This is a genomic window from Sulfuricella sp. T08 (genome assembly GCF_000971475.1).
Classification (GTDB): Bacteria; Pseudomonadota; Gammaproteobacteria; order Burkholderiales; family Sulfuricellaceae; genus Sulfuricella.
The window spans coordinates 56,059-138,777 of record NZ_DF967524.1 but is presented as its reverse complement, the minus strand read 5'-3'; the positions used below and the strand labels follow the sequence as shown (position 1 = coordinate 138,777).

The 82,719-nt window shown below is 58.0% G+C and carries 66 protein-coding genes and 2 tRNA genes (1 of these 68 only partly in view); 19 read left to right on the top strand and 49 right to left on the bottom strand.

Annotation, left to right across the window (positions count from 1 at the left end; genetic code table 11):
* On the top strand, positions 1-257 hold a 257-nt coding region (locus SCT_RS02995; protein ID WP_371257724.1), incomplete at its 5' end, for a cytochrome b/b6 domain-containing protein.
* A 191-nt stretch (positions 258-448) separates the two neighbouring features.
* On the opposite strand, the gene SCT_RS02990 is transcribed toward SCT_RS02995, so the two are convergent.
* The 3 genes from SCT_RS02990 to SCT_RS16930 are packed head-to-tail and all read right to left on the bottom strand — an operon-like array spanning position 449 to position 7,417.
* Positions 449-3,802, bottom strand: a complete 3,354-nt coding sequence (locus tag SCT_RS02990) for an EAL domain-containing protein (RefSeq protein WP_059418856.1) — start codon at positions 3,800-3,802, stop codon at positions 449-451.
* 7 nt (positions 3,803-3,809) lie between these two features.
* Positions 3,810-4,241 carry a response regulator gene (locus SCT_RS02985; RefSeq protein WP_059418854.1) on the bottom strand — a complete coding sequence of 144 codons (432 nt, stop codon included), beginning with the start codon at positions 4,239-4,241 and terminating at the stop codon, positions 3,810-3,812.
* Positions 4,238-7,417 (bottom strand): PAS domain S-box protein, encoded by a 3,180-nt coding sequence (locus tag SCT_RS16930; RefSeq protein WP_088178624.1) that lies wholly within the window; start codon positions 7,415-7,417, stop codon positions 4,238-4,240. Before SCT_RS16930 ends, SCT_RS02985 begins: the two co-directional genes overlap by 4 nt.
* 614 nt (positions 7,418-8,031) lie before the next feature.
* Here SCT_RS16930 and SCT_RS02975 point away from each other — a divergent pair.
* Positions 8,032-8,457 carry a glycine zipper 2TM domain-containing protein gene (locus SCT_RS02975; RefSeq protein WP_059418850.1) on the top strand — a complete coding sequence of 142 codons (426 nt, stop codon included), beginning with the start codon at positions 8,032-8,034 and terminating at the stop codon, positions 8,455-8,457.
* 60 nt (positions 8,458-8,517) lie between these two features.
* On the opposite strand, the gene SCT_RS02970 is transcribed toward SCT_RS02975, so the two are convergent.
* From SCT_RS02970 to clpB, 3 genes are all read right to left on the bottom strand, one after another.
* A complete protein-coding gene (locus tag SCT_RS02970) occupies positions 8,518-9,372 on the bottom strand; it encodes a TlpA disulfide reductase family protein (protein WP_059418849.1) in 855 nt (284 codons plus the stop codon).
* A 2-nt stretch (positions 9,373-9,374) separates the two neighbouring features.
* Complete coding sequence (locus tag SCT_RS02965; protein WP_082098155.1) at positions 9,375-9,797, bottom strand: secondary thiamine-phosphate synthase enzyme YjbQ; 423 nt, start codon at positions 9,795-9,797, stop codon at positions 9,375-9,377.
* Between the two features lie 67 nt (positions 9,798-9,864).
* Complete coding sequence (gene clpB, locus SCT_RS02960) at positions 9,865-12,444, bottom strand: ATP-dependent chaperone ClpB (protein ID WP_059418845.1); 2,580 nt, start codon at positions 12,442-12,444, stop codon at positions 9,865-9,867.
* A 163-nt stretch (positions 12,445-12,607) separates the two neighbouring features.
* On the opposite strand from clpB, the gene SCT_RS02955 reads away from it, so the two are divergent.
* Together SCT_RS02955 and SCT_RS02950 are read left to right on the top strand one after the other, a co-directional pair.
* A complete protein-coding gene (locus SCT_RS02955) occupies positions 12,608-13,369 on the top strand; it encodes a hypothetical protein (protein ID WP_059418843.1) in 762 nt (253 codons plus the stop codon).
* On the top strand, positions 13,366-13,860 hold the full coding sequence (locus SCT_RS02950) for a TlpA disulfide reductase family protein (RefSeq protein WP_059418841.1): 495 nt from the start codon (positions 13,366-13,368) through the stop codon (positions 13,858-13,860). The genes SCT_RS02955 and SCT_RS02950 overlap by 4 nt, the downstream gene beginning before the upstream one ends.
* Before the next feature lie 156 nt (positions 13,861-14,016).
* On the opposite strand, the gene SCT_RS02945 is transcribed toward SCT_RS02950, so the two are convergent.
* From SCT_RS02945 to SCT_RS02930, 4 genes are read right to left on the bottom strand one after another with little or no spacing between them, the layout of a single operon-like run.
* Positions 14,017-15,198 carry an alanine--glyoxylate aminotransferase family protein gene (locus SCT_RS02945; protein WP_059418840.1) on the bottom strand — a complete coding sequence of 394 codons (1,182 nt, stop codon included), beginning with the start codon at positions 15,196-15,198 and terminating at the stop codon, positions 14,017-14,019.
* 28 nt (positions 15,199-15,226) lie between these two features.
* Positions 15,227-16,450, bottom strand: coding sequence for a glycolate oxidase subunit GlcF (gene glcF, locus SCT_RS02940; protein WP_059418838.1), 1,224 nt, complete (start codon positions 16,448-16,450; stop codon positions 15,227-15,229).
* A gap of 4 nt (positions 16,451-16,454) precedes the next feature.
* Entirely contained in the window at positions 16,455-17,519 is a 1,065-nt protein-coding gene (glcE, locus tag SCT_RS02935; protein WP_059418836.1) for a glycolate oxidase subunit GlcE, read from the bottom strand.
* Positions 17,519-19,009, bottom strand: a complete 1,491-nt coding sequence (locus SCT_RS02930) for an FAD-linked oxidase C-terminal domain-containing protein (RefSeq protein WP_059418834.1) — start codon at positions 19,007-19,009, stop codon at positions 17,519-17,521. Before SCT_RS02930 ends, glcE begins: the two co-directional genes overlap by 1 nt.
* Before the next feature lie 75 nt (positions 19,010-19,084).
* Here SCT_RS02930 and SCT_RS17275 point away from each other — a divergent pair, with 75 nt between their 5' ends.
* On the top strand, positions 19,085-19,228 hold the full coding sequence (locus SCT_RS17275) for a hypothetical protein (protein WP_159107874.1): 144 nt from the start codon (positions 19,085-19,087) through the stop codon (positions 19,226-19,228).
* A gap of 115 nt (positions 19,229-19,343) precedes the next feature.
* Complete coding sequence (gene nadC, locus SCT_RS02920) at positions 19,344-20,180, top strand: carboxylating nicotinate-nucleotide diphosphorylase (protein WP_059418831.1); 837 nt, start codon at positions 19,344-19,346, stop codon at positions 20,178-20,180.
* A 9-nt stretch (positions 20,181-20,189) separates the two neighbouring features.
* On the opposite strand, the gene SCT_RS02915 is transcribed toward nadC, so the two are convergent.
* From SCT_RS02915 to SCT_RS02880, 8 genes are all read right to left on the bottom strand, one after another.
* Complete coding sequence (locus tag SCT_RS02915) at positions 20,190-20,906, bottom strand: ABC transporter ATP-binding protein (protein WP_059418829.1); 717 nt, start codon at positions 20,904-20,906, stop codon at positions 20,190-20,192.
* A 19-nt stretch (positions 20,907-20,925) separates the two neighbouring features.
* Positions 20,926-22,881: an ATP-binding cassette domain-containing protein gene (locus SCT_RS02910; protein WP_059418827.1), complete on the bottom strand. Its 1,956-nt coding sequence runs from the start codon at positions 22,879-22,881 to the stop codon at positions 20,926-20,928.
* A gap of 128 nt (positions 22,882-23,009) precedes the next feature.
* Complete coding sequence (locus tag SCT_RS02905) at positions 23,010-23,888, bottom strand: branched-chain amino acid ABC transporter permease (protein WP_059418823.1); 879 nt, start codon at positions 23,886-23,888, stop codon at positions 23,010-23,012.
* A 50-nt stretch (positions 23,889-23,938) separates the two neighbouring features.
* A complete protein-coding gene (locus SCT_RS02900; protein WP_059418818.1) occupies positions 23,939-25,177 on the bottom strand; it encodes an ABC transporter substrate-binding protein in 1,239 nt (412 codons plus the stop codon).
* Positions 25,178-25,361: 184 nt separating this feature from the next.
* A complete protein-coding gene (locus SCT_RS02895) occupies positions 25,362-26,267 on the bottom strand; it encodes an AEC family transporter (RefSeq protein WP_059418813.1) in 906 nt (301 codons plus the stop codon).
* A 24-nt stretch (positions 26,268-26,291) separates the two neighbouring features.
* Positions 26,292-27,695, bottom strand: coding sequence for a threonine synthase (thrC, locus tag SCT_RS02890; protein ID WP_059418810.1), 1,404 nt, complete (start codon positions 27,693-27,695; stop codon positions 26,292-26,294).
* The gene (locus tag SCT_RS02885; protein ID WP_059418807.1) at positions 27,692-29,005 is read right to left on the bottom strand and encodes a homoserine dehydrogenase; all 1,314 of its coding nucleotides are present in this window, start codon (positions 29,003-29,005) and stop codon (positions 27,692-27,694) included. The genes thrC and SCT_RS02885 overlap by 4 nt, the downstream gene beginning before the upstream one ends.
* Before the next feature lie 34 nt (positions 29,006-29,039).
* Positions 29,040-30,266: a pyridoxal phosphate-dependent aminotransferase gene (locus tag SCT_RS02880; RefSeq protein WP_059418805.1), complete on the bottom strand. Its 1,227-nt coding sequence runs from the start codon at positions 30,264-30,266 to the stop codon at positions 29,040-29,042.
* 105 nt (positions 30,267-30,371) lie between these two features.
* Between SCT_RS02880 and SCT_RS02875 the strand changes: the two genes are divergently transcribed.
* Positions 30,372-30,743: an Mth938-like domain-containing protein gene (locus SCT_RS02875; protein ID WP_059418802.1), complete on the top strand. Its 372-nt coding sequence runs from the start codon at positions 30,372-30,374 to the stop codon at positions 30,741-30,743.
* Between the two features lie 16 nt (positions 30,744-30,759).
* Here the strand turns inward: SCT_RS02875 and SCT_RS02870 are convergent, their stop codons facing one another.
* The 13 genes from SCT_RS02870 to SCT_RS02810 all read right to left on the bottom strand — a co-directional run bounded on the left by SCT_RS02870 (position 30,760) and on the right by SCT_RS02810 (position 51,439).
* A complete protein-coding gene (locus SCT_RS02870) occupies positions 30,760-33,594 on the bottom strand; it encodes an EAL domain-containing protein (RefSeq protein WP_237759572.1) in 2,835 nt (944 codons plus the stop codon).
* 195 nt (positions 33,595-33,789) lie between these two features.
* Positions 33,790-34,449, bottom strand: coding sequence for a GMP/IMP nucleotidase (yrfG, locus tag SCT_RS02865; protein ID WP_059418798.1), 660 nt, complete (start codon positions 34,447-34,449; stop codon positions 33,790-33,792).
* 19 nt (positions 34,450-34,468) lie between these two features.
* Positions 34,469-36,700 (bottom strand): ATPase, T2SS/T4P/T4SS family, encoded by a 2,232-nt coding sequence (locus tag SCT_RS02860; RefSeq protein WP_059418796.1) that lies wholly within the window; start codon positions 36,698-36,700, stop codon positions 34,469-34,471.
* A gap of 3 nt (positions 36,701-36,703) precedes the next feature.
* The gene (locus SCT_RS17855; RefSeq protein WP_059418794.1) at positions 36,704-37,903 is read right to left on the bottom strand and encodes a sensor histidine kinase; all 1,200 of its coding nucleotides are present in this window, start codon (positions 37,901-37,903) and stop codon (positions 36,704-36,706) included.
* 1 nt (position 37,904) lies between these two features.
* Entirely contained in the window at positions 37,905-38,558 is a 654-nt protein-coding gene (locus SCT_RS02850; RefSeq protein WP_059418792.1) for an ATP/GTP-binding protein, read from the bottom strand.
* The gene (locus SCT_RS02845) at positions 38,537-39,142 is read right to left on the bottom strand and encodes a response regulator (RefSeq protein ID WP_059418790.1); all 606 of its coding nucleotides are present in this window, start codon (positions 39,140-39,142) and stop codon (positions 38,537-38,539) included. Before SCT_RS02845 ends, SCT_RS02850 begins: the two co-directional genes overlap by 22 nt.
* A gap of 1 nt (position 39,143) precedes the next feature.
* Complete coding sequence (locus SCT_RS02840) at positions 39,144-40,475, bottom strand: HD domain-containing phosphohydrolase (protein ID WP_059418788.1); 1,332 nt, start codon at positions 40,473-40,475, stop codon at positions 39,144-39,146.
* A complete protein-coding gene (locus SCT_RS02835) occupies positions 40,475-41,884 on the bottom strand; it encodes an ATP-binding protein (protein ID WP_059418786.1) in 1,410 nt (469 codons plus the stop codon). Before SCT_RS02835 ends, SCT_RS02840 begins: the two co-directional genes overlap by 1 nt.
* A gap of 12 nt (positions 41,885-41,896) precedes the next feature.
* Entirely contained in the window at positions 41,897-42,730 is an 834-nt protein-coding gene (locus SCT_RS02830; RefSeq protein ID WP_059418784.1) for an HDOD domain-containing protein, read from the bottom strand.
* Between the two features lie 6 nt (positions 42,731-42,736).
* Positions 42,737-43,057 (bottom strand): hypothetical protein, encoded by a 321-nt coding sequence (locus SCT_RS02825; RefSeq protein ID WP_059418781.1) that lies wholly within the window; start codon positions 43,055-43,057, stop codon positions 42,737-42,739.
* Position 43,058: 1 nt separating this feature from the next.
* Positions 43,059-44,867, bottom strand: a complete 1,809-nt coding sequence (locus SCT_RS17800; RefSeq protein WP_059418778.1) for an EAL domain-containing protein — start codon at positions 44,865-44,867, stop codon at positions 43,059-43,061.
* The gene (locus tag SCT_RS02815; protein WP_059418776.1) at positions 44,845-47,874 is read right to left on the bottom strand and encodes a PAS domain S-box protein; all 3,030 of its coding nucleotides are present in this window, start codon (positions 47,872-47,874) and stop codon (positions 44,845-44,847) included. The genes SCT_RS17800 and SCT_RS02815 overlap by 23 nt, the downstream gene beginning before the upstream one ends.
* A gap of 100 nt (positions 47,875-47,974) precedes the next feature.
* Positions 47,975-51,439, bottom strand: coding sequence for an ATP-binding protein (locus tag SCT_RS02810; protein ID WP_059418773.1), 3,465 nt, complete (start codon positions 51,437-51,439; stop codon positions 47,975-47,977).
* Between the two features lie 134 nt (positions 51,440-51,573).
* Here SCT_RS02810 and SCT_RS17850 point away from each other — a divergent pair, with 134 nt between their 5' ends.
* The 11 genes from SCT_RS17850 to SCT_RS02755 all read left to right on the top strand — a co-directional run bounded on the left by SCT_RS17850 (position 51,574) and on the right by SCT_RS02755 (position 66,184).
* Positions 51,574-52,839: a methyl-accepting chemotaxis protein gene (locus SCT_RS17850; protein ID WP_159107873.1), complete on the top strand. Its 1,266-nt coding sequence runs from the start codon at positions 51,574-51,576 to the stop codon at positions 52,837-52,839.
* Positions 52,840-52,940: 101 nt separating this feature from the next.
* On the top strand, positions 52,941-53,306 hold the full coding sequence (locus SCT_RS02800) for a response regulator (protein WP_059418769.1): 366 nt from the start codon (positions 52,941-52,943) through the stop codon (positions 53,304-53,306).
* A gap of 24 nt (positions 53,307-53,330) precedes the next feature.
* The gene (locus SCT_RS02795) at positions 53,331-55,586 is read left to right on the top strand and encodes a chemotaxis protein CheW (protein WP_059418767.1); all 2,256 of its coding nucleotides are present in this window, start codon (positions 53,331-53,333) and stop codon (positions 55,584-55,586) included.
* A gap of 83 nt (positions 55,587-55,669) precedes the next feature.
* A complete protein-coding gene (locus SCT_RS17845; RefSeq protein WP_059418765.1) occupies positions 55,670-58,498 on the top strand; it encodes a methyl-accepting chemotaxis protein in 2,829 nt (942 codons plus the stop codon).
* 86 nt (positions 58,499-58,584) lie between these two features.
* Complete coding sequence (locus SCT_RS02785; protein ID WP_059418763.1) at positions 58,585-59,076, top strand: chemotaxis protein CheW; 492 nt, start codon at positions 58,585-58,587, stop codon at positions 59,074-59,076.
* A 49-nt stretch (positions 59,077-59,125) separates the two neighbouring features.
* The gene (locus tag SCT_RS02780) at positions 59,126-61,363 is read left to right on the top strand and encodes a methyl-accepting chemotaxis protein (protein WP_059418761.1); all 2,238 of its coding nucleotides are present in this window, start codon (positions 59,126-59,128) and stop codon (positions 61,361-61,363) included.
* Positions 61,364-61,482: 119 nt separating this feature from the next.
* Complete coding sequence (locus SCT_RS02775; RefSeq protein WP_059418759.1) at positions 61,483-62,346, top strand: CheR family methyltransferase; 864 nt, start codon at positions 61,483-61,485, stop codon at positions 62,344-62,346.
* Between the two features lie 14 nt (positions 62,347-62,360).
* Positions 62,361-62,972 carry a chemoreceptor glutamine deamidase CheD gene (cheD, locus tag SCT_RS02770; protein WP_059418758.1) on the top strand — a complete coding sequence of 204 codons (612 nt, stop codon included), beginning with the start codon at positions 62,361-62,363 and terminating at the stop codon, positions 62,970-62,972.
* 38 nt (positions 62,973-63,010) lie between these two features.
* Positions 63,011-64,087, top strand: a complete 1,077-nt coding sequence (locus SCT_RS02765) for a chemotaxis response regulator protein-glutamate methylesterase (RefSeq protein WP_059418755.1) — start codon at positions 63,011-63,013, stop codon at positions 64,085-64,087.
* A 74-nt stretch (positions 64,088-64,161) separates the two neighbouring features.
* Positions 64,162-64,467: an STAS domain-containing protein gene (locus SCT_RS02760; RefSeq protein WP_059418753.1), complete on the top strand. Its 306-nt coding sequence runs from the start codon at positions 64,162-64,164 to the stop codon at positions 64,465-64,467.
* A 19-nt stretch (positions 64,468-64,486) separates the two neighbouring features.
* Positions 64,487-66,184 carry a fused response regulator/phosphatase gene (locus tag SCT_RS02755; protein WP_059418752.1) on the top strand — a complete coding sequence of 566 codons (1,698 nt, stop codon included), beginning with the start codon at positions 64,487-64,489 and terminating at the stop codon, positions 66,182-66,184.
* A 124-nt stretch (positions 66,185-66,308) separates the two neighbouring features.
* On the opposite strand, the gene rpoS is transcribed toward SCT_RS02755, so the two are convergent.
* The 16 genes from rpoS to SCT_RS02675 all read right to left on the bottom strand — a co-directional run bounded on the left by rpoS (position 66,309) and on the right by SCT_RS02675 (position 78,823).
* A complete protein-coding gene (gene rpoS / locus SCT_RS02750; protein WP_059418750.1) occupies positions 66,309-67,250 on the bottom strand; it encodes an RNA polymerase sigma factor RpoS in 942 nt (313 codons plus the stop codon).
* Positions 67,250-68,143 (bottom strand): peptidoglycan DD-metalloendopeptidase family protein, encoded by an 894-nt coding sequence (locus SCT_RS02745; protein WP_059418748.1) that lies wholly within the window; start codon positions 68,141-68,143, stop codon positions 67,250-67,252. Before SCT_RS02745 ends, rpoS begins: the two co-directional genes overlap by 1 nt.
* The gene (locus tag SCT_RS02740; RefSeq protein ID WP_059418746.1) at positions 68,140-68,796 is read right to left on the bottom strand and encodes a protein-L-isoaspartate(D-aspartate) O-methyltransferase; all 657 of its coding nucleotides are present in this window, start codon (positions 68,794-68,796) and stop codon (positions 68,140-68,142) included. The genes SCT_RS02745 and SCT_RS02740 overlap by 4 nt, the downstream gene beginning before the upstream one ends.
* On the bottom strand, positions 68,793-69,530 hold the full coding sequence (gene surE, locus SCT_RS02735; protein ID WP_059418744.1) for a 5'/3'-nucleotidase SurE: 738 nt from the start codon (positions 69,528-69,530) through the stop codon (positions 68,793-68,795). Before surE ends, SCT_RS02740 begins: the two co-directional genes overlap by 4 nt.
* Before the next feature lie 73 nt (positions 69,531-69,603).
* Positions 69,604-69,680, bottom strand: a tRNA-Pro gene (locus SCT_RS02730).
* 46 nt (positions 69,681-69,726) lie between these two features.
* Positions 69,727-70,110, bottom strand: coding sequence for a MerR family transcriptional regulator (locus SCT_RS02725; RefSeq protein ID WP_059418740.1), 384 nt, complete (start codon positions 70,108-70,110; stop codon positions 69,727-69,729).
* Positions 70,085-70,411: an integration host factor subunit alpha gene (locus SCT_RS02720; RefSeq protein WP_059418738.1), complete on the bottom strand. Its 327-nt coding sequence runs from the start codon at positions 70,409-70,411 to the stop codon at positions 70,085-70,087. Before SCT_RS02720 ends, SCT_RS02725 begins: the two co-directional genes overlap by 26 nt.
* Before the next feature lie 9 nt (positions 70,412-70,420).
* Positions 70,421-72,778 (bottom strand): phenylalanine--tRNA ligase subunit beta, encoded by a 2,358-nt coding sequence (gene pheT, locus SCT_RS02715; protein ID WP_059418736.1) that lies wholly within the window; start codon positions 72,776-72,778, stop codon positions 70,421-70,423.
* Positions 72,779-73,798 carry a phenylalanine--tRNA ligase subunit alpha gene (gene pheS / locus SCT_RS02710; RefSeq protein ID WP_059418734.1) on the bottom strand — a complete coding sequence of 340 codons (1,020 nt, stop codon included), beginning with the start codon at positions 73,796-73,798 and terminating at the stop codon, positions 72,779-72,781.
* 88 nt (positions 73,799-73,886) lie between these two features.
* Positions 73,887-74,246 (bottom strand): 50S ribosomal protein L20, encoded by a 360-nt coding sequence (gene rplT, locus SCT_RS02705; RefSeq protein WP_059418732.1) that lies wholly within the window; start codon positions 74,244-74,246, stop codon positions 73,887-73,889.
* Between the two features lie 12 nt (positions 74,247-74,258).
* Positions 74,259-74,456: a 50S ribosomal protein L35 gene (gene rpmI, locus SCT_RS02700; RefSeq protein ID WP_059418730.1), complete on the bottom strand. Its 198-nt coding sequence runs from the start codon at positions 74,454-74,456 to the stop codon at positions 74,259-74,261.
* Between the two features lie 122 nt (positions 74,457-74,578).
* Complete coding sequence (infC, locus tag SCT_RS02695) at positions 74,579-75,097, bottom strand: translation initiation factor IF-3 (protein WP_082098152.1); 519 nt, start codon at positions 75,095-75,097, stop codon at positions 74,579-74,581.
* 25 nt (positions 75,098-75,122) lie between these two features.
* Positions 75,123-77,039: a threonine--tRNA ligase gene (gene thrS, locus SCT_RS02690; protein ID WP_059418727.1), complete on the bottom strand. Its 1,917-nt coding sequence runs from the start codon at positions 77,037-77,039 to the stop codon at positions 75,123-75,125.
* A 50-nt stretch (positions 77,040-77,089) separates the two neighbouring features.
* Positions 77,090-77,166, bottom strand: a tRNA-Val gene (locus tag SCT_RS02685).
* Positions 77,167-77,189: 23 nt separating this feature from the next.
* A complete protein-coding gene (locus SCT_RS02680) occupies positions 77,190-78,038 on the bottom strand; it encodes an alpha/beta hydrolase (protein WP_202812106.1) in 849 nt (282 codons plus the stop codon).
* Positions 78,038-78,823, bottom strand: coding sequence for a zinc-dependent peptidase (locus SCT_RS02675; RefSeq protein WP_059418724.1), 786 nt, complete (start codon positions 78,821-78,823; stop codon positions 78,038-78,040). The genes SCT_RS02680 and SCT_RS02675 overlap by 1 nt, the downstream gene beginning before the upstream one ends.
* A gap of 165 nt (positions 78,824-78,988) precedes the next feature.
* Here SCT_RS02675 and SCT_RS02670 point away from each other — a divergent pair, with 165 nt between their 5' ends.
* The gene (locus tag SCT_RS02670) at positions 78,989-79,189 is read left to right on the top strand and encodes a hypothetical protein (RefSeq protein WP_059418722.1); all 201 of its coding nucleotides are present in this window, start codon (positions 78,989-78,991) and stop codon (positions 79,187-79,189) included.
* A 7-nt stretch (positions 79,190-79,196) separates the two neighbouring features.
* Here the strand turns inward: SCT_RS02670 and SCT_RS02665 are convergent, their stop codons facing one another.
* Together SCT_RS02665 and SCT_RS02660 are read right to left on the bottom strand one after the other, a co-directional pair.
* A complete protein-coding gene (locus tag SCT_RS02665; protein WP_059418720.1) occupies positions 79,197-81,383 on the bottom strand; it encodes a bifunctional (p)ppGpp synthetase/guanosine-3',5'-bis(diphosphate) 3'-pyrophosphohydrolase in 2,187 nt (728 codons plus the stop codon).
* Between the two features lie 63 nt (positions 81,384-81,446).
* Positions 81,447-82,719, bottom strand: partial view of a DNA internalization-related competence protein ComEC/Rec2 gene (locus SCT_RS02660; RefSeq protein ID WP_059418715.1) — the 3' portion only. It continues 1,070 nt past the right edge of the window; only the last 1,273 of its 2,343 coding nucleotides appear in the window; the start codon falls outside the window, past its right edge — the gene reads right to left on this strand; the stop codon is at positions 81,447-81,449.

Below are 82,719 nucleotides of genomic sequence, written 5' to 3'. Positions count from 1 at the left end.
GCCTGGCCTATCTCGGCGTGCTGCTGTTCATCGGGCCATTACTGTGGCTCTCAGGCTGGTTCTACCTGTTCTTTAGTGACTGGACGGCATGGGGAGTGGACAAATATGTCTCTCTGGAGTGGGTGGCGCTCTTCCATACTGCCGGCGCATTCATGATGCTGTTGTTCCTGATCGCCCACGTCTACCTGACCACGGCGGGTCACACACCGACTTCGCATATCAAGGCGATGATTACCGGATGGGAAGAAGTGGATTAAAGTCTCCCCTCGCAAACAAAAAATGGCCACTAATTTTAGTGGCCATTTTTTTGTTGCGTGAATGCAATCAGTTCCGATGAATAACGGGGCAGGCTCGGTTCCCTCTCAGTCCACGCCGATGGCGGGAAGGGGCGCCGTATGAACTCCATAACCGGCTTGTCTGAACGCTCAGCGTAACTCGAGCTTCACGATTACAGTGAACCAGTTCCGCTCAAGAAGCGAGTCAATTCCTCCGCAGGCAGCGGGCGGCTGAACAGATAGCCCTGGAACGCATCGCAGCCATGTTGCGCCAAGAAGTCTCGCTGGGCTTCAGTTTCCACGCCTTCCGCCATAACCTTCAGGCGCAAGCCGTGCGCCATGCCGATAATGGCGATGGCGATTTGATTGTCATCGCTGTCATTCGGGATGTCGCGTACAAAGCCCTGGTCGATCTTGATCTCATCGATGGGAAAGCGCTTCAGATAGGCCAGGGAGGAGTAACCGGTGCCGAAATCGTCTATCGACAGACGTATGCCCAGCGCTTTCAAGTCCTGCAACAGGACTACCACCTCTTCGCCATGGCCCATGATCATGCTTTCGGTGAGTTCCAGCTTGAGCGTCTCGGCGGGCAGTCCGGTTTCTTCCAGGATGGCGGCGACGCGAGCGACGATATCAGGCTGCTGCAACTGGCGCGCGGAAAGATTAACGGCCATCGACAGGTGCGGCATGCCGGCATCGAGCCAGGCCCGCGCCTGAGAACAGGCCTGGCGCAACACCCATTCGCCCAAAGGCAAGATGAGGCCAGTCTCCTCCGCCAGTGGGATGAAGCGGGCCGGCGAGATCAAGCCATGTTGCGGGTTGTTCCAGCGCACCAGGGCCTCGCAGCCGATCAGGCCGCCACTTTGGATGTCCAGTTGGGGCTGGTAGTGCAGCAAGAATTCACCCTGGGTCAGGGCATGTCGCAGGCGCGCCTCCATATCCAGCTTTTCGTTGGCAATCACGGTCAGGGACGGCGTGTAGAAGGCGTAGGTATTACGGCCCGATTCCTTGGCCTGGTACACGGCTACATCGGCGTGCTGGACGAGTTTGGTGCAGGAAGCGCCATCTTCCGGAAACAGGCTGATACCGATGCTGGCGCCTACAAAGACTTCGTGGCCGCTGGGCAGGTGGAAGGGTTGATCCAGCAAGCCGATCAGATCCTTGGCGACAACTGCTGCCTCCTCCGGGCGTTGCAGATCCTCCATGATCAGCAGGAACTCGTCACCGCCCAGGCGACCCAGAATGCCCTCGCCCCGCAGCAGCTCCTCCATGCGCCGGGCCAAGGCTTCCAGCAGTTCGTCACCCACCGGGTGGCCCAGACTGTCGTTGATGTTCTTGAAGCGGTCCAGGTCGATATACAGCACCGCAAGACGCTGTTTGTGCAACTCGGCAGTGGCCAGGGCGTGCTGCAGACGGGATTGCAACAGCTGACGGTTGGGCAAGGCCGTCAACGGGTCATAGTGGGCCAGGTGCTCGAAACGGGCCTCCGAATCCTTGAGCTGACTGAGATCGGTCATCACGGCCACATAGTTGCCGGGCAGGCCGTCGCTGTCGTATACGGTGCTGATGGTGAGCAACTGCGGAAAGAGTTCGCCGTTCTTGCGCCGGTTCCAGAGCTCTCCCTGCCAGGCGCCGGTGTCTTTGATGCTGTTCCACATAGCCCGGTAAAACGCCTGATCCTCGCGCCCTGACCGCAGCAGTCCCGGATTGCGGCCCAGCACTTCGGCCTCGGTGTAGCCGGTAATGGTCGTGAAGGCACTGTTGACGGAGACGATGAGAGATTGCAGATCGGTGACCATCACCCCCTCGCCGACGCTCTCCAGTACCGCCGCTGCCTGGCGCAGTGCAGCATCGGCACGACTCCGCTCAACAGCCAGCCCGGCGATGCGGGCAAACTCGTTGATCAAGTCCAGCTCCACCGGGTCGGGTGAACGCGGTTGCCGATAATAGATGCCAAAGGTGCCCAGCACCTGACCGGCGCCGTCCTTGAAAGGGATAGACCAGCAGGCGCGCAGCTCGGCACGTTCGGCCAGATCAGTGTATGGCGCCCAATAAGGATGGGTGCGAATATCCTCGACGATGACCCTCTCGCCGGTGGCCGCCGATGTCCCGCAGGAACCCTGCCCAACTCCGGGCTTCAGGCCATCCACGGCGGCGTTGAAGAAGGCAGGCAGACTGGGGGCGGCAGCGGTATATAGTTGGCCGCTGCGCGTATCTCGCACCAGGATAGAGACCATCAATTCCGGATGTATGCTTTCCAGGCGGGTAACGATTTCTTCCAGGATCATGGACAGGGGACGACCGGCCACCAAGCCGTCCAGCATGGCGACCCGTGTTTCCCGTAATTGGTCGGCCATCTTGGCCTCGGTAACGTCGAGCCAGGCGCCGATCCCCTCGCCGGCTTGCGACAGACGCAACTCGTCGTGTATCCAGCGGATCTGACCATGGCAGTCGAAGAACCGGTAGTCGAAGGTAATCTGCCCCGCGCCCGGCAGCTCTCCCAGGCTTGCCAGTGCCGCGTCGCGGTCATCTGGATGCAGGCGGCTCGACCACCACCCTGCCTGCAGCGCCTGCGCCTCTGTGTATCCCAGCAGGCGCTCGATATTACTGCTGACCCAAACGGGCGTGGCACCTTCCGGATCCAGGCGCAGGGTGTAAAGAATCACCGGGCTGGTGGTCAAGGCCCGCTCCAGACGTTCCGTTGTCTCCCGCAGAGAGCTTCGCTCCCGTGCCAGTTCCACTTGGCGCAGCACCTTTTCCAGGGTGGCAGGCAGTTCGTGCAGATAGCCGGGGTGCTTGGCAATGTAATCGTCTACCCCGAGATGGATAGCCCTCGCCGCCACCTCCTCGCTGCCCTGCCCGGAGACGATGACGATGGGGATGTCCAGGCCGCGCTCGGCGCGCAGCACCTTGACCACCTCCAGGGCATCCAGTCCGGGCAGGCGATAGTCCAGCAACACCACATCGAAGTCCGCTAGCGTTGTTCCATCCACGGGCAAACGCTGCAAGACCTCGGTGGCATCCCCCACTACAGTCAGTCGGACGTGAGGAGCGAAACGGGCCAGATGACGCCGGGTCAGGTCGATATCACTAGCAGTGCGCTCGGCATACAGTACGCGTAAAAATCGGGACCGACGAATACGGGCTGCCTGGAAACGTTTGCTGGCATCGTGCAGGATGGCGGGCAGGCGCTCCAGGGATGTAGCGCCCTTGCTCAGGTAGTCATCGGCGCCGGCCTGGAGTGCAGCGACCACCGCTTGCTGGTCGCCCGAACCGGTGAGCATGACCACCGCCATGGGCAGGGAGTGTTGCCGGATCCAGTTCAGCAGTTCAAACCCGGATCCATCCGGCAGTTTCAGATCCACCAGGACCACATCGAAACTGGCGGGTGCCTGCAGACAGACCAGTGCTTCGGCCAGTGTGGACGCCTGGGTCAGTTCGATATCGGGGGCGTGGCGCGACAGGTGCCGCCGGGTCAGGTCGGCATCGTCCGGGCTGTCTTCGACATGCAGGATACGCAGGGTCATGTTATCGTTATCGCGGCGGATGGTTGATGAGCAGCCAGTACAATTCGATCTGGGTCGCCACATCCATGAATTTTTCGAAATTGACAGGTTTGACGATGTAGGAATTGGCGTGAAGGCGATATGCCGCTTTCACGTCCCGGTCTTCGCTGGACGAAGTCAGCACTACCACCGGCAGGTCGCAGCTCACCGGGTGTGCACGCAACTGGCGCAACACTTCCAGGCCATCCACTCGCGGCAGTTTCAGATCCAGCAGGATCACCAGAGGCATGGTTTCGCCCGCTTCCCAGCGCGGAATCCAGTCCAGAGCTTCCTGACCGTCGCGGGCCACCTGGATGGGGCTTGCCAGGTTGTGATGCGCGAAGGCGCGCAGGGTCAGATCCAGATCGACCGGGTTGTCCTCCACCAGCAGGATGGGACGCAGGATGGAATCGGGGATCATCGCGGCAACTCCAGATAGAATGTGGCGCCCTGGCCGGGCGCACTCTCGGCCCAGACCCGCCCGCCCATGCGCTGCATAGCCTTGCGGACGATGGCCAAGCCGACGCCCGTACCGGGGTAATCTTCTACGCGCTGCAGGCGCTGGAAGATATTGAAGATGCGATCGTGAAACTGCATGTCAAAGCCAATCCCGTTGTCATGTAGTTTAAGGATAACAGATTTTTCTGTGATCGCTCCACGGATCGTCAGCGTTGGCGGCCGGCTGTCGCGGGCGAACTTGAGGGCATTGTCGACCAGGTTGCGCAGCACCATGGTCAGGCCTTCCGGGTCGGCACGAACGGTCAACTCCTGCAATCCTTGCACCTCGACGATCATGCCTCGTGCTTCGATATCCGTCCGCCGCTCGTCAAGGACGCCCGTCACCAGACGAGCCAGATCCACGCTCTGGCCGGTAAGACTGCGCCGTTCCATGCGGGAATAGGCGAGCAGATCCTCGATCAGCAGGCTCATCTGCTCCACGCCATGACGCACATTGTTCAGGAACAGACGGCCCTCCTCATCCAGAAGTGTCTGGTATTGCTCCAGCAGCAGCCGGCTGTAGCCGTCGATGCCGCGCAGGGGAGCCTTCAGGTCGTGAGAAACGGAATAGGTGAAAGTCTCCAGTTCCTGGTTTGCCGTGTCCAGTTCGGCAGTGCGCTGGCGTACCCGCTCCTCCAGTTCGTCGTTGAGCTGGCGAATATCATCTTCCATGCGCTTGCGCGCGGTGATGTCATTGATGGCGGCGAAGATGGCCGGCTCATTCTCGAAATCCACGATCGACGCGGAAACGAGGGCCCAGAAGGGGTGCCCGTCCATGGTTACCATGCCCACCTCAAGATCATCCACGCGACCGTCTTTTCGCAGATGATCAATGAAACGATCACGCTGCGTCGGGTTCTGATAAAACCTGTCTGCGGGCTGGCCGATACCTTGCTCGCGTGATATCCCGTACTGAATTTCCGCGCGGTGATTACCGTAAAGCAATATGCCGTCCCGCAAGCGGGAAAGCACAGCGGGAAAGGGAGCCATTTCTAGCAAGGACCGATAGCGGGCTTCGCTCTCCTGCAACACCTGTTCGGCCTGTTTTCTCTCGGTGATATCCTCGGAAAAGATCACAATGCCGCCCACGGCGCCGTCGGCGGCATGCCAGGGCCGCACTTCCCAGCACAGCCACTGAACGGTGCCGTCCCCGCGTTCGAAAGGGTCCTCGTCCGCCTGCACCACCTCACCGGCTAACCCGCGACGATGTATGGTCTTCCAGCGCTCTGAAATTTCCGGGAAGATTTCGTAATGGGATCGACCGAGAATGTTACCTCCTTCCAGGCTATAGTCAGTCAGCCAGCGGCGGCTGACGGCCAGATAGCGCATCTCGCGGTCGAACATGGCCAGGGCAGCCGGCGCGTGTTCGATGAACAGTCGCAGCCTGGTTTCGCTTTCCTGCAGCGCCGCTTCGGCCTGCTTGCGCTCGGTGATGTCGCGTGAGAGAGCAAACACGCCACGTACTTCGCCATCGATGATGAGCGGACCCTTGGTGGTCAGGTGGCTGTAAGTGGCCGAGGGGGTGACAACCGGCTCCTCGTAGGTTTCTGTCACCCCTGCCGCCATGATGCGCAGGTCGTCGGCGCGAAAGCGCTCGGCGAGTTCCTCCGGGAACAGGGCATGATCGTCCGCTCCCAGGATTTCCGCCATGGGCCGGCCGAGCAGGGTCGCCAGAGCCCGGTTGCCAACGATGTAGCGGCCCTCGCGGTCCTTGACGAAGATCGCGTCCGTGCTGCCTTCCACCAGCGCATGCAGTGTGGCGTGCAGCCGTTTCATCTCCTCTTCCTGCTTCTGGCGTTCGGTGATGTCTCGGGCAATCCCCAGCACCCCCAGCAGGCGGCCATTGTCATCATATACCGGCGTTTTGATAGTTTCGATCAGTTCGCGGTGGCCATCGCTGGCGAAGGTAACCCATTCCTCGTTGGTGCTGGGGCCGCCGGCAACGATGGCGACCTGGTCCCTCTCGCGGAAAATATCGGCCTGGTCAGCCGGCACGAAATCATGGTCGGTCTTGCCCTTGATATCTGCCTCGCGAGCTCCGAAAAATTGCTCGAAACGGGGATTGCAGGTGAGATACACGCCGCGGGCATCCTTCAGCCAGATCATGTCCGGGATGGTATTCAGCAGTGTGCGCAGTCTGGCGCTGTAGCTGGCCAAAGCCTGCGCATCGCGCGCCAGTCGATAGACCATGATTCCGGCCGCCAGCGCTGCCAGCAATCCCATCAGGCGAATCAGAACGATATTCGTGCCTATCTGTTCCCATCCGTCGGCCGGGATGGCGGCCATCTGCCAGGATCCGCCCGGTAGCGTGACATCCACGGTCACTGACCGGTTGCCGAAAAGTTTCGCGTCGCCGAAGAACACCGGGCCGTGCGAACCGGTGCCGTCTGTGCCACGTAGTGCCAGACGCAGGCCGAGGTCGGGGTCGCGCAACCCGGCCATTCGGTAGAGTGTTTCAGCGTCGATTACGGCCGAGACCAGCCCCCAGAAACGCCGCTTTCCTCCAGGCTGGGCGGGAGCCAGGAACAACGGCTCCCGAGCGATGATAGCAATGCCGCCCTGCTGCAACGACAGCGGCCCGGCGATTACCGTTTTGCCGCTGTCCCTCGCGCGCAGGGCGCCCTCCCGTTGTGTGGGGTGCGTACGGTAATCCAGGCCCAGCGCGGCCTCGTTACCCTGAAGCGGGTACATCAGGGAAATCACCATATCCGGCGCGCCAGCGATATTGTGCAGGGCATGGCGTTCGTCCACCAGATTATTGGCAATGGCGCTAAAACCGGCCTGATCAATGTCTGGCCGGTTCTCGATGACGGCGGTGAGGCCATGCACCAGGAACAGATTGGCATTGATCACCCCCTCGAGTCGGGCGCGCAGGGTGGAAAGGCGATTGAGCACATCGCTTCTTTCCTGCTCCAGATCGCTCTGACGCGCGAAATGCTCGACGACCTGTTCCGTAGCAAACACCAGCAGCACGGCCAGCAAGGCAAACAGCCAAGGGCGCGCCTTTTCGCCGAGGAAGCGATATCCGGTAGCTAGCATCACCCGCACATATCCCGCCGCGTTAAGACGCCGACTGCTTGCCTGCATTTCTTGGCGCATACGCGATCCGCTGCCGCCCAATGAACCGAAGTAGTTAGCATGTCATCACCTTTTCGACGTGCTTCAATATATCTGTAACAACAAAGTATCGGTAATTCGAGGATGCCAAGAAAATGATGCGCTTTCGCATTTACTTGATCAAGTGAACCCTTGGGATATAGGCTGGCCGCTGACAGCCTGATCGAGAACACGTTAAAAACATTCGTCTGAACAGCCTGAGTGACCGCCCCGGGGAAGCGCAACAGACGTTTGAATGAACTGCCAAATTTGGATTACTTACCTCAAAACGCTGCATGAGACGTCGCACCTGATCCGACCATGGTGATTAAAAACTCAAGTCACACCCTATCGCACCAGAGCATCACTTGACCATCAGGGTTTCCCCTAAATTTGCGGTGCAATTATTTTATGAACAGAATTTGGATCAAGATGAAGAGCAAGGGAATGTCTGTTCGATCTCAAGGCACCGCGATATTGTGGCTGTCACACAGTACCCTTCTGCGCCAATACACATGCTTACAGTTCCTTACAATTTCTTAATATTTACCGGTGCACGAAATTGGGGTGATGCGCGTTATTCAGGCAAACGCACACACCACTGATAAGGAATAAACATGAACAGGCTTTTGATTCCAGCAATGATTACCACGGCAGTTTTCAGCGCTAACGCCTTCGCAGACCGCGGCTGGGATGACGACTACCGGGAGCATCGTCATCATCACCAAGAAAATCACGTAGTCGTGCATCACGTCTATGAGGAGCCCGAGGTCATCTACCAGGCGCCGCCGGTCGTTTATCGCGAGCGCGTCGTGTACCGCGACCGTCCGGTCTATTATGAAGCCGAGCCGCGCTACTACGAGCAGCCAGCCACTTATCCAGGGGAGAGATCGAACCGATTGGTTGGCCAGGTTATAGGCGCGATTGCCGGTGGCGCCCTTGGAAATCAGGTCGGCCGGGGTAACGGGCGAATCGCCGCCACCGCGATTGGCGCGGTCATCGGGAGCGCTATTGGCGGAAACGCCGCCTACCCCGGTTACTGATCTGCAGCTTGAATCGGAGCATAAGCGATGGGTATCGCTACGCTCAACCCATCCTACACTTTATTTCCCCGATTTCGCCACCACATCCCGCAAGAAAGGTAGATACTGCGACCAGCCTTCAATCGGCCCGACATGCGAAAACACCACGATGCCATGCTTGTCGAGGACATAGGTTGTAGGGAATGCGACCGCCATTCTGCGATCTGGAATGGTCTTGCCGTTAGCCAGAGTCAAAGACTCGGTGCCGATCTCTTTAACGCCGGAGTCATGTAATGGCAGGATTAAATGCTGTTGCTGCGCCCATTCGTGCGCTGTGGCAGAATCCTCCCGCATCTGCAACAGGACCAGTTGCACGCCGGAGGAGGCCCCCAGTTCCTGATGGAGCTTCTGTAATTCCGGCATTTCGCGCCGGCAGGGTGGACACCATGTACCCCAGAAATGCAGCACCACTACCTTGCCGCGCAGATCGGAGAGCTTCATCGGCTTGCCAGCTGGGCTCTTGATGGCGAGATCGAAAAAGCGGCTACCCCGTTCCTTGCCGGTGTAAGCCTTGGCAGCTGTGGCGCGGCTCTGGTAGGGACCCCACAGAGTCGCCCACCGCCTGGCATCGAACACTACCTTGTCATTGATGACATAGGGCACACAGGGCTGTTCAGTCCCGTTCTGGCATGCCTGAACCGCCCCTTCGACAGCCGCATCAACTGTTGGCTCGCCGCCTTTCCAGGCCCATGCGCCACCTGGCGCGATTACGAAAGAACGATGCTTCCCCGCTGCAAGGAACTCCCTGAATCCTTCCTTGCCCCGGCTGTCGAGATGAGGAATGGCCTCGGCATCGCCAGGTGTTGCTGCACTCACAGGCAAGCAGGCCAGGCACGCCGCCATGACCGCAAGACGCAGGAAAATTTGAATTGCCATATTCATTCGCCTATCAAATGCAGCAATACCTTGCGGCGCTGCGGTTCGTAACGGTGCTCATAGAGAAAGACACCCTGCCAGGTGCCCAGCACCGGAGCACCACCCACAACCGGGATGACCAGATAAATCTGGGTTAGCGCAGTGCGGACGTGGGCAGACATATCATCCGGCCCTTCCTGACGATGCTGAAAAATTGGGTCGCCGTCCGGCACCAGCCGTGCGAGAAACCGCTCCAGATCGGCCCGCACGGTCGGGTCTGCATTCTCCTGTATAAGCAGGCTGGCCGATGTGTGCTGAATGAATACTGTCAGCATACCAACCTGGATGTCTGTCGAACTCACCCAGTCGCGCAGCTCACGGGTGAATTCATACAGGCTGCGGCCTTGGGAAGAAAAAACAGTCAGTTGATGGTGCGCTTGTCGCATGGAAACCAATAAAAAAGCCGGCAAAGGCATATTTTACCTCCTTGCCGGCCGATGCTGCCATGAAAAATCAGGCCTTGACGAACGTAAATCTTCCCTCCTTGAAGTCCGCCTTGATGGTGTCCTTGGCAGCGAACTGTCCGGCCAGGATTTCCCGCGCCAGGGTATTTTCCAGATGAGTCTGGATCGCCCGCTTCAGAGGCCGCGCGCCGAACACCGGATCGAAGCCCGCCGCAGCCAGTTCGGTCAGCGCCGCGTCAGACACCTCCAGCTTCATCTCCATAGCAGCCAGACGCTTGGTCAAATACTGCAACTGGATACCGGCAATGGACTTGATGTTCTCCTCGTCCAAGGCATGGAACACCACCACTTCGTCGATGCGGTTGATGAATTCCGGCCGGAAATAGCTTTTCACCTCCGCCATTACAGCCAGCTTTACCACTTGGTAGTCGTCCCCCTCCATCTGCTGGATCATTTGCGATCCCAGGTTGGAGGTCATCACGATCACGGTGTTCTTGAAGTCCACGGTGCGGCCCTGGCCATCGGTCATGCGGCCGTCGTCGAGCACCTGCAGCAGGACGTTGAACACGTCCGGATGGGCCTTTTCCACCTCGTCGAGAAGGATCACGCTGTAAGGCTTGCGACGCACTGCCTCGGTCAGATAGCCACCCTCTTCGTAGCCGACATAGCCGGGCGGCGCGCCGATCAGCCGCGCCACGGAATGACGTTCCATGAACTCCGACATGTCGATACGGATCAGGTGTTCCTCCGAATCGAACAGGAACCCGGCCAGCGCCTTGCACAGCTCAGTCTTGCCGACACCGGTGGGGCCAAGAAACAGGAACGAGCCATAGGGCCGATTGGGATCGCCCAGCCCGGCACGCGAGCGCCGGATCGCATCCGACACCAGACGCACCGCCTCATCCTGGCCGACCACGCGCTGGTGCAATTGATCCTCCATTTGCAGCAGCTTGTCACGCTCGCCTTCCATCATCTTGGAGACGGGTATCCCGGTCGCACGCGACACCACCTCGGCGATTTCCTCTGCGCCCACCTGGGTGCGCAGCAGCTGGTGCGCAGGCATAGCTTCATCGGCGGTAGCCGCGTGCTTCAGTTGCGCCTCCAGTTGCGGAATCTTGCCATACTGAATTTCGGAAACCTTCTGCCACTCGCCCTTGCGAGTGGCCGCGTCCATTTCCACCTTGAGGCGATCCAGCTCTTCCTTGATATGCTGGCTACCCTGTACCTGGGCCTTCTCGGCCTTCCATATCTCTTCCAGATCGTTGTACTCGCGCTGCAATTTGACAATCTCTTCATCGAGCAGAACCAGGCGTTTTTTCGAGGCCTCGTCCTTCTCCTTTTTCACCGCTTCGCGCTCGATCTTGAGCTGAATCAACCGGCGGTCGAGCTTGTCCATCACTTCCGGCTTGGAGTCGATCTCCATCCGTATCCGTGATGCGGCCTCGTCGATCAGGTCGATCGCCTTGTCGGGCAGGAAACGGTCGGTGATATAGCGGTGAGATAATTCTGCCGCCGCGATGATGGCCGGGTCGGTAATGTCCACCCCGTGGTGCAGTTCGTATTTTTCCTGCAGGCCGCGCAGGATGGCGATCGTGTCTTCCACCGAGGGCTCGTCCACCAGCACCTTCTGGAAGCGGCGTTCCAGCGCGGCGTCCTTCTCGACGTACTTGCGGTACTCGTCCAGCGTGGTCGCGCCGATGCAGTGCAGTTCGCCGCGCGCCAGCGCCGGCTTGAGCATGTTGCCGGCGTCCATCGCGCCCTCTGCCTTGCCGGCACCGACCATGGTATGCAGCTCGTCGATGAACAGGATGACTTGCCCCTCCTCCTGCCCCACTTCCTTCAGCACCGCTTTCAGGCGCTCTTCGAATTCGCCGCGATACTTGGCACCAGCCAGCAGGCCGGCCATGTCCAGCACCAGCACGCGCTTGCCCTTCAGGGTTTCCGGCACTTCGCCGTTGATGATGCGCTGCGCCAGGCCTTCGACGATGGCGGTCTTGCCCACGCCAGGCTCGCCGATCAGCACCGGGTTATTCTTGGTGCGCCGCTGCAAAACCTGAATCGTGCGGCGTATCTCGTCATCCCGACCGATCACCGGATCGAGCTTGCCAAGTCGAGCGCGTTCGGTCAGATCCAGGGTGTATTTTTTCAGGGCCTCGCGCTGCCCTTCCGCTTCGGCGTTGTTCACGGCTTCCCCTCCCCTGACAGCATTAATGGCTTGTTCCAGCGCTTCGCGTCCGACCCCGTGCTCCTTCAGCAAGCGCCCGGTTTCGCCCTTGTCCTGAGCGGCAACCAGCAGAAAAATCTCCGATGCAATGAATTGGTCACCACGCTTTTGCGCCTCCTTGTCGGTGAGATTCAGGAGATTATTCAGGTCGCGCGAAATACTTACCTCGCCGCCATGCCCCTCGACCTTGGGCAGTCGCTCGATCGCCTTGTGCAGGGCAGGCTTCAGCGCGCCGACATTACCCCCGGCGCGCTGCAGGAGCGAAGAGGTGCCGCCGTCCTCCTGGCCAAGCAGGGCCAACAGCAGGTGCTGTGGTTCGATGAACTGGTTGTCCTGGCCGACCGCGAGGCTCTGGGCATCGCTCAAGGCCTGCTGGAACTTGGTGGTGAGCTTGTCGAAACGCATCGTCAATCCCTCTCAATAATAAATAGACATATAACTCCTATATAGGGAATTATCGGGGAATTTCAAGACCAAATGGGACATTCAGCAATAAACCGGGCCGATGAGCCGTCACAGAACAATGAGTTTGCGCTACACTGGCCACTATACAACCCGGGTGTACTCCATGCTGATTTCCCGACTTTTCACTCTCTGCCTCGCGTTATTTCTTGGTATCTCCGGTGCGTGGGCCGCACCCGCCTCCCTGCGCACGTCCACGGGTTCGGAAATTTTCCTGCGCACCTTTCCCGGCGAAGGAAACACCCTGATGCTGGGCTTTCCCTGCGACGAGGGGCTCGGCACCCAGGAGGCACGGGCATCGCAGTCGCTGGCCAGACTCGGGCTGGAAGCCTGGCTGCCGGACATGCTGGGTGCACACTCCTTGCCGGCATTGGCTAGCAGCATGGATCAGCTCCCACCCCTGGAAATCGCCGAAGTCATCGGCCAGACCATCAAGCTGTCCGGCAAGAAGGTCGTGCTGGTCACTACCGGACGTGGCGCCCTGCCTATCCTCCAGGGTGCATACATGTGGCAGAATCAGGCCACACCTCAAGAGCGGGCCGCCCTGACAGGCATTATCCTGTTCAGCCCGGATCTCTATTCCGTCAAACCCGCACCAGGCGTGGAGGCGCGTTATCACAGCATCGTATCCAGAACCTCCCTGCCGGTGTTTATTTATCAGGGCCAGCGATCCCCCGCACGGTGGTGGCTGGAACATCTCAAGGTAGAATTCGCCCGTGGCGGCAGCAAGGTCGCCAGCAAAGTGTTGCCCAACGTGCGCGGGTTCTTCTACTCGGCGCAGGACCCCACGGATGAAGAAAAAGCGATGACTGAAAGACTGCCTGAACTGATACTGGATGCGATCAAACAACTGGAGTCCAAGCAATGAAAAAACTGATCCTTTTCATTTCATGTCTGTTCCTGCTCTCCTCTGTACAGGCACAGGATCTGAAAACCTGGAAAGGCGGCTCCACTCCACCACTGGCACTGAATGACCTCAATGGCAAACCGCTCAAGCTGCAGGATTACCGCGGCAAGGTGGTGATGGTGCAGTTCTGGGCCACCTACTGCCCGCCCTGCCTCAAGGAAATGCCCTCCATGATGCGGCTCCAGGCCAAGCTGGCCGGCAAGCCTTTCGTCATCCTCGCCGTCAATATGGGCGAAACGGAAAAAGAGGTTAAGGATTTTCTCACCAGGGTGAATGTCGATTTCACCATCCTGATGGACAGCGACGGCAAGGCACTGAGCGCCTGGAAAGTTTTTGTCGCCCCCTCCACCTTTCTGGTCGACCCTAAGGGCAACATCCGTTATGTCCTGCAGGGTGGAGCTGAATGGGACGAGCCGGAATATCTACAGAAGATTGTGGAAATGCTGCCCTAGCATGGCGCGGGTCCGTGGCACTCATCCGTAACGTCAAAGTTGACGGAAATAACTGACACACACCACACTCCAGTCATAACGCAGTGACACTTCGGACATAATCCGCCCAGAAAAAAACCCGCACAGGGCGGGTTTTGTTTGAAGTCCATGCATGGCTCAACCAGCCAACACCTTTTGCGCAGCATCCACTGCGACACCGCGTTTGACAGGGGCTTTGGCGCGTCCGAGCGCATCGTCCAGCGCAGCGAGGCACACCAGTATGTTGCGAGGATTCGAGGCGTGCCCCATCAAGCCGATACGCCATACCTTGCCGGCCATCGCGCCCAGGCCAGCACCGATCTCCAGATGATAATCATTGAGCAGGATATTGCGCACTGCAGCCTCATCCACACCGTCCGGTATGCTGATCGCGTTCAATTGCGGCAGTCGCTCTGTTACCGGCACGATGAAATTCAGTCCCATCGCTTCCAGACCCGCGCGCAGTGCGAGATGGTTTTTCTGGTGACGCGCCCAGGAATTTTCCAGGCCCTCTTCCTGCAAGATCACCAGCGCTTCGTGCAAGCCATATAGTGAGTTGATAGGCGCAGTGTGGTGATAAGCGCGTTTGGCGGCTCCGCCCCAGTAGCCCATGACCAGATTCAAGTCCATGAACCAGCTTTGCACGGGTGATTTCCGACTCTTGATTTTTTCCAATGCACGAGTGCTGAAGCTCACCGGCGATAGCCCGGGGGTGCACGACAGACACTTCTGTGTGCCGGAATAGATCGCATCGATCATCCATTCATCTACCTTGAGCGGCGAGCCACCCAGTGAAGTGACTGCGTCCACGATAGCCAGGCAGTTGTGTTGGTGTGCGATCTCGACCAGCGTTTTTGCATCTGACAGCGCACCAGTAGAGGTTTCGGCGTGAACAAAGGCGACGATCCTGGCGTCCGGGTTAGCTTTGAGTGCATCTTCCAGCTTTTGCGGATCAACCGCGCGTCCCCAATCGTCCTGCACCATCACTGCGATACCACCGCAACGCTCGACGTTTTCTTTCATACGCCCGCCAAACACGCCATTCTGGCACACGATAACCTTGTCACTGGGTTCAACCAGATTGACGAAGCAGGTTTCCATGCCGGCGGAACCCGGTGCGGAAACCGGCATGGTCAATTCGTTTTCCGTTTTAAATGCGTATTTCAGCAGAGCCTTCATCTCATCCATCATGGTCACGAATACAGGATCGAGATGGCCAATGGTGGGGCGTGCCATCGCAGCCAGCACACGTGGGCTGACATCGGAGGGGCCTGGGCCCATCAGTATGCGTTGAGGGGGATGAAATGACTTGATCGCCATGCTGTTTCCTTTTCAGAGGTTAAAAAGTTTAGATTGAGGATTGAGGGTGTACCAGCAATTCGATCCAGTGCCGCACCGGCACCTTGCTGGCGCTTTCCAGATGTAACTGGCAGCCGATATTGCTGGTGACAATCACATCGGGTTCAGCCTGCATCAACGCTGTAATCTTTTGATTCAGCAGTTGTTGCGACAATGCCGGTTGCAGCAGGGTGTAAGTACCTGCTGCCCCACAGCACAGATGGCTGTCTGCAACCGGCGCCAGCGTATAACCGCAATATTGCAGAATTTTTTCAACCACGCCGCCCAGTTTCTGTCCGTGCTGCAGCGTGCAGGAAGACTGGCATGCAACGCGTCGCCCCTTTCCGATGCCGGCAAACAGGTCCAGATTTTCATTGCCTAGAATCTCGCTCAAATCACGGGTGAGGGCGCTGATGCGAGCCGCCTTGGCAGCGTAGGCCGTGTCGTCCTTGAGGGCGTACCCATAATCCTTCACCATCACACCGCAGCCGCTCGCGGTCATCACGATGGCTTCAATTCCTTGCTCGACATAAGGCCACCACGCATCAATGTTGCGGCGCATCATGTCTCGCGCGCTATCGGCCGCCGCCAAATGCTGGTGCATGGCGCCGCAGCAACCGGCTTGGGGCGCGCTGACCAGGCCAATGCCGAGCTTATCCAGCACACTTGCAGCAGCAGCATTGGTTGTGGGGGCCGCCAGCGGCTGCACGCAGCCTTCCAGCACCAGCATGCGGCGTTGATTTTGTGTTTGAGGACGCGGCAAGGGTTTGCGCACACACGGTAGTTTGTGACGCAGCATTGCCGGCAGCAGCGGGCGCACAAGCCTGCCTAAGGCAAGTGCCACGCGTAGGCGCGAGGTGTAAGGCAATACGCCCAGCAACGCGTGCCGCACCATACTGGCCCACAGCAAGCGTGGTGAACGCTTTTCGATCTCCTGGCGCCCGATATCAATCAGACGACCAAACTGCACGCCGGATGGGCAGGTAGTTTCGCAGGAGCGGCAGGTCAGGCAGCGATCCAGATGCAAGCGTGTCTTGGCGCTGGATTGATTGCCTTCCAGCATTTCCTTGATCAGGTAAATCCGTCCGCGTGGTCCATCCAGCTCGGAACCCAGCAACTGATAGGTGGGGCAGGTGGCGTTGCAAAACCCGCAATGTACGCAGGCACGCAAAATCGCATCGGCTTCGGCAATTTCTGCGCGCTGTAAAAAACTGTGAGCAATTGCGGTTTGCATGATCTTATAGCCCTGAATACATGCGCCCGGGATTAAAAATCCGGTGCGGGTCAAAGCTGTTTTTCAGGCGTTGATGGATGGTGAGCAGCGCGGCAGACAGGGGTTGAAACACTTCCTCATCCTGCGCAGAAGCCCGAAACTGGCTGACATGCCCGCCAGCAGCAGCAACGCTATCACGAATAACGGCGACAGGCTCATCGCTCACTAGCCAGCGCTGCGCACCACCCCAATCCAGCAGCCAGCTTCCTGCTATCGGCAGAGACGGTGTGGCAGGTTTCACCAGCACGCGATACAGCGGCTTACTGCTCTTGAAAAATGACAGTTGGTGTTCGCGCAGCGCCAGCCAGAAAGGTGCGGATTTTTCAAGGGCCTCTCCCCCCAACTGTTTCTGTGCGTGCCTGACGGCCTGCTCGCTTCCAGCCAGACGGATAGTGCAATGCCCAGAGTGATAACAGGCTGCATCCACCGGCACAGGTTGCGACAACAGATGACTCATCTGGTTGATCGCCTCGGTCTGTGGGCATTCATGGATTACGGTGAGGCTGGAGGCGGGACGAGGCAAGACTTTCAAGCTGATTTCCAGCAGCACGCCAAGAGTGCCATATGCTCCGACCATCAGTCGCGAGACATCGTATCCCGCCACATTTTTCATGACCTGTCCGCCGAAGCTCAGCAACTCGCCCTTGCCATTGATCAGCTTGCATCCCAATACCGCATCGCGTGCGGCCCCGGCATAAGGACGGCGCGGGCCGGACAGTCCGCAAGCGATGGTGCCGCCCAGAGTGGCGTATTCACCAAAATGCGGCGGCTCGAAGGTCAGCATCTGGCTTGCCTCGGCCAATGCGCTTTCAATCTCTGCCAGAGGCGTGCCTGCACGGGCTGTCAGCACCAGCTCGCGCGGGTCATATTCGATCATGCCGCGATGTTCTGACAGTGACAGCACTTCGCCGTCTGCTACGCGCCCCAGAAAGTGCTTGCTGTTGCTGCCGCGGATATTCAGTGCCGTACCTGCATTGATGGCGTTGTGTACTTGTTGCTGCAGTGCTGCGCTTCTATCCATGTCAGCCATCAGAAGCGATCCAGTTCAGGGTGAGGAAGCTGGCCATGATGCACATGCATGGCGCCCAATTCAGCACAGCGGTGCAGGGTGGGCACTGCCTTGCCGGGGTTGAGCAAGCCAGAAGGATCAAAGGCAGCCTTGACTTCGTGGAACTGGCTGAGCTCGCCACTCTGGAACTGGATACACATCTGGTCTATCTTTTCCATCCCAACGCCATGTTCACCGGTGATAGTGCCACCTACCTCTACACATAATTGCAGGATGCGTCGACCAAATTCCTCAGTGCGCGCCAGTTCACCCGGCTTGTTGGCATCGAACAGAATCAGTGGATGCAGGTTGCCGTCACCGGCATGAAAGACATTGGCCACCGGCAGGCCATATTCCACCGACCACTGACTGATCTGTCGCAATACCCGTGGCAGATGGTGGCGCGGGATGGTGCCATCCATGCAGTAGTAATCCGGTGAAATGCGGCCCACTGCCGGAAAGGCCGATTTGCGTCCCTTCCAGAAAAGTTGCCGTTCGGCTTCATCCACCGCAGTGCGCACTTCGGTGGCGCCACTCTGTGTCAGCACTTTGCGCACGGCCATAATGTATTCGGATACTTCTGCATTCGTCCCATCCAATTCGCACAGCAGTATTGCTTCGGCATCGCGCGGGTAGCCCGCATGGGCAAAATCTTCAGCGGCCTGGATGGCGAGCTTGTCCATCATCTCCAGGCCCGCAGGAATAATGCCGGCAGCAATGATGGCACCGACCGCCTCACCGGCCTTCACCACATCATCAAAAGCGGCGAGCACGACCTGCGCACGCTCCGGCCTGGCCAATAGCTTTACTGTCACCTCGACGATAATGCCCAGCATGCCTTCTGAACCGGTCATCAGGGCAAGCAAATCATAGCCCGGTGCATCCAGTGTTTCAGCGCCGATGGTGAGCAGTTCCCCCTCCATGGTGACAACCTTCAGCATCAGGATGTTGTGTACGGTAAGGCCATATTTGAGGCAATGCACGCCACCGGAATTTTCTGCAACATTGCCGCCTATGGTGCAGGCAATTTGTGAGGAAGGATCAGGAGCGTAATACATGCCATGCACGGCGGCCGCTTCAGAAATGGCCAGATTGCGCACGCCCGGCTGCACCGTTGCCTGCGCATTCTGCGGATCGATATTCAAAATGCTCTTGAACTTGGCCAGACTCAGCAACACGCCATCACTCGATGGCAACGCCCCCCCGGACAGGCCGGTACCTGCGCCACGCGCCACTACCGGCACCTGCAATTTATGACACAAACGCATTACGGCTTGCACCTGCGCGATTGTTTCCGGCAAAACCACGACCAGCGGCAGACGACGGTATACCGATAGCCCATCGCATTCGAACGGGCGCAAATCCTCAGGGTCGGTCAATACCAATGAAGCGGGTAGCAAAGAAAGAAGTCCCTTTAGCAGGGCTTCTTGAGCGTGTGCATGCAGATTAATGGCGGTTTTCACTGCTGTCATGCCAATAAATTGAGTAATTTAGTCAGAATATGAATTTCAGCAGAGTTTGAATAGAATAACAACCTTGATGCAGCCATGGAAATCAATGCGCTGACGCACTTCGGATTTGAAGCAGACCAGAAAAAACCCTCCTCGCTTGTCCAGCAGGTCTCGAAAATGACCGATAATGGAACCATTGCGCAGAACGACATGTTTCTTCTGCACAATATCTCGCACTAGCCAGAGCACTAAAGTAACGACAATGAAACCGAAAAAAGTGCTGGTGCCGAATGTGATGATGCTCAGAATAATCAGGGTGAACCGGGATGAATAGTTTGGCAATAAGGCTAGAAGTATGGACTTGACAGCACACATCGAAAGCAACGTTGAAGCCGCATTAGCCGAGGATATCGGCAGTGGCGATCTGACCGCGCATCTGATCCCGATGGGGCAAGAGGCACGCGCCACTATTATCAGCCGCGAAGCGGCAGTACTTTGCGGCTCGGCCTGGTTCGAGGCCTGCTTCCGCAGGCTGGATGCACGGGTGGAAATCAAATGGTTTGTCCGCGACGGCGACGTTGTGGCCGCCGGGCAAACACTGGCCGAAATCAGCGGCAACGCGCGCACCATGCTCAGCGCCGAGCGACCGGCGCTGAATTTCCTGCAAACCCTGTCCGCCACCGCTACCGCCACGCGTCAGTTTGTCGAGTTGGTCAGGGATACTCACGCCAAAATCATGGACACCCGCAAGACTCTGCCCGGCCTGCGTGTTGCGCAGAAATACGCGGTCAAGTGCGGCGGAGGGGAAAACCAGCGGGTGGGGCTTTACGACGGCATCCTGATCAAGGAAAACCACATCATGGCGGCGGGCGGTATTCGCGAGGTACTGACACAGGCTGTGAACATCGCCGCAGCGGGGGTATCGATACAGATCGAAGTGGAAAGTCTGGACGAACTGGAGCAGGCGCTGGCCGCAGGTGCAAAACTGATTCTGCTCGACAACTTCGACCTGGAAAGCCTGCGCGCAGCGGTAATGCTGGCCGGTGCCAGGGCCGAACTGGAGGCTTCCGGCGGCATCACCCTGGAAACTGTGCGCGCCGTGGCCGGGACGGGCGTGCACCGCATCTCGGTCGGCAGCCTGACCAAGGACATCAAGGCAGTGGATTTATCGATGCGCTTCGGAAGCCGCTAGAATCAGAAACTACCCCAGATAGGCGGCGAGCACCCGCTCGTTTTTGTGCAACTCCGCAGGACTGCCTTCTACGGCGATACAGCCACGCTCCATCACATAAGCGTAGTCCGCCACTTCCAATGCGCTTTTGGCGAACTGCTCCACCAGCAGCAAGGTGATTCCGGATTCTTTCAGACGCCGGATGGTCTTGAAGACTTCCTGCACGATGACGGGTGCAAGACCCATGGACGGTTCATCCAGCAACATGACCTTGGGCTTGGCCATGAGTGCGCGACCGATGGCCAACATCTGCTGTTCGCCACCTGACAAGGTCCCGGCAGCCTGCTGGCGCCGTTCCCGCAGGATGGGAAAAAGATCGTATATCCGCTCCAGGTCATCCACGGCCTTGCTGCGGAAGCCAAAAAACAGAGGCAGGCGGCTGTAGGCGCCGAGAAGCAGGTTGTCCTCCACCGACAAAGGGCCGAAAACCTTGCGCCCCTCCGGAGAGTGGGCTAGACCCAGCCTGGCGATACGCGAGGCATCCAGACCCTGCACCGGCTTGCCATCAAGAATGACACGGCCTTTAGTCGGCTTCAGCATTCCCGAAATGGCACGCATGGTGGTGGTTTTTCCGGCACCGTTGGCTCCGATCAAAGCTACGACCGTGCCCTGTTTCACTTCCAGCGAAGTTCCTACCAGCACTTCGCTGGTGCCATATCCCGCATGCAGATTTTCGACGACTAGCATCTGTGCTTCTTTCTGTTCGTTAAGCCGGCGACGGTATGGCGCCAGGCGCTTCCGCCTCGCTGACAACCCCCAGGTAGGCCTCGATGACCTTGGGATCGCGTTTCACTTCATCCGGGGTGCCTTCGGCAATCACCCGGCCGCCATCCAGGACGGTCACCGCATCGCATAACTCGCTCACCACATCCATGTGATGCTCGATCAAAACGATCGTGATGCCGCACTGGCGGATGCGCTTGATGATCTCCACCAAATTGTTCACATCCGGATGGGCAAGACCGGCAGCGGGTTCGTCCAGAATCAGGAGATCGGGTTTGCGCGCCAGCGCACGGGCAATTTCCAGGAAACGCTGTGCGCCATAGGTGAGGTCTTTTGCCCGTGTGCGGGCCTGGTCTTTGAGGTCGACCAGTTCCAGCAGCGCCAGGGACTCGGCCTGGGCGCGTTTTTCCTCACCCCTGGCAAACCCCAGCAGCACGAGAGGCAGCGGACTGCGATAAACCCCTTTCAGCGCGACCATGACGTTATCCAGCGCGGTCAGTTCGCCGAACAGTTGCAGGTTCTGGAAGGTACGCGAAACGCCGACCCGTGCTACCTTGAACAGGCTCCCTTGCGGCAGCGCCCTGCCATGCAGCAGGACCTCGCCCGCAGTCGGGGCATAAAGCCCTGAAATGACGTTCACGGCGGTACTCTTGCCGGAACCGTTAGGGCCGATCAAGCCGTGGACTTGGCCGGCACGCACCGTCATGGACACGCCGTCGACAGCTTTAACGCCGCCGAAGTAGCGCTTCAAATCCCGCAATTCGAGCAGCGCTTCGCCATTGGCCGCCTTGGCCGCCAGCACGGTATTCAGCTCAGCCGGCGCGGGGAGCGCAGGCGGATCGATGCGGAACAACTGAGCCAGAAAGCGGGAGGCGAATCCCATCAAGCCCTCCGGTAGCCCTACCACCACTGCAAACAGCATCAGGGCAAAGATCGCCTTGCGCCAGTTTTCAGTGTTTTCCACCAGGAAGCCTCCCCCAACAAGCAAACCCATGGCGATGACAGGCGCGATGGCCTGAAACGGTTTGGTGGTCTTTTTCATCAGCCCGCGCACCCCCGCCGCCAGAGCCACCAGCAAGCCAATCGCCGAAATCACTTCGAACATAAGCCAGTTGGACAGCAGATTGGGCAGCAGGGCAATCAGCGAAGCCCCGACAAAAGCGCCCCACAGGCTTTTGCGTCCCCCCAGAACAACGCCGAGGAGCAAAATCACCATAAGGTCATAAACATAGGTTTGCGGTTGCAGATACTCGAAATTGAAGGCATACAGCCCGCCCGCCAAGCCGCCGAGTCCAGATCCCAAGGCGAAGCCCGCCACCTTGTGACGAAAGGTCCCGACCCCCATCGCATCGGTAGCGATCGGGCTGTCGCGCAACGCTTCGAAGGCGCGACCCCATTGCGAGGAGAGCAGGTTACGCATCGCCATCCAGACCAGGGCCAGAAGGATCAGGCACAGCCAATAAAACCCCTGGGCTTTTAGATGTAAACCGAAAAGATCGGGGCGAGTCACGTGCAAGCCCTGTGCTCCGCCGGTGAGCGACTCCCACTCGTTAAGAACGGTTACGCTCAGGGCTGAAAAGCTCAGTGTTGCCAGGGCAAATTGTGGCCCCTCCAGTCGTAACGCCGGAAACGCCAGCAAGCCACCAAGAACCAGCCCCACCAGAAGACTGACGGCAAGCGCACCAAATATCCCGAAACCGAGCAGGGAAACACTCAACCCCGCGGCATAGGCGCCGAGTCCCAGGAACGCGGCTTGTGCCAGGTTGACTTGACCGAGGTAGCCCACGGTCACATCCAGACCGATGAGAAGAATGCCATAAATCGCCAGCAGGGTCAGCAACCCCAGGACATAGGAGTTGTCCACTGCCAGGGGTATGGAGGCAAGCAGGGCGAGAGCAACGAGCTCTGTTCCGCGAATGAATAACAGGCGTTTCCACATGGTCGGTCAGTTTTACGATTAGTTGATTGCGTCAGTGAAGCATGCCGCTGAAAATTATTGTTCCCGTTACCTTGTCTGTTTCTGCTCAAGAGTGCCGGTCGCTACGGCGAACGGCACCCCAACTCAGTTCAGACTTTCCGGATGCTGGCCTTGCCAAAGACCCCATTCGGGCGCACGGCCAAGGCAAGAATGAGCAAAATCAAACCCGGGGCTTCGCGCCAACCGCTACCGATATAGAAGCTCGCCAGACTCTCCAGGGCACCCAGGAACAAACCAATCAGAACCACGCCGAAGCCTGAATCAAGACCAGCGACCACGGCAACCGCAAAAGCCTTCAGGATGAGAGCGGATGCCATGGTAGGACCTACTGTGGTAATCGGCGAAACCAGAATTCCCGCCATCGCCGCCACCATCCCGGACAAACCATAAGAGAGCATGATCGTTCGGGTGGCCGAAACCCCCATCAGTTCAGCCGCATCACGGTCCGCCGAGACAGCTTCAAACGCCTTTCCCAGCAAGGTCTTGCGCTTGAACAGCTCGATCAGCCCCATCACGGCGAGAACGCCTATGGCCACGGAGATTTCAAGCGGAGTAATGCTGACACCGAAAACCTGGAATGAGTCGGATGAAATGGGCGTGGGAAACGGGCGATCGTCCCTCCCCCAGATATTCTCTGCAGCTGAAAAACCGAATAGCCCGATAATGATGGTCAGGAGTATCCATCCCTCGCTTTTCTGCTCAAGCGCAAGGCGCACCCCGGCACGCTCGACGAACAGACCGAGGACCGCGCCGAACAGCAAGCCACCCGGCACCACCAGCCAGTAAGGCAGACCGACATTAATGAGGGTCAGGCTGAAGAAAGCAGAAAACATCACCAGCTCGCCCTGACCGAAATTGATGCTTTTGCTGGTAGCGTATGTCAGTTGAAAACCGTAGGCGATAAGAGCGTAAACAAGGCCCATGAAGGCCCCGCTCACAGCCATCTGGGCGATAATTATTGATTCCATGATGCTTGCTTTGTGTGGGCCGAGGAAGGGGGAAACCCCCTTCCACAGCTTTACTTACCTTTCTTCACTTCCGTTGCACTTTTGATGAGGCGCTGCTTTTCGGCCTCATTGGCGAAAACAACGCGGCCATCCTTGACCATGCCCATCACCACCTGCTCACGACGGAAAGCTTCATGGGTCTGCTCGTTGGCGGGATCCCATTTGGTGAAGGGGTGCACCCAGGTAGCAATCACGCCTTTCACGGGTTCTTTCAAATCCTCAAGCGCTTCCTTGATCTTGTGGGTGTCGTCGCTTTGCGCCTGTTTCACGGCAGCTGCAAAAATATAAACGGCATCATAACCCTGGGCTGCAGACATCGGGGATGCCATGCGGCTGACCCCATAAGCCTTGTGGTAGCCGTCGATAAAACTCTTGGCCTTGGGCGTAATCGGCTCCTCAATGAAGGTCTGCGGCATCAAGGCACCATCGCCGCTCTTGCCTGCGTTGTCGATGAAGTTGGACATAGAGAGGGTCCAGCCACCGATCAGCGGCTCTTTCATGCCCATTTTTGCCATACCGTTAGCAAGGGCGGCCATCTCGGGTCCAATCCCCCAGAGCAGGATCGCCTGTGCACCACCGGCTTTCGCACGCAGCAGCTGTGCAGTCATGTCCTTGTCGCCGATATTGTATTTTTCGGTGGCAACCACTTGCAATTTGTTGCCCTGCTTCTTGATTTGCTCCAGCAGGTCGTCACGGCCGGAAACACCGTAGTTGGTTGCGTCATGCAGAATCGCCACTTTAGTAAATTTACGGTCAATAGCCTCTTCAATCACCATGGCGGACTGGATGCCATCATTCGCGGAAAAACGGAAAATCGACAGATCCTTGACCCCTGCCTTGCTCCACTGGGTCATGGAAGCGGAACCGGCTGCGGGCGTGATGATTTTGGTGATGCCTTTTTCCTGCAAATGCTTGTCGCCCGCGAGCACGACGCCCGTATTTACGGTGCCGATTACACCAGACAAATCGCCCATCGAGGCCAGTTCCTGTCCGATCAGGGCGCCACGTTCGTTCTTGCCCTCATCGTCCCGTTCGACCACCTCGATTTTCATTTTCTTGCCGCCGACACTGATACCGCCCGCCGCGTTGATCTCTGAAATTGCGAGCTTGGCGCCGTCCCTCATCGATGTACCCATTGGCGCCGAACCGCCGCTGAAGGGGCCGGTAATTGCAATCTTGATGGCGTCCGCGGCGAAAGACGGTGCAGCGAACAAGCCCAGCAGCAGCGTAGCAATTAAAGTCTTTTTCATGTGGTTATTCTCCAATATAATCATACAATTAATGGGAGCATACCTCTCCGGACAATCACTCCGGGACGCGCCCCAAGAAGTATACATAATTTATATCTGATATATAAGATTCGAGCAAATGATTTATTGCTCGGAATATGGCACAGCTCCCAAGTAAGTCGGGGATTGTGGCTGGCGCAGTGTTTTACACGGCCCGCAACACCCACCACCAGGCGGTAAGCGTAAAAAAGGACAGGGCTATCCCCACCGCCACCATCAGGCTGACCAGCGGAGGATCGAGATCATGTTCGATCGCCACAATAGCGCCGGTAATCATCGGCCCCATGGCGGCTTCGAACAGCGTTACTTGCGTTACCAGCCCGCGCCCCCCGAGCGCTCCCACCAACAAGAAATACAGCAGCAGCGGTGCGAGAAACAATTTGAACACCAATCCCAGAGCCAAGTTGCGGCCATTGCCCGTCAAGTGCCCCAGCTGCAACTGTAAACCCACCGACACCAATGCGAGCGGCGCCAGGGTGTCGCCCAGACGCTTCAGAACAGCTGAAAACCATAATGGATAATCCACCGGGATCAGCACCACCGCGACTACCAATGCGATGAAAGGCGGAAACAGCGCGATCTTGCGTGCGATGGTTCGGGCGTCCGGCGCACCGGAGGAATACAGGCCGGCAACAATGATCCCGACTGTGGACAGTGCCAGGAAGGAGCCCAACTGGTCGGCAATGATCCCGGTTGCAATGCCCTCGTGCCCGTAAAAGGTTTCGATCATGGGCAAGCCAATAAACGAAGTGTTGCCCAACCCCCCGGTGAGCATCAAGGCACCGACAGTCGCGCGCGGCAACTTGAGCACCCGTCCGGCCATCCAGAAGAACCCGGCACCCATGGCAAACAGCATCCAGGGCATGGCGGCCGCATAGGCCAGTGCAGGCGTGAAACGGATATCGTGGATGTAAAGCAGAACCAGCGCCGGCAGGGAGATGTGGATGATGAAGCTGTTCAGCGCGGAAGGCGCATTGCCAGGCATGCGCCCGCCTTTGCGCAGCGCCATGCCGAAGAGGAAACAGGCGACCAGCAGGATAAGATTATTCATGCCAGTCGGTCATGCAGGAAAGACTTAGCCCGTATGCTGAACAATGAAGCGCTTCACAGCTTCGGCATCCGCCGCCATGACTTCGAAGCGCTGCGGCAGGTTCTCTATCCCCACCATATCTGCCGGGCGCTCAGGTTCGCAGCCCAGCGCTTCGCGTATGGTTTCCTCGAACTTGGCGGGCAAGGCGGTTTCCAGGCACACCATAGGGATACCGGCTTCGCGGTGTTCCAGGCCGACCTTCACACCGTCGGCGGTGTGGGTATCGATCATCATGCCGTACTGTTGATGTATGCGACGTATTGTTTCCAGCCGGTTGGCATGGCTGCTGGAGCCGGATTCGAAGCCGAATTCCCTGACCTTGGCGAAATACGACATTTTGGAAAGATCAAAACTGCCACCCGCGTCCACTTCCTTCCACAGCTCATTAACCACTGCCGGATCGCGTCCGACCAGGTCGTAAACAAAGCGCTCGAAGTTGGATGCCTTGGAGATGTCCATCGACGGGCTGCTGGTGTGGCGGGTCTCCGGCCGGGGACGATAGACGCCGGTGCGGAAGAATTCGTCGAGCACGTCGTTCTCGTTGGTGGCGACGATCAGCTTGCGGATCGGAAGGCCCATCTGGCGGGCGATGTGACCGGCGCAGACGTTGCCGAAGTTGCCGGAAGGCACGGAGAAGGACACTTCCTCGTCGTTGCTTTGGGTCACCGCGAAATAGGCCTTGAAATAGTACACCACCTGGGCCGTAACGCGTGCCCAGTTGATCGAATTGACCGCGCCGATCTTGTATTTGGCCTTGAAGTCGAGGTCATTGGAAACCGCCTTGACGATGTCCTGGCAATCGTCGAATACGCCCTTCACGGCGATGTTGAAAATGTTCGGGTCCTGCAGGGAGAACATCTGCGCGGTCTGGAACGGGCTCATCTTGCCCTCCGGCGAAAGCATGAACACTCTGATTCCTCTTTTTCCGCGCATGGCATATTCCGCCGCGCTGCCGGTATCGCCCGAAGTCGCACCGAGGATGTTGATCTCGGAATTTTCCTTGGCCAGCACGTACTCGAACAGGTTGCCGAGCAACTGCATCGCCACATCCTTGAAGGCCAGCGTCGGGCCGTAAGACAGCCCGAGGATGTGCAGCCCCGGCTCCAGCGTTTTCACCGGAGTGATCTCGTCGCTGCGGAAAATCGCCGCGGTATAGGTCTTGTCGACGATGGCCCTGAGATCGGCAGCGGGAATATCGTCGGCGAAGCGGCGGATTACCTCGAATGCCAGCTCGCGGTAGCTCATGCCACGCATCGCGGCTAACTCTTCCTTGCTGAACCTGGGATAAGCTTCGGAGATGGTCAAGCCGCCATCCGTAGCAAGGCCGCCGAGCAGGATTTCGGTGAAAGTCTTGGGCGGCATGCCGCCGCGGGTGCTGAGATATTTCATGCGCTGAGCTCTTCCAGGCGGATCCGCGTCACCTTGCCGGAAATCGAAGACAACGCCTCGATTTTGGCGATCGCCTGGTTGATGTGCTTCTCCACAGTTTCGTGCGTCAGCAGGATCACGTCCGCCTGCTCCTCGCCTTCAGCTGGCTCTTTCTGGATCATGGCGTCGATCGAGATACCCAGATCGGCCAGGATGCGCGTCACATCGGCCAGCACGCCGGGCTTGTCGAAAACACGCAGGCGCAGATAGTAGGAGGTGCGAACTTCATCGATCGGCAGCACCGGCACATCGGACAAGGCGTCCGGCTGGAAGGCCAGGTGCGGCACACGGTTCTCCGGGTCGGAGGTCAGCATCCGGGTCACATCGACTAGGTCCGCCACCACCGCGCTGGCAGTCGGCTCGGCACCGGCGCCGCGACCGTAATACATGGTCGCACCAACGGCGTCGCCCTTCACCAGCACCGCGTTCATCACGCCTTCCACATTGGCGATCAGGCGCTTGGCCGGAATCAGAGTCGGGTGGACACGCAGTTCGATTCCCTTGTCGGTGCGCTTGGTGATGCCGAGCAGCTTGATCCGGTAGCCCAGCTCCTCGGCGTAGGCAATGTCTTCCTTGGTCAGCTTGGAAATGCCCTCGGTGTAAGCCTTGTCGAACTGCATCGGGATGCCGAAGCCGATCGCCGCCATGATGGTGAGCTTGTGAGCAGCGTCGACGCCCTCGATGTCGAAGGTAGGATCGGCCTCTGCGTAGCCGAGTTCCTGCGCCTGCTTAAGCACGGTATCGAAGGCCAGACCCTTGTCACGCATCTCGGTCAGAATGAAGTTGGTGGTGCCGTTGATAATGCCGGCGATCCATTCGATACGGTTGGCGGTAAGCCCCTCGCGCAGCGCCTTGATGATCGGGATGCCACCCGCCACCGCAGCCTCGAAGGCAACCATCACACCCTTGGCCTGCGCCGCCATGAAGATTTCGTTGCCGTGCAGCGCCAGCAGCGCCTTGTTCGCCGTGACCACGTGCTTGCCGTTAGCGATCGCCTTCAGCACCAGTTCCTTGGCTAACGTGCAACCGCCGATCAGCTCGACGACGATATCGATGTCCGGGTTGTTCACCACCGCCATCGGGTCGGTGGTGATTTCCAGTTCCTGGCCGGCGAGTTTCCGCGCCTTTTCCAGATCTCGCACCGCCGCCATGGTCACCTTGATTTCGCGCCCGGCACGGCGGGTGATTTCTCCGGCGTTGCGCCGCAATACCGTGAGGGTGCCGCCGCCGACGGTGCCCAGGCCTAATAAACCTACGTTGATGGGTTTCATATGTTTTTCAGTTAACAGTTGTCAGTAATTCAGTTCAGGAGCCATGCCGCTTGCGGTAATGATCGAGGAAACGCGCGATACGGCCGATGGCCTCGGTGAGGTCGTCCACGTTGGGCAGGAACACCACCCGGAAATGGTCGGTGTTGGGCCAGTTGAAGCCACTTCCCTGCACCAGCAGGACCTTCTCCTCGAGCAGCAGTTCGAGGATGAATTCCTGGTCATCGGCGATCGGATACATCTTCGGGTCGAGCCGGGGGAAGAGATACATCGCCCCCTGCGGCTTGACGCAGGAAACACCGGGGATGTCGGTCAACATCTGCCAGGCGAGGTCGCGCTGCTTGGCAAGGCGGCCGCCGGGCGCGACCAGGTCATTGATGCTCTGGTAGCCGCCGAGTGCGGTCTGAATGCCATACTGTGCCGGGACGTTGGAGCACAGACGCATCGAGGCGAGCATGGTCAACCCCTCGACATAATCCTGGGCATGACGCTTTTCACCAGACACGATCAGCCAGCCGGCACGGTAACCGGCGGCGCGGTAGTTCTTCGACAGCCCGTTGAAGGTGATGAACAGCACATCGTCCGCCAGCGAGGCAATCGAGGTGTGTGTCGCGCCATCGTACAAGACCTTGTCGTAGATCTCGTCGGAGTAGATGATCAGCTGGTGCTGGCGGGCGATCTCGACGATCTCCTGCAGCAGTTCCACCGGATACAGAGCCCCAGTTGGATTATTGGGGTTAATCAGAACAATCGCGCGGGTATTCGGGCCGATCTTGCCGCGGATGTCGTCCAGGTCGGGCAGCCAGCCAGCCTGCTCGTCACAGATATAATGGCGCGGCACACCGCCCGCCAGGGTCACTGCTGCGGTCCACAGCGGGTAGTCGGGAGTCGGCAGCAGCACTTCATCTTCGGTATTCAGCAGCGCCTGCATCGCCATCACGATCAGCTCGGACACGCCATTGCCGATGTAGATATCCTCCATCTGCACATCGCGAATCTTTTTTTCCTGGGTGTAATGCATGATCGCCTTGCGCGCGGCGAACAGCCCCTTGGAATCGGAATAGCCGGAAGCATTGGGCAGGTTGTGAATCACGTCCTGGAGAATTTCCTCCGGTGCTTCAAAGCCAAACGGTGCCGGATTGCCGATATTGAGTTTGATGATGCGGTGACCGTCCTCCTCCATCTGCCGGGCGCGCACCATCCCCGGGCCACGGATGTCGTAGCAGACGTTAGCGAGCTTGCTGGATTTGAGTACGGGTTGCATGGCTTCGAGCCCCTTTTTGCGCTGGCGACTGTGTCACCCCACAGAATGCGCTAAAAAGGTATAATCTTACCCGACCGTCCCTTGTCCCGCAAATGGAGGCCCACCTTGAAATTCCACCTGGCCGACGATGCCGGCTTAAATCTTTTCACTGGCTACGACATCGATTATGTCGCGGTCAACCATCAACACTATCAAGCCAGCCTGATCGTGCTGCCGGATCGGATCGTCGAAACATGGCCGCCGCAAAGCTTCGCAGCTCTGGAGGCCGCCCATTTTGAGGCCATCCTGGAATTCATGCCGGAGATCTTACTGCTCGGTACCGGCAGCACCCTGCTCTTTCCTCACCCCCGCCTGACGGAAGTACTGCTCCGGGCGTATATCGGCGTGGAAGTGATGGACACCCCGGCTGCCTGCCGCACCTACAACATACTCGCTTCCGAAGGCAGAAAGGTGGCAGCGGCGTTGCTGCTGAGTTAGAGGCCGGATCAGGCTCCTAGCCTCTGGCCTCTAAATTTACCATGGCATTCTGCAGCTCCAACAGTTTATCCAGCACCTGATCCTTCAATTCCAGCAGCTTCGGACATAGCGCCTCTGCAGCGCGATCATCACTGCCATCGCGCAGGCGAATAATTTCCGAACCGACTTCATGCACTTGGGCGTGGATCGGCTCCAGCTCGGCAAAAACAGGCAGATGGCCGTAGCGTTCTTGGCCTTTGCCGTAAAACCAGGAACCAAAACGGCAGTGGTGCTGATCCTTCAATTCTTCCTCAGTCAGCGCCATTGCGTTAGCGCTGACTGCCCTCGTGACCTGTTTGACCCACTTCAGATGATCCTGCTGTGCGACCAGCAGCGGAAAATCAGCCAGATCCCAGCGCATGTCCGCCCAGCGCAGCCAAGCCGGATCGGGCCTGAACTGCGCGCGCCATGCCGGCACGTCGGCTGCGGGCATGGGACGGGCGATGCCATAGCCCTGCGCCGCATCGCAGCCCAGACGCATCAGCATCACGCCATGCTCCGTGGTTTCGACCCCCTCGGCGATCACGCCCAGCTTGAAAATACTCGCCAGACTCACCACGCCCTCGATGAGAGCCAGATCGTCCGGGTCTTCCAGCATGTCGCGCACGAATGACTGGTCGATTTTCAGGGTGTTGGCGGGCAGGCGTTTCAGGTATGCCAGCGACGAATAGCCAGTGCCGAAGTCGTCCAGCGCGAACCTGACACCCAGCTTCTGGCAGGCTGCCATGATTGCCCGAACCGACTGTATATCCTCAAGCGCGGCGCTTTCCAGGATTTCCAGTTCCAGCGAACCAGGCGAAACCGTAGGATATAGCTCAAACAGGGCACGCAACTGGTGGGGCAGATCCGCGGTCTGAAAATGACGCGCCGCGAGGTTGACGCTCACCGTGGTGAGCACCCCTGCTTTCTCCCATTCCGCAAGCTGGCGCAAGGCTTCCTGCAAGACCCATAAGCCGATTTCCACAATCAGATCGGTGTGTTCAACCTGCGGCAGAAACTCCAGAGGCCCAACCAACCCGCGCTCAGGATGCTGCCAGCGCAGCAGCGCCTCGAAACCGGTGACCTGGCCGGAACGCATGTTCACTTTGGGTTGATAATAAAGCCGCATTTCCCCCTGTCGAAGCGCCTGGGCAACACGCTCCCTCTCCCGGTGGCGAGAACGCGTCTGCTGGTCGAGCGTCACATCGAACAGGGAATAGCGGTTGCGACCCGCCTGCTTGGCCTGATACATGGCCTGATCGGCGTGGCGCAGCAAGCTTTCCGGGTCAGCTTCATTGAACGGATATACCGTCACGCCGATGCTGGCCGAGATCTGCACCTGCCGGCTGTCAATCTGATAGGGCCTGGCAACATCGCTCAGGATCCGGTCCAGCGCCGCCTCCATTTCATCCATATCGGCAATATCGGTGAGCAGCAGCACGAACTCGTCCCCCCCCAGCCGGGCTACCGTATCCCCGCCGCGCACGTCATGCAGGAAGCGTTGCGCCACCTCTTTCAACAACTGGTCGCCCAGTTCATGTCCATAGAGGTCGTTAACTTCCTTGAACCCGTCAAGATCGATGAGGCCCACCACCAACAATTTGTCTCCCCGACGCGAGTTGGAAATCGCCTGCTCGATCCGATCGGCCAGCAAAGTGCGGTTGGGCAATCCGGTCAGCGGATCGTGCCCCGCCTGCCAGGTGATTTGCTGCATCAGCCGGCGTTTGTCGCTGACGTCGTGGAAGGCCAGAACGCAACCCATCACGCTGCCGTCCGGATTGCGAATCGGCGCGAAGGAAAAATCGATGGCGACTTCCTGACCGGCACGCGTCAACAGCAAGGAATTACCTTCCGGCTTGACCGCCACACCTTCGAGCAACACCTGGCAAGCAACATTCTCCAGAGGCAATCGGGTCGTTTCGCCAATGACGTTGAACACCTCGTGCAGCTCACGCCCCTGCGCTTCAATCACGGCCCAACCAGTCAGCCGCTCCGCTTGCGGATTGAGGTACTCTACCCGCCCCGCCACGTCAGTGGAGATCACCGCATCGTCGATCGAGGACAGGGTAATCTGGGCACGCTCCCTCTCGGCGCGGAGCTTGCTCTCGCTTTGCAGCAACGACTGCAGCAACTGTTCCACTTTCCCCGCCATGCTGTTGAAGGCATGGGCAGCGGATCGGACTTCCATGGCACCCCCGGCTTCCACACGCACGCCATGGTCGCCCCGCTCGAAACGATAGGCGGCGGCCGACAACTGGTTAAGCTTTTTCAGGTTGCTGCGCAGCACCCAGGCAGTTAGCAGCAGAATGGCAAGGATTACCATGGAAACAATTTTGATCTGCGTCATCAGATGGCGCCATACGATGTTGAGGGATGGAACGGGATCAGCACGCAGCCTCAGCGTGCCGTAGTTCGCCCCACCCAGCTCGATGGGAAATAATTCTTCCAGCTCAGGGATGACGGCAATGCGCAGGAACCAGGCAGGCGCTTCAAGCCGCACCGGGACAGGACTTTGGGCAACCAGCGAACCGAGATGCGACTTCCATTCGATGCGACTGATATCTTCACGCTCCCTGACCTGGGTATCGAGCAATTGCCGGATCCTGGCAAAGTCGCCGGTCGTCGCCTGCTCAGCCAGCAATGGCGACAGGGAATGCCAAGTCTCATGCAGTTCCGCCTTGAGGCGGTCGCTCATGGTGGCGCTCTCATCGATGACCAGGAGGTAGCTGCGCGTGCTGGCCGCAGCCAGAATCACCAGCACGACGGAGAACATCAGGCGCGGCAACAGCCCGACCCTTCCCCATAACTCCGCTAGTTTTCCTGATTTGCGCACTAGACCAACCCCCTAACCCGAAGATTTCAGAATCTACCACAGAGATGCAGAAACACAGAAAAAAACCATGCGTTCCAGACGGTTGCCATACACCTCTCCGTAACCCAAGATAGCGATTTAGCTTGTGTACCGGAACTTAAGCGAAGAATTCATTCGCCTCCAAGGGAAGGGAGCTTAGCCGACTGAGTTTGGGGGTTAATCAAGTCGCGGAATGATCTCCAGAAAGGTGTGAATGCCGTCGAATTCCGCCACATCCTTGGCAGGCAGTTGCGTGTCCGGCCGATGCACCGCGAGCAGATGACCGATGCCGTAATCCCGCGCCGAGCGCAATACCGGCAGGCTGTCGTCCACCAGCAGCGTGGCAAGGGGATCGAAACGCTCGACGGACTGGAGCTTGCCCCAGAACTCGGGATGCTCCTTGGGTACGCCGATGTCGTGGGCGCAGATTACCCCGTCGAAATAGCCGTCGAGACGGGTTTTGCGCATTTTCAGGGTCAGGCTCTTATGGTGGGCATTGGTCACCAGCACTGTGCGTCGGTGGTTGCTGTGCAGCGCCGCGAGGAAATCGATGACATGCGGGTGCACGGCGATCAGGTGCTCCACTTCCTCCTTGAGCCGTGCGATGTCCAGCCCCAGTTCGCGCGTCCAGTAATCCACGCAATACCATTCCATTGTTCCGACCACCTTGTGGTAGCGCGGCGCCAATGCATCCTGCGCCGCTGCATGGCTCAGACCGTGCTTCTCGGCGTAGCGCAGCGGCACATGCTCGAGCCAGAAATGGTTGTCGAAATGCAGGTCGAGCAGGGTGCCGTCCATGTCGAGAAAAACGGTGTCTATTTTATTCCAGTTGAGCATTGTTCAGTCCTGAGTGCTGTTACTGCGGCCCGAGCACGCGCAACACCTCTTCCAGCGTGGTCAGCCCGGCATTGACCTTCTCCCGTGCGTCTTCGATCATCGGCGTGGCACCGATCTGCCGGGCCAATTTCGTCATTTCCAGGATGCTGGCGCCACTGGCGATGAGGTCGCGCATTTTTTCATCCGGTTCCAGCACCTCGTAGATTCCAAGCCGCCCGCGATAGCCCGTGCCGTGACATTTGGCGCAACCCTTGCCGCGAAAGGCGGTGATTTTTGCCGCTTCAAACAGGGGACCGAGGCGTGCCAGCAATTCCGGCGCGGGGATGTCCGGCTCGCGACAGTCGTTGCAGATGCACCGCACCAGACGCTGGGCGATAATGCCTTCGAGTGCGGTCGCCAGCACATAAGGCTTGAGGCCGAGATCGAACAGGCGGGCGATGGTCGCCACGGCGGAATTGGTGTGCAGCGTCGAGTAAACCAGATGGCCAGTGAGCGCGGCATGAAGCGCCACCTCGGCAGTCTCCAAATCGCGGATCTCGCCGATCAGGATCACATCCGGATCCTGGCGCAGGATCGAGCGCAGCACGACGGGAAAGGTCAGGCCGATCTTCTCCTTGATCAGCACCTGACCGGCCATGTCGAGGTAATATTCCACCGGGTCTTCGATGGTGACATAGTTCTTGCCGGGGTCGGCCTGGTGCTGCAACAGGCCGTACAGAGTGGTGGTCTTGCCGCTGCCGGTGGGGCCGGTAGTGAGAATGATGCCCTGCGGCTTGTCCACCATGTTGAGCACTTTTTTCAGGTCGGCAGGGGAAAACCCCAGCCCCTCGATGCTCTTCACCGCGGAATTGCGGTCGAGGATGCGCATCACCACTTTCTCGCCGTTGATGGTAGGCAGGGTGGAAATGCGCAGATCGACGATCCGCAGCGGCGTCTTTACCGTGATGCGGCCGTCCTGCGGGCGACGGCGCTCGCTGATGTCGAGCTCGGACATCACCTTCAGGCGCGACACCAGCGAGGTATGGAGCTGGTGCGGGATGTGGATCTTGTCGGCGAGCACGCCGTCGATCCTGAGCCGCACTACCACGCTCTTGGTACGCGGATGGATATGGATATCGGATGCGCCGAGACGGATTGCTTCGAGGATGATCGCATTGACCAGGCGGATGGCGGGCGGCTCCTCGGTGCAGCGCAGCAGTTCTTCGAGCGAGTGCTGGTCTTCCTCCTCCTCGATCACCACTTCGATACCCTCGTAGGGGTCGACGCTGGATACCAGGGTTTCCAGGTCCTCGAAAGAGGGTTGCTCCTCGCTGCCATAAACTTCAGCAATCTTGGCGCGGATGCTGGCAACGTCCGCCATCACCGCCTGAATTTCCAGCCCGGAAACAAAGCGCAGATCATCCACCAGGCCGGAATCCATCGGGTCTGCCACAGCCAGCATCAACTTCCGGCCTTGCTGCTTGAGCGGCACCACCCATTGCCGCTCGCAGAAGCTCTGCGGAATCAGCGCGGCAATCGCCGGATCGACGTGGAATTCGGCGAGAGCAACCTCTTCCACCAGGAAATCCTTGCGCAGGATGTCACGTATGGCTTTTTCCGGAATCCAGTCGCGCTCCAGCAGCAGCTTGATGATCGGTTCCTTGTGCGTCTGCTGCAGACGATGCAGCTCCTGCACCTGCTGGCTATTGAGCAGGCCGCGCTTGTTGAGCATGATCGCGAGCTGGCTGCGATTGGTCACCGCCATCTTCGCCAGAGCACTGATCTCATTGGTTTTTTTTGCGTTTTCCTTCTGCAGCGCGCGGTTTTTCTGGATCAGGTCGAACTGCTCCAGAGCAATCGCTACTGTCACGCGCAGGTCGTCGTCGTTCCACGGCTTGAGGATGAACTTGTAGACCGCGCCCTCGTTGACGGCCCCCATCACAGCGCCAGTGTCGGCATGACCGGTGAGCATGATGCGGATCATGTCGGGCTGGATCGCCTTGGCCTGCTTCAGCACTTGGGCACCGGTCATCCCCGGCATCATGTAGTCGGAAATCATCAGGTGGAAAGCGTCCTTGCGCAGCAGGTCTATGGCCTCCGGGCCATTGTTGGCGAGCACGATCTCATAGCTTTCCTGGCGGAACACGCGCTGTAGCGCCTTGAGCACGTTCGGCTCGTCGTCCACCAACAGGATGCGGTAAACGGCCGGCCTGGCCGGTTCGGGCTCACCGGTTGGCATACCGCCTGTAAAGAGTGGTGCATAATTAGCCATGTTTCATCCGATTGGAAAATTCACCGTAAACGTCGTTCCCGCTCCCACTTTGCTTTCCACATCGATCCGCCCTCCATGTGCCTGCACGATATCGCGGCAGACCGTCAGGCCGAGCCCGGTACCGCTGCCGACTTCGCGGGTAGTGAAAAACGGGTCAAAGATGCGGTCCAGTTGTTCTGCCGGAATACCGCAGCCATTGTCGCTGATGCGGATGCGGATTTCGTTGCCAGCCGCCTCGCTCTGCACCGTGATCCGGCCCTGATCCGCTAGCGCCTGCGCAGCGTTGAGCAGCAGGTTGAGGAACACCTGGTTCAGGTGGCCGGGCAGGCACAGGATCTTAGGCAGCGCCCCCAGTTCCAGCACCAGTTCCACCTTGTCCTTGAGCTGTCCGGCGAGCACATTACTGGCGAAACGCAGGTTGTCGTTGAGATCGACGGTCTCCTCCTCGGCCTGGTCGACGCTGGAGAAACCCTTGAGGTCGGCGACGATCTTCGTCACGCGATCGGCGCCATTGATGCTCTCGCGCAGCAGGGCGGCAAAATCCTCCATCACGAACCCCATGTCCGCCTGCTCCCAAGCCGCCCGACACTGCGCAATATCCCCTGTCTTCATCAGCGCAACCAGGCGCGACAGGTCGCCCACGTACTGCTGCGCCGTGCCCAGGTTGCTGCGGATGAAGCCGATCGGGTTGTTGATTTCGTGCGCCACTCCGGCGGCGAGCTGACCGATGGAGGCCAGCTTTTCCGCCTGGTAGAGCTGGCGCTGCGCGGTTTCGATGGTTTCCACCTGTTGCCTGACGCGCGCCTCCAGCTCCTCCGACAGGGCTTTGTAGCGCGCTTCCGATTCCTTCAGCGAGGCATAATCTTCCTGCACGGTTTCGATGTGCAAATCGGCCGCCATGAGGTAGCGCGCCGACAGTTGCAGCATCAGCTCCATCATGCCGGCAGCGGCCGAAAGACAGGCCTCGTCGGCACTCGCTGATTCAAGATAACCAAGCGGTTCGAGGTCATGCCGGATCGCGACGCAGTGCGGTTGGGCGAACGACTCGGCTCGACCCAGCATGAGCCGGCCGTCAACCGTCACCAGGCGGAACTCGCCGTCGAGCAGCGTCGTGAGTATCGGCGCCATGCGTGCCAGGGGCATGCCGGTGAGCAGTTCGGCGAGATCGAACTCGCGGTCAAAGGTGCGTGGTTCGAGCTCCACTTCAGCCTCCCGTCACTGCAGCGACGAAGGACTGCTGATCGACGCCATGGATTTCCTGCAAGGCAAAAGACTTATCCAGCGCCGGGTATACCTGCTGCAGAAGCCGGACGAAGGTATCCTTTACGCCTTCACCAATCAGTGCCGAGGAAAATACCAGCGGCCACGGCGCCTTTGCCCAGCGCTGGTTGATCTCGTCTTCCGACAGGATTTGCGCCGCAGGCAGGTCGCGCTTGTTAAACTGCACCACCAGGGGCAGGGCGGAAAAATCCAGACCGACGCGCTGCACGTTCTCCTCCAGGTTCTGGAACGCCTCCGCATTGTTGGCCGACTGCGCGCGCTGCGAGTCGGCCACGAACACCACGCCGTCGGCGCGCGACAGCACCGCCTTGCGAGTGGCGTCGTGGGCCACCTGGCCCGGCACGGTAAACAGCTTGAGCTTTACCAGCCAGCCGGACGGCGTCCTGAAGCCGAGGGGCAACAGATCGAAAAACAGGGTGCGGTCGTTCTGCGTCTCCAGGGTCATGATCTCCCCTTTCAGGTCGGGGGCGAGCAGATCGTGCAGCCTCATCAGGTTGGTGGTCTTGCCGCTTTGCGCCGGGCCATAATAGACCAGCTTGAGCGTGATCTTGCGATTTACTTCGTCGAATTCAGCCACTTGTCAGCTTCCTGCGCGGCATCGTCGGAAACTTCGTTCTCGTCGAAAATCACCGAACCGTCTTCCCCCCAGTGCACCTTGGTGATCCCCGGCGACTCTTCTTCCAGTCGGCGCAACGCCATTTCCTGCTTCGAGATCACGCCGATCTGCAGCCGCACCTGGTCGGCAAGCTGCTGATTATCCCGCAGCAGGTCGCGGTGAGCCAGGGCCTGTTCCACTGCCGACTTCAGCTCATAGTCGTGCCAAGGTTTGGAGATGAATCGGAAAATCTGCGCCTCGTTGATCGCCCCCACCAGCGCTCCCAGATCGGCGTAACCGGAAAGGATCAGCCGCTCGGCATCAGGCTGAATTTTCTTAAATGCCTTGAGGAAAGCCACGCCATCCATCTCCGGCATGCGGTAATCCGAAATCACCAGGTCGAATACCACCCCGTCCTCGGCGCGCCGCAAGGCTTGCTGCGGTGAAGTGAAGGTTTCCACCTGAAATTTTGGACTGCCAGTATCCTGCAACGACGGCGAAACAAACAGCCGACGCAGCGCATTGAGAATATTCTGTTCGTCATCCACCAACATGATGCGATGCATATCACTCCTTTCCGGGCCGCACGTAAATTGCCAGCGGCTTGCCTTCGGCTTGTTCAAAACTGCGGATTTGTTCGATCATGGCATCGTCTAGCAAGTAATCCTTCGACAGCAGCAGCAACCCGTCATGCGAAACCAGGTCGCGCGCCAGCACCATCCCCTTGCGCAGGGCAGTGGCGAGTATTTTCACCTCGGGGCCTGCGTAGCCCGAAGAATCGATTCCGCCGAGCATTTCCAGAAAGACATCCGCCACCTTCGGGTCGTAGCGCTTGCCCCGCCCCTCCAGCAGGAACTCGCGCGCCTCGGTTTCCGTCAGCCGCCTGCTCAATACAGATCCGGTCTGCACCGCGTCGTAATCGTTGGCTACCGCCAGAATGCGCGCGCCTCTCGGGATCGCAATGCCGCTCAGGCCATCGGGGTAGCCCATGCCGTCGAAGCGCTCATGGTGACTGCGGATCAGTCTGGCGGCTTCCTTCATGTTTTCCAACGCCATCAGCGCCGCCTGGCCGATGGCCGGATGCTTGATCACCTCCGCACGCTCCTCGGCAGTGAGGGCGGAAAACGGCTTGTGCAGGAGGTGGTCGGGCAGGCCGATCTTGCCGATGTCGTGCAGCAGGCCGGCGAACATCACGTCCTGCACCTCGCTGTCGGACAACCCCAGGCGCTGCGCTAACCGGCGCGCGTAGTCCGCCACCCGGCGCGAATGACCGCCCATCGCGCCTTCGCGCAGTTCCATCAGGTTAGCGAACACTTTCAGCGAAGTGAGGTAGCTTTCCTTCAACTGCTTGTGCGCCACCTCGAGGAAGCCCATGGTCTGGCGCACCTCCTCGGTGCGTTCCCTGACTTTGGCCTCGAGGTTGGCGTTGAGGTCCTTCAGCGCCTCGTTCTGCTTCAGGGTCAAAGCTTCCAGGCGCAGTTTCTCCAGCTCCAGGTTCTTGCGTTCCAGCGCGTGCTTCACCGTCAGCACGATGTCGTTATCGTCCCAAGGCTTGGCGATGTAGCGGTAAATCTCGCCCTTGTTGATGGCGGCGATGGTCGAGGTGACATCGGCATAGCCGGTGAGCAGGATGCGCACCGCATCCGGCCATTTGGCCCGGACCTTTTCGAGAAACTCGGCGCCATTCATCTCAGGCATGCGCATGTCAGAAATCACCAGGTCGATCGGGTTCTGCTCGAACACCTGCAACCCTGCCGCGCCGCTTTCGGCGATGAAGATACGGTAACCCAGCGGCCGGAACAGCCGCTTCAGAGAACTGAGGATGTTTGCCTCGTCATCCACGAACAAAATCGTAGCAGGTTCTGCTGCGGGCAAAGTCTCGATCTCAGTTTCGGTCATTACTGATCTGCTTTCTTCTCCGGTTGCTTAATCGGCAAATAAACGCGGAATATCGTCCCCACCCCCACCTCGCTGGAAACGTTGATGCGGCCGTGGTGTTTCTGGATGATGCTGTAGGAAAGCGACAGGCCGAGCCCGGTACCCTGGCCGACCGGTTTGGTGGTAAAAAACGGGTCGAAAATCCGGTTAAGGTTCTCCGGCGGGATGCCTTTACCGGAATCGGCTATTTCAACCCAGACCCAGTCGTTCTCGTGGCCCGAGCGGATGAAAATAATCCCCTTATCCTCGATGGCATGCGCCGCATTCACCAGGAGGTTCATGAACACCTGGTTGAGTTGGGACGGCAGACATTCCACTTCCGGCAGATCATCGTATACCTTGATCACCTCGGCCTTGTACTTGATCTCGTTCCAGACGATGTTGAGGGTGCTGTCCAGACCCTTGCGGATATCCGTCCACTGCCATTCAGCCTCGTCGACATGGGAAAAATCCTTGAGGTCCTGCACGATTTTTTTCACCCGGCTGATGCCCTCCTGTGACTCACTCATCAGCGCTGTCACGTCTTCCTTGAGATAGGCGATATCCAGCTTCTCCTTGAGCGCGCCGATATTCCGCAGCACCTCGGCATGTTCGGCAAGCAGCGGCTCCGCCTGCTCGTAGGCGGCAAGCATGTCGAACAAGTCGCGCAGGTATTTCTGCAGCGTGCCCAGATTGGAGTTGATGTAACCCACCGGGTTGTTGATCTCGTGCGCTACGCCTGCCGCGAGTTGACCGATCGAGGCCATCTTTTCCGATTGCAGCAGCTGGTTCTGGGCATCTTCCAGCCGTTTGTTGACGCTGCGAACCTCATCGTTCATCTTCGACAGCATAGCGATGCGCCGTTCCTGGTCGCGGTGCAGTCGGGTGTTCTCGATCACCACCGTGATCAAGTTGACAACGACTCCGCCGTTTTCCAGGTCGACATCCGTGTAGGACTCAGCCGCATCTTTGCGATTGATACTAAGCGCGCCAATCACCCGGTCTTCGATCTTCAGCGGCCAGCACATCGCCGAGCGTGGCCGCGACGATTTGTCGCGCACCACCGTAACCTTGAAGCGTGCATCGTTAGAAATATCCCCATTGAGCAACAGCGCCTGGCCGGTTTCTGCAACCAGACCGAGGATGCCGCTGCCAAGCTCGATTTTGCTGCCGATGACATGTTCCGGAATATCAATGCCGGCAACGATGGTGAGCGGCTGGTTGTCTTCCTCGATCAGGGCAAGCGTGCCGCTGTTGGCGCCGAAGCCCTCGACGATATGCTCCAGAATCGCACGCAGCACCTGCTTCGGACGGTCGCGTAGATTGGAGGTCTGGCCCAGGCGATACAGCTGGTAGACCCAGGAAAGCTTGGTAACTTTATCGGACAGCATCGAGATTCCCCGTTATTCGCTGATCAACAGACTGAGGCCGGCATACTGCTGCTCGGTTTCGGTCCACAGCGCCGGCATAGTATCCCAGTCCAGACCAAGGCGCGACCAGGCGCTACTCGACAGATGCGGGACCATTTCATAACCGGCGTTGCCGATGGCCAGCGCATGGCACAGCACGTTGGCCACATGCACCAGATCGGCCAGCGGACCGGACTCGCTTTCGGGCTGGTGATGATCGCGGATTGCCAGCTGGATTGCGGCCGGAAATTTCCAGCGCTTGGCCAGTTCATGGCCGACCAGGGTGTGATCCAGGCCGAGTACAGTGCGCTCCGCTTCCAGCAGGGTGGAATCCTCGGCCACGCGGTGCGCCAAAACAAGCTGGAAATCCTCGTGAAAATAGGCGTCCAGCGCCAGCTTGCCGATATCATGCAGCAGCCCGGCGGTGAATGCCAGCGCCTGATTCTGGCCCAGGCTTTTAGCCAGCACCAGGGCGCACGCCGCAGTGCCGATACTGTGCTGCCAGAAGCCGATGCGATCGAAATCCGGATGTTCGGTTTCCGGGAACTGGCCGATGATTCCTGCCGCCGCCACCAGCGAGCGCACGTTGTGAAAGCCCAGTACCACCACAGCCTCCTTGATCGACCCTACCTTGCTGCTCATGCCATAGAACGGCGAGTTGGCCACCCGCAGCACGCGGGCAGTCAGGCCCTGATCCTGGCCAAGCTTCTGCACCAGGCCGGCGATCTCGATGTTTTCCCTGTCGAAACTCGCCAGCACCTCCAGCACCACTGCGGAAAGCGAGGGAACCTGCTGGATTGCCTTGGCTACCTGATCAATGGTCAGCATGTGATGTCACTCCAGTCCCGCGAGGCGATAGTCTTGCAAGGTGACGCGCAATTTGAGCAGCATCGGGTCATTGCCGGCCTTGCGGAACAGCCGCTCGACCCGCTCCCGGATTTCCACTTCCCGCGCAGCGCGCTGCTCCGGGGTGAGCATCTCTTCCACCGCCACCACGGCATAGTCCACGCCGCGCCGCCGGAGCGAAGCGATAGTGGCGTCGGACAGCTCCGCCCCCTGCGCCAGCAGACGGCCGCCGCTTGCATCGCAGACATCCCGCGCCAGCACCATACCCGCCTCAAGTTGCTCCAGGGGAAACCGTTTCGCAGTGACCATCTCAGTCTCCACTTTCCTCGTTCGGCACAATCACCAACACCCGCCCTTCCGATCCCGATGAGGCACCCATAGCATGGCTCCAGAATATCACATTGCGCCCGTTTTCAAGCCGCTGAGAGCGACGTTCGCCAGCCCCGGCGAGGCATTCGATCATGGCGGCAGGCAGCCGTTCCAAAGCAAAGCATCCGACCAGCGGCTGCCTTTTTTCGACATCGAACAATTCATTCGCCTTGCGGTTGGCGACCGCGATCAGACCGTCCTCGCCCACCCCGATCACGCCTACCGACAGATACTCAAGCATTTCCTGCGAAATCTGAAGTACGCCGACGTTGTGCCGCGCTTCGCTGGCTTTCTGCTCCACGCGCTTTTCCAGCTCGCGTTTGGCGCGGTTCAATTCCTCATTGATCGAGGCCATCTCGTTGCTGAGACGCTGGTTGTCCTGAGCCAACTCGTAGCGCTGGAAGGCCTCCTGGATGTTGGCACGCAGCAAGTCATCATCCCACGGCTTGGTGAGAAACTTGTAGACCGCGCCTTCATTGATCGCATCGGTCACGCTCTTCAGATCGGTGTAGCCGGACAGCACCATGCGCACGGTATCCGGGTAGATCTGCTTGACCCGGCGCAGGAATTCGGTGCCATTCATTTCCGGCATGCGCTGGTCGGAAATGATGACGCCAACCGGATGGCCCGCCAGCAGGTCAAAGGCCGCGGCAGCGCTGGTCGCCTTGAGGATCTCGTAGCCGTCGCGGCGCAGCAGGCGCGTCAGCGAAGTCAGGATATTTTCCTCGTCATCGAGCAGGAGCAGGGTGCGCTGCCCGAGCGCCGCCGTACTGTCTGCCATCTGCAGGCATCTCCGCTCCCTGAGCAGAACCTCGAAGTCCTCGGCCGGCACCGGCTTGCTGAAGAAAAATCCTTGCATATCGTCACAGTGGCGCTGCTGCAGAAAAGACTTCTGCTCCTCGGTTTCTACGCCTTCGGCAATCACCCTGAGCTGCAAGTCGTGCGCCATGGAAATGATGGCTTTTGCGATCGCCGCATCGTCCGGGTCGGTAGTAATATCGCGCACGAACGACTGGTCGATCTTGAGCGTATGAATCGGGAAGCGCTTGAGATAGCTTAAGGAGGAATAGCCGGTGCCGAAATCGTCGATCGACAATTTAATCCCCATCGCCTTGAGTCTGTCCAGCGTGGCGATCGTCACCTCGATGTTCTGCATGACCAGGCTTTCGGTCAATTCCAGTTCAAGATGGGCGGGATCAAGCTCGGTTTCCCTGAGGATGCCGGCCACCATCTCGACCAGATTCGGTTGCCTGAACTGGCGTGCCGAGAGATTGACCGCAACACTGATGGGTTTCAGCCCGGCGCGCTGCCATGCCTTGTTCTGGGCGCAGGCGGTGCGCAGCACCCATTCGCCGAGCGAAATGATCAGGCCGGAATCCTCCGCTACCGGGATGAACCTGACCGGAGAAACCAGTCCCAGTTCGGGGTGCTGCCAGCGCACCAGCGCCTCCATGCCGGTGATCTCGCCGCTGCGCAGGTCCACTTGCGGTTGGTAATGGAGCAGGAATTCGTTGCGCTCCAGCGCATGCCGCAGACCGTTCTCCAACATCAACCGCTCCATCGCCTTGACGTTCATCTCGGCGGTGTAGAACTGGGCGTTGTTGCGCCCCAGATCCTTGGCGCGGTACAACGCCGTGTCAGCGTTTTTCAGCAAGGTCTGGCTGTCCTCGCCGTCCCTCGGGTAAAGCGCAATGCCGATACTGCAAGTGACGAACAGTTCGTGGCCTTCAACGTCGAAGGGCTCGCTCATTGCTATGGAGGATTTTCCGCGTCACCACTGTAATATCCTCTTCCGCCGTCACGTCGGACAGGATCACCACGAACTCGTCCCCGCCCTGGCGCGACACGGTGTCGCCTTCACGCACGCAGCCGGCAAGCCGGACGGCAACCAGCTTGAGCAGACCATCTCCGGCATTGTGACCGAGGCTGTCGTTGATGTTCTTGAAATAGTCCAGGTCGAGGAACAGCACAGCCAGCTCGCACTCGTGGCGGCGAACATAGGTCAGCGCCTGAGCGAGGCGGTCCTGGAACAGATTGCGGTTGGGCAGTTGCGTCAACGTATCGTAATTGGCCTGGTGCTCGAGCTGGCTCTCATAGCTCATGCGCTCGGTCACATCGTTCTGAACGCCGACAAAATGCGTGACCTTGCCCTTCTCGTCGCGCACCGGCGCGATCAGCAGATCGTTCCAGAACATGCTGCCGTCCTTGCGGTAATTACGCAACACCGCGCGGCCTTCATGCTGCTCTCGAATCGCCTGGCGCAACTCTTCGATACCAGGCTGGTCATGGTCTTCGTTCTGCAGAAAATTGCAGTTGCGCCCCAGCGCCTCCTCCTGACTATAGCCGGTGATACGCTCGAACGCCGGGTTGGTATAGATCAGCGGATTGCCCGGCCGAGTGGCATCGGTGATCAGAATGGCGTTGACGCTGGATTCGATGGCGCGCTCCCACAGGCGCAGTTTTTCCTCCTGGTGCTTGCGTTCGGTAACATCCTCCTTCACGGCGATGAAATGGGTGATCACCCCCGCCGCATTTTTCAATGCCGAAATCACTTCGTATTCCCAGAACAGTTCGCCGCTCTTTTTCCGGTTGAGCAGCTCGCCGCGCCATATCCCGCCGGAGATCATGGTTGCCCACATATCCCGGTAATATTCCGGTGTGGTCAGGCCGGACTTGATCATGCCCGGCTTCTGTCCCACCGCTTCCTCGAAGACGTAACCGGTCACTTTGCTGAACTCGGGATTGACGTACTCGATAATGCCATTGCGGTCGGTGATGATCACCGAGTTGCCAGTTTCCTCCACCACCAGGGAAAGCTTGAGCGCCTTTTCTTCCGCCAGTTTGCGCTGGGTGATGTCGTAGGATGCCCCAACATAGCCGGCGAAATCGCCGTTCAGATCCTCAAAGGGCACACCGTTGCCGATGATCCAGCGATATTCGCCGTCATTGCGGCGCAACCGGTACTCGATCTCGAATGGCTCGCGCTCACCGAACGCTTCGAGATAAACTTTGAGGCAGCCGTCCAGATCGTCAGGGTGCACACCCTCTGCCCAGCCATCACCCAATTCCTGCTCCAGCTTGCGGCCGGTAAAATCGAGCCAGGTCTTGTTGAAGTAATCACACTTCCCATCGGTTCCCGAGCGCCAGATCATATGTGGAAAGCGCTGAAACAGACTGAGGTAAAAATCGCGCGACTCGGTCAGCCGCGACTCGAGCTCTATCCGATCGGAAATGTCGCGAGCAATAGTGGAAAAATAGTTAAGCCTCCCGTCCTCTGCCTTATGCGCAATGATCACCTGAGAAGTGGGGATCTCCCGGCCATCGCGGCGCAGCAACGCGGTTTCTCCCATCCAGATGCCGTCGCGCACCGCGGCTGGCAGGCCCGCATTCATGATCACCGTGCCCGCCCACTCCGGATAGCAATGGCCAATATCGTAGCGGGTGACATCCTCCTCGCCCAGCCCGAGCATCTCCCGCCCGGCATGGTTGATATACAGCAACTTGCCGTCCGGCGTGGAGGTAGAAACAAAATCCGGCGTGGCCTCGATGATGGCCACCAGCCGTCCGCGAGACAACTGAGCACGGCTGCGCCCCAGGTAGGAGCGCAGCATTTCTGCCAGCGATTTGATCAGCGCCTGCTCTTCCTCAAGAAACGGCGCTTCTTCAGCAGAGAACTCATCAAGGCGGAACACCTCTACGGCATCCTGACTGCTGCCGCCTCGGGCGAAATCGGCACCCAGGCGCAGCCGGGATTCCAGGAATCCCGGCGTAACCAACGTCTCGCCCTCGTAAACGATCCGGGCCACCACCTTTTCCGGATTGCGGAACGCGGAGGGCAGCATCAGAACCAGTTCCCGCATCACCTCGCCCACCGGTCTGCGCTCATCCTGCAGGATCTGGGCAGCCCGGTGCAGTGCGGTATTGACCTTCAAGCCAACATCCAGCCCGACAATCAGCTTGCCGACCGTTTCCGTAGTCTGGTTGAAGTTCTGCGCCAAGTCCCCGATCTCGTCGCGCGACTTGAAGTTGATCCGTGCCGAGCGGTCGCCCGCGGCAAACTGGCTGGCCAGGCGTGAAATTTCCCGCACCGGCAGGATCACTTTCCAGCGCAGGTAGAGGAAAATTGCCAAAATGAGCACGGCTTCCGCGACCAGCATGGCATGCAGGATGAAGTCCACCTTGTCGTGCGCCTTCTCCGAGGCACGGGTCAATTCGTTGACAATGCCATCGGCGATACCCAGCATGGGGCCTGCAAGCAGGTCAAGCCGTTTGACGGCAACCACAGCATCGATCTCGGCAGGTGAATTGCGGATCATGTCCACCACGGAACGGTAGCCACGCCAGGCACCGCGCAACCCCCGCAAGCGATTGGAAAGATCAGCCGTCTCGCTCTCTATACTTGGCGGCAACTGGCGCACACTAACCTCGATCTTGCCCAGCTTATCTTCGAATGCGGCAAGCAGCTGGCCAAGCTCCTTACTATCCTGGCGTTTTTCATAGGCCAGGATGGCCGAACGGAAAGCGATCTCCTGGCTGAGGTAACGCAGGCGGCCGCTTTCGTTAATGATGGTCGCAGTATTGGCAATACCGTCATACAGCCGCTCGGCAACGATCAGGTTCCCCGCCGTCAGCCCAAGAAATAGCAGGAAGGCTATGCCGATTTTTTTGCCCAAAGAAGGGCGCAACAGCCGATTACGAAAGGAATCCCTGGTTGGTTCGGCCGAGCTGACGGGTTGCGGACTGGGTTCGTATACCATTTAATTCCTAAAGAAAATCTTTATTTTCAACTTCGTTGCGATTATGAAGAAGCTCACCTCTGCGCACAAGACAAAATCGTCATGACATAAGCTCGGCGGTCTAGCCCAGGACGCCGTCTATCGCGGCAAGCAGCCTGTCGATCGCGATCGGTTTGGTGACAAAATTCGAAAAACCGGCCTCCAGCGCCAGTTCGATATTTCCGGGAATGACGTCTGCACTCACTGCAATCACCGGTATGGAACAGAGCTGGTCATCCTCGCGCAACAGGCCCAGGGCTTCCATGCCACTCATGCCGGGCAGATCCATATCCATCAGGATGAGGTCCGGCCGGGTGGTGCGCAGGAGTTCCATACCCTGTTCCGCAGTCAATGCCGAAAGCAGGAGCAGGTCCGGGCGTCGGCTTTTCAGCACACTGCTCACCAGCGCCTGATTCGCCGAATTGTCCTCGATATACAACAGCACATGGCCTGCAGCTGTGGCAATGTGCGCAGTTCCGGCAGCCGCCTCGTCGCTGCCGTGCTCAGGCAATTCGATCCAGAAAGTCGTTCCTTCACCCACCCTGCTATCAACCCCGATTTCGCCGCCCATCAGCTCCACCAGACGCTTGGCCACAGCCAGCCCGACACCGGTGCCCTGGATCTGGGATTTGTCCGCGTCCAGCCGGTTAAATGGTACGAACAATTCATCCAGCCTGTCGGCCGGAATGCCGGGGCCAGTATCGGTCACGCTCACCCTCTGCCGGCCAGGAGCGGAACGCTGGCATGCCAGGGTGATCGTACCCCCCTCACGGTTGTATTTGATTGCGTTGGAAAACAGATTGATCATCACCTGCTTGAAGCGGGTGAGGTCGGCCCAGACAAAACACTCACCGCAAGCCGACACATGGTCTTCGATTTTTAGCCGGCGCTCGCTCGACAGGGGCGAAACCAGATCGACGCATTCCTGCACCACCTGCGCCAGCATCACGCTCTCCAGATGCATCTGCATCCTGCCGGCCTCGATCCTGGCAAGATCGAGCACTTCGTTGACCAGCGCAAGCTGATGCCAGCCGGCCTGGATAATATGCTTGACGCTTTCGCTCTGGGAAGGTGATAACGGCTCATCCGGGTCATGCTCCATCAGTTGCGCAAAGCCGAGGATGGCATTGAGCGGGGTGCGCAGTTCGTGGCTCATGCGCGAAAGAAATTCTGACTTGGCGCGGTTGGCCTGTTCCGCTTCTTCCTTGGCGCGCAGCAGCTCCTGCCCGGCACGCTGGTTTTCGGCGGCCATCCGCAGAGATTTGATGCCATAGGCGAGGTTCGCCGCCAACTCCCGCAGCAGATCGACCTCGTCCTTCCCGAACCCGCCGGCAGCTGCGGAATAAACCGTCAGCACGCCGATCTGGTCATCGCCGAGAAACAGCGGCAACGCAATGAGCGCCGCGTAGCCGCGCGCCAGCGCTTCGTCACGCCAGGGCAGCATGGCGGGATCGCTGGAAACGTCCTGGACCAGGCAATACCGACTGGCTTTAATGGCCATCCTGACCGGCCCGCTGCCGAGCTCGGCAGCGGCGTCCCAGCTGATCGCCGCCTTGTCCAGATAACCGTGCTCGGCCCCCGCCATCGCGGCCGGCCGCACCGTCTTCCCTGTATCCTGCTGGGCAAACCCCACCCAAGCCATGCGATAGCCGCCGGTTTCCACGCAAATCCGGCAAATCTCTTGGAGCAGATCGTCTTCGTCGCGGATACGCACCAGCGCATCATCACAGGCATTCAGTGTTTGCAGCGTACGGTTAAGCCTGACCAGCGACTCTTCGGCCTGCTTTCTCGCCGTGATGTCGGTGCGGATCGCCACATACTGGTAGGGCTTTCCCGAGTGGTCCAGAAAGGGGACGATGGTGGTCTCCACCCAATAGAAACTGCCATCCTTTTTGCGGTTGCGGATCTCGCCCCGCCACACCTCGCCGCGCGCGATGGTCGTCCACATTTGTGTAAAAAACCCATGGGGATGGTGGCCTGAATTGAGTTTGCGATGATTCTGCCCGAGCAGCTCCTCGCGGGAATACTGGCTGATCTCGCAAAACCTGTCGTTGGCGTAAACAATCTTGCCGGCGGGGTCAGTAATCGCCACGATCGAATGCTGATCCAGGGCGAATTTCTGGGATTCCAGCTCCTCCAGGGTTTTTTCGAGCATGAGCGCGCGTTCCGCCAGCTTCTCCTCGAACTGTTTGCGCTCGGCGATTTCCACTTCAAGCTGCCGATTGGTCTCATGCAGCTCATGGGTACGCTCTTTGACGCCCTGTTCAAGCGCCTCATGAGAGTGAGTAAGCTCACGAAAATTTTTCCCCAGGCCGATCGCCATGTCGCCAAAATTGGCAACCAGCGTATTGATCTCGAGAATCGGGCTGGCCGGAAGATGGGCACTCTCTCCTTCGAGCACTTTCCATCTCAGATTGGTCGAAGCTTGCGCCAGCCTGGCCAGCGGGTCGGTGAGTTTGTAGCTGACCAGCCTGCCCAGCACAATAATCAGCACCGAGAAGCCCAGTACCAACCGTATACTGCTGAAAATAATCTGCCGCATCTTTTGCTGATAGGCCTCGGCGGGAATTTCCACCAGCAGGGTCAGGCCGCCATTTTCCGGCAGTGCCGTCACCCTTTCAAAATAATTACCCGCGCGATAAATCACGTCGGAGGTAATAATGCGTGGCGCCCGGCTTGTGCCATCCAAAATTGATCCTGGGGCTAGCCTGATGTTGCCTTCGTGCGCATGAATATGGCCGGGAACGAGATCGCCGCGCGATGCGGCAACAACCCGCCCGGCCCGGTCAAGAACCGTTATCGGCGCTTCTCCATGACGATCATGCGCTTTCAACTCCTCGGTTATTTCCGCCGGATCGGAATGTCCACGCAACTCGCGCACCAGCTCTTCGGAAATAAACCTCAGGTCACGGTCAATATTGGCCTCTATTATTCCTTGCTGGTTGCGGATGTTGGACGCGCTCAGCATCAGGAGCGGCCCCAGCGCCGATGCGAGCAGCAAACTGAAGATGGCCTGACGCAGAGAAATTTTATGTCCGCCAGGCGAAGACCCGCCCAGCAGTGTCGGCAACTGTATGATCAGATGAGCGGCCAGAGCATTGCCGATGCCATTGACCCCATTGCGCAGGGCATAATAGGTAGCCAAGCTACTGTCGCCAGTTCCGAGCCAATAATTCAGCAGCCAGGTTGCGGGCATGCCGATCAGCAACCAGTAAACAGCGTCCATAGCAACGATATTGCGCCGGCTGTAATGGCAGGCGAGGCTCAGAACCACTGCCTCGCCACCATATAGAAGAGGACCGAACGGGTGATGCCAGACGGCGACCAGGGGGATGATGGAAACGGCGCCGACGACCAAGGCCCAGAACAAGCCGAGTGTGCGGGCAGCGACCAGCACGGCGATGCTGCCGAACAGGATTTCAACGCCGGGGAACAGCCATAGCGAAAAGTGATTGCCGAGCGTACCCGCTGCAGCCAAAACCAGGAAGGCAGCAACGGCTTTCACCGAATATTTCGACCGCCAAAACAGGAGATTCTTGTCCGACATAGTTCCTCTTGATTAATAGGCCACCATCATGCAATCATGATACCAATATGACAACAATGACAAAATGGTTTTTATGATGAGGGTAACTGCGTAGAATGCGCCGTCCGCAAAAAATCAACACAATAATAAAACACATGGCAAAACAATTTACCTCTAACTCCACGCGCTACTTCGCTAAAGCCATATCGATCGGCATCGTAATCGGGCTCCTTGGCGTTCTCCTCGAATGGGCTTTCGGCGCGCTTCCCCAGATAACCTCCTTGGTCCTGACCATCCACTTTGTCCTCTTCGGCGCCGTTTACTTCGGCTGGATGATGGTGTTCCTGCTGACGCTGCGCCGCTTCGAGGCCAAGGCGGCAGAGGAATGGAAAATCGCCGATGGCGAAATCCACGAGCTCAGCCGCCGCACCCATGAGCTGTTCGTTCAGCTTTCCGCGGAGTTCAACGAGCAGATGGAAATCACCAGAACCGAAGTCCAGCAAATGCAGGATCTGCTTCGGGACGCCGCCGAGAAACTGCTGAACAGCTTCACCGGCATGGAAGCCAGCACGCGCAAACAGCAGGACCTGGCGCTGGAGATGACCTCGCTCCAACAGGGCCAGAATGGCGCTCAGGGCGTCAATTTCGAGAGCTTCGTGCAGGAAACGTCCGACACTCTGACCCTGTTCGTCGACTCCACCATCGAAACCAGCAAGGCCGGCATGGGGCTGGTGGAAATGATGGACGACATTACCGCAGATGTGGACAAGATCGTCAGCGTGCTCGGCGAAATCGAGTCCATCTCCAAGCAGACCAACCTCCTCGCACTCAATGCGGCCATCGAAGCCGCCCGCGCAGGCGAAGCGGGACGAGGATTCGCCGTAGTGGCGGACGAGGTGCGCAGCCTTTCCAACCGGTCGAATCAGTTCAGCCATGAAATCAGGGCGCACATGGACTCGGTTTATCGTTCAGTCCGCACCGCAGAAGCCGCCATCAACGCAATGGCCTCGCGCGACATGAATTTTGCCCTGCAGTCGAAAACCAAGGTCCAGGGAACCATGGCCGAAATCAAGAAAGTCAACGACCGCATGGGAAGCACCGTTACCGACCTGTCCGATATCGCCGGCGAAGTAGAAGGCAATGTGCGCATGGCAGTCACCTCGCTGCAATTCCAGGATCTGGCATCCCAACTGCTGAACCATATCAACACGCGCATTGCTAACATGGGTGCGATTATCCATAGCATTGCGGGTATCCCCATCAACGACGCCATGGACGGCGAAGACAATCGCAGCGAATGCATACTCCGGCTGCAGCGCTTTCATCAAGCCATCGACCAGGCTTCAGATCTGATCAAGCAATCCAGGCACAACCCCGTTTCACAGAACCAGATGGAATCCGGGGACATCGAACTGTTTTAAGACGTTCGCATCCTATTGTTTTTCAAGTTTTATTTTCCTTTGCATGGCCGAGAATAAAGATTATCCTTAGCAATAAATAATAATTTAGGGGTTACAAAACGATGGCAAAAATGATCCTGGCAGTAGACGATTCCGCTTCCATCCGTCAGATGGTTGCTTTCACGCTCAAGGGCGCAGGCTATGAAGTTACAGAAGCAGTGGACGGACAGGACGGCGTGAACAAAGCCAAAAGCAAGTCGTTCAATCTGATCCTCACCGACCAGAACATGCCCAACATGGACGGCCTGACCCTGATCAAAACGCTGCGCGCCACACCTACCTACAAATCCGTTCCCATCCTGATGCTCACCACCGAATCCGGAGAGGCGATGAAAGCCCAGGGCAAGGCAGCGGGTGCCACAGGCTGGCTGGTCAAACCGTTCGACCCACAAAAACTTCTGGAAGTCGTTAAAAAAGTTATTGGTTAACCTCACGTTCGCAGAAAGCACCTCATGACCATCGATATGAGTCAGTTTTACCAGGTGTTTTTCGACGAAGCTGCCGAACACCTGGACGAGATGGAGCGTCTTCTGCTCTGCCTCGACGTCGATTCACCCAACCCCGACGATCTCAACGCCATTTTCCGCGCCGCTCATTCCATCAAGGGCGGCAGCGGCACCTTCGGCTTTACCGACATGACCGGGGTGACGCACATCCTAGAAACCCTGCTGGACAGGCTGCGCAAGAACGAACTGGCGCTGCGCAGCGAAATGGTGGATGCGTTTCTCGAAGCTGGCGACGTATTGCGCGGGCAACTAGCCGGCCATCAGGGTGCCGAGGAGGTCGATACCCAGGCTGCCGACGAAATCTGCGTGAAGCTCAATAACCTGGCGAGCGACAGCCCTCTCACGCAAGGGGGCCACCCCTCTCCCCAACCCTCTCCCATAAGGGGAGAGGGAGCGAACGTGAAGGACGCTGGTTCTGATCTGCGCCTTTACCGCATTGAGTTTTCCCCTGACCAACAAACTCTGGATCAGATCAAGGATCTGGAACCCTTGTTTGCCGACTTGGCTGCCCTGGGTAAATTCGAAGTCACCGAACAGGCGGCCAAGGGCAAGGGCAAAAAGGCCACCCCCCGCTCCTGGGCTATGAGCTTGCAAACATCGTCGGACGAAGCCACCATCAACGACATCTTCGCCTTCTTCGCGCAACCTGAGCAGGTCAAAATCGAATCCGAAGCTGCCCAGCCGCCGACAGAAGCGAACGAAGACGATACGGGTTACGGCTTCTTTACCGACACCGAAACGCCCGCTGAAACAGACCCCGGCTACGGTTTTTTCACTGACGAAGCGGCAGCGCCTGACTCGGACGATGAGGGCTTCGGTTTCTTCGTAGATGTCTCGGAGGCGCTGGCGGTTCAACAGGCAGATGAGAAACGAGGCTACGGTTTCTTCAAAAAAATCAACGCTTCAGCAGACAGCCCCGTTGCTGAAGACCAGCCCAAAATCGCCGCTCCACCGCCGACCAACCCTGACGAGCCTGCCAGTCAACCCACAAATCCGGGCCGCCGCGCAACGGACAAGGCGCCGGCCAGCGCACCAGCCGAATCCGCCTCGATCCGGGTCGGCATCGACAAGGTGGATCAGTTGATCAATCTGGTCGGCGAACTGGTGATCACCCAAGCCATGCTGGCCCAGACCGCTTCCGAGATGGATACGGCGATCTATGAAAAAATGCAGAACGGTCTTTCCCAACTGGAACGCAACACCCGCGACCTGCAGGAATCGGTGATGTCGATCCGGATGATGCCGATCAGTTTCGCTTTCAGCCGATTCCCGCGCGTGGTACGAGATCTGGCATCCAAGCTGAAAAAGAAAGTTGAGCTGGTCACTATCGGCGAAGGTACCGAACTGGACAAGGGCCTGATCGAGAAAATCACCGACCCGCTCACCCACCTGGTGCGCAACAGCCTGGATCACGGCATCGAACTGCCGGAACAACGCATCGCCGCCGGCAAGCCGGCACAGGGAACCATCACCCTGCAAGCCGCCCACCAGGGCGGGAACGTCGTGATCTCGGTCAACGACGACGGTGCCGGGCTGAACCGTGAAAGAATCCTGGCTAAAGCCCGCGAAAAAAATATTCCGGTCAGCGATTCCATGCCCGACAGCGAAGTCTGGCAGCTGATTTTCGCCCCCGGCTTTTCCACCGCCGACGTGGTCACCGATGTATCCGGTCGCGGCGTCGGCATGGACGTGGTGAAAAGAAACATCCTCGCCATGGGCGGTCAGGTTGAAATCGAATCCTCCGCCGGATGGGGCAGCCGGGTTACTGTACGCCTGCCTCTGACCCTGGCCATCCTGGACGGCATGTCGATTGCGGTTGGAGGACAGATATTCATCATCCCGCTGACGTTCATCACCGAATCTCTGCAACCCACGCTGGAAGAGGTCAAAACCATCGCCGGCAAGGGCCGCGTGGTCCATGTGCGCGGCGAATACTTGCCGCTGATCGCCCTGCATGAAGTGTTCGGCATCACGCCCCGCATTGCCGAACCGCAGCAGGGAATCGTGGTGCTGCTCGAAGCCGAAGGGAAAAAAGCCGCCTTGTTCGTGGACGAGCTGGTCGGTCAGCACCAAGTGGTGATCAAGACGCTGGAAACCAACTACCGCAAGGTGCCGGGCGTTTCCGCCGCGACCATCATGGGCGACGGCAAGGTGGCGATGATCCTGGATATCGGCGCGCTAGTGCGGATCAGGCAACAGTAATCAATTCTGGTGGACATCGAAACTCATAACCAGCTGCGATAGCAAGACTGGTTGAACAAAAATAAAATCTGGAGAAATGCACAATGAAAATCAACATGCCGGTGACCAACAATGAGTACGTGCTGACCGAAAGCGACTCGGTGGTTTCAAAAACCGACCTTAAGGGCGTCATCACCTACATCAACCAGGACTTCATGCGCATCAGCGGATTCACCCAGCAAGAGCTGATCGGCGCACCTCACAATATCGTGCGCCATCCGGACATGCCGGTTGAAGCCTTCGCCGACTTGTACGCCACCCTCAAGTCGGGCAAGCCCTGGACGGGAATGGTCAAGAACCGCTGCAAGAACGGCGACTTTTACTGGGTGCTGGCGAATGCCACGCCGATATGGGAAAACAATCAGCTGGTAGGCTACATGTCGGTGCGCAGCAAACCCAGCCACGCCCAGATCGAAGCCGCATCCAGTGCCTACGCTCTGTTCCGGGATGGCCGGGCCGGTGGCTTGAAGATACAGGAAGGCAAAGTCGTGAAATCCGGCATCTTCAGCAAGCTCAACGTGTTTAAAAACATGGGCATCAAGACGCGGCTGACATTTGTCATTGGCATGCTGTCAGTCCTCCTGGTTGGCATCGGCATGTACGGCCTGTTCGGCATGAGCCAAGCAAATGAGGGGCTGCGTACCGTTTACGAGGATCGCACCATTGCACTCGGACAAATTGCTCATATTGAGTCGCTGCTGCTGCAAAATCGCCTTGCCGTCGCGGTATCACTAAATACGCCCACGCCTGACGTCATCAATCCAAATACCGCTAAAATCGAAAAAAATATCGAGGAAATCGGCAAGACGTGGGATGCCTACATGGCAACCACCCTGACGCCGGAAGAGAAGGTACTGGCGGATAAATTCGCCGTCGACCGCAAGAAATTCGTGACCGAGGGCCTAATGCCTGCTGTTGCCGCACTGCGCGCCAACAGCATCAGGGAAGCGAACCGCCTGGTCGTCGATGCCATTCGCCCGCTCTACCAGCCTGTGGGGGAAGAGATAGATGCGCTGGGCGAACTGCAACTCAGCACCGCCAAGTCAGAGTATGAACATGCGCAAACCCGCTATGCTTCGATCAGGAACACCTCCATTGCGATCATCGTGGCCGGCATCCTGCTGTCGGTCTGGCTCGGCTTTATCCTGATCCGCGCCATCGTCAAACCGCTGCACAGCGCAGTGGGTTATTTCGGCCAGATCGCCCAAGGCAATTACGCCAGCCATATCGACGCCCCTGTCAACAACGAAATCGGCAAGGTACTGAACGCATTAAGACAGATGCAGATCAAGCTGGGCTTCGACGTTAGCGAGTCCAGGCGTGTCGCTGACGAAGCGCTGCGCATCCAGATCGCACTGGACAACGTCGCCACCAGCGTGATGATCGCCGACAACGACCGCAACATCATCTACATGAACCGTTCCGTCGAAGAGATGTTCAAGGTCGCCGAAAACGATATCCGCAAGGACCTGCCGAACTTCAGCGCGGCTGGCCTGAACGGCATCAGCATCGACAGTTTCCACAAAAAACCGGAGCACCAGAAGCAGTTGCTGGCTACGTTCACCACCACCTTCCGCACAGAAATCATGATGGGGGGACGTACCTTCGCCTTGGCCGCGAACCCCGTCATGAACAAAAGGGGCGAGCGCCTCGGCTCCGTGGTCGAATGGAACGACCGCACTGCGGAAGTCGCAACCGAGAAGGAGATTGCCGGTATCGTTGAAGGCGCGGTGATGGGCGACTTTAGCAAGCGCATGGACATGACCGGCAAAACCGGCTTCTTCAAGCAACTGGGCGAGGGCATCAACAAACTCACGCAAACCAGCGAGGCCGGACTGAACGAAGTGGTGAGGATGCTGGGTGCGCTGGCTCGCGGCGATCTTACCGAGAAAATCACCAACGAATACCATGGCTCCTTCGGCCAGCTGAAAGACGATTCCAACGCCACGGTCGAGAAACTGAAGGAGATCGTCGGCCAGATCAAGGAAGCGGTGGAATCCATCAACACCGGCGCCAAGGAAATCGCCCAAGGCAACCAGGACCTTTCCCAGCGCACCGAGGAACAGGCCTCCAGCCTGGAAGAAACCGCTTCCAGCATGGAGGAACTCACTTCCACCGTAAAACAGAATGCCGAGAATGCCAAGCAGGCCAACCAACTCGCCATCGGCGCTTCCGATGTCGCCGGCAAGGGAGGTGCAGTGGTGGGTCAGGTAGTGGATACCATGGCGTCGATCAACGAATCCTCGCGCAAGATCGTGGACATCATTTCGGTCATAGACGGCATCGCCTTCCAGACCAACATCCTGGCATTGAACGCCGCCGTGGAAGCCGCCCGCGCCGGTGAGCAGGGCCGCGGTTTCGCCGTGGTCGCCGCCGAGGTGCGCAACCTGGCTCAGCGCTCCGCCGCCGCAGCCAAGGAGATCAAGACCCTGATCGGTGATTCCGTGGACAAGGTGGAGAATGGCTCGAAGCTGGTGCAACAGGCCGGCAGCACCATGGAAGAGATCGTCACCAGCATCAAACGCGTCACCGACATCATGGCGGAAATTACCGCGGCTTCAGTAGAGCAGAGTTCGGGTATCGAGCAAGTGAATATGGCCATCACGCAGATGGACGAGGTGACCCAGCAGAACGCAGCACTGGTCGAAGAAGCCGCAGCTGCGGCCGAGTCGCTGGAAGAACAGGCGCAGAACTTGTCCCAGTCGGTCTCGGTGTTCAAGCTGGACACTTCCGGCAGCCGTGCTGCGACTTCCCGCCAGCTCGCCACCCCGACCAAAACAGCCATGGCCCCGCGCCGCGCCGCCGCGCCGGCCAGGTCCGCACCAAAACCAGCCAAGGCTGCCAGCGATGGGGATGAGTGGCAGGAATTTTAATAATGCAGGTTGGGTTTGTTGGGTTACGGCGCAAAAAACCGCACCTAACCCACCCCACATGACTCAGAAATAAAAAAGGAGAAATCATGGCACAGAGCGGCACAGAGAACACCGGCACCAGCGCGGTAGGCAACGAGTTCCTCACCTTCACCCTGGGCAAGGAGGAATATGGCATCGATATCCTCAAGGTGCAGGAAATCCGCGGTTACGATGCAGTCACCGCGATCGCCAACACGCCGGAATTCATCAAGGGGGTGATCAACCTGCGCGGCATTATCGTGCCTATCGTGGACATGCGCATCAAGTTCCACCTCGGCAAGGTCGAATACGACCAGTTCACCGTGGTGATCATCCTGAATGTCGCCAACCGCGTGGTCGGCATGGTGGTGGACGGCGTTTCCGACGTGATCACTCTCTCTCCCGACCAAGTCAAGGCGGCACCCGAATTCGGATCAGCCATCGATACCCAGTACGTGATGGGGCTGGGCACAGTGGATGAGCGCATGCTGATCCTGGTGGATATCGAACGGCTCATGACCAGCAGCGACATGGAACTGATGGAAAAAGCAGCAGCATAAACATCTAAATATTAAAAATATTACCAGATCGATCAAAAAGGAACTCTCAATGTTCAGCAATCTCACCATCAAATCACGCCTGTTGTTCATGATCAGCTTCCTGTCTCTCCTCTTGATCGGGATCGGGATATATGGGCTGTACGGAATGGCCAAGAGCAACGAAGGCCTGCGTAGCGTTTATGAAGACCGTACGGTCGCTCTGGGTCAGCTGGATATCGTTGTCAGAAAGCTGCAGAGCAACCGGATTGCGAACGCCAACGCGATCATGACCCCGACCCCGGAGAACATCCAGAAGTCCACCGCGGAAATGGAAGAAAATATCGCGGCCATCTCCAAGACTTGGGATGCCTACATGGCCACCACCCTGACGCCGGAGGAAAAAATCCTGGCAGACAAGTTTGCCGAAGACCGCAAGCGCTTCGTAGTGGAAGGCCTCAAGGCCTCGATTTCCGCACTGCGCAGCAACAACGTCAAGGAAGCCGAACATATCGTTGAAACCAAGATCCGCCCCCTTTTCGTACCGGTCAGGGAAGGGGTTAATGCCCTGATCAAGCTCCAGCTCGATGAGGCCGAAAAAGAATACAAGGCATCCACGGAACGCTATACCAGCACCCGCAATATCGCCATTACCATTATCGTGGCTGGCGTCCTGTTGGCCCTCTGGAGCGGGTTCCTGCTGTTGCGCGCGATCCTGGGTCCTTTGGGGACCGCACAGGAAGTGGCAGGCAAGATTGCCGCAGGCGACCTGAGCAGCAACATTGTGATCCACCACAATGACGAGGTCGGCAAACTGCTGCATTCCTTCAAGTCCATGCAGGATGCGCTCTCCAGCCTGGTGAAAGAAATACAGACCGTCGTCAACGCGTCTGTCCAGGGCGATTTCAGCAAACGCCTGGACTTGAGCAACAAACAGGGCTTCGGCAGGGCCATCGGCGAATCCCTTAACCAGCTTTCCGACACCACCAATACCGGCCTCAGCGACGTCATGCGTGTCACCAACGCCCTAGCGGCGGGCGATTTGAGCCAGAAAATCACCCAGGAATACCCCGGTGTCTTCGGCCAGACCAAGACCGGCGTCAACAATACCGTGGACGCCCTCGTCAAGGTCGTCGCCGAAATCCAGCAGATCGTTGAAGCGGCTGCGGCGCGCGGCGACTTCAGCGTCAAAATGGACATGGCCGGCAAGCAGGGCTACACCAAGACCTTGTCAGAATTGTTGAACCAGCTTTCCGATGTCACCGACACCGGCCTGAGGGATGTGATGCGCGTCTCCAATGCCTTGGCGGTGGGCGACCTGACCCAGAGCATCAGCAAGGACTACCCCGGCCTGTTCGGCGAGACCAAGGACGGCATAAATGCCACCGTGGAAAACCTCAAGACGCTGGTCAACGAGATCAAGGTGGCGGTGGAAGGCATCAACACCGGTTCCAAAGAAATCGCCCAGGGTAACCAGGATCTATCGCAACGCACCGAGGAACAGGCCTCCAGCCTGGAAGAAACCGCGTCCAGCATGGAAGAACTCACCTCTACCGTGAAGCAGAACGCCGAAAATGCCAAACAGGCCAACCAGCTCGCCATCGGCGCTTCCGGCGTGGCCGGCAAGGGCGGCGCGGTGGTCCATCAGGTGGTCGGCACCATGGCTTCGATCAACGAGTCCTCGCGCAAGATCGTGGACATCATCTCGGTGATCGACGGCATCGCCTTCCAGACCAACATCCTGGCCTTGAACGCCGCCGTGGAAGCCGCCCGTGCCGGCGAGCAAGGCCGCGGTTTCGCGGTGGTCGCCGCCGAGGTTCGCAACCTGGCTCAGCGTTCCGCTGCTGCCGCAAAAGAGATCAAAACCCTGATCGGAGATTCGGTCGACAAGGTGGAGGGCGGCACCAAGCTGGTTGCCGAGGCCGGCAGCACCATGGAAGAGATCGTCACCAGCATCAAGCGCGTGACCGACATCATGGCCGAGATTTCTGCCGCGTCCTCGGAGCAAAGTGCCGGCATCGAGCAGGTGAACCAGGCCATCACCCAGATGGACGAAGTCACCCAGCAGAATGCGGCGCTGGTGGAAGAAGCCGCCGCTGCCGCCGAGTCGCTTGAAGAGCAGGCTCAGAATCTGTCTCAGTCGGTTTCGGTATTCAAGATCGACAATTCAGGGAATCGCACCTCGACTTCCCGCCAGATCGCCGCACCGACCGAAACAGCCATGGCACCGCGTCGCGCCACCACACCGGCCAGGTCCGCACCCAAACCAGCTAAAGCTGCCAGTGATACGGATGAATGGCAGGAGTTTTAATAAAGCAGGGGCTAGAGGCTCGGAACTAGAAAACCTGGCGCATAACGCCAGACAAATCCGCTAGCCCCTAACCTCTAACCTCTAACCTCTAGCCTCAGGACTCAGGACTCAAAAAAGCCATGGCAGAATCCCCACTCAACGACGCGCGTGAATTTCATTTTACTGCGCAGGATTTCGAGCGCATCCGCAAGCTGATCCATGATCGGGCCGGAATTTCCCTGTCGCCCGCCAAGCAGGACATGGTCTATAGCCGCCTGGCGCGACGTTTGCGTGCGACACGAATACCGACTTTTAACGAATACCTGGCTCGTCTGGAACGGGGCGACAATGTGGAAATGGAGGCTTTCACCAACTCCCTCACCACCAATCTCACCTCCTTTTTCCGCGAGCAGCATCATTTCCCGCTTCTGGCCGAGCACGTGAAAAAAGTAGGCAGACACCACCCGATCTCGCTCTGGTGCTCCGCTTCCTCCACAGGTGAAGAACCCTATTCCATGGCCATGACTATGGTGGATCTGTTCGGCACATTCACGCCGCCGGTGCACATCCTGGCGACGGACCTGGACACTACGGTACTGCAAAAGGCCCAGGAAGGCGTCTATCCGCTGGAGCGACTGGAAAAGATGCCGGAGGAAATGGTGAAAAAGTTTTTCCTCAAGGGCACCGGCAAACAAGAAGGCCAGGCCCGGGTGCGCCAGGAATTGCGCGATTTGATCACCTTCAGGCAAATTAACCTGCTCGATGAATCCTGGCCGATGCGTGGACCGTTCGATGCGATTTTCTGCCGCAATGTCATGATCTATTTCGACAAAAAAACCCAATACGATGTACTGAAGAAGTTCGTTCCGCTGCTGCACAAGGACGGCTTGCTGTTTGCCGGCCACTCGGAGAGCTTTTATCACGCCGCCGACTTGTTCAGGTCGCAGGGCAAGACCGTCTATGAACTATCGCCCCAGGCCAAGCACATCGCTGCCCATGGATAACCGGGGGACACACCATGACCTCTCCGGATTACCATGAAGTCCTCTCGCCCAACCTCTACTACGACAGCCATTTCAATATGGAGGCAGCCAAGATCATGCCGGGCGAGTATTACGCCACCACGCGCGACATGCTGGTCGTCACCGTCCTCGGCTCCTGCGTTTCCGCCTGCCTGCGCGACAAGACCAGTGGCATCGGCGGCATGAACCATTTCATGCTACCCCACAGCGACAACGATCCGCAGAACCCGATCAGCGTCTCGGCGCGCTACGGCACCTATGCGATGGAAATGCTGATCAACCACCTCATCAAGCTAGGCGCCAAGCGCAATAATTTTGAAGCCAAGGTGTTCGGCGGGGGAAACGTCCTGCGCGGATTCACCGTGGCCAATGTCGGTGCGCGTAATGCCGATTTTGTCCTGGACTTTCTGCACACCGAAAAAATAAAAATCGTGGCCGAGGACCTTCTCGACATCTATCCTCGCAAGGTATATTACTTTCCCAAGACCGGACGGGCGCTGATTAAAAAACTCAAAGGCGTTCACAACAACACCATTGTGGAACGCGAGAAGGATTATGAATCTCGCCTGGGTTACGCCAAAATGGAAGGTGATGTAGAACTCTTTTAGAGATAGAGAGGCTAGCCTCTAATAAAAAAGGATTTTTAATGCCCATAAAAGTTCTCATTGTCGACGACTCTGCACTCATCCGCAGCGTGCTCAAGGAGATTATCGAAAACCACAAGGATTTGAAGGTAGTCGGTGCGGCGCCTGACCCCCTTGTCGCCAGGGAAATGATCAAGGCACTGAACCCCGACGTGATCACCCTTGATGTCGAAATGCCACGCATGGATGGTCTGGATTTCCTGGAAAAACTGATGCGCCTCAGGCCCATGCCGGTGGTGATGATTTCCACCCTCACCGAAAAAGGTTCCGACATCACTTTCCGCGCGCTGGAACTGGGCGCGGTCGATTTCATCTCCAAACCCAAACTCGATATCAGCCGCGGCATGCAGGAATACAGCGATGAAATCGCCGACAAGATCCGTTCCGCCGCCAAGGCTCATCTAAGAAAACCCACTGCCATGATAGTCCAGAAGAGCCTGACGGCAGATGCCATACTGCCATCCCTGTCCAATCATATCGCCTCGACAGAAAAATTGATTATCGTTGGCGCCTCTACGGGTGGTACCGAAGCGATCAAGGAATTCCTCATCAAATTGCCGCCAGACTGTCCTGGAATCGCCATCACTCAGCACATGCCGGAAACCTTCACCAAATCATTCGCCCAGCGTCTCGATACTCTATGCAAAATCTCGGTAAAGGAAGCCGAAAACGGCGACCGTATCCTGCCAGGCCATGCCTATATCGCGCCGGGGCATTCCCACTTGCTGGTAAAGCGCAGCGGCGCCAATTATGTCTGCGAGCTATCCGACGGACCGCCCGTCAATCGCCATCGCCCTTCGGTGGATGTTCTGTTCCGTTCCGCTGCAAACCACGTAGGCAAGAATGCAATCGGGGTGATACTGACCGGCATGGGCAAGGATGGCGCCAAGGGAATGCTGGAGATGAAGCAGGCCGGCTCCTTCAACTTTGCCCAGGATGAAGCCAGTTGCGTCGTGTTCGGCATGCCCAAGGAAGCCATCCTCACTGGCGGTGTCGATGAAGTCGTGCCGTTGCAGGATATGGCTGCGCGGGTTATAGCATACTTGGGTAATCTGGGTACACGCGGCTTCCGTGTTTAGACTTGATAGAGACTAGCCTCTAATATGTTGTTGCTGATTTTTTAACTTGTTGCATCTGGAAAGACTGAACCACTATGCAGATAACCGTAGAAAAAAATGGCGAAATCGGCCGACTGACTCTCAGTGGCCGTTTCGACTTCAATACCCATCGCGAATTTCGCAATGCCTGCGACGAAACTTTGCAAACACCTGAGATCAAGGAAATCGAGGTTAATTTCAGCCGTGTGGATTACCTCGACAGTTCAGCCTTGGGCATGCTATTGCTGTTGCGAGAAAAAGCCCAGAGCGCGAACCTGAAAGTCTCGCTGACGAACTGCACAGGCCTCGTCCAGCAGGTACTCGATGTAGCAAACTTCCAGCGGCTGTTTAGCATCAGCTAGGGTAGCCGCACGGAGACTCATGGACAAGCCACTCAATATTCTCGTTGTTGACGATACCGAACCTAATCTGGCGCTGATCAGCGCATTTATCTCCAAACTTGGCCACACCACGATACTGGCGAGAAATGGCCAGGAAGCGGTCGATTTGTACCGTGATGCAGCGCCGGACATGGTCTTGATGGATGTCATGATGCCGGTCATGGATGGCTACCAGGCTACTGCCGAAATCAGAAAGCTGGCCGGCAGCAAGTGGGTGCCGGTGATCTTCCTCAGCGCGAAAGCCCAGGACAGTGATCTGGTCAGGGGGCTGCAAGTCGGGGGGGACGATTACCTGACCAAACCCATCAACCTGCCGATCCTGCAAGCCAAAATCAAGTCGATGCAACGCATCGCGGGAATGCAGCGCGACATAGCGGAAAAGGCAGAACAACTGGCGCTCTACCACGCGGAAAACGAACGCGAGCAAAACCTGGCCAAACACCTGCTGGAAAGGATCATTCGAGCCAACAAGCCCAACGACCCGATGGTCGAGCGCCTGGTTCTTCCGGCAACACGCTTCAGCGGCGATGTCATCGCTACCGAGTTCACACCCAACAACATAATGCACGTCATCCTGGCCGATAGTGCCGGCCATGGCCTGTCCGCCGCACTGAATGTGCTGCCTGTCGTCGAGGTGTTTTACGGCATGACGAAAAAGGGCTACAGCCTTGCAACCATCGTCAGGGAACTTAACAGCAAGATCAAGCAGCTCATGCCGACAGAACGCTTTGTTGCCGCCGTGCTGGCCGCCATCAATTTTTCAGAACGCACCATCGAGATCTGGAACGGCGGTATGCCGACCGCCTATTTTGTTGATGACCATGGCGAAATCATGCGGGAATGGCAGGCAGCACACCCGCCGATGGGAATCATGAGCAATGCAGATTTTCTCTCGAAAACAGAAACATTTCACTGGGCTGAACCGGGGCGTTTGTTTCTTTACTCGGATGGCCTGATCGAGGCGGAAAATGAAGGTGGCGAACGTTTCGGCACCGACCGCCTCTTGGAGGCTCTGAAAGAGAAATGTGACCAGGGACAATTCTGGTATCTGGTTGCTGCGGCGAACAAATTCATGGGCCTGGATAACGCGACGGATGACATCTCCATTGCCGCCATCCACTGCCCGATGGCGCCTGTGGGCGAAGTTATCGTCCAATCCGAGCCGCCATCCACCACCCCGGTCGAACCTAGTGAATCGAGGCTGGCAGTCAAGCTCAGCCCACCGGAACTCAAGTCCTTTGATGTGTTGCCATGGCTGATCAACTGGCTGAATCAGTTATTTTTAAGCCAGCGTCAGTACCAGGAAATATTCCTGATTCTTTCCGAGCTCTACAACAATGCCCTGGATCATGGCGTACTGGCCCTGGATTCCTGTTTGAAACATCAGGAAGACGGCTTCGGGCGCTACCTTGATATGCGCGAGGATCGCCTGGCTAGGCTGCAACATGGGGCTATCGAAATCGAACTGGAGCGGGTGCAGGAAAACCAGGTTCCTTACCTTAAGTTGCGGATCGTGGACAGCGGCAAGGGATTTGCCGCGGATTCCATGCTGAATATGGACATCTCATCCAGTATTAGACCCGCTGGGCGCGGCATCGTACTAGTCAAGACACTGTGCACTGAATTGAAATATCAGGGTTGTGGTAATGAAGTGATAGCGCTATACCGGCTGCAATAAACCTAAAAGTTCATTCACCACAGAATCACAGATATGTAGGTTGGGTTACGGCGCAATAACACTCGCCTAACCCAACCTACCTTCTTATTTTTCAACTTTGTGGCTCTGTGGTTAACTGCTTTTCTCAGAGGGTGTCGTCTCGTGATATCCCCTTGCGCTTCAAGCTTCGGCGCAAAAGTTTCAACGCTTCCACCTGAATCTGGCGCACCCGCTCCCGGGTGAGATTCAGGGTGTCAGCCACTTCCTCAAGGGTGTGAATGGCATGGCCATTCAAGCCAAAGCGCCGCTCTATCACACAGCGCTGTTTGTCTCCCAGTTCTTCCAGCCACTGATGCACAAGTGCCTCCAGCTCGATGTGCTGCAGTTGCAATTCAGGCGAAAGGGTATTTTCGTCAGGAAGCGCATCACACAGGGAGAGGCCAGGATCAATATCCAGCGGCGTATCCAGGGAGGCTATGCGCTCATTCAGGTTCAGCACATAGCGCACATCGGCCACCGGCTTGCCCATCATGTGCGCCACCTCTTCCACGCTGGGTTCGTTGCCTTTGTGGGCCTCAAGGTGACGGAACGCCTGCAAGCAAATATTCATCTCCCGGATCACATGCACCGGAATGCGGATGGTGCGCGACTGATTCATGATCGCGCGTTCGATATTCTGCCGTATCCACCAGGTGGCATAGGTGGAAAAGCGGAAACCCCGTTCCGGGTCGAATTTTTCCAGGGCATGGATGAGCCCCAGGTTGCCTTCCTCAATTATGTCCAGCAGTGCCATACCACGATTGACATAATGTTTGGCGATATTGACCACCAGCCGGAGATTGCACTCGATCATCCTCTGGCGGGCTTCGAAGTCACCCTGGATGACCCGGCACGCCAGGCTGTACTCCTCTGCAGCGGTCAGCAAGGCATTCTGCCCGATTTCATTCAGGTATATCAGGGTCGGGTCATGCAGCGGCTCGCCAGGCAGTTCAAGCCGCTCCGGCAGCACATCGGTCTTCTCCTCCTCCAGAGGGACCTTGTCTTCGCTCACGAACTCATCTTCGTCGCTGTAAGCGTCTTCGCTCATCAGGATTTGTCGCTGGGTAGATATTTTATCGGGTCGACCGGCTTGCCAAACCGCCGTATCTCGAAATGCAGCTTGACCTGATCGGCATCGGAATCACCCATTTCAGCAATTTTCTGGCCCCTGGTCACACTCTGTCCTTCCTTGACCAGAATCTTGTGATTGTGCGCGTAGGCGCTCAAATAAGTCTTGTTGTGCTTGATGATCACCAGTTTTCCATAGCCGCGCAGTCCGTTTCCGCTATAAACCACTTTTCCCGGTCCCGCAGCAAGAACCGGCTGACCACTTTTTCCATCAATGTCCAGGCCCTTGCCATTGCTGGATGTCTCATTGAAGGGTGCAATCACCTTGCCCACAGTAGGCCACATCCATTCGACCCGCTCATCATCCTCAGCCTGTATTCCCTCTTTTTTCTCTGCCGGCAATTCAGCCGGTGCCGGTTTGTCCTGGGATTCCTCCTTGGCCATGGAAGGTTTTTCCGCCAGTTCTGAGTAAGCAAGCTTAACCGCCTTGGGCTGGGTCTTCAGCAACAAATCGTCGCCGGCTTGCCGGCTTCCGACCGCGGCGCCGGTTTTCAATGGAGTAACCACTACTGCCTGCGGAGAGGCGTTAAGCTTCACAGACTGGCCGATATGTATGGTGTAGGGCGACGTAATGCCGTTCCATTCCGCCACTTCCTTGTAGTCGAAGCCATGCTCCAGTGCGATACCATATAAGGTGTCGCCCTTCTGCACGGTGTAAGTCTGGGGGCGAAAATCTTCGTCCTTCCTGGTTTTGGTGGGTGATTTCTGAGCCATGGAAGCACGCTCGAGCACAGGCGCACTCGACTTGGTCGACGCGCAACCGCTTACCAGCAGGACAAATACACCAGCGACCAGAACGGTACCAGCAATCATACCAACCCCGGCAATAGCGGCACGAATTTGACCGCCTCCAGCGTCGTCTGACGATATTCAGACGCAGTATGTTCTATCAGACAAAGGCGCTGTTCACCAGTTCCAATCGGGAACACCATCCGCCCACCCTCGGCCAATTGTGACAGCAGCGCCTCCGGCACGTGAGTGGCAGCCGCAGTCATGATGATGCCGTCGAACGGCCCGAGTTCCGCCAATCCGAGAGAGCCGTCTGCATGCTTGACCTTGACATTGGCAGCACGAATTTCACGCAGATGTCCCCGTGCCTTCATCAGCAGCGGCGCGATCCGTTCAACGGAATACACTTCCTGCGCCAGGCGTGCCAGCACGGCAGTCTGATAACCACAGCCCGTGCCGATTTCCAGCACTTTACCCAGTTGTCTTCCGCCGCGTAGCAGCTCAGACATGCGCGCAACGGTTTGGGGGTTGGAAATGGTCTGGCCAAAACCGATCGGCAGCGAGCAGTCTTCATAGGCACGGGTGGCCAGTGCCTCGTCCACGAAAATATGGCGCGGCACTGAAGCCATCGCATCAAGTACCACCTCATCTTTGATGCCCTGGCTGCGCAAGCGCTCCACCATGCGCACCCGGGTACGCTGGGAAGTCATGCCAATGCCACTGAGTTTCGCACTCATAACCACCCTTTAATCACGTCCATCTGCCCATAATGAGTCAAGTCAATCTGCAACGGGGTCACAGAGACCATACCGCGCGCCACCGCGCCGAAATCCGTGCCAGCCCCGGCATCCTGCGCTGCGCCGGCCGCGCCCACCCAGTATACCGTTTCACCACGCGGGTTAACCGACTTCACCACGGGTTCCGCCTTATGACGCCTGCCCAGCCGCGTTACTTCCCGGCCCTGGAGCTGATCATAAGGAACGTCCGGTACATTGACGTTCAACAGCACCGGACTGGTGAAGGGCTGGTCCTGGTGGCGCTTGACAATCTCGGCGACCACGCGCGCTGCAGTTTCATAATTGCCAGCCCCCTTGCTCACTAGGGATACAGCGATTGAGGGGATACCCAACAGGTAGCCTTCAGTTGCCGCCGCCACCGTACCGGAATAAATCGTGTCGTCACCCATATTGGCGCCGTGATTGATGCCTGAAATCACCATGTCAGGCAGATGATCCAGCATGCCGGTCACAGCAAGGTGGACGCAGTCGGTGGGGGTGCCGTTAACGTAATAGAAGCCGCTATGGGCTTTGCGCAAGCTGAGTGGGCGATCAAGCGTGAGCGAGTTGCTGGCGCCGCTGCGATCGCGCTCTGGGGCGACTACAGTGATATCGGCAAGGGAGGAAAGTGTTTCGGCAAGGCAGGCCAAGCCAGGAGCGAAATAACCGTCATCGTTACTCAACAGAATTCGCATCGTTGATTTTTACGGTTGGCCAGTGAAATCTCGAAGTGGAACACCCCTTCGGGCTTCCACTTCAGTTATAAGTTGGTCGGGGCGAGAGGATTTGAACCTCCGACCACATGCACCCCATGCATGTACGCTACCAGGCTGCGCTACGCCCCGAGAGACGGCATTATAGCCGAAACCTCCGGGCTCGGCTACATTCGAACTAGATATGAAGCAGTTCCAGCACGCTTTTAATTTCCCGCCTTAGCAACGCCATATCCACAGCATTGCCCGCTTCAGGCATAGCGCCCGCAACCCCTGCCGGTGCTTCGCGCTCACCCGCTTCTTCCAGGCGATGGCGCGCACCGCTGATGGTGAAACCCTGTTCGTACAGCAGGTCGCGGATGCGGCGCACCAGCAGCACTTCGTGGTGCTGATAGTAGCGGCGGTTGCCGCGCCGCTTCACCGGCTTGAGCTGGGTAAACTCCTGCTCCCAGTAGCGCAGTACGTGGGGCTTGACCCCGCACAACTCGCTCACTTCACCGATCGTGAAATAGCGCTTTGCCGGGATCGGCGGTAAATCAGGCTTGCTTGCGAGTTCCGCCATTTGCGGCCTCTAATTGATAGGATTCTTCCACCAGCCCTTTCAGCTTCTGGCTGGCATGAAAGGTCACCACGCGCCGCGCGGTGATAGGAATTTCTTCGCCGGTTTTGGGATTGCGGCCGGGGCGTTCAGGCTTGTCGCGCAGCTCGAAATTGCCGAAGCCGGACAGCTTGACGCCTTCCCCTTGTTCGAGGGATACGCGAATCTCTTCAAAGAAGGATTCCACCATGTCCTTGGCTTCCCGTTTGTTCAACCCTACTTTTTCGAACAGCATGTCTGCAAGTTCGGCTTTTGTTAATGTCATTTTCGTTCCTCAATTACGTAACTTCGCGCCGTAGCGGGAAGTCAAAACTTCAGCAAGTTGCGCGGTCACCGCGTCTACTTCTTCATCGGTCAGAGTCTGTCGAGTATCTTGCATCAACACCCGGAATGCAAGACTTTTTTTACCTAAATCAATGCCTTTGCCACGATAGACATCAAACAACGCGAGCTCGGCCACGACGCCCGGCAAGTGCTCACTCATGCCGTCAAGCAAGGCCTGCACGCTGACTCCCTCATCCACGACCACCGCAATATCGCGGCGCACTGCCTGAAACTTCGATATTTCGGCAAACGCCGGAACCCTGCCACGCAGCAGCACGGCCATCTCCAGCTCGAACAGTACCGGCGCGGCCGGCAGCTCATATTTCTGCTGCCATTTCGGATGCAACGTGCCGATCCAGCCGATAAATTCACCCTCCAGCGACACCTTTGCCGCCTGGCCGGGATGCAAGGCCGGATGCAAGGCGGCCTCGAAGCGGGGAACCGCTGGCCAGAACAGAGCTTCCACATCCGCCTTGGCGTCATAAAAATCCACCCCGCGCACGACCTCGCCCCACTGCTCGGGTTTGGCGTTGCCGTAACACAGACCGGCGATTTTCTCCGGCTGGTTAAAGCCATCCGCCGATCGAGTGAAGCAGCACCCGGTTTCAAACAGGCGCACGCGTTCCTGCTTGCGGTTGAGATTGAAGCACAGGTTATCGATCAACCCACCTAACAGGGTCGAGCGCATCACTCCCATCTGGCTGGAAATCGGGTTCTTTAGCGGCAGCGGATTGTCGTTGCCGGCAATATCACGCTCCCACGCCGCATCGACAAAGCTGTAATTGATCACTTCCTGGTAATCACGCGCGATCAGCTGCGCCCGCAACGCATCCCGCCCCCGCGCTGCCTCGGACTGGGCCAGCATGTTCAGGCTGCCTCGGGGTGGCAGTGCCGGGATATTATCGTAGCCGTAGAGCCGTGCCATTTCCTCGATCAGGTCGGCCTCGATGGCCAGATCGAAGCGATAGCTCGGCGGTGTGACCTGGAATACCCCGCCGTCTTCTGAAAAATCGAATTGCAGGCGGGACAACAGCGCCGCTATCTGGGCTGCGCCCAATACAATGCCCAGCACCTGGTTGACGCGCGCGACCAGCAGCCGGATTGGCGCACGCTGAGGCAATTCAGCCGTTACTTCGGTGATCTCGCCTGCCGCACCACCGCAGATTTCCAGCAACAACTGCGTTGCCCGCTCCAGTGCAGCACGCGTTGCGGCGAAATCCACACCGCGTTCGAAGCGATAGGAAGAATCGGTGGAAAGAGTCAGCCTGCGCGCCTTGCCGGCGATCGTATCCGGATTGAAGAACGCGCTTTCCAGGAAAATATCGACGGTAGTATCAGACACTGCGCTAGCCTGACCGCCCATCACGCCTGCCAGTGCCAGAATCTGAGCAGTATCGCTGATGACCAGCATGTCGGAATCCAGCGCCGCCGTCTGCTGGTTGAGCAGTTCCAGTTGCTCTCCGGAGCGGGCGAAACGCACGCTGATGCCACCCTGAATTTTCGCCAGGTCGAACGCGTGCAGGGGCTGACCCAGCTCCAGCAGAACGTAATTGGTCACGTCCACGATCGCACTGATCGGACGTAGCCCGCTTCTTTTAAGCCGGCGTCCCATCCATTCCGGCGTTGTTGCCGCCGCATTCAGGCCTTTCAGCACCCGACCGCAGTATCTCGGGCAAGCGGTGGGCTCATCCACCGTAACGACGATCCGTTCAGGGATGGCGGCAGACACCACCACCGCATTCGGCAGGCTCAACCCCGCTCCTGTCACCGCCGCCACTTCGCGCGCCACTCCTGCTACGCTCAGGCAGTCGCTACGGTTGGGAGTGAGCTTGAGGGTGTACAGCTTGTCGTCGAGGCCGAGATATTCGCGGATTGATTGTCCGACCATCGCATCGGGCGGCAGCAGCAACAGGCCGCTGCTTTCATCGGCCAGCCCCAACTCCGACTCGGAACACAGCATGCCAAAGGATTCGACTCCACGCACCTTGGCTTGCTTGATCGCCATCTTCGGCAACTGCGCGCCGACCAGAGCGCACGGCACCTTTGCTCCGGCGCGAACATTGGCCGCACCGCACACAATCTGCAACGGCTCGCCAGCACCAATATTGACCCGGCAGACATTCAGACGGTCAGCATCGGGATGTTTCTCCAGCGACAGCACTTCTCCCACCACTACCTTGTCGAAGGGAGGCGCGACCGTTTCCAGCGCCTCCACCTCCAGCCCCGCCATAGTCAGGGCATGGGCGAGCCGGTCGCTGTCGAGATCGGGATTGACGTAGGCACGCAGCCAGTTTTCGGAAAATTTCATTCAGTTGAACTGCCTTAAAAATCTCAGATCACTCTCAAAGAACAACCTCAAATCGTTCACGCCATAACGCAGCATCGCCAGGCGTTCCACACCCAGACCGAAGGCGAAACCGAGGTATTTCTCGCTGTCCACGTTAACGTGGCCAAGCACGTTGGGGTGCACCATGCCACAGCCCAGCACTTCGAGCCAGCCGGTATGACTGCAAACACGGCAACCCGTGCCGCCGCACATCACGCAGCCGATGTCCATTTCCGCCGAAGGTTCGGTAAAGGGAAAGAATGAGGGGCGGAAGCGCACTTTGAGGTCATCGCGCTCGAAGAAGCGCTGCATGAAATCGGCCAGCACGCCCTTGAGTTCGGCGAAATTCACCTGCTCATCCACCCACAGCCCCTCCACCTGATGAAACATGGGTGTGTGCGTAACGTCAGAATCGCAGCGGTAAACCCGACCCGGCGCGATGATCTTCAGCGGCGGTTGATGATTCTGCATATAGTGCACCTGCACTGGCGAAGTGTGAGTGCGCAGGACATGTTGATCATCCACGTAGAAGGTGTCGTGCATGGCACGGGCGGGGTGATTCTCGGGAATATTCAGCGCGGTGAAGTTGTAGAAATCACTCTCGATTTCCGGCCCTTCTGCAATGCTGAAACCGATGGAACGGAACAAGGCCTCGATGCGTTGTAGAGTACGCGTAACCGGATGCAGGCCACCCACCCCCAAACCTCGGCCCGGCAGCGTCACATCGAGCGCTTCCTGCGCCAGTTGCGCCTGCAACAGCCGCTCCTGAATCGCTTCACGTCGATCTTTCAGGGCCTGCTCCAGCAAGCCCTTTGCCTGGTTGATACGGGCACCAGCTTCACGGCGCTCTTCCGGCAGCATTTTGCCGAGCTGCTTGAGCTGCTCGGTGAGCACGCCACTCTTGCCCAGATAGCGCGCCTTGGCCTGTTCCAACTCGTCCGGATTATCTATTCCGGCGAAGGCGGCCTGCGCTTCTTTCAGGATATTATCAAGATTTAACATTCAATTTATATCGGAAGCTAACGATTTTTTGTCCCTGAACCCAAACAAAAAAAGGAGGCCTCTCAGCCTCCTTTTTCTTTACTGCAGATTAAGCAGCGAGGCGGGCTTTTACCTGATCCACGATGTGTGCAAAAGCGGGCTTGTCGAACACTGCCAGATCGGCCAGAACCTTGCGGTCCACTTCGATTGCGGCTTTCTTAAGACCATTCATGAACACGCTGTAAGTCAGGCCCAGTTCGCGAGATGCGGCGTTGATACGGACAATCCACAATGCGCGGAATTGACGCTTCTTCTGGCGACGGTCGCGATAAGCATACTGACCGGCTTTCATCACCGCCTGTTTGGCGATACGGTATACGTTCTTGCGGCGGCCGCGGAAACCCTTGGCCTGTACCAGAACTTTCTTGTGGCGCGCGCGCGCCGTTACACCACGTTTAACTCTTGGCATTTTTCAGTCTCCTTACGCGTAGGGCATCATGGAGCGAACCGACTTCATGTCGCTCGCACAAACCATCGAAGTACCGCGCAGCTGACGCTTGCGCTTAGTGGTTTTCTTGGTCAGGATGTGGCGCAGATGGGAACTGGAGCGCTTGATACCGCCGCCTCCCAGAGACTTGAAGCGCTTGGCAGCGCCGCTTTTGGTTTTCATTTTAGGCATGTTCAACTCCTATATTTTAGCTTGATGTCAGGCGCTCCCCTGCGGGGAAACTTGGTAGCCTGAACACCACTTGTTTTTAGCGGTCAACAATACCGACCTGTTGACCGCCAAGCCTACTACTACTACTTCTTCTTCGGCGACAACACCATCACCATCTGACGGCCTTCCATTTTCGGAAACTGCTCGACCGTGCCGTGTTCCATCAAATCGGCCTCAACGCGCTTGAGGAGTCGCAAACCGATCTCCTGGTGCGCCATCTCCCGACCGCGGAAGCGCAATGTGATCTTGCACTTGTCGCCCTCTTCCAGAAATTTGATCAGATTGCGCAGCTTGATCTGGTAGTCGCCCTCGTCCGTTCCCGGACGGAATTTTATTTCCTTGACCTTGATCTGAATCTGCTTCAGCTTGGCTTCGTGCTGCTTCTTGCTTTCGCGGTACTTGAACTTGCCGTAATCCATCAAACGGCACACCGGTGGCTGGGCTTGCGGAGCGATCTCGACCAGGTCGATCTCAGCCTCTTCCGCCATTCCCATGGCCACTGCCAGGCTAACTATGCCAAGCGGCTCACCTTCCACACCGACCAAACGAATCTCTTGCGCAGTAATCTCGCCGTTGATTCGTGATTCTTTTTCCTGAGCGATAGCAAAACCTCCAAATCTAAAAAAATTAAACCGTGCCTACCCTCTCGGCAACCTCGCCCTTGAGCCTCTGAATCAACGCTTCCAGCGGCATCTGGCCTAGGTCTTCGCCTTTACGAGTACGCACGGCAACCTGTTTCGAGGCCACCTCTTTGTCCCCTACGATCAGGAGATAAGGCAGCCTTTGCAAACTATGTTCCCGTATTTTATAGGTTATTTTCTCATTTCTCAAGTCCGCCTCGGCGCGCAGACCATTTTTTTTGAGTTCAGCCACCACCTCACGCGCATAATCCGCCTGGGCATCGGTGATATTCATGACCACCATTTGCCGCGGCGCCAGCCACATCGGAAAAGCCCCTGCGTAGTGTTCAATCAGAATTCCGATGAAGCGCTCCAGCGAGCCGAGAATGGCGCGGTGCAGCATGACCGGCGTCTGTTTGGCGCTCTCTTCGTTGATGTAGGTTGCGTCCAGCCGACCAGGCATGGAGAAGTCCACCTGTATGGTGCCGCACTGCCAGACCCGATTCAGGCAGTCACGTAGCGAAAATTCGATCTTCGGCCCGTAGAATGCGCCCTCGCCCGGCTGCAATTCGAATTCCAGACCCTTGCGCTTGAGCGCCGTTTCCAGGGCAGCCTCGGCCTTGTCCCACTCCTCGTCGGAGCCGACGCGCTGCTCGGGCCGGGTGGATAGCTTGACGACGATGTCGTCGAAGCCGAATTCGGCATAGACCTTTTGCAGCAGATCGATGAAAGTTGCCACTTCATCCTGGATCTGCGCTTCGGTACAGAAAATATGGGCGTCATCCTGGGTGAAGTTGCGCACCCGCATGATGCCGGCGAGCGTGCCGGAGGGCTCATTCCTGTGGCAGGAGCCGAACTCCGCCAGTCGCAGGGGCAGGTCGCGATAGCTTTTCAGGCCCTGGTTGAACACCTGGATATGGCACGGGCAGTTCATCGGCTTGACCGCGTAATCGCGGTTTTCCGAGTGGGTGGTGAACATCATCGCCTGGAACTTGTCCCAGTGACCCGACTTCTCCCACAGACTGCGGTCTACCACCTGCGGTGTGCGGATTTCCTGGTAATCGTTGTCGCGAAACACGCCGCGCATGTACTGCTCGACGATCTGGTAAAGCGTCCAGCCATTTGGATGCCAGAACACCATACCCGGCGCTTCTTCCTGGGTATGAAACAGATCCAGCAGCTTGCCGATCTTACGATGGTCGCGCTTCTCGGCCTCTTCCAGACGGTGCAGATAGGCTTCCTGGTCTTCCTTCTTCGCCCAAGCGGTGCCATACACCCGCGTCAGCATTTCATTCTTCGAATCGCCGCGCCAGTAGGCGCCGGCCACCTTCATCAGCTTGAACACCTTGAGCTTGGCCGTGGAAGGCACATGCGGGCCACGGCACAGGTCGGTGAAATCGCCCTGAGTGTACAGCGACAGATCTTCGTCGCTGGGTATGGATTCGATGATCTGCGCCTTGTACTGCTCGCCCAAATCCTTGAAGAAGGTAATGGCATCGGAACGCGACAGCACCTTACGCTCGACTTTCAGGTCGGCTTTGACCAACTCCGCCATTTTCTTTTCAATGGCCAGCAAGTCATCAGGCGTAAACGGACGCTTATAGGAGAAATCGTAAAAGAATCCATCATCGATCACCGGACCGATGGTGACCTGAGCATCCGGAAAAAGAGATTTTACGGCTTGCGCAAGGAGATGCGCAGTGGAGTGGCGGATCACTTCCAGACCTTCGGCATCCCGATCGGTGATGATCGCCAGATCGCTATCGACCTCGATGCGATGGGATGTATCCACCAGCTTACCGTCGACCTTGCCGGCCAGTGCCGCGCGAGCCAAGCCCGCACCGATGCTGGCGGCCACTTCGGCTACCGTTACTGGCTGATCGAATTTGCGCTCGGAGCCATCAGGCAAGCGAATAACAGGCATAACAACCCTACCAAAACAAAAGTGCGGCATGGCCGCACTTTTTAAGAATTTGGTAGGCGCGATTGGACTCGAACCAACGACCCCCACCATGTCAAGGTGGTGCTCTAACCAGCTGAGCTACGCGCCTAAAAAACGAAACGGCATTCTATCTTAATTTTCCCGCCGTTTCAAATCGTGTTTTGCTGCGCCTCCCACATGCCTGTTCAGGAACTCACCCAAAGCCTGAACCCAGGATTCGCGCATGAAAATAAATCCTTCGTTGTGGCCGCCGCTGAGTTCGAGAAACTGCTTGGGCGCCTTCGCCGCATCGTACAGCGCGCGCCCGTGCTGGTAGGGGATGATTTCGTCTTCGGGACTGTGAGCGATGAATACCGGCGCCTCGACCGCGCGCAAATATGAGCGCGTATCGTAATCGAAGCGGGACAGCCACCGAACCGGAAGAAAGGGGTAGAACTTCGCCGCAAGATCGGGTACCGAAGTGAAGCCCGAGGCGAGCACCAGCGCGCCCGGCCGGTGGCGGGCAGCCAGCCAGGCCACGACGGCTCCGCCCAGCGATTCGCCAAACAGCACGATTGTATTGGAAGGGATTTTCCGGGTTTCAGTCAAATGGCGCCAGGCCGCCTCGGCATCCTCATAGGTGCCCTGTTCCGAAGGCTTGCCGCTGCTGTTGCCGTAGCCACGGTAATCGATGATCAGGGTACTGTAGCCAAGGCGGTGGAACATCAGCAGCGAATCGATACGGTGGGAAATATTGCCAGCGTTGCCATGCAGAAACAGCACCGTGCCATGGGATTGGTCACTGGGAACGAACCAGCCATGCAGGGCGACCCCATCCGCCGCAACCAGCTTCACGTCTTCGTAATCGAGCCCGGCCTGGCGTGGCGTGACAACCATTTCACGCCCGATCTCGGGGTAATAAACCATGCTCGACTGGGAAAAATACAGCACACCCACGAGCCCAGCATAGGCCGCAGCCAGAACACCCAGAACAGACCACATCAGGCGCACCCCGCTTCCTCGCCCATCCGCATCGCCGGATCCTGGCGGTAAAATTCGGCCAGCTGCCGGTACACCTCGGGATATTCCGATCGCAAAGTGTGAGGAATTTCAAAAAAAGCCTCGCTCATCACGGCAAAGAATTCAGCCGGGCTTTCAGCCGCATAAGGATCGATCATTGTTTCCGCGCCGGACTCGACTTTGGCGCTAAAGTCGTCAAATGCACCGGAGAAAGCTTGCGTCCAGGCGACCCGGTCCATTTCACGATGCAACGGCGGGAAACCATCCGGCACGCCGTTCAGCATATCCAGCTTATGGGCGAATTCGTGTATCACTACGTTGACGCCGTCGTGTTCGCCGGAATGCTCCACGTCGGCGCCGGACAGGATGACCGGGCCGCGCTCCCAAGATTCGCCGATCATCGGCTCGCGCACCTGGTGCACCACCCCGTCTTCATCCATGAATTCGTATTCCGGCACGAATTCGTCCGGATAGACGATGACCGACACCCAACCCGCATAATAGTCCAGACCTAGATTAAGTATCGGCAAGCACGCCTGTGTGGCAATCTTCAACCTCATGTCGCCACTCAAGACATATCCATCCGCCGCGACCAGTTCTTTTTCGTGCAAAAACAAAATCACCAGTTCGCGCAATCGAATGATCTCGTCGCCTGACAAACCACCCAGTAACGGCAAGGATGAAATAACATCCCGCCATGCCGGTTCGGGCAGAGTATCGTGTTCCTGGATACGCCTCCTGCGCCAGCTCCTGAAACTCCACATCATGGTACCCTAAAACAACACAAATACTTGATTTCAAGATATTTTTATCGCATTAAAAAGATCTTGAAATCACTTTTTTATTCTCTATATTTAAGAAACTCATGGAAGGTATTCACCTTCCATATGAAAGGTTCCTCTCAACGAAAAAACACGACATGGAGGCACTAAATGCATCGTCTGATCATTCAAACCGAAGCAATGCTGTATGAGTTCCGCAAGCGCATTCCAACCGACTGCAAGACCGCGAAATCCATTGACCGCAACGACCCTTGGGACAGGGTTGCGACATTTGCCAAGGACGACGGTTTTCTGGAAATCGCCGAACAGCTGGTGAAATCGAAATATCAATTGCTCGAGCAAACTCACTGAGAACCGATCAGCTGCGCCGCCACGCCCCAGCCACACCGGGCACTTCCCGGATCAGGGCGAGGATGCGCGCAAGTTGATCAAGATCGGCAATCTGCACGGTAAACCGCATTCCCGCCTGAAGGCCCCGGCTTAGCGTGCTCACTGCCGTAACGTTGATTTTCTCGCGAGTCATTACCTCGGAAACATCACGCAGCAACCCTTGCCTATCGTTCGCCTCAATCTCGATATCCACCTCGTAATGACCGCCACTCTTCGTTCCCCAACTGGCCACGAGCACGCGGTCGCGCTGGCTCTCATCGAAATGCAGAACATTCGGACAATCCTGGCGATGAATCGCCACGCCGCGACCACGCGTAACGAAACCGACGATCGCATCCGGCGGTACAGGTTTGCAGCATTTAGCAATAGTGGTAAGCAGCCCGCCCTCACCGTAGATCAGCACCCCGGAAGCTGAGGGGCCAATACCCGCACGGGGTTCGGGCAGATGCCATTCTTCCTCCCTTGATTCGACCTCTTCCTGGACCGCTGCCATCACCTGACGGGCAGTGATGTCGCCGCGGCCGATGGCGGCAAGCAAATCCTCAGGCTTGGCGAACCGGTTTTTCTGCGCCAGCGTTTCCAGGTTGGGAAGGGGCAAGCCGAGGCGATGGGTTTCCTTCTCCAGCGCCTCGCGCCCCTGGGCCACATTCTCTTCGTAGTGCTGATGCTTGAACCAGTGGCGAATTTTCGCCTTGGCGCGCGATGTCCTGATATAGCCCAGATTGGGGTTGAGCCAGTCGCGCGAAGGCCCACCCTGTTTCACGGTGAGTATCTCGACGCGCTGGCCGTTCTGCAAGGGATAAGTCAGCGGCACGATATTGCCGTCCACCTTGGCGCCACGACAACGGTCGCCCAGATCGGTGTGCACATGGTAGGCGAAATCCACCGGTGTGGCGCCTCTGGATAGCGCCACCACCTTGCCTTGGGGTGTAAGGATGTAAACCGTGTCCTGGAACAACCCGATCTTGAATTGCTCCATCAGCTCGCCGGCATCGTGGACGTCATCCTTCCACTCCATGATCTGGCGCAGCCAGGCGATCTTTTCCTCGAAACCGGCGTCCTGTCTGCCGCCTTCCTTGTAGCGCCAATGCGCGGCCACTCCCAGCTCGGCGTGGTTATGCATATCGTTGGTGCGAATCTGTACTTCCAGCGCCTTCCCCTCCGGCCCGATCACAGCGGTGTGCAGCGAACGGTAATCGTTGCCCTTGGGATGGGCAATATAATCGTCGAACTCGCCAGGGATCGGCTGCCACAGGCTATGAACCACGCCCAACGCGGTATAGCAATCCTTGAGGTCATTCACCAGCACCCGCACCGCGCGCACGTCGTAGACTTCAGCGAAGTCCACTCCCTTGCGCTTCATCTTCTTGTAAATGCTGTAAATATGCTTGGGCCGCCCCGACACATCGGCAACCACACCGTTCTTCAGCAGTTCCTGCCGCAACTGCTCGCGTACGTCTGCGATGTACTGCTCGCGGCCGAGCCGCTTCTCATCCAGCAACCGGGCAATTTTCTTGTAGAGGTCGGGCTCGAGGTAGCGGAACGACAGGTCTTCCAGCTCCCACTTCACCTGCCACACGCCGAGACGATTAGCTAGCGGCGCAAAAATATCCTGCACCTCGCGCGCCACGCGGCGGCGGGTGTCTTCGTCAGCGTGGGAAAGCTCGCGCATGGCCTGGGTGCGCTCGGCCAGCTTGATCAGCACCACCCGGATATCCTCCACCATCGCCAGCAGCATTTTGCGCAGCGACTCGATATGAGCGCCCTGCTCGCGCTTGTCGCCGCCGGCAGGTGCGCTGTATTCGCTGATCTGACCCATGCGGGCAACACCGTCCACCAGACGGGCGACCCCATCGCCGAAGATAGCCGCCACCTTGACTAACCCTTCCGGATCGTGGCCTGCCGCTCCTTGCAGGATTGCTGCAACGATGCTTTCATGATCCAGGTTCTGATGTGCCAGAATAACCGCTGTGCCCAGCACATGTCTCATGGCGTCAAGATCTTCGGTATTAAGTTCCTGCGCAAACTCGCAAGCATGCAATAGGGTTCCCCGCTCCTGGGGACTGAACTCTATGCCCAGAGATTCCAGCCAGGAAGGGAAATCAGGTTGATCACCGCCGGTCGGCAGCGTGTGAGAAGAATGGACGGAAACCATGGGGGAATAATAGCAGACTTGGCCAGTAATATAGGTTGGGCAGGCTGAAAGCCGTAACCCAACCTACCGTTCCTGCCAATAGCGATGTCTCTCCTGCCGCCAGGTTTGGAGCGCATCCCCATCATTCTTCCCAAAACGCAGCAGCACCGCACCATCCTGGTCCGAACGGTACAACCGGCTACCCAACACCCGGTAGCGCTCCACCACTTCTGGCTTGGGATGGCCAAAATGGTTGCGGTATCCCGCGGTAAAAATCACGATGGACGGATTGACTTGGCGTATGAACGCCTCGGTGGAAGAGGTTTTGCTGCCATGGTGCGGCGCCACCAGGAGTGTGGCGGCCAAAGCATCGGGGGTACGAGCGAGGATTTCCGCTTCCGATTCGCGCTCGATATCGGCAGGTAAAAGTACGCTGCCATAGGGCGAGTTGATTTTCAGCGTGCAGCCGCGGGCGTTCTTTCTGAGGCGCTCGTCGGCGTAGCTTTCCCAAGCCGGGTGGAGCATTTCAAAACGCACCCCATCCCATTCCCAGGATTGGCCGGCGAAGCAGGGCAGCGACTTTCGAGCATGGGACAAGATAGGGCTATCTGCGGGTAATGATGAAGCCAGCCAGCCGACCGGAACCGCATCCAGCACTGAAGCCGCCCCGCCGCTATGGTCGCTGTCGTCATGGGTCACGATCAGCCCGTCGAGCCGTTTGATGCCAGTGGCGCGCAGGTAAGGCACCACGATGCGGCTGCCGCTGTCGGCATCGGCGGTGTAACGCGGGCCGGTATCGTAGAGCAGGGCGTGGTTTTGGGTCTGCACCACCACTGCCAGCCCCTGCCCGACATCCAGCACGCTAAGCCACAAGGCACCCTGCGCGGGCTGCGGCGGCAACACCAGGAACATCGGCACGAATCCCGCCACACCCAGCCAGCGTGCTGGAAAGCCGCGCGGCAACAGCAGCCAGAGAATGCCCAGCACCGCTGCCAGCACTGTCCACACCGGCGGTGCATGCTGCTGCCACACGGCATCCGGCATCTGGCTCAACCACTCCAGCGCGGCCATGCACCATGCCATCACCTGATGCGCCAGCAGCAGCGGAAAATCGAGCGGCAAAATCGCTCCGGCCAAGGTCAGCGGCACTACCACCAGGCTGATAACCGGGATGGCGAAAGCATTGGCCAGCGGCGAAACAATGGACACCTGCTGGAACATCAGCAGCAAAGCGGGGACCAGACCGAGCGTCACTGCCCACTGTACATTGGCCCATTCGCGCAGCCAATGTGCCCTCCCGATGCGCCCGACGCCGACGTAGAGGATCACCGCCACTGCGCCGAACGACAGCCAGAAA

Bases quoted from the DNA above. Each gene is read 5' to 3' on its own strand.
- SCT_RS02765 (WP_059418755.1), top strand. From the start codon at position 63,011: ATGCCCATAAAAGTTCTCATTGTCGACGACTCTGCACTCATCCGCAGC.
- SCT_RS02840 (WP_059418788.1), bottom strand. From the start codon at position 40,475: ATGACCGAAACTGAGATCGAGACTTTGCCCGCAGCAGAACCTGCTACG.
- SCT_RS02830 (WP_059418784.1), bottom strand. From the start codon at position 42,730: ATGCTGACCATTGATCAGGTAGCCAAGGCAATCCAGCAGGTTCCCTCG.
- SCT_RS02845 (WP_059418790.1), bottom strand. From the start codon at position 39,142: ATGCATCGCATCATGTTGGTGGATGACGAACAGAATATTCTCAATGCG.
- surE (WP_059418744.1), bottom strand. From the start codon at position 69,530: ATGCGAATTCTGTTGAGTAACGATGACGGTTATTTCGCTCCTGGCTTG.
- cheD (WP_059418758.1), top strand. From the start codon at position 62,361: ATGACCTCTCCGGATTACCATGAAGTCCTCTCGCCCAACCTCTACTAC.
- SCT_RS02795 (WP_059418767.1), top strand. From the start codon at position 53,331: ATGACCATCGATATGAGTCAGTTTTACCAGGTGTTTTTCGACGAAGCT.
- SCT_RS17845 (WP_059418765.1), top strand. From the start codon at position 55,670: ATGAAAATCAACATGCCGGTGACCAACAATGAGTACGTGCTGACCGAA.
- pheT (WP_059418736.1), bottom strand. From the start codon at position 72,778: ATGAAATTTTCCGAAAACTGGCTGCGTGCCTACGTCAATCCCGATCTC.
- SCT_RS02720 (WP_059418738.1), bottom strand. From the start codon at position 70,411: ATGACATTAACAAAAGCCGAACTTGCAGACATGCTGTTCGAAAAAGTA.
- SCT_RS02860 (WP_059418796.1), bottom strand. From the start codon at position 36,700: ATGGCTAATTATGCACCACTCTTTACAGGCGGTATGCCAACCGGTGAG.
- SCT_RS02665 (WP_059418720.1), bottom strand. From the start codon at position 81,383: ATGGTTTCCGTCCATTCTTCTCACACGCTGCCGACCGGCGGTGATCAA.
- SCT_RS02760 (WP_059418753.1), top strand. From the start codon at position 64,162: ATGCAGATAACCGTAGAAAAAAATGGCGAAATCGGCCGACTGACTCTC.
- rpmI (WP_059418730.1), bottom strand. From the start codon at position 74,456: ATGCCTAAAATGAAAACCAAAAGCGGCGCTGCCAAGCGCTTCAAGTCT.
- thrS (WP_059418727.1), bottom strand. From the start codon at position 77,039: ATGCCTGTTATTCGCTTGCCTGATGGCTCCGAGCGCAAATTCGATCAG.
- SCT_RS17275 (WP_159107874.1), top strand. From the start codon at position 19,085: ATGGAAATCAATGCGCTGACGCACTTCGGATTTGAAGCAGACCAGAAA.
- SCT_RS17800 (WP_059418778.1), bottom strand. From the start codon at position 44,867: ATGAGCGAGCCCTTCGACGTTGAAGGCCACGAACTGTTCGTCACTTGC.
- rplT (WP_059418732.1), bottom strand. From the start codon at position 74,246: ATGCCAAGAGTTAAACGTGGTGTAACGGCGCGCGCGCGCCACAAGAAA.
- SCT_RS02990 (WP_059418856.1), bottom strand. From the start codon at position 3,802: ATGACCCTGCGTATCCTGCATGTCGAAGACAGCCCGGACGATGCCGAC.
- SCT_RS02800 (WP_059418769.1), top strand. From the start codon at position 52,941: ATGGCAAAAATGATCCTGGCAGTAGACGATTCCGCTTCCATCCGTCAG.
- SCT_RS02885 (WP_059418807.1), bottom strand. From the start codon at position 29,005: ATGAAACCCATCAACGTAGGTTTATTAGGCCTGGGCACCGTCGGCGGC.
- SCT_RS02950 (WP_059418841.1), top strand. From the start codon at position 13,366: ATGAAAAAACTGATCCTTTTCATTTCATGTCTGTTCCTGCTCTCCTCT.
- SCT_RS02970 (WP_059418849.1), bottom strand. From the start codon at position 9,372: ATGGCAATTCAAATTTTCCTGCGTCTTGCGGTCATGGCGGCGTGCCTG.
- SCT_RS16930 (WP_088178624.1), bottom strand. From the start codon at position 7,417: ATGCGCCAAGAAATGCAGGCAAGCAGTCGGCGTCTTAACGCGGCGGGA.
- SCT_RS02930 (WP_059418834.1), bottom strand. From the start codon at position 19,009: ATGACAGCAGTGAAAACCGCCATTAATCTGCATGCACACGCTCAAGAA.
- SCT_RS02775 (WP_059418759.1), top strand. From the start codon at position 61,483: ATGGCAGAATCCCCACTCAACGACGCGCGTGAATTTCATTTTACTGCG.
- SCT_RS02810 (WP_059418773.1), bottom strand. From the start codon at position 51,439: ATGTCGGACAAGAATCTCCTGTTTTGGCGGTCGAAATATTCGGTGAAA.
- SCT_RS02910 (WP_059418827.1), bottom strand. From the start codon at position 22,881: ATGTGGAAACGCCTGTTATTCATTCGCGGAACAGAGCTCGTTGCTCTC.
- SCT_RS02915 (WP_059418829.1), bottom strand. From the start codon at position 20,906: ATGCTAGTCGTCGAAAATCTGCATGCGGGATATGGCACCAGCGAAGTG.
- glcE (WP_059418836.1), bottom strand. From the start codon at position 17,519: ATGGCTGACATGGATAGAAGCGCAGCACTGCAGCAACAAGTACACAAC.
- thrC (WP_059418810.1), bottom strand. From the start codon at position 27,695: ATGAAATATCTCAGCACCCGCGGCGGCATGCCGCCCAAGACTTTCACC.
- SCT_RS02895 (WP_059418813.1), bottom strand. From the start codon at position 26,267: ATGAATAATCTTATCCTGCTGGTCGCCTGTTTCCTCTTCGGCATGGCG.
- SCT_RS02955 (WP_059418843.1), top strand. From the start codon at position 12,608: ATGCTGATTTCCCGACTTTTCACTCTCTGCCTCGCGTTATTTCTTGGT.
- SCT_RS02825 (WP_059418781.1), bottom strand. From the start codon at position 43,057: ATGGTCACTGCGAAACGGTTTCCCCTGGAGCAACTTGAGGCGGGTATG.
- SCT_RS02815 (WP_059418776.1), bottom strand. From the start codon at position 47,874: ATGGTATACGAACCCAGTCCGCAACCCGTCAGCTCGGCCGAACCAACC.
- SCT_RS02900 (WP_059418818.1), bottom strand. From the start codon at position 25,177: ATGAAAAAGACTTTAATTGCTACGCTGCTGCTGGGCTTGTTCGCTGCA.
- SCT_RS02835 (WP_059418786.1), bottom strand. From the start codon at position 41,884: ATGCTGTCCGATAAAGTTACCAAGCTTTCCTGGGTCTACCAGCTGTAT.
- SCT_RS02670 (WP_059418722.1), top strand. From the start codon at position 78,989: ATGCATCGTCTGATCATTCAAACCGAAGCAATGCTGTATGAGTTCCGC.
- SCT_RS02785 (WP_059418763.1), top strand. From the start codon at position 58,585: ATGGCACAGAGCGGCACAGAGAACACCGGCACCAGCGCGGTAGGCAAC.
- SCT_RS02905 (WP_059418823.1), bottom strand. From the start codon at position 23,888: ATGGAATCAATAATTATCGCCCAGATGGCTGTGAGCGGGGCCTTCATG.
- glcF (WP_059418838.1), bottom strand. From the start codon at position 16,450: ATGCAAACCGCAATTGCTCACAGTTTTTTACAGCGCGCAGAAATTGCC.
- SCT_RS02965 (WP_082098155.1), bottom strand. From the start codon at position 9,797: ATGCGACAAGCGCACCATCAACTGACTGTTTTTTCTTCCCAAGGCCGC.
- rpoS (WP_059418750.1), bottom strand. From the start codon at position 67,250: ATGAGCGAAGACGCTTACAGCGACGAAGATGAGTTCGTGAGCGAAGAC.
- SCT_RS02985 (WP_059418854.1), bottom strand. From the start codon at position 4,241: ATGATCCCCGATTCCATCCTGCGTCCCATCCTGCTGGTGGAGGACAAC.
- SCT_RS02945 (WP_059418840.1), bottom strand. From the start codon at position 15,198: ATGGCGATCAAGTCATTTCATCCCCCTCAACGCATACTGATGGGCCCA.
- yrfG (WP_059418798.1), bottom strand. From the start codon at position 34,449: ATGCTCAACTGGAATAAAATAGACACCGTTTTTCTCGACATGGACGGC.
- SCT_RS02880 (WP_059418805.1), bottom strand. From the start codon at position 30,266: ATGCAACCCGTACTCAAATCCAGCAAGCTCGCTAACGTCTGCTACGAC.
- pheS (WP_059418734.1), bottom strand. From the start codon at position 73,798: ATGTTAAATCTTGATAATATCCTGAAAGAAGCGCAGGCCGCCTTCGCC.
- SCT_RS02725 (WP_059418740.1), bottom strand. From the start codon at position 70,110: ATGGCGGAACTCGCAAGCAAGCCTGATTTACCGCCGATCCCGGCAAAG.
- SCT_RS02740 (WP_059418746.1), bottom strand. From the start codon at position 68,796: ATGAGTGCGAAACTCAGTGGCATTGGCATGACTTCCCAGCGTACCCGG.
- SCT_RS02680 (WP_202812106.1), bottom strand. From the start codon at position 78,038: ATGTGGTCTGTTCTGGGTGTTCTGGCTGCGGCCTATGCTGGGCTCGTG.
- SCT_RS02975 (WP_059418850.1), top strand. From the start codon at position 8,032: ATGAACAGGCTTTTGATTCCAGCAATGATTACCACGGCAGTTTTCAGC.
- SCT_RS02755 (WP_059418752.1), top strand. From the start codon at position 64,487: ATGGACAAGCCACTCAATATTCTCGTTGTTGACGATACCGAACCTAAT.
- SCT_RS02675 (WP_059418724.1), bottom strand. From the start codon at position 78,823: ATGATGTGGAGTTTCAGGAGCTGGCGCAGGAGGCGTATCCAGGAACAC.
- nadC (WP_059418831.1), top strand. From the start codon at position 19,344: ATGGACTTGACAGCACACATCGAAAGCAACGTTGAAGCCGCATTAGCC.
- clpB (WP_059418845.1), bottom strand. From the start codon at position 12,444: ATGCGTTTCGACAAGCTCACCACCAAGTTCCAGCAGGCCTTGAGCGAT.
- SCT_RS17850 (WP_159107873.1), top strand. From the start codon at position 51,574: ATGGCAAAACAATTTACCTCTAACTCCACGCGCTACTTCGCTAAAGCC.
- SCT_RS02780 (WP_059418761.1), top strand. From the start codon at position 59,126: ATGTTCAGCAATCTCACCATCAAATCACGCCTGTTGTTCATGATCAGC.
- SCT_RS02745 (WP_059418748.1), bottom strand. From the start codon at position 68,143: ATGATTGCTGGTACCGTTCTGGTCGCTGGTGTATTTGTCCTGCTGGTA.